Genomic DNA, 115343 nt, shown 5'->3' with positions numbered 1-115343 from the left:
ACCGGACCGAACGGCGGCTTGCCGCTGCTGGCGCCGATGAGCGAAGTGGCGGGGCGCATGTCGATCCAGGCCGGCGCCGCCCATCTTGAAAAATCCAAAGGCGGCATGGGCCTCCTGTTGGGCGGCGTGCCTGGCGTAGCCCCGGGCCATGTGGTGATTATCGGCGCCGGCGTGGTCGGCACCAATGCGCTGCAGATCGCAGTCGGCATGGGGGCACGCGTGACGGTGCTGGACAAGAACGTCGACCGCCTGCGCCAGCTTGACCTGGTGTTCGGCAACCGCATCCAGACCATGTTCTCCAACGCCCACACCATCGACGATGCGGTGACCGATGCCGACCTGGTGATCGGCGGCGTACTGGTGCCTGGCGCCGCGGCGCCAAAGCTGGTCACGCGCAGCATGGTGTCGCGCATGAAGCAAGGCTCGGTGGTGGTCGATGTGGCCATCGACCAGGGCGGCTGCTTTGAAACCTCGCACGCCACTACGCACGAAAGCCCGACCTTCATCGTCGATGGCGTAGTGCACTACTGCGTTGCCAATATGCCGGGCGCGGTTGCCCGTACTTCCACCTTTGCGTTGAACAACGCCACCATCGGCCATGCCGTCGCGCTGGCCGACAAGGGCTGGGCCAAGGCCATGAAGGCCAACCCGCACCTGCGCAATGGACTCAATGTCTGCCAGGGTCACGTCACCTATGAAGCGGTGGCGCACGATCTTGGCTATACCTATGTGCCGGCGGAATCGCTGCTGGCTTAATCCTCAGGGCTTGAAATGAGCAATCTCGATACCATTACCCACTTTATCAATGGCGCCAAGGTCGATACGGCCGGCGGGCGTTATGGCGACGTATTCAATCCCGCGCTGGGCGAACCGGTGGCCCGCGTGGCGCTCGGCACAGCAGAGGAAGTCGATGCCGCCGTGCGTGCTGCGGAAGCGGCTTTTCCGGCCTGGTCCAACACGCCGCCGCTGACCCGGGCGCGCGTGCTGTTCAAGTATCTCGAGTTGTGCCACCAGCACACCGAGGAATTCGCCGCCATGCTGACCCGTGAGCATGGCAAGACGTTCGCGGACGCCAAGGGTGAAGTGGCGCGTGGTATCGAGATGGTGGAATTCGCGGTCGGTATCCCGCAGCTGATGAAGGGCGAGTACACCGACCAGATCGCGCGCGGCATCGATGCCTGGTCGATGCGCATGCCACTGGGTGTGGTGGCCGGCATCACGCCATTCAACTTCCCGGTGATGGTGCCGATGTGGATGTTCCCGATCGCCATCGCTTGCGGCAATACCTTTATCCTCAAACCGTCCGAGCGCGATCCGTCGCCATCGCTGCTGCACGCGCGCTTGCTGAAGGAAGCCGGCCTGCCGGATGGCGTGTTCAACGTTGTGCAAGGCGATAAGGTGGCGGTTGACGCTCTGCTGGATCACCCGGTCGTGCAGGCGGTCAGCTTCGTCGGATCGACACCGATCGCGGAGTACATCTATTCGCGCGGCTCGCAGCATGGCAAGCGGGTACAGGCGCTGGGCGGCGCCAAGAATCATATGGTGGTGATGCCGGACGCCGATATGGATATGGCCGTTGATGCGTTGATGGGCGCTGCCTTCGGCTCTGCGGGAGAGCGCTGCATGGCGATCTCCGTTGTCGCGGCGGTCGGCGATGCGGCCGATAAACTGCTGGGCGCACTGAAAGAGCGCACGGCTGCACTGAAAGTGCGCGACGGCATGGCGTCCGATGCCGAAATGGGGCCGGTGGTGACGTCGGTCGCCAAGCAACGTATCGAGCGCCTGATTGGCGAAGGCGTGGAGCAGGGCGCGACCCTGGTGGTCGATGGCCGCAACTACCAGGTTGCCGACCGCCCGAACGGCTTCTTCATCGGCGGCACGCTGTTCGACCACGTCACGCCGGACATGACCATCTACAAAGAAGAGATCTTCGGCCCCGTGCTGTGCGTGGTGCGCCTGCCGGATGTGGCGACCGCAGTTGAGCTGATCAACAAGAATGAATACGGAAACGGCGTCGCAGTGTTCACGCGAGATGGCGGCGTGGCGCGCGAATTCGTACGCCAGATCCAGGTCGGCATGGTGGGTGTCAACGTGCCGCTGCCGGTGCCGATGGCATTCAATAGTTTCGGCGGGTGGAAGCGCAGCATGTTTGGCGACCACCACGCCTATGGTCCGGAAGGTGTGCGTTTCTACACCCGCCACAAGGCCGTGATGGAGCGCTGGCCAAATACCGCAAGTGCTGGCGCACAGTTTGCTTTCCCACAGATGAAGTGAGGATGGAACCAATGATCGAGTCACTCAAATACATACCGCAGCCGAAAGCCACGAACGAAGAGCTGGCCGGTCATTTCACGGACCTGGCGCCGCCCCTTACCGTGCGCCAGGCTGCTATTGAAAGCGCGCGCTGCCTGTATTGTTACGACGCGCCGTGTACGCGCATCTGCCCAACCAGCATCGACGTGGCCAGCTTCATCCGCAACATCCACGACAGGAACGTGAACGGCGCTGCTGTCACGATCCTGCAGCAGAACATCCTCGGTGGCAGCTGCTCGCGGGTGTGCCCGACCGAGATCCTGTGCGAGGACGCCTGCGTGCGCAATCATGACGCGGAAGGGCAGCCTGTCAAGATCGGCCTGCTGCAACGCTTTGCGCTCGATAACGCAACGCTGGACGGTCATCCGTTCCAGCGCGCGCCGTCGACCGGGAAGAAGGTGGCCGTTGTCGGCGCCGGCCCTGCAGGCTTGTCTTGTGCGCACCGCCTGGCCATGCTGGGCAACGATGTCGTCATTTTCGAAGCGCACGAGAAATCCGGTGGGCTGAATGAATACGGCATTGCGAAATACAAACTGACCGACAACTTCGCACAGAAGGAAGTCGACTTCCTGTTGGGGATCGGCGGCATCGAGGTGCGTCATGGCCAGAAGCTGGGCGCCAACCTGCACCTGAAAGAACTGCACGCGCAATACGATGCAGTCTTCCTCGGGCTGGGCCTGGGCGCCAGCCGGGCACTGGGCCTGACCGGCGAAGACGCTCCCGGGCTGATGGCGGCGGTGGATTACATCGCCGAACTGCGCCAAGCCGACGATCTTGCCAAGCTGCCGGTGCCGCGCCGCGCTATCGTGATCGGCGCCGGTAATACCGCCATCGACATGGCCGTGCAGATCCAGCGCCTCGGCGCGGAAGAAGTGACGATGGTTTATCGCCGCGGCTTCGACGCCATGAGCGCAACCCACCACGAGCAGGATATTGCCAAGGCCAACCAGGTGCGTATGCAGACCTGGGCGCAGCCGCAGCAGGTCCTGCTGGACGAAGCTGGCCGCGTGCGTGGCATGCGCTTCGAACGCACGGCGATGGAAGGATCCCGCATGATCGGCACCGGCATTACTTTTGAACTGCAGGCCGATGCGATTTTCAAGGCGATCGGCCAGGCGATGGAGCCGGCCGCTTTGGCCGATCCGTTGGCTGCGATGCTGAAGCGCGACGGCGACAAGATCCATGTGGATGACAGCTTACGTACCATCCTGCCGGGCATTTACGCCGGCGGCGACTGCGTCTCGCTGGGCCAGGACCTGACGGTGCAGGCCGTGGAGCACGGCAAGCGCGCCGCAATGGCGATCCATTCCGACATCCAATCGAAGAAGGGGGCAGCATAATGGCCGACCTGAGCGTCAACTTCTGCGGCATCAAGGCGCCGAATCCATTCTGGCTGGCTTCCGCACCGCCGACCGATAAGGCATACAACGTGATCCGCGCCTTTGAAGCAGGGTGGGGCGGCGTGGTCTGGAAGACGCTGGGCGAAGATCCGCCGGCGGTCAACGTGTCCTCACGCTACTCCGCCATTTATGGCAAAAACCGTGAAGTCCTGGGTTTCAATAACATCGAGCTGATTACCGACCGTTCGCTGGACTTGAACCTGCAGGAAATCACCGAGGTGAAGAAGGCCTGGCCGGACCGCGCGATTGTGGTGTCTCTGATGCTGCCTTGCGAGGAGCATTACTGGGCGGCGATCTTGCCGAAGGTGGAGGCGACCGGTGCCGACGGCATCGAGCTGAATTTCGGTTGCCCGCATGGCATGCCGGAGCGCGGCATGGGCTCCGCTGTCGGCCAAGTGCCGGAGTACGTGGAGCAGGTGACGGCATGGTGCAAGAAGCACACCAGGCTGCCGGTGATCGTCAAGCTGACACCGAATATTACCGACATCCGCCGCCCGGCACGTGCAGCCAAGTCCGGCGGCGCCGATGCGGTTTCGCTGATCAACACCATCAACTCCATCACCTCGCTGGACCTGGACAAGATGGTCGCCTTCCCCAACGTGGGCGGCGCCAGCACTCACGGCGGATATTGCGGGCCTGCGGTCAAGCCGATTGCACTGAACATGGTGGCCGAGATTGCGCGCGATCCCGAAACGCGCGGTTTGCCGATTTCCGGCATCGGCGGCATCGGCAACTGGAAGGATGCGGCTGAATTCATCGCGCTTGGCGCAGGTTGCGTGCAGGTCTGCACCGCGGCGATGCTGCACGGCTTCCGCATCGTGCAGGAGATGAAGGATGGCCTGGAGCGCTGGATGGATTCCAAGGGCTACAAGTCGCTGGACGATTTCATGGGCAAGGCGGTATCGAACACCACGGACTGGAAATTCCTGGACATGAATTACAAGTCCATCGCGCACATTAACCAGGACGACTGTATCAAGTGCGGCCGCTGTTATGTGGCCTGCGAGGATACGTCGCACCAGTCCATCTTCCAGCTGGTGGACGAAGCCACCGGCACGCGCACTTACAAGGTCAATGACGACGAATGCGTCGGCTGCAACCTGTGCGAGATTACCTGTCCGGTGCAAGGTTGTATTACGATGGTCGCGGTCCCAACGGGCAAACCTTACATGAACTGGACGCAGGATCCACGTAATCCTCGCGCCGAAATCAAGGAGACTGCATGAGCGACAATTCCCAGTTGTGGAACGAAGACCTGGCCCCGACCAATGAATCGCAGCGCACCTGGCGCTGGTATCACTTCGCTGCACTCTGGGTTGGGATGGTCATGTGCATTCCCGCCTACACGCTGGCTGCCAGCCTGATTGAAGGCGGCATGTCGGCGGGACAGGCTGTCCTCACTGTTTTCCTCGCCAATACCATTGTGCTGTTGCCGATGCTGCTGATCGGGCATGCAGGCACCAAGTACGGCATTCCATACGCGGTGTTGGCGCGCGCTTCGTTCGGAACTTCCGGCGCGCGGCTGCCGGCGCTGATGCGCGCCATTGTGGCCTGCGGGTGGTACGGCATCCAGACCTGGTTTGGCGGGCAGATGATCTATACGCTGCTTGGCGTGATGATGGGCGGCGAGATCGGAGGCGCCAAGATCGGCGGCCTTGGCATCAATGGCGCGCAGCTGCTTTGTTTCATCGCATTCTGGGCGATCCAGTTCTGGTACATCGTGCACGGCATGGATGCGATCCGCAAACTGGAAACTTATACCGCGCCACTGAAGATCATCATCTGCTTCGTGCTGCTTGGCTGGGTGTACCAGAAGGCGGGCGGCTTCGGTACCTTGCTGGAACAGCCATCGCAGTTCGTGGAAGGCGGTAAGAAAGCCGGTCAGTTCTGGCCGACGTTCTGGCCTTCGCTGACGGCGATGATCGGCTTCTGGGCCACGCTGGCGTTGAACATCCCCGACTTCACCCGCTTCGCGAAAACGCAGCGCGACCAGGTGCTGGGCCAGTCGGTTGGGCTGCCGGTGCCTATGGGCCTGCTGGCTGCGCTGGCGGTGATCGTCACTTCCGCCACCGTTGTTTTGTACGGCAAGGCGATCTGGGATCCGGTCGACCTGGCCAGCCGCATGACCGGAGTGGCAGTGCTGGTGGCGCTGGTGGTCCTGCTGATCGACACGATCTCGGTCAACCTGGCGGCCAACCTGGTTGGCCCGGCCTATGACTTTTCCGCGTTGGCGCCAAAGCATATTTCCTACCGTACCGGCGGCTACATCACTGCAGGCATCGCACTGGCGATGATGCCGTGGAAGCTGCTGGAGACCACGCAGGGCTATATCTTCACATGGCTGATTGGTTACTCGGCCTTGCTCGGCCCGATTGCGGGCGTACTGATCGTCGACTACTACCTGATTCGCAAGACCGAGCTGAACGTCGGCGCGCTGTATGTCGACAACGGTGAATACAGCTACACCAACGGCTGGAACTCCGCTGCGTTGCTGGCCTTTGCGTTTGGCGTGGCGCCCAATGTGCCGGGCTTCCTGAATGCAGCCTTCCCGGCATCGTTCGGTGACGTGGGCGAAGGCTTCAAGCTGATTTATACCTATGCATGGTTCGTCGGCATCGCGATCGCGGCGCTGGTGTACGGCATCTTGATGAAGGGCAGGGCGGCCAAGGCCGTGCAACCACCGATTCCGGAGAACGCGTAAATGGCAACTTTGATTCGTGGCGGTACTGTAGTCAACGCGGACCGTGCTTTCCGCGCCGACGTGCTGTGTGAGGGCGACAAGATCGTTGCCGTTGGCCCCGCGCTTGCAGCGCCGGCGGGGGCGGAAGTGATCGATGCCGGCGGCCAGTACGTGATGCCGGGCGGGATCGACCCGCACACCCACATGAACCTGCCCTTCATGGGCACTGTCACCCAGGATGATTTCTTCACAGGCACGGCGGCTGGCCTATCTGGCGGCAACACCACCATCATCGACTTCGTCATCCCCAGCCCTCAGCAACCGCTGCTCGAGGCTTATCACCAATGGCGGGGCTGGGCGGAGAAGGCGGCGGGCGACTACACCTTCCACGTGGCGATTACCTGGTGGTCGGACAAGGTGCATGAGGAAATGGGCACTCTGGTGCGTAACCATGGCGTGAACAGCTTCAAGCATTTCATGGCGTACAAGAACGCCATCATGGCGGACGATGAAACGCTGGTGAAAAGCTTCCGCCGAGCGCTGGAACTGGGCGCGATGCCGACCGTGCATGCCGAGAACGGCGAGCTGGTGTATCAGCTGCAGCAAGACCTTCTGCGCCAAGGGATCACCGGGCCGAAGGCGCATCCGCTGTCGCGTCCACCGGCGGTGGAGGCTGAGGCGGCCAACCGCGCCATCGCGATTGCCAACGTCCTGAATACGCCGCTGTATATCGTGCACGTGTCATGCAAGGAATCGCTGGACGCCATCACCCGCGCCCGCGCCGCCGGCCAGCGTGTGTACGGCGAGGCGCTGGCCGGCCACCTGATCGTGGACGACAGCGTGTACGACCATCCCGACTTCGAATTTGCAGCGGGACACGTCATGAGCCCGCCATTCCGCAGCCGCGAGCACCAGAAAGCGTTGTGGCAAGGCCTGCAAGGCGGTAACCTGCACACCACTGCCACCGACCACTGCACCTTCTGCGCCGAGCAGAAAGCGGCAGGCCGCAACGACTTCACCAAGATCCCGAACGGCTGCGGCGGCGTGGAAGACCGCATGGCCGTAATCTGGGATGAAGGCGTCAACAGCGGAAAGTTGACTCCGTCCGAATTCGTGCGCGTAACGTCGGCCAATGCTGCGCAGATCTTCAATATCTATCCGCGCAAGGGTGTGATAGCCGCCGGTTCGGATGCGGATATCGTGGTGTGGGACCCGGAAGGCACCCGCACGATTTCGGCCAAGACCCAGTTTGCAAAGGGCGGCTTCAATGTCTTCGAGGGACGTACAGTCAAAGGGATTCCGAGCACCACGGTGGCGGCAGGCAAGGTCGTTTTCCATCGTGGAGATTTGCGGGCAGTCGAAGGCGCAGGGCGCCACATCGACCGTCCAGCTTTTGCGCCAGTGACGGCGCGCTAAGGAGTGCAGTATGAGCGATCTACGCATTAACAGCGACCGCCTGTGGGACTCGCTGATGGAGCTGGCCAAAATTGGCGCGACCCCGAAAGGTGGGGTCAAACGCCTGACCCTGACGGACCTCGACAAACAGGGCCGCGACCTGGTGACAGGTTGGGCGCGCGATGCTGGATTGTCGATCACGGTCGACCAGATCGGCAATGTCTTCATGCGCCGCGACGGCGAAGACAACACGCTGCCGCCCATCATGACCGGCAGCCATATCGACACGCAGCCAACAGGCGGCAAGTTCGATGGCAACTATGGTGTGCTGGCAGGGCTGGAAGTCGTTCGCACCCTGAATGACAAGGGCGTCAAGACGCGCGCGCCAATCGAAGTCGCGTTCTGGACCAACGAAGAAGGCTCGCGTTTTGTGCCGGTGATGATGGGCTCCGGTGTTTTCTGCGGCGCCTTCACGCTGGAGCATGCCTACGCCGCCAAGGACACCGAGGGCAAGACGGTGGGCGAGGAGCTGGAACGCATCGGCTATAAAGGTGATGAAGTGCCCGGCCAGCACCCGATCGGTGCCTACTTCGAAACGCACATCGAGCAGGGCCCCGTGCTGGAGGATGCCGACAAGGTGATCGGAGTAGTGCCTGCCGTGATGGGCCTTTCCTGGTACGACTGCACCGTGACCGGGATGGAAGCCCACGCCGGCCCGACCCCGATGCACTTGCGCAAAGACGCGATGCAGGTCGCGGCCCAGATCATTCCCGAAGTCGTCGCCATCGCCAACCGCTACCCGCCGTATGGACGCGGCACGGTTGGCATGATGCAGGTCTTCCCCAACAGCCGCAACGTGATTCCCGGCGAGGTCAAGTTCAGCATCGACCTGCGCAATGTGAACGACGAGCTGCTGAACAAGATGCATGAAGACATGCTGGCCTTCATCGACAAGACTTCCGCCGAAACCGGCCTGCCGGTGAAGATCGAGCGCGTCTCTTATTACCCGCCATGCCCGTTCCATCCCGACTGCGTTGGCGCAGTTCGCAAGGCGACGGGGAAGCTGGGCTACTCCACGATGGACGTGGTCTCAGGCGCCGGCCACGACGCCATCTACGCCGCCCGCGTCGCCCCCGCAGGCATGATCTTCGTCCCCTGCAAGGACGGCATCAGCCACAACGAAATCGAAGACGCCAAGAAGGAACACCTGGAAGCCGGGTGCAATGTGCTGCTGCACGCCATGCTGGAACGAGCTGGCGCCGTGTGAGCTTAGTGTGAGCGCGCCGCACGGCTGGCTTTACTGGGCGTTGTTGTCGGCCGCTTTTGCCGCACTGACGGCCGTCTTCGCCAAGATCGGCATCCGCGATGTGGATTCCGATCTGGCGACGCTGGTACGAACCGTCATCATTGTTTTCGTGCTGGCGGCCTTTGTCGGCCTGACCGGCAAGTGGAGCGACCCACGCGAGCTGCCCGGTCGCACCCTGCTGTTCCTCACGCTCTCCGCGCTGGCGACCGGCGCCTCCTGGGTATGTTATTTCCGCGCGTTGCAACTGGGTGATGCATCGAGCGTCGCACCGGTGGATAAACTCAGTGTCGTGCTGGTGGCCATCTTCGCAGTCGTTTTCCTCGGCGAACGCCCGTCGCTGCAATCGTGGTGCGGCATCGGCATGATCGCTGGAGGCGCTCTGGTGCTTTCTCTTAAGGCTTAACGTCGAAGTATCCGCGCCGAGGCCGAAGAGTGGCTGGACCTGAAAATTCAGAAGTCAAAGCCATTTGCTTCCTGTGGGAGCTAACTAGCGTCCAAAGGCGATGCGCGTGATGGCGACAGTGGCTTCGTGGGCCAGGTCTTCCAGCTCTTTATGCTGGGGGCGGGTTTCGGAGATGAACAGCATGGTGCCCAGCATCTGCGCCACGATCAGCGTGCCGCGAATCTCGCACTGCTGCATCGACAAGGCCGGGTCGATCTCGTGGATCAGGTTGCGCAGCGTCCTGCGGGCGCGGGTCATCATGGTGTCGAACAGCTTGGTGGCGACCGGATGGCGGTTGGCCAAGGCGGCAATCTCGAAGAACAGGCCACTCGACACCTGGTCACGCAGGTCGGCCAGGAAGTAATCGATGATCGACTCGAATAACTCCACTCGCGGGCCAGAGCCGGCGGCGGCGACGCGTTCGTCGATGCCCGCCTGGTAGCGGGCGAACGTCTGTTCCAGCAGCGCTTCGATCAGGGCATCGCGGCTCGGGTAATAGTGCTGCACTGTCGACAGGCTCACGCCCACTTGTTGCGCCACGCCGCGCATGGCAAGTGCCGCATAACCGTCGTGCGCCAACAACAACCGTGCTGCCTCCAGGATCGCACTGGCGCGCTCAAACCCTTTGGTGGTGGTGTTCGATTCCTTTGCCTGCAGGGGCGTGTCTGACTTTTTCTTCATAGAGCACGAATTATCCCGTCGATTGACAAATAGGTCAACTGACCGATACTATTTCGGTCAACTGACCTATAACATCAACGGAGACCTTGCCTGATGATTCCTCGCACCCTATTCAACGAAGAACACGAGATGCTGCGCGAATCCGCGCGCCGCTTCATGGAAACTGAGATCGCACCGCACCACGAGCGATGGGAAGAGCAGGGCTACGTGGACCGCGATGCCTGGCTGAAGGCCGGCGCCGCAGGCTTCCTGTGCCCTACCATGCCGGAGCAGTACGGCGGCGTAGGCGTGGACCGCCGCTACAGCATGGTGTTGATCGAGGAGCAGGCGCGCGTCGGCGCTTCCGGCCCGGGATTCATGCTGCACTCGGAAATCGTGGCCCCGTACATCCTGCACTATGGCAGCGAGTACCTGAAATCGCACTACATTCCCAAGCTGGCCACCGGCGAAATGATTGGCGCGATTGCGATGACCGAACCAGGCACCGGCTCCGACCTGCAAGGCGTTGCGACCACTGCTATCCGTGACGGCGACCACTACATCATGAATGGCTCCAAGACTTTCATCACCAACGGCTGGAATGCCGACTGCGTGATCGTGGTCGCCAAGACCGATCCAACGGCCGGTGCCAAGGGCATCAGCCTGTTCGTGGTCGACACCACGATGCAAGGCTTCAGCAAAGGCAAGCGCCTGAAGAAGGCCGGCATGAAGGCGCAGGATACTTCCGAGCTGTTCTTCGAGAACGTGCGCGTACCGGCGAAAAACTTGCTGGGCGAAGAGGGCATGGGGTTCAAGTACCTGATGCAGGAACTGCCGTGGGAGCGCATGCAGATCGCGATCATGGCCGTGCAAGCTGCCGAATCGGGCCTTGAATGGACCGTGCAATACACGCGTGACCGCAAGGCCTTCAAGCGCCCGATTGCGGAGTTCCAGACCATCGCCCACACGCTGGCCGAGATCAAGACCGAGGTGCAGATGTGCCGCGTGTTCGTGGACCGCTGCATGGAACTGCTGATTGAAGACAAGCTGGATGCCGCGACGGCGTCGATGGCGAAATACTGGACCACCGAGATGCAGTTCCGCGTGCTGGACAAGTGCGTGCAGCTTCACGGCGGCTATGGTTATATGTGGGAATACCCGATCACCCGCGCCTGGGCCGACGCACGCGTGCAGCGCGTGTATGGCGGCACCAATGAGATCATGAAAGAACTGATCAGCCGCACGCTGTAAAGGAGACCAGCTTGGAAGCTTATATCTTTGATGCCGTGCGCACGCCGCGCGGCAAGGGCAAGAAGGACGGTTCGCTGCACGGCGTAACCCCGCTGCGTTTGGCGGAGACTGCGCTACGTGCGCTGGTCAGCCGCAACAATTTCGACAGCGCGATCATCGACGACGTGGTGTTGGGCTGCGTGGAGCCGGTTGGTGAGCAGGGCGCCTGTATCGGCCGTGTGGCGGCGCTGGCGTCCGGCTACGCCGAATCAGTAGCAGGCGTGCAGATCAACCGCTTCTGCGCTTCGGGCCTGGAGGCCTGCAATATGGCTGCGGCCCAGGTGATGTCCGGCCAGTCCGACATGGTGGTCGGCGGCGGCGTCGAAGCGATGTCGCGTGTACCAATGGGTTCTTCGGGCGGCGCATGGCCGGTCGATCCGCAAAGCGCCTTCGACTCCTACTTTGTTCCGCAAGGGATTTCTGCGGATGCGATTGCCACTATCTGGGGCTACAGCCGCCGCGATGTCGATGCGTATGCCGTCGAGTCGCAGCAACGTGCCCACCGCGCATGGCAAGAGGGCCGCTTCGCTCGTTCGGTCGTGCCCGTGATGGACCGCAATGGCTTGACCATGCTGGCGCGCGATGAACTGGTGCGCCCGGAAGCTACCGTTGAATCGCTTGGCGCGCTGAAGGCCTCGTTCGCCGAGATGGGCGCCAACTTCGGCTTCGACTCCGTCATCACACAGCGCTATCCGCAGATCGAGCAAATGCAGCACGTGCATCATGCCGGCAACAGCTCCGGCATCGTGGACGGCGCGGCGGCGGTGCTGATCGGTACCCGGGAAGCAGGCGAGCGCGCTGGCCTGAAACCGCGTGCCCGTATCCGCTCCTTTGCATCCATCGGCAGCGAACCATCCATCATGCTGACGGGCCCAAGCTACGCCGCGGAAAAAGCATTGAAGCGCGCTGGCATGAATGCGTCTGACATCGACCTGTATGAACTGAACGAAGCCTTTGCTTCCGTGGTGCTGCGTTTCATGGAAATGATGAATGTGCCGCACGAGAAAATGAACGTGAATGGTGGCGCCATCGCCATGGGCCACCCGCTGGGCGCGACCGGCGCCATGATCCTCGGCACCCTGCTGGACGAGCTGGAACGCCGCAACCTGCAGACCGGCCTTGCCACGCTGTGCGTCGGCGCGGGCATGGGCACAGCCACCATCATCGAGCGCATTTAAGGGAGACAGACAATGATTGATTACAGCCTGGATTCGCATGGCATTGCCACCCTGAGCTGGAATATGCCGGGCCGCAGCCAGAATGTGCTGAATGAGGAAAGCTGCGTTGCGTTGTGCGAATTGGTGGAGCGCGTAGTTGTCGATGCCGCGGTAAAGGGCATATTGATGACGTCCGCCAAGCCAGACTTCATCGCTGGCGGCGACCTGGAATGGCTGCTGTCCGCCAAGACCGCCGAGATGTTGTTCGAGCGCGTGGTGCGCCTGGATCGCGCGCTGCGCAGGCTGGAAACCTGCGGCAAGCCGGTCGCCATGGCGCTGCCTGGCACGACGCTGGGTGGTGGCCTGGAAGTGGCGCTGTGCGGACATTACCGCGTGGCGGCGGATAACCCGAAAGCGCGTTTCGGGTTGCCGGAAGTGACGCTTGGCCTGCTGCCGGGCGGTGGCGGCACGCAGCGCTTGCCGCGCCTGGTCGGCATCCAGAAGTCGTTGCCGCTGCTGTTGGAGGGCAAGCGCCTGACTGCCGGCGCGGCGCGCGAGTTGGGCATCCTGAATGAAGTGGTTGCGGCCGGCGGAGAAGTGGCGGCGGCACGTGCATGGCTGGAGAGCGCGATTGCTGCGGGTGGTGTGCAGCAACCATGGGACGCGAAGGGATTCAAGATTCCTGGCGGAGCTGTGTCCTCACCGGCAGTTCAGCAGGTCTTCATGGCCGCCAACGCCATGCTGCGGGCCAAGACCTATGGCAACTATCCTGCGCCGCGCAATATCCTGTCCTGCGTGTACGAAGGCCTGATCACGGACCTCGACACCGGCTTGATGACGGAAGCTCGCTACTTCGTGCAAACGGTGTTGTCGCCGGAAGCGAAGAATATGATCCGCACGCTGTTCTTCAGCATGAATGAGGCAAACAAGCTGGCCTCGCGTCCGAAAGACGTGCCGCAGCAAAAGTACAGCAAGATTGGCGTGCTGGGGGCAGGCATGATGGGGGCCGGCATTGCTTATGTCGCAGCCAAGGCGGGCATCGAAGTGGTGCTGGTCGATACTGCGCAGGAAGCAGCTGAGAAAGGCAAAGCGTATTCGGCAGCGCTGCTCGCCAAGCAGCAGCAACGTGGCCAGGTCTCCGCCGAAAAAGCGGAAGCGTTGCTGGCGCGTATTACCGCGACGACCGACTTCGCGCTGCTGGCCGGGGCTGACCTTGTGGTGGAAGCGGTGTTTGAAGATCGCGGCATCAAGGCTGACGTGACGCGCCGTGCGGAGGCTGTTCTGGGCGCCGATGCGATTTTCGCGTCGAATACTTCCACCTTGCCGATCAGCGGCCTGGCGGAAGCGAGCGCGCGCCCGGCCAACTTCATCGGCCTGCATTTCTTCTCGCCTGTGGACCGCATGGCTATCGTCGAAATCATCGTCGGCAAAGAGACCTCCGATGCCACGCTGGCGCGTTCGATGGACCTGGTGCGCGCATTGGGCATGACGCCGATTGTGGTTAACGATTCGCGCGGGTTCTATACGAGCCGGGTGTTCTCGACCTATGTGTTGGAGGGCCTGGCGCTGCTGGCCGAAGGTGTAGCGCCCGCGCTGATCGAAAACGCCGGCCTGCAGGCCGGCATGCCGGTCGGCCCGCTCGCGCTGACCGATGAAGTGTCATCCGAATTGATCTGGAAGATCGATCGCCAGACCCGCGTTGACCTGGGCGACGCATACAAGGGGCGCCCAGGCCACGAAGTTGCGGCGCGCATGGTGGAACTGGGCCGCATCGGCAAGAAGGCCGGCAAGGGCTTTTACGACTATCCGGAGGGTGGCAAGAAGTCGCTGTGGAGCGGCCTGGCGGAGTTGTTCCCGCGGGCCGCAGTGCAGCCCGACGTCAGCGCTGTGGTGGAACGCCTGACTGTGGTGCAGGCCGTGGAAACCGCGCGCTGCATGGACGAGGGCGTGCTGCGTTGCGTGCGTGACGCGGACGTCGGTGCTATCCTCGCTTGGGGCTTCCCACCATTCCGCGGCGGTCCATTGAGCATGGTCGACAATGCCGGCCCGGCGGTCTTTGTGGCGCAGTGCGAACGACTGGCAGCCGTGCACGGCGACCGTTTCATGCCGCCTGCGCAGTTGAAAGCAATGGCTGCTACCGGAGCTACTTACTACACGGAGCGTTGAGATGGGTGTGCTGTCCGGAGTCAGGATCATCGAGATTGCGGGCATCGGCCCGGGACCGTTTTGCGGCATGCTGCTGGCGGACCTGGGCGCGGAAGTGATCGTGGTCGAGCGCCCCGGGCCGGCGGAGATTCCGAGCGCCGGCATCCTGCGCCGGGGCAAGCGCTCGCTGGCGCTGGACCTGAAGGAACCCGGCGCCATCGACACGGTGCTGCAGCTGATCGAGGATGCCGATGGCTTGATCGAAGGCATGCGGCCCGGCGCAATGGAGCGCCTTGGTCTTGGGCCGGAAGTATGCCTGGCGCGCAATCCGCGCCTGGCTTACGGTCGCATGACCGGCTGGGGCCAGGAAGGCCCGCTGGCGCAAGCGGCAGGGCATGACAACAACTACATCGCGCTCTCCGGCGCGCTGCATTACGCCGGGGCGGGCGACGTGCCGCCGGTAACGCCACCAACGCTGGTGGGCGACCTTGGCGGCGGTGCGTTGTATCTTGCGTTGGGACTCGTTTCCGCCATCTTGCACGCACGCGGCGGCGGCAAGGGACAGGTGATCGACGCCGCCATCGTTGACGGTTCTGCCCACATGATGAACCTGCTGCTCGACTTGTCGGCGGCTGGCTTGATGCGCGAGCCGCGCGGTACATCGGTACTCGATGGCCCGCACTGGTTCAACACCTATCGCTGCAAGGATGGACGCGACATTACGGTAGGAGCATTGGAAGGCAAATTCTACAAGCTGCTGTTGGAAAAACTCGGACTGGCCGAAGACCGGCGTTTCGCGGCCCAGCATGCTGCGGGCCAGTGGCCGCTGCAACGGGCTGCATTTGCGGAGTTGTTTGCAATGCGTACGCGCGATGATTGGTGTGCGCTGCTGGAAGGAACGGATGCCTGTTTTGCGCCAGTGCTGGCGCCGTCCGAGGCTGCCCGGCATCCGCATTTGCAAGCCCGTGGTACCTATGCGACTGCAGGAATATTGCAAGCGAACGCCGCGCCGCGTTTCTCCGGTACGCCTGCACCGGCGGCCCCGAATGCGATTCCCGCCGTCGGCCAGCATAACGAAGAGATCCTGTCACAACTTCGTTGAAGGCGATAGAATCCGCTATTTCATGAAATTCAAACAACTCATCCTGGCTTTGCCGGCTGTGTGCCTGATGCACCTGGCGTCCAATGCGATGGCGCAGTCTTCGCCCGAATCGGCTTTGGTCCAGGCGCGCGCCGGTTTCACTACCAAGATCATTCGTAAAGGCGAGAAGTACCCGGCCATCCCCGCGCCACCGGCAGGCGTCTTTGAGCGTGTGCATTACAAGTCGCCGGCTGGCGCTTTAGCAGCTTATGTCACCCCGAAACCGCAGGGGAACGGCAAATACCCGGCCATCATATGGATCACCGGGGGTGACAGCAGCTCCCTGGAACAGATGTGGGCACCAAAGCCGCGCGAGAACGACCAGAGCGCAGCCGCATACCGCAAGCCGGGACTGGTGCTGATGTTGCCGAGCCTGCGCGGCGGGAACGACAATCCAGGCCGGCGCGAAGGCTTCTACGGCGAAGTGGATGACGTGATCGCTGCCGCGGATTACCTGGCCAGCCTGCCGTATGTTGATCCTCAACGCATCTACCTGGGCGGGCATAGCACCGGCGGTACTCTTGTAATGCTGGTCGCGGAAAGCACCCGGCGATTCCGGGGCAGCTTTGCGTTCGGACCGGTAGCTTCGGCGCATTACTACGGCGAGGACTACAACTACTACGACATCAAGGACATGCAGGAAGTGACGCGCCGCGCACCGATCCTGTGGATGGACTCGGTCCGCAGCCCGTTGTTCGTGCTGGAAGGCGCCATCGGCGGCAATGTGCAAGACCTGCAGGACATGCGCCTTAAGAACAAGAACAAGGCTATCCGCTTCATGGAAGTGGCGAACAAGTCCCACTTCAGCATCCTCGCTCCCGCCAACGATATGATCGCGGCAAAAATCATCTCCGCCGCGAACAGTGGCGGCGAAGTCGATATCAGCCCGGCCGATATCAGCGAGTTATCGAAGCGCCGCTAACGAAATTGCGCAGGAAGTCCAGCAGCACCGTGGTTGCGACTTCTGCGTCGTCGGCGGTCATGGTCTCCAGTGGGTTGTGGCTGATGCCACCATTCCCGCAGCGTGTGAACAGCATGCAGACGTCGGTCAGGGCGGCAATCGCCATTGCATCGTGGCCGGCGCCGGATAGCAGGTCGAAGCGCGGCAGGCCGCTGCGCTGGACTGCATCGCCCAACTGCTGCATCAGCCATGGTGCGCATGGTGCCGCGTTGGCTTCAACGATCTTCTCCACCTTGAACTCGATGTTGCGGCGGGCGCAAATTGCCGCCAGTCCATCCAGTACGTCGCGCACGGCTGCCTCGCGCACCGCGTCGTCGGCAGCGCGAATGTCGAGCGACAGTTTGCATGCGCCCGGAATGACGTTGACGGAGCCGCCTGGTACCTGAAGCTGACCGACGGTGCCGACCAATGCTTCGCCATGCGCACAACGCTGCTCGACCAGTAGAACGACTTCGGCCGCCGCTGCGGCGGCATCTTTTCGCATATGCATCGGCGTGGTGCCAGCGTGGCTGGCGACGCCTTGCAGCTCAACCAGGAAGCGCGAACTGCCCGCTATGGCAGTGACCACGCCGACCGGCAGGCCACGCTGCAGCAATACTGGACCTTGCTCGATGTGGACCTCGACGTAAGCGGCGATATCTTCGCGTCGCCGAGCGATGGATGGAATAGCGGCGGCATCATGGCCGGCGGCGGCCAGCGCGTCGCGCATCTTGATGCCATCGGCGTCCACTGCATCCAGCAGGGACATATCGAATTTTCCGGTGACGGCATTACTGCCCAGGAAGGTGCTGCGGAAACGCACGCCTTCTTCTTCCGCAAAGCCGATCACTTCGAAATTGAACGGCAGCTTTTCGCCCTTGGCATGCAGGTGGCGTACAACGGCGATCGGCAGCAGGATGCCGAGGCGGCCATCGTATTTGCCGCCGTTGCGCACGGTGTCGTAATGCGAACCGGTGAGGATGGTCTTCGCGCCCGGCACGTCGGACAGGTAGCGGCCGACCACGTTGCCGACAGCATCGATCTCGACCTGCATGCCGGCCTCGCGCATCCAGGTGGCCAGTTGTGTTGCGATGGCGCGGTGGGCGTCGGTCATGTAAGCGCAGGTGAGGGCGCCTTCGTCGTCGCTCCACTGCGCCAGCTCTTCAGACCATTGCATGATTTGCGGGCCGAACTCCAGATTCACTCCGAGCAGGTCGTTCAGTCGGATTTCGGCGATACGGTGAATCTGGCGCAGGCACTCCGCCATTTCGTCAGCCTTCTGGTTCTTCAGGCGGCGCGCAAAGGTGGAGATGACGGCTTCACGCGTCAGGCCCTGTCCCGTCGGACCTTTGACGGCGAGGATGAAGGGGAAGCCGAACTTGGCGTTGTAGTCGGCGTTCAGCTTGTGCAGGGTAGCAAATTCCTCCGCGCTGCACAGGTTCAGGCCAGACTTGGCCTGTTCGCCGGTCGATTCGGCGGTCAGTTGGCCGGCGATGGCGGCCTTGCCGGCCAATTCCGGGTGGGCGCGGATCAGGCCGAGCTGCTCGGCTTCGGATGCGCCGGTGACCACGCTTTGCAAGGCCTGCTTCAGCGCGGCCAACGACGTAAAGGGCCGCTGCGCCGCCGCCCGTTCGGGAATCCATGGCGAGTGCTCATAAATGCCGCGCAGGCGGTTAACAAAAGCAGCCAGGTCGCAGGAGTTCAGTTCAGGGAGAGTGGTGGTCATCGCAGTTGTCCTATCTTGAACAATCGATCATATCCCGCCGAGGCAGCCCGGCCTATAAGCAGGTGGGAATGTAGCCCCTATACGATATGATATAGCCTCCTCAATATAACGGAGTGCCAATGAAGGGATTGCTGCTGTGGGCAATCAGCTTATACCAGCGCTTTATCTCGTCTTACAAAGGCTATTCCTGCGCCCATCGGGTATACAAAGGTGGCCAGGGATGCTCCGGTTATGGGTATAGAGCGATCGCGCGCCATGGCACCCGCAAGGGCCTCGCATTGCTGCATCGCCGGTTACAGGCGTGCGGCACCCAACTCCGGCTGCACAATCCCCGCATGCATCCACAGGCCGGTAGCTGCGACCTGCCGGACGTGAACTGCCATGGCTGCGACGCCCGGTGTGGCGATGCGCTCGATGTTGCCGATTGCTGTGTAAGCGTCGGCGACTGCTGGCCGGGACGCAGCCGGGATATGAAGACCGGCCCCGGCGTCGAAGATAAGAGGAAGGAATATGAGCGCCTCCGCCGCGAACGCGAGCGGAAAAAGTAGCCCCGTTAAGTCAACGCCTTGGCGGCGGCGGTTACCTGGTCGCGCAGCCATTTGTGTTCGGGGGCCTGGTGCACTCGCTCGTGCCAGAGCTGGTAGAAGCGCATCGGCGGGAACTTGACCGGCGGGGTGAATACCTTGAGCGGCAGCGAGTTTTCATAGAAGCGCAGGAACTGGCGGCCGGTAGTCAGTACCAAGTCGGTCTGCGCCAGCATGTAGGGGATCAGGCTGAAATAGGCCGATTCCACCGCCACATTGCGCCGCATGCCCTGGCGTTCCAGGAAGGAGTCGATCACGCCGCCGTAGCCTGGCACCATCTGCGATGGCGCGACGTGGGGCAGGGTGAGGTAGTCGTCCAGCGACATCGCATCGCTGGCGGTGCGCTTGGCGTATGGGCTGCCGGCGTGCATGGCGCAAACGATCGGGTCTTCGAACAGCTTGGAAATGTGCAGGTGCTGCGGCGGCTCGTCCCAGTTGGCGATGACCAAGTCCATGTCGCCGTCCGACAGCAGGCGCAGGTAGTCGGTGCCGGGGCCGATCGAGTGGATCACCACGCGGCTTTTGGGCGAGCCGCGGCGCAGCATCGCCACCACGTTCGGCAGGAACTGGCTGTCCAGGTAATCCGGTGCCGCGATATTGAAGGTCCGTGCTTCTTCCTGCGCCACGAATGGCGTCTTTTTCACGAACAGCGATTCCGTTTCGTCCAGGATGCGCTTGGCCGGCTTGAGCAGGCTTTCGCCGTGCTGGGTCGGCACCATGCCGCGCGCGCCGCGCACCAGCAGGGGGTCGCCAGTCAGTTCGCGCAGTTTGCGCAGCGAGGCCGAAATGGAGGGCTGCGGCTGATTCAGTTTGAGCGCCACGCGCGACACGTTCTTCTCGACCAGCAGCAGGTAGAGAATTCGGATGAGGTGAATATCGAGGTGTTGCGGCAGGCCGGACATCTTGCGTACGTATATGAATTCGAATATCTTGAATATACGACATATTTCATGTTGCAGGGGCTCGAAAACGCGTATCTTCGATAGATTGCCACTTCTTCAACTCAAGGATTTACATGGAATACCTGCTGCCCTACGGCCTGGAATGGGCGAACCTGCTGGTACGCTGGCTGCACATCATCACGGGTATAGCGTGGATCGGCGCGTCGTTCTATTTCGTATGGCTGGACAATTCGATCCGTCCGCCGGCTCCAGGTTCGGACCTGGCGAAGAAGGGCGTTTCCGGCGAGTTGTGGGCGGTGCATGGCGGCGGTTTCTATAACCCGCAAAAATACCTGGTGGCGCCGGCCGAACTGCCGAAGGAACTGCACTGGTTCAAGTGGGAGGCGTATACCACCTGGTTATCGGGCATTGCGCTGCTGACCATCGCCTATTATTTCAATGCGCAGGCCATGATGGTGGACAAGCAGGTGGCCGACCTCTCCAGCCTGCAGGCGGTCGGCATCGGCATCGGCTTCCTGGTTGCAGGCTGGGTGGTGTACGACGCGCTGTGCCGCTCCCCGCTGGGCAAGAGCGAGAACTGGCTTGGCCTGGTCGTGTTCCTGCTGCTGGTTGCGGCGGCTTATGTGCTGACGCACCTGCTTAGCGGGCGCGCAGCCTTCATTCATATCGGCGCCATGGTCGGCACTATCATGGTGGCCAACGTGGCGATGCTGATCATTCCGGGCCAGCGCAAGATGGTGCAGGCCATGCAGGCTGGCAGCCTGCCGGATCCGATCCACGGCATCAAGGCCAAGCAGCGCAGCGTGCATAACAACTACTTCACGCTGCCGGTGCTGTTCATCATGATCAGCAACCACTATGCGATGACTTACCAGAACAAGAATGCCTGGCTGGTGCTGGGCTTCATCATGGCGGCAGGCGTCTTCATCCGCCACTTCTTCAACCTGCGCCACAAAGGGCGCGTCGAGTGGCGCTATCCAGCGATCGGCGTGGCACTGCTGCTGGCGGTTGCGGTGGTGATTGCTCCGTCCAAGCCAGTTGCCGTGAAGCCTGCCGCGGATCCTGCCGCGCAATTCGCGAAAGTGAAAACCATTCTCGACCAGCGCTGCCTGGCCTGCCATTCGGCGACGCCAACTCAGCCGGGCTTCGCTACCGCGCCAGCTGGCGTAATGTTCGACACGGCCGACCAGATCCACCAGCGTGCGGCCCAGATCCACAAGCGCGCGGTGGAGCAGAAGGATATGCCGATCGGTAACCTGACCAATATGACTGACGCAGAACGTGCCGAGCTTGGCGCCTGGTTCGCTGCAGGAGCAAAATGATGAATACCAAATTGACCCAATGGATCGATGACCACTTTGATGAAGAAGTGGCCTTCCTGCAGCAGGTGCTGCGCGTGCCAACCGATACCCCGCCCGGCAACAACACGCCGCATGCGGAAACTGTGGCGGAGCTGGTAAAGGCTTATGGCTGGAGCGCGGAAAAGCACGTCGTGCCGGAACAGGAAGTACGCGATTACGGCATGGAATCGATCACCAACCTGATCATCCGCCGCGCATATGCGGCGGGCGGCCCGACGGTTGCGCTGAACGCGCATGGAGACGTGGTGCCGCCGGGCGAGGGCTGGACCTATCCGCCCTACGGCGGCGTGATCGACAACGGTTATATCTACGGCCGTGCCGCAGCCGTGTCGAAGTGCGACTTCGCCACCTACATCTTCGCCGTGCGCGCGCTGGAAGCGCTCGGCGTCAAGCTGAAAGGCGGAGTCGAGCTGCACTTCACGTATGACGAGGAATTCGGCGGCCTGCTTGGCCCTGGCTTCCTGCTGCGTGAAAAACTGACCAGGCCGGATTTCGTGATCGCAGCGGGCTTCAGCTACAACATCGTCACGGCGCACAACGCCTGCCTTCAGTTTGAAATCACGGTGCATGGCAAGTCCGGTCACGGCGCCATGCCGGAAACCGGTCACGATGCGCTGCAGGCTGCAACGAAGGTCCTCAATGCAATCTACGGTCAGTTGCCTGAACTGAAAAAGATCAAATCCAGGGTGCCGGGCATCGATTCGCCGACCATGCTGGTGGGCCGCATCGACGGCGGTACCAATACCAATGTAGTGCCGGGCAAGGTCGTGATGAAGATGGACCGCCGCATGATCCCGGAAGAAGACCCGCTTGCGGTGGAAGCGCAGGTGCGCAAGCTGATCGAAGAAGCCGTGCAGGGCGAGCCTGGAATCCGCCTGGAGATCAAGCGCCTGCTCCTGTCGCATGCCTTGCGTCCATTGCCGGCCGGTGAAAAGCTGGTATCCAATTTACAGAAAAACGCGCGCGAAGTGCTGGGCGAGGATATCCCGGCGGTTGGCACGCCGTTGTACGCTGATGCGCGACTGTACGGCGAACAAGGCATTCCCGCAGTACTATATGGCGCTGGGCCGCGTAGCGTGCCCGAATCGAATGCCAAGAAGGCGGATGAAAAACTGCTGCTGGAAGACTTGCGCAAGGCAACCAAGATCGTGGCCCTGACTTTGCTGGACTTCCTCGCAGCCGAATAAAAGGGGAGTAGCAATGTTTGAGCGCAAGATGCTGGCCGGCTGGGGCGATATGGATTTCAACAGCCATATGGCCAATACGGCTTACCTGAACAAGGCCGGCGATATCCGCATGATGTTCCTGGGCGAGAATGGATTCCCGATGGCGGAGTTCAAGCGCCTGAACATTGGCCCTGTCGTGATGAAGGACGATATCGCGTATTTCAAGGAAGTGCTGCTGATGGATACCATCACCGTGACGCTGGCGCTGGCCGGGATGTCGCAAGATGGCAGCCGCTGGATGCTGCGCAGCGACGTGTATCGCAGTGATGGGAAGTTGTCCGCCCGGATCAACAGCTCGGGCGGCTGGCTCGACCTGACGGCGCGCAAGCTGGTCACGCCGCCACCGGCGCTGCTGGCAGCCTGGCATTCGCTGTATCAGACAGACGATTTCCAGGCGCTGCCAAGCAGCGTTGTCAAACCTACTTGAGGGTGCTCTCGAACAGCTTGTAGATGCGGCGGTACTGGTCGTACCAGCTCTCAGGCTGAACGTAGGCGTGGCGTTCCAGCGGGTACGCCGCCAGTTCCCAATTGTCCTTTTTCAGCTCGATGAAGCGCTGTGCCATGCGCACCGAATCCTGGAAGAACACATTGTCGTCCACCATGCCGTGGGCGATCAGCAGGTGGCCTTTCAGCTTATCCGCATACTCGATCGGCGAGGATTTGCGGTAAGCCTCCGGATCGATGTCCGGTGTGTTCAGGATGTTGGCGGTGTAGCCGTGGTTGTAAGTGGTCCAGTCGGTCACCGGGCGCAGTGCGGCACCGGCCTTGAACAGATCGGGCTCGCGCAGCAGCGCCATGAAGGTCATGAAGCCGCCGTAGCTGCCGCCGTAGATGCCGACCTTGTCGATATCGCCCTGGTGGTTCGCCGCCAGCCACTTTGCACCGTCCACATAGTCGTCCAGTTCAGGATGTCCCATCTGGCGGTAGATCGCCGTGCGCCAATCGCGGCCGTAGCCTTTGGATGCGCGGTAGTCCATGTCCAGCACAATGTAGCCTTTTTCAACCAGCAGGTTGTGGAACATCTGCTCGCGGAAGTAGTTCGGGAAGCGGTTGTGGGTGTTCTGCAGGTAGCCGGCACCGTGCACGAACATCACGATCGGGTACTTCTTGCCCGGTTCCAGCGTAGCCGGGCGATACAGCTTGGACCAGATCGGCTGGCCTGCGCCATGGGTCGACGGCACGGCCACCATCTGCGGCTGGATCCATTCGCGTGCCTTATATTCGGCGCTGCGGGTATCGGTCAACCTGGTCGCGGCGCCGCCGGTAGCCGGCACGGTGGCCAGTTGCGAAGGCACGTAAGCGGACGAATAGTGGACCAGCAGCTTGCGCTGGTCGGGCGACAGGTCGAACTGTTCGACCCCGCCATTGAGCTGGGTCACTTCGCGCACGGTGGCATCCTTGGCCGAGGTGGAGCACACCTCATATTCGCCTGGGGTGCGGCGGTTGCACAGCATATAAGCCAGGGTGCCGTCGGCATTCCACTTCACGTTCGACGCCTCCCATTTGCCGCTGGTCAGGGCGCGCTGCTTGCCGTCCTCGCCCAGGGTGTACAGGTGGGCGTAGCCGGTTTCCTCGGACATGAACCACAGCGTGCTGTTGTCAGGCAGCCAGCCGAAGTCGTTGTAGCTGTAGTTGATCCAGGCGTTGTCGGTCAGGTGGTGCAGGGACTTCAGCTTGGCGCCTTCGAGGTCGATGCCGGCCAGCCAGCGATCCTTGTTGTCGACAGTGCGCAGCATGACGGCAAGCTTGGCGCCGTTGTCGCTCCAGGCGATGCCGTCGCCTTCGTCGGCTTCCAGACGGATGGCGCGGTTGCCTTTCAAGGCCGGCTGCTTGGCTGCTTCGCGCAGGCTTGCCAGCGGGTCGTTGGCGATGCCCGGCAGGGAATCGAGCGGCAGGTCCTTGATGGCGCCGGTGTGCAGGTCGACCAGTTTCAGCGATTGGGCCAGGGGCAGGTTGCGGCCGACCCGTGGGCGCTGATCGTCGAATTCTTCGTAGCCCGATTCGGTCACGTAGCGCGGCAGCTTGCCGACGCGGCCGTTGTCGCTGCTTTTCGGCGAAGTGGCCACCACCAGCCAGCGGCCATCCGGCGACAGCGAAGAAGCATCGATCGAGACCTTTTCGCCGAAGTAGATCGGCGCGGGAGCGCGGGTGGCGTCGGCAGAGCGTTCCGCCTTGGCGCGGGCGCGCGTTTCGTCGCGTTCATCTTTCTGGCGCTTGAGGGTGGCGATCAGGCGCAGCTGCATGTCGCGCAGGTAGTCTTCGTCCGGTGCTGCGGAAGGATCTTTTGCCGCGCGCGGCAAGGCGACAGGGGAGACCAGGCGGTCGGCGCGATTCCAGCTGAACCAGTCGTTGCCGACCTTGAACTGCACGCTGTGACCGTCGGCCGAGTACTGCGGCGTGGAAGCGTTGGCGGTGCCGCGGCTGATCTGCAGCAGGGCGCCGGATTTCAGGTCGCGTTCGAACAGGTCGCCGTTGCGCAGCACGATAGCGCGCGTGCGCTCGCGGTTGAACACCATGCTCGGGCTGTCCTGCCTGGACAGCTCGGAGTCCGCCACCAGGCGTGGCTTGTCGCCGGCCTGGAAGGTGTCGCGCAGCGAGGAGCCGATGCGCTTTTGTTTATAGAAGATCTGCTTGCCGTCCCAGCTCCACCACGCGGCTTCCACGGGCGTGCCGATCCAGTCCGGGTGGGACATGGCCTGGTCGAGGGTGATAGGGGTTGGGGTTGTCGCAAATGCGGGGGCTGCCAGCAGGGCTGCCAGCATGGGAAGTGCAAGTCGTCGCATGGTCTCGAAAAGGAAAATGAAGAACTTCGAGGATTGATTCTAACAGCCGCCCCCTATGCGAAAAGTATCAGGCTTGTAACAGGGTAGCGCCTACGCCGCCGGGCCTCTAGAATATCGGGCATTCAGCTTAATCAGGAGACAAAATGGCAAAAAGCCATGTAGCGGCGCTGGTCCTGGCCCTGGCGGCCACCGGCGCAATGGCGCAGCAGCAGCCTGGCATGCAGTGGGAGACCGCAGCGCTGGCAGGATCTTACAAAGAAAACATCAGTGAGGACGAGAAGGTCGCCGGACTGTCCAAGCTATGGTCGGAAGTGAAATACAACTTCGTCGATACCGCCACCCTGGAAAAGCTGGACTGGGACAAGCTGTACCTGGAAACCTTGCCGCGCGTGCGCGCGACCCGCAGCACCGAGGAGTATTACCGCGTGCTGACAGAGCTGGTGGCAAAGCTGAAAGACGGCCACACCAACGTGATGCCGCCAAGCGAGCTGGCTGAGCGTATGGGCGGCCTGCCACTGCTGGTGACGCGACCGATCGAAGGCCGCGTCATCGTGACCGAGGTACTGGATCCCGGCTTGCGCGCCAAAGGCATCATGCCTGGACTGGAAGTGGTGTCAGTGGATGGCGCCGAAGTAAAGACTTACGCCGCACGCGAAATCGCCCCGTATGTGAGCGCCTCCACACCTCAGGATGAAGCACTGCGCACGTTTGGCACCCAGCTCCTGCGCGGCGCTGTCGGTTCGGCAGCACGCGTGACTTTCCGCGACGCCGCAGGCAAGCAGTTCGAGCAGGCGGTTGTGCGCGTCGGCCGGGATGCCCGCAAGGCTGCCATGGTCAACTCGCCTTCCTTCGAATTCAGCATGCTGCAGGGGGACGTGGCCTACGTCTCGCTGAATAGCTTTGATGACAACAGTGCGGCCGACGCATGGATGGCGGCTTTCGACGAAATCGCCAAGTCTTCGGCGCTGGTGATCGATGTGCGCCGCAATGGCGGAGGCAATTCGGAAGTAGGCTACAAGATCCTGTCCACGCTGGACGACAAGGCCTTCCTGACCAGCCGCTGGGCGACGCGCGACTACAAGCCGACCTGGCGTGCCTGGGACAAGGCGCAGCCGATGTATGCCGAGGCGCCGGATGCTGTGCAGCCTGACCCGCAGCGCCAATATAAGAAGCCGGTACTGGTGCTCACCAGCGCCGCGACTTTCTCGTCCGCAGAAGATTTTGCTGTCGCTTTCGACGTCATGCAGCGCGGCACCCTGGTGGGTGAGGCAACCGGCGGCAGCACCGGCCAGCCACTGCACATCAAACTGCCGGGCGGCGGCAGCGCGCGCATCTGCACCAAGCAGGATACCTATCCGGATGGCCGCGCCTTCGTGGGCGTCGGTGTGCAGCCGCAGCATCTGGTCAAGCAAACGGTCGAAGGCGTGCGTGCCGGACGCGACGAAGTGCTGGAAGCGGCGCTCGCTTCACTTCAGCCCAAATAAAAAAAGCCGCCGGACCAGGTCCGGCGGCTTTCTATGCGAAGCAAAAGCTTAGAAGTGGTAAGCCACGCCAGCGCTGATGTTGTTCGAGCCGCTGATTGGACGCTGCCATTCAACACGGCCGCTGATTTCTTTGGTGAACTGGTAGCTCACGCCAACGCCGAACAGTGCTTTGTTTTCGTGTTCTTTTTCGCCCAGGGCCTTGGCTTCAACGCGGTTGTAGCCCAGGCGGCCGTACACGGCAACTTGGTCAGCCACTGGTACGGAGCCGATTACGGACAGTGCCAGTTGGTTGGTTTTCAGGTCGACGCCCAGGATGTCCCACTTGCCCAGGTTGCGGTAGCCCGCTTCAACGGAGAAGTTCTCGTCGAACTGGTAGCCGGCGAAGATGCCGTAGGAGGCTTTACGGCCATCCAGGTCTTCGTGCTTGCTGGAGCCTACGTCGCCACCGACGTAGAACGATGGTTCAGCAGCGGAAGCTGCGAAGGAGGTAACTGCCAGCAGGGCGGCAGCGGTGATTTGCTTGATCATTTAAGTATTCCTATTTCTAGTTAGGTTGCCTGCTCTTGATTCAAGGCAACATACTATTCTAGCAATGATATTCAAACGGTGCAAGTTTACTGTGTGTGCGTACAGTATAATTTCGGCATGCCTGGTTTTATCCTCACCCGCGCCTGGCGCGATGCCCGCGATGGCACGGAAATCGAGTTCTGGCTCGCGACCGACGACGGCCCCCGCAAAATATTGCTGACAGCACAAGCTTCGGTGGCTTTCGCCGGGGCTTCGCTGCGCGACACCATTGCCACCCTGGTGGCTGACATGCCGGGCATCGACGTGCGCGAAGTGGGCCTCAAGACTTTCCAGCGCGAACCGGTGGTCGGCATCTACGCCAGTCATTACAAGCAGTTGCTGGCGCTGGAGCGCAAGCTGGGCGAGCGCGGCATCCGCCTGTACGAGGCGGACATCAAGCCGCCGGAACGTTACCTGATGGAGCGCTTCATTACCGCTGGCGTCGAATTTGAGGGCGGCAAGCTGCGGCCGGCGCCGGAGTATCGTCCGCGCCTGCGCATGGTGTCGCTGGATATTGAGACCAGCGCTTTCGGCGACCTGTATTCGATCGCGCTGGAAGGATGCGGCCAGCGCCAGGTCTACATGCTGGGCGAGCTGCCCCCGGTGGCGCCCGAAGTGGATTTCGACCTCGAATTTTGCCCGACGCCGCGCCGCGTGATCGAAAAACTCAACGAGTGGTTCAGGGTGCACGATCCGGACGCCATCATCGGCTGGAGCGTGGTGCAGTTCGACCTGCAAACGCTGCAAAAGAACGCGGAAAAATACAAGGTGCCGTTATTGCTTGGGCGCGAAGGCCGCCCGGTTGAATGGCGTACCCACCAGGCGCGCGACGGCTATGTATTCGCCAGCATTCCCGGCCGCATTGCCATCGACGGCATCGAGGCCCTGCGCGCCGCGTCCTGGACCTTCCCATCCTTCAGCCTGGAGAACGTGTCGCAAGCCTTGCTGGGCGAGGGCAAGGACATCGGCAGCGATTACGACAAGATGGCCGAGATCGAGCGCCGCTTCCGTGACGACAAGCCCGCCCTGGCCACCTACAACCTGAAGGACTGCGAACTGGTCACGCGAATCTTCGAGAAGACGCGCGTGATGGATTTTATCCTGGAGCGTTCCCATGTAACGGGGCTGGTGCCCGACCATATGGGCGGTTCGATTGCCGCTTTCAGCCACCAGTACCTGCCGCGCATGCATCGCGAAGGCTATGTAGCGCCGAATGTGGGCGAGATTCCCGCCGTAGCTTCGCCGGGCGGATTCGTGATGGATTCTCGTCCAGGCTTGTACGACTCGGTGGTGGTGCTGGACTTCAAGAGCCTGTACCCGTCGATTATCCGCTCCTTTCTGGTTGATCCTGTCGGCATGGTCGAAGGTGAAGTCGATGACGACGCAGTGCCCGGCATGCGCGGCGCCCAGTTTTCCCGCAACCACCACTGCCTGCCTGCCATCACGACCCAGCTCTGGCAAGGGCGCGACGCCGCCAAGCGCGAAAAGAACGATGCGTTGTCGACCGCGCTGAAGCTGCTGATGAACTCATTCGTCGGCGTGCTTGGCTCCACCGACTGCCGCTTCTACCATCCGCAACTGATCTCTTCGGTCACGCTGCGCGGCCACGAGCTGCTCAAGCTCACGCGCGAGCTGGTGGAAAAAGAAGGCTATGAAGCGATCTACGGCGATACCGATTCGATCTTCATCTGGCTCAAGCGCCCGCATGAAACGGAAGAAGCGCTGGTCATTGCGCGCGCGCTGGTCGCCAAGATCAACAAATGGTGGAAGAACCGCTTGCACAAAAAGTACAAGTTGGAAAGCTATCTCGAGATCGAGTTCGATACCTACTACCGGAAGTTCTTCATGCCGACCATCCGCGGCACTGACATGGGCAGCAAGAAGCGCTATGCGGGACTGACCAGCGACGGCGACATCATTTACCGCGGCCTGGAAGTTGCGCGCAGCGACTGGACTCCACTGGCGCAGCAATTCCAGCAAGGCCTGTTTGCCCGCATCTTCCGTAACGAACCTTACCAGGACTTCGTGCGTGAATATGCCCGCAATACGCTGTCCGGCGCGAATGACGAATTACTGGTGTACCGCAAGCGCCTGCGCCACCGGCTGGACGAATACCAGGTCAACGTGCCGCCGCAGGTGCGCGCCGCACGCCTGGCTGATGAATTCAACAAGGCGCAAGGCCGGCCGCTGCGCTACCAGAACGGTGGCCGCATCAGCTATGTGATCACCACCAGCGGTCCGGAACCGCTGGAAGTGCAGCGCTCACCGATCGATTACCAGCACTACCTCGACAAGCAGCTGCAGCCGATTGCCGACGCCATCCTGCTGCCGCTGCACGACAGCTTTGAAGCGTTGACCACGGCGCAGAAGGCCTTGTTCTAAGGCGTCGGTGTGTAGCGCAGGCCGAGCCAGTAGACCGTCGGAATGGAATGGGTGTCTTTCAGCAGCTTGCCGGCTGCGCCCACTGTGCTGCTTAGGCGCTCGCCGGTCAGGTTCTGCACCTGGGCTAGCAGCGCAAGGCCCGGCTGCAACCGGTAGCTGGCCTGCAGGTCGACCTGGTGGCGGGGCGCCCAGTACAAATCCTGCCATTCAATGTCAGGCACCACCGCACGCAAGGCTTGGCCCTGTTGGTTGAAGGCGGCTCGCAATTCCAGCGCTCCATGGCTGTAGAAGACCGACAGGTTGCGCATCTGGCCGGGCTGGCCCGTCAGGTGGCCGATCGAGCGGGTACGCGTGTCCGTCTTCAGTACTTCCATACGGCCTTTCAGAAAGGTCAAGTTGGCGCTGAAGCCGAAGTCACTCGCGGCAGGATGCAGCCAGGCCAGCGAGTTGACCACCGCGCTGATTTCCAGACCCCTGATGGAGGCCGATGCGGCGTTGACCGGTTTGGTCACGACGGCATTCGCATAGTTGACTCCATCGTAGGTGTAACCCAGCGAAGTGGCGTTGAAAATCTCATCCTTGATGTTCTTCTTGAACACGGCGGCGGACAGCAGGCCTTTGGCCCGTTGCGGCAGTTTCCAGTTGATGGCCAGGTCGGCATTGGTCGACAGGCGCGGCTTGATATCGGGGTTGCCTGCCATGACCGTTACGCCGGTCGCGTCGGGGTTGCCACGCTCAGCGGGGTTCTGGAAGTCGATCGAACTGCGCGCCGCGTATGAATCATAAGCCGGGCGCCCAATGGATTGGCTGGCGCCCAGCCGCAAGTCGAGCGATGGCGTCCACTGGTAGCTGGCCAGGGCGGAAGGCAGGGCGAAATGGTAGCGTGAATCAGTTGGAAGATCGGTCCAAGCGCCCGCTACGCGCGCGCGGCCAATCGTAGACTGGCGGGTGGAGTCGAAGTGCACGCCGAATTGCGTCTTCCAGGCTGCGGCTGCGTAGCCCAGCATGCCGTATGCGCCGGCAATGCGTTCAACGTGCTGGTAGTTGTCCTGGTTGCTCAAGGCGGTTTGGTCCACCGTATTCAGGCCGCCAGCGGCGCGCAAGGTTTCGACGTAGGCGGCGGCTCGCTGCGGGTCGATCGTCAGCATATCCAGATTGGACTGGTTGTACATCAGGCGCGGCCCGGCCGGTCCGAGCGCGTCGGCCAGCGTATCCTGCCTGGCGCTGGTATTCGGCGAATACTGGGTGCGCGCAAGGCTGTAGGAGGATGCATCGCGCGTCAAGCTGGTGCCGACGGCATAGCTCCAGCCCTGGCCATCGCTGTTACTGCGGAAGTCCAGCCGCAGGTATTGGATGTCGTCGCTGGCATTGCGATGGAAGCCGGAATCGGGGCGGTAGTAATTGAGCCTGTAGTTATCCAGCTTGTAGTAAGCGGACGGCGCAATATTGAAGGAGTGATCGAGCGATTGCGTATCGTACCTGATCGCGAAATCCGGTGTCGGGGTGGGCGTTGTTTCGCCGGTCCCCGGTGCGCTGTTGCGGCTGCCCGTCGAGTACTTGATCATCAGGATAGGCTCGCGGTAGGCGGCGCGCGAAGCGCCTGCCCGCAGGCTTGCCACCTGACTGGGCGCGACTTCCCAGTCCAGTCCTGCCTGCAACAGGTTGGTGGCGCTGGTGGCTTGCTGCCGCGAGTAGCCTACTTCAACGTCGCCGGACGCATAGCGGCCCGAGGTGGCTGCCTGCTCCTGCAGCTTGGCGCGGTTGCGCGGATCGATGATGAGCTCGTTGCGCTCCATATCGTCATGGGCTACGTAGCGGCCAACGGTGGCGAAGCCCCGCTGCGTGCTGGAGAAGCGTGCTTCCAGCTTGGCAGTCAGGCCGTAGCGCGTGCGCTTGTTCTGCGCATACCAGTACTTGTCCTGCTGCGGCACGGCAAAGCCATTGCCCTGGTTTGCTCCACCCTGCAGGAGGCCGGCGGCATTGTAGAAGCTCTCATGCGTACTGTCGGTCGTCATGTGGGCGTTGGCGGTGCTGTCCGTCGCCAGGTAGCTGGCGGAAATCACGAGACCATATTGGCGTCGTGGTCCGAACGCTGTGCTGCCGGTGACGGCCAGCCGTTGGCCAATACGGTCACGGCGGCGCGGCCCGGCGGCATCGTCCGCTTTGCCGATTGCGGCATCAAGCGTGAAGAAATCCTTGCCGCCGTGTGCAAAGGCGCTGCGAGTTCGCAAGTCAATGGCGCCGCCGATGCCGTGCGCATCCTGATCGGGCAGGAAAGTCTTCGAGACCAGCATTTCGCTGATCATCGAAGAAGGCAGCAGGTTGAGGCGCGCGCCCCGGCTGGCGGAGCCGTTGCCGTTGGCGATGCCTGGCGATGCAACCGGGATACCGTCAATCGTGACCGGGTTGTAAGCGGCGCCAAGGCCGCGAATCACTGGCGCGGCAGCTTCATCGCGCGGGCGCTCGTTATCAAGGACCGGCAGCACGGCTACACCGGGCAGGCGCCGCAAAACCTCAAGCGGGGTCACGTCGGGCAAGGACTGGACTTCGCTGGCGCTTGCCACGTCGGCGATGCCGCTGTAAGCAAGTTTGGCTCCAAGCGCATCTTGCTGGGGGCGGCTGCTGCCGCTGATGATGACTTCAGTGACTGGTGGCGCCTCACCGGCACGAGCTTGCGCATTCAGGCCTGGCGTGCCGAGAAAGGCGACGGCGATGCCGGCCAAACGGTATTGGTTTTTTAACTGATTCATGCGACATCGGGGGACGCTGCTGCGGAGCCGCGAGTGTAGCGGTTAACTACGCGTTGTGGAGAGGCGCATCACCCATTTGGTGAAAAACAGCAGGAGCACAGTGCCGGCCAGGTCGCCCAGCGCCATCACGGCAAAGCTGCCCAGCAGATCGTCGCGCCCTTCGTACAGCGCGAACCAGATATGGTGCAGCAAGGGACTGGCTATCGAATAGGCGATAGCACAGACCAGTACCTGCCAGGCGGCCAGGTTGGCCAGCGAGCCTTGCAGGTCAAGCCAGCGCCTGGCGCCCAGGTAAACCAGGTACGGAGCGGCGCTGGCCAGGATGCCGCCGGCAAAGGCGCGCACCGGCTCATTCGGGAACAGGACCAGAAAGCAGTAAAGCCAGGAGATCGCCAGCAACCCGATCGCCCCGGCTTCGGCAAAAAGCAGGGTGGCCAGCAGGCGCACGCCGGCCGGGAGGTAGATCCAGTTGATCCCTTCCGCGAATTCCAGTTGCTTGAACAGGAGTTCGTTGATCAGCAGCGCAGCGCCGAACATGACCATCGTCGCAAGGATCATGCAGAGGTTCTGGCGAATGCTTGTCATGCTAGTCGTTTGTCGTGGACGAATCTCCAGATCTTAACACTATCAGGTCACTGCCACGGACGAGCGCCTCGGGCCGTGGGCGAGGGCGCAGGACGCGACGCCCGCCACCAGCAAGGCCATTGCCAATGTCTCGACGACGGTTGGCCAGCGCGCCTCCCACAGGAAGCCATAGAGAGCGGCGAACAGGGTTTCGAACACGATCAACTGGCCCGTCAGCGTCAGAGGCAGGGCGCGGCTGGCGTAGTTCCAGAAGCCGTTGCCGATGATCGAGCAGAGAATGGCGACGCTGGTGACCACCGCCGCGAAGTACAGCCATTCGGCAGCGCTGTGTTGCGGCGCGCCGGAAGGCAGTGCCGGCACCGCGAGCAGGAGCGCTTCCGCACCGGTGACCAGGCCGGTGAGCATGCTCCATTCATGCGGCGTGACGGACTGGAGGCGGGCCAGCCACCGGCTGTTGCCGACCGCGTAGGCTGTCCAGGATGCGAGGGCGCCACTTGCGTACAGCAATCCCGCCAGCGAACCGGATTGCAGGTGCTGCCAGCTTATGCAGCACAGGCCAGCGGTGCTGAGGAAAATTGACGGCACCAGGCTGCGCAGGGGAACGGCACCGGCATCGCGGCTGCCGACCAGGGTGATCATCACTGGCAGCAAACCGATGACGATCGAGGCCATGGCTATGCCGCCGGTCTGCACCGCCTTTGCCAGGAAGAAGTAGTAGATGATATTGCCCGCAAAACTGAGCCAGGCCAGTGCCTTCCATTCGCGCCAGGTCAGCGTGGCGAACAGGCGCCGCCACGAGCGCAAAACCAGGATGGCGGCAATCAGGCCGTAGGCCAGGTAACGGCCCGCCGAGAGCTGGATCGGCGTGAAGCCGCGCGTCAGCTCAGGTGCCAGGAATACCAATCCCCAGAATGCGCCGGCGACGATGCCGGCGACAATGCCAAGCGAAATATTCAACGACCATCTCCCAAATAGGGACATGGTGACTGCCGCGCGCCGGATGGTCTTGGCGCGGTCTACTGGATTTTTGTCGCCGGCTCCTGTCCCTGCCTGCGGTAGGCCGCCGGGGTGGTGTCGAGCTGGATGCGCATGGCGCGGGTGAGGGCGCTCTGGTCACCGAAGCCGGTACCCAGCGCGATATCCGCGATCGGCTGGCTGGTATGGCGCAGCAACTCGCAGGCACGATTGAGACGCCGCGACAGAAGCCAGGCGCGTGGGCTGGTTTTCAGCTCGTCCTGGAACAAGGCGTGCAGGCGACTTACGCTCATGTGCGCAAACTGCGCCATCGACTCTGTCGTCCAGGGCAGCGCAAGTTGGGCTTCGGCATGCGCCAGCAGTGCCTTCAGCCTCGATTGCAGGCGTGCCGGCTCCAGAGTAAGCGTATCAAGCAGCAGCGGCACCCAGCCCTGGAGCAGGGAAGGCGGTGCAGCGCGCCCAGAGATCGAAAGCTGCATGAACTCAACCAGCTTGCGCGCAGCTGGACTGATGTCCGGGAAGGGCCGGTGCGCCAGGTGTTCCCAGCTCGGGTGGCATACGGCCGCCTGGTCGACGTCGACAATCAGGGAGTGATTTTCAACAGCGCTGTGCTGGGAATGCCATGCTCCGGCCACGACAACTGCCCCCTTCAATGGATTCAGCCTGTGGCCACGGCCTTCGATATCGAGTTCCACTTCGCCCGATAGCGGCAGAACCAGTTGGGCGAACGTGTGCTGGTCCGCCGTCCATCGTTCGCCGTAGCTGCGAATGTCGATATCGGCAAAAGTCGGATGAATGATAGGCATGGCGACACCTGAATGCTGGATAGACGCCACAAGTTTACTAAAGTTCGCTAAAGTTCGGCTTAAATTCAAAGGCCTGTTGAACCGGCCTTATCTCCTTGATATAAGTTTTTCGCACATATGTGGAGGGGACTTTGATGAAGAAGGCGTTCGCAATCGTACTCGGGACCGCACTGGCGGCCGCGCTGCCCGCTGCGGCAGAGGACTCTGCACCGCTCACCTATGAATGCCGTCGGGCCGCGGCCCCGATCCATGTCGACGGAAAGCTGGACGACCCGGCCTGGCAAAACGCACCATGGAGTTCCGACTTCGTCGACATCGAAGGCGACAGCAAGCCCCGCCCGAAGTTCCGCACGCGCGTGAAAATGCTGTGGGACGACCAATACCTCTACATTGCCGCCGAACTCGAAGAACCCGAGGTGAAAGCCACGCTGACACAGCGCGATTCCGTGATCTTCAAGGACAACGATTTCGAGGTCTTCCTCAAGCCGCTGCCGGACTCCAGGAGCTATTACGAATTCGAGATCAACGCCTTCAACACCGGCTGGGACCTGTTCCTGCCCAAACCCTATAACGAAGACGGCCAGCCCGACAACAGCTGGGACATCGAAGGCTTGAAGACCGCCATCGCGGTGCAGGGAAGCTTGAACAAGCCGGATGACAAGGACCATGGCTGGACGGTGGAAATGGCGTATCCCCTGAGCGCCTTCGCATCGCGCCAGGCGGTGCCGCATCCCGCTCACGGAACCATCTGGCGCATCAACTTCAGCCGGGTGGAATGGACTGCCGGCCAAGCCAAGGAAGACAACTGGGTATGGTCGCCGCAAGGCGTGATCGACATGCACGTGCCGGGCCGCTGGGGCTACCTGCGTTTTTCCGCAAATACTTCCACACTAAACAAATAGCAGCACGCGTCAATCCTGGGCGGAAAGCCACTGTCGCAAATCCGCCGCACTCTTGTTTACTAATCAAAACTAAACTTCATGAAAACTTTGAAAGTTTGTTGAAGTGCCATGGCCTCTTTTGTAAGAATTCTCCTGAGTGGACGCGATCCCGTCGATATGCAGACAACATCAGCATCGTTTAGTAAATCGGTGATTCGAGGCTTGCTACCGCGATATAAAGCCCGCAATAGGGCATAACCAGGAGACACGCATGACGTTCAGAACCCAACTCGCATCACGGCAGCGCGGCTGCCGTGCTACACCCATCGCCATGGCGGTGAGCGTGGCACTGCTTTCCCTTGCAAGCGCCCAGGCGCAGACCGCCTCCGATCAGAAAGCCGACCCGAATACCGTGGTCGTCACCGGTTACCGTTATGCGATCGAGAAGAGCCTCGACCAGAAGCGCGATGCAAACTCGATCGTTGAAGTGATCACCGCCGAAGACATCGGCAAATTCCCGGACAAGAACGTTGCCGATGCGCTGCAACGCGTGCCGGGCGTGGTGGTGACCCGCAGCGGCGGCGAGGGCAAGAACGTCAGCGTGCGCGGCCTGTCATCGGAGCTGACCCTGACCCAGTTGAACGGTAACTACATCGCCACTGCCGAATCCAACGGCGATCCGTCCCGTTCGTTCAATTACACGCTGCTGCCGTCGAACATGCTTTCCAGCGCAGAGCTGTTCAAGACTCCGGAAGCGCGCATCGACGAGGGTGGCGTTGGCGGAACCGTGATCCTGCACACGCGTCGCCCACTGGAGGTGAAGTCCGGCTCCGGCTTCGTTTCCGCCGAAGGCACCTGGGCCGACACCACCAAGAAGACCGACGGCCAGTTCTCCGGCCAGTACGCCTGGCACGATGAGGACAACCGCTTTGGCATCCTGGTCGGCCTGACCAAGCAAAAGCGCACCACCCGTACCATGGGCGCCAGTACCGAAAACTGGCAGTGGTATGGCGACGATTACGATGCCCATCCGGCCACCGACGTCAATGGCAAGCCTTCGGATCTCAGCTCCTACTGGTGGGGGCAGTCCGGCTTCTACGACCAAGGCGGCAAGTACTACACCAACTTCATGATGCCGACCTCGGTCAACCTGAGTGTGAAGAGCGAAGAGCGCGAGCGCAAGGGCGGCCAGATGACCCTGCAGTTCAAGCCGGTCCGCAACCTCACCCTGACCGCCAACTACTTCCGCTTCAACCTGTCGCAGAACTCGCAGACCAATATCCTGAAGGTCCCCGAGTGGAATCTGGCGCGCTATAGCGGCGACGGCAACTGGCCGGGTGGGCGCATGCTTGACGGGTTGACCTTTGACCGCAGCGGCACCCTGGTTACCGGCGCGCAGTACAGCGCCCACGCAGGCAAGGCCTACTACTGCAGCGAAGCGCAGGCTGCGGCGGCTGGCAAGCCGCCCGGCGGCTGGGGGCCTGACGACTGCACCATCCCGACGCCGCAGATCACCGGCAGCTACAACCAGGAAAAGTCGCTGTCGCAGACCGCCGACTTTGAAGCGGAATGGCGCGGCAAATCGCTGGACGGTATCTTCAAATTCGGCCGTACCTGGGCCAGTGGCGGACCGCAAATGCAGATGACGATGCCGATCAAGCCGCGCGTGCAAAATGCGGACGGTAGCTGGACCCTTGGTAACTACGCCAGCTCATGGAGTACGGTCGGCACCCCGACCATGGCGTTCTCGCCGGAGCTGATGGCGAACCTGGCCAAGGGCATCGGCGAGATCGATCTTGGTTCCACCTCCTCATCGTGGACCAGGAACAGCACCCAGCAGAAATATGCCCAGGCCGACATGACCTGGCACACCGACAGCAGCTGGCTGGATTCGTTGCAGTTCGGTGCCAAGTACCGCAAGGGCGGCACCCACCGAGCCACCGGCAACAACTACTGGGTTTGCCAGGGCGCCGATCCGACGGACTACGACAATCGCTACCAGGCTGGCTGCGATTCGACTGCGAACAAGTTCAATCCACAGTTCCTGTACAGCCAATCCCTGGGCAACCTGGCAGGCGGCATCAAGACCAGCGCGTTCCCGGCGATTGACTACCCTGCCTATATCTCCTCCCTGAACCAGAGCTACGGCCAGATGCAGACGCGCAACGAAGACAACTTCGTCTACCACGTCGACGAGAAGATCTCCTCGGCCTACCTGCAGGCCAACGTGAAGACCGAGCGCCTGCGCGGCAACGTCGGCTTGCGCTACGTGCGCACCAGGCAGCATGCCGATTCGACCGACCAGGTGGAAAGCTACAACGACTATTTCTTTAACGGCGCCAATGGCAGCCCGGCACCTTGCCAGGCGGGCGGCTTGCCGGCTGTGGGCGCACCTGCCGGCTCAGGATGCACCAGCGGCTTTACCCGCCTGCCGGACAGTATTGCCCGCGATTCCTCGTTTGTGGTCAGCTCGCTCGATCGCACCTACAACGATGTGCTGCCTAGCTTGAACGTCGCGTATGACCTGACCAAGGACCTGCTGCTGCGGGCGGCCGCATCCAAAGTGATCTCGCGTCCGAGCTACAACGACATCGCCTTCCCCGGCGGCCTGCAGTACTACAGCCAGGAGTACGTCAACGACCGACGCCTGATCGGCGGCGGCGACCAGCAAGGCTGGTTCGGTGCGGGCAGCAACAAGCAGCTCGAACCGTACAAGGCCAAGCAGGTCGACTTGGGCCTGGAGTGGTACTTCCACCGCGGCTCGGTGCTCGGCCTCGGACTGTTCCGCAAGAACGTCAGCAACTTCGCTGTGCCGGTGGTGCGCGACGTGACCATGAACGTGGGCGGCCAGAACGTGGTCGTCCAACGCTACTCGACCAGCGCCGGCGGCCGCGACGGCGTGTCGAAGGGCGTTGAATTGTATGCGCAGCATACGCTGGACATGGGCCTCGGCGTCCAGTTCAACTACACCTACAACAAGACCAACCAGGCCGACATCACGATGGCGGATGGCACCAAGATCGGCGAGTCGCCACTGGTCGGCAGCGCAAAGAACCAGATGAACCTGACCGTGTTCTACGAAACCGACAAGTTCCTGGCGCGCGCTTCGTACAACCGCCGCGGCGAAGTGGTGGATGGCCTGGTCAACGGCTTGAACGTGTACGAGGAACCGTATTACCAGGTCGACCTGAACGTGGCCTACAACATCACCAAGGAACTGAGCCTGACCGCCTCGGTGCTGAACCTGACCAAGGAAGAGACGCGCTCCCACCTCGGCAACGACAGCAAGGACCGTTTCTACTCCAATGGTTACGCCGGCCGCGTTGCCTACTTCGGACTGAACTACAAGTTCTGAAGCTTCCCTCCTTCCTCCCCATGCCTAGCGGCTGGGGAGGTTTTTTCCTGTTTTGGGTGCCGCAATGAACCTGCACAACCGAATCAGCAAGATCACAATCATTGGTGGCGGGAGCGCAGGCTGGATGGCTGCGGCGGCCCTGGCCACCTATCTTGGCAAGGGCGCTTTGGTGCGCCTGATCGAATCCGAGGAAATCGGCATCGTCGGCGTGGGCGAAGCAAGCGTTCCGCATATCCGGCTGTTCAACGGACAAATGCTCGGCATCGACGAGGCTGAGTTCATCAAGCGTACCCAGGGCACGATCAAGCTCGGAATCGAATTCAAGGACTGGAGCCGTATCGGCGACAGCTATATCCACGGCTTCGGCACCATTGGCCGCTCGGTCGGGCCGCTGCCTTTCCACCAGTTCTGGCTAAAGTTGTTCCAATCCGGGCGCGCCGCTCCGATTGGCGAATACTCGCCGCAAACTGTGATGGCGCCGCAGGGCAAATTTTCGCCGGCTGACCGGAATGCTTCGCCGGGCTCGCCGTTGGCAGACATCGCCTACGCCTACCACTTTGACGCCAGCCTGTATGCACGCTTCCTGCGCGAGTTGGGCGAGCAGCGCGGCGTGCAGCGCATTGAAGGCAAGATCGTTGGCGTGAACCAGCGCGCCGATGACGGCTTCGTCCAATCGGTGACGCTTGAAAGCGGCCAGGTGGTTGATGGCGAATTGTTTATCGATTGTTCGGGTTTCCGTGGACTTCTGATCGAGCAAACGCTGAAAACCGGCTACCTCGATTGGACCCATTGGCTGCCATGCGATCGCGCCATGGCCGTGCCCTGCGAAGGCGTGAAGCCGATCATGCCATACACGCGTTCCACTGCACGCTCAGCGGGATGGCAGTGGCGCATCCCGCTGCAGCACCGCACCGGCAACGGCTATGTCTATTCGAGCCGGCATATCAGCGATGACGAGGCCGCGTCGACCCTGCTGGCGAACCTGGACGGCAAGGCGCTGGCTGAGCCGCGTGCGCTGCGCTTTACCACCGGTATGCGCAAGAAGTTCTGGAACAAGAACGTGGTGGCGTTGGGGCTGGCCAGCGGCTTTCTGGAACCGCTCGAATCGACCAGCATCTACCTGGCGCAATCGGGCATCACGCGCTTGCTGGGACTTTTCCCAAAACGCGATTTCAATCCGCTGCTTGCCGAACGCTTCAATCGTGAATCCGTGTTTGAATACGAGAGGGTGCGGGACTTCCTGATCCTGCACTACAACGCCACCGAACGAAACGACTCGCCGTTCTGGGACTATTGCCGCACCATGCCGATCCCGGACAGCCTGCGCGAGACGGTCGAATTGTTCCGTTGCGATGGCCGCTACTTCCGCAATGGCGAAGACTTCTTCGCCCTGCCAAGCTGGGTGCAGGTGATGCTGGGACAGCGCATCGTGCCGCAAAGCTATCATCCGATCGTGGACGACATGCCGGAAGAAAAGCTGGTCGATGTGGTCGAGAGCTTGCGGGCGATGCTGGCGAATGCCGTTGCCGCGATGCCGAATCACCAGGAGTGGATTGACCGTCATTGGAAGGCGAAGGCGCCATGAGCACTCACTGGTACTGGCGTTCCATGATTGCCTTGCTGCTTGGCTTGTGTCTAACCGTGGTTGCAGCCGTCGCTACGGCGGCCACGCCAGGCCGTACCGTCATCGATAACGGCTGGACGTTTCGCCTCCTGCCGGGCAATACGCAACTCGCCGCGCATCCCGAAGCGTTGCCCTGGCATGCTGCGAGGGTACCCGGAACGGTGCATACCGACCTGTTTTCGAACAAGTTGATTCCCGACCCCTACGTAGGCGCACCGGAAGCAGGCTTGCAATGGATTGGCCTCGCGGACTGGGAATACCGGACGCACTTCGATGCGCCGCGCAAGGCGGTGCGCAGTGACCTGGTGTTTGAAGGCCTCGATACCTTCGCCGAGGTCTGGCTGAACGGCGAAAAGCTGCTTGATGCCGATAACGCCTTCCGCACGTGGCGCATTGCGGTGCAAGGCAGGCTGCGGGCGAAGGGTAACGAACTGCGCATCGTATTGCGTTCGCCGATAGTACGGTTGCTGCCGGCCGTGCGGGTCATGCCGCGCAAGCTGGCAGGCAACTATCCGTCCCCCTACGGCGATGAGCCGCCGGATGCGATGACTGGCAACTTCGCGCGCAAGCCCGGTTACCACTATGGCTGGGATTGGGGGCCGCGCTACGTTACTGCCGGCATCTGGAAACCGGTCGTGCTGGAGACTTGGGATACAGTGCGCATCGACAACCTGCAACTGAGGCAGGATCGGGTCGACGAAGCGCGCGCCGACATCGCAGCCGTGGTGTCGGCCCAATCCGTGCGCGGTGGCGTGTTCGCGTTGCGCCTGTGGCAAACTACTCCCGGCGGCAAGCGCGCGCTGGCGGCACTGCGCCGTGTCGAATTGCGCGCGGGCGACAACCGCATCGAGCTTCCGCTAAGTATCGAGCGTCCGCAACGCTGGTTCCCGAACGGATATGGTGCGCAGCCGCTGTACCGCTTCGAGGTCGAGGTCAGCGATGGCATGGCGGCCACTGCCACCGCCAGCGCGCGCACCGGCTTGCGCAGTATCGCCTTGCGGCGCGAGCCGGACGACAAGGGCAAGAGCTTTTACTTTGAAGTGAACGGCATTCCGGTATTTGCCAAAGGCGCGAACAGCATCCCTTTCGATATGTTCCAGCCACGCGTGAGCAAGGCGCAATTGCGCCGCGTGCTGCAATCGGCGCGCGACGCCAATATGAATTTCCTGCGCAGCTGGGGCGGAGGCTATTACGAAAGCGATGATTTCTTCGATCTTGCCGACGAGCTGGGCCTGCTGGTATGGCAGGACTTCATGTTCGGCGGCGGCATGCCGCCAGCCTATGACGACGCCTTTCGTGCCAACGTGGTTGCTGAAGCGCGCGACAATGTGCGGCGCTTGCGCAACCATCCAAGTATTGCCCTGTGGTGCGGCAATAACGAGGAAGAAATCGCCTGGAAGCACTGGGGCCCCGGCAAGGAAATGATGCAGGCCGATCCAGCCTTTGCCGCCAAGGTCTGGAATGGCTACGTGCAGCTTTTCGGCACCGACTTGCGCAAGGTCGTGGCGGAGGAGGGCGGCGGCATCGCCTATTGGGCCAGCTCGCCCAGCGACGACCTGGCCGAAGTGGCCAACTCGCCGGCCAGCGGCGACATGCATTACTGGGAGGTCTGGGGTAATCCGGCGCATCCGCCGACAAAGTACCTGGAGATCACGCCGCGCTTCATGTCGGAATATGGACTCCAGGCGTGGCCGGTGCAGCGCACGGTCGATGCCTTCGCCAAGCGCGGCGAGCAAGCCACCGAATCCCCCGTCATTGAGGCACACCAGAAATTCATGGCCGGGAAAGGCAATGAACGCCTGATGAAATACGTGAATTATGAGTTCGGCGAGCCGAAGGACTTCGCCGACTTCATCTACCTTAGCCAGGCGGCGCAAGCGGAGGGCATCGAACTGGCCGCGCTGTATCACCGTGCCAGCCGCCCTTACACCATGGGTTCCCTGTACTGGCAGCTCAATGATGTCTGGCCAGGCGCCTCATGGTCGAGCGTGGACTGGTTTGGGCGCTGGAAGGCGCTGCAGTTCCATGCGCGCCGCTTCTACGCCCCGGTTGCCGTGGCCGCGTTGCGCAACGCGGAAGGCAACACCGCCCTCAGCCTGCTCAACGACCGTGCGCGTGCGCTGCGGGGAGAGTTGCGGCTGCGGCTGATGACCCTCGACGGAAAACTGCTGCGCGACGAGCGCAGGCCGGTCGAACTTGCGCGGCTGTCGGCGGCGAAGCAGGCCGACTATACGGACAGGGATTTGCTGGGCGGCGCCGATCCTGCCTCAACGGTCGCAGTATTCGACTTGCAGGTAGCTGGCGAACCGGTCTCGCGCCGCGTGGTGTACTTCAAGGCCGCGAAGGACATGCGCTGGCCCGATCCCGGTGTGAACGCGGAACTGCGCCAGGATGGCACAGGCTTCGTGATTGAATTGCGTGCGGCGAAGCTTGCCCGCGCGGTCTGGATTGACTTTGGCGACGTGGACGCCGAGATTGCCGATAACGCAATGACCCTGCTGCCTGGGGAAAGCATGACCTTGCATATTGCATCCAAAGCCAATCTGGCGACGCTGCGCAAATCGCTGCGCCTGCGATCACTGGCCGGCGAAGTTCATGTTTACTAAAACTAGCTAAAAGATCCCGGTTTTTACTGCTTTTGTTGACGCGCGCAAAAGGCGGCTGATATAAAACCTACCCATGTACAGACGCAAAAAAAGGCACAAGCCAAGCGTCTGGAAACGCTCGGAAGAAGCGTTTATTAAACTGAACATTGGAGACGCTTCATGCATTTGAACTCCCGCCAAAGGGTGCAGCCGTGAGCCTGGTGACTTTGCGCGACATCGCCGAAGCTACCGGGCTGTCGATCGGCACGGTCTCGCGCGCGTTGAAGAACCAGGCCGGCATGACCGAGGTTACCCGCAACCAGGTACGCCAGGCCGCCGAGAAAATGGGCTACGACTTTGGTCAGCTCAAGAAAGGGCGCATCCGCCGCATCGCCTTCCTGTTGCATAGCCAGCACAATACGCTCGCATCGAGCCAGTTCTACTCCCCGGTCCTGCATGGCGCTGAAGCGGCTTGCCGGCGCGAGGGCATTGCCCTGTCCTTTATCGCGCTCGGACCGGCCGAACCGGTGCAGGGCCTGATCCGCGTGCACCAGCCCGATGCCATCCTGTGCGCGGGCTTCTTCGAGCCGGAAGTGCTGGCGGCCTTGCAGCAGTCCGGCAAGCCTATCGTGCTGGTCGACATGCACCGCCGCGGCTTCACTTCGATCAACCCTGACAATGTGCGGGGCGGCTACCTGGCCACCCAGCATCTGCTGCGCTGCGGCCGCAAGCGCATCGCCATGCTGTCCGGCTCCCTGGCCCATTACAGCATCCAGCAGCGCAACCGCGGCTTCCGCCAGGCTCTGTTCGATGCCAAGGTATTTGCCGACCCGGACCTGGAAGTCATCGTCCCCACCATGGGTGAAGGCGATGAGGCCGTAGTGGAAGCCATGCGCAGCCTGCTCAGTCTTCCGAAACGGCCCGACGCCCTGTTCTGCTACAACGACAGCACGGCCCTGATCGCCATGAAGTATTGCCTGAACGAGGGCATGAAGGTCCCGCATGACATAGCGATTGTCGGCTTTGACGATATCAGCAGCGCCGCCGCCGCCATTCCCCCGCTCAGCACCATCCACGTGGACAAGGAAGACCTTGGACGGGCGGGGATTGAATTGCTACTCCAGAAACCCGAAGAAGACCCCTCCCAGATAACCATGCCAGTCGAACTGATCGTGCGTGAAAGCAGTTGCGACGACTAGCGTACCCACCAGGCCAAACATGACCACTCTCCCTAATTTCCGCAACCCGGACGTCCTGCTCGAGCACGCGCGCCACACCATGCGCTTTTACCACCCGCGCGCGATCGATCCGGCCGGCGGCCTTTACCACTATTTCAAGGACGACGGCACTGTCTACGACGCCCAGCACCGGCACCTGGTCAGCAGCACGCGCTTCGTGTTCACCTATTCCATGGCCTACCGCCACTTCCATGAACCGGCCTACCTGGAAGGCGCGCGTCATGCGCTGCGCTTCCTGCGCGAGGTACACCGCGACCCCTCAGGTAGCGGCTACGCCTGGATGTTGAACGGCCGTGACGTGGAGGACGACACCCAGCACGCTTACGGCCAGGCGTTCGTGCTGCTCGCTTACTCGCACGCCACGATGGCGGGGCTGGAGGAAGCGCGCGCCTGGATTGGCGAAACTTTTGAACTGATGGAAAAGAGCTTCTGGAATGAGCAGGACGGCCTTTACGCCGACGAAGCCTGCCGCGACTGGAGCGTGCTTTCCAGCTACCGGGGCCAGAACGCCAATATGCACGCCTGCGAAGCGCTGCTGGCAGCGCACCAGGCCACCGGCCAGCAGCGCTACCTGGAGCGCGCCTACACCGTCGCTTACAACATCACCCAGCGCCAGGCAGAACGTTGCGGCGGTTTGATCTGGGAACATTACGACGCAAACTGGCAGCCGGACTGGCGCTTCAATATCGACGACCCGGAAAACCTGTTCCGCCCATGGGGCTACCAGCCAGGCCATTTCACCGAATGGGCCAAGCTGCTGCTGCAACTGGAAGCGCGCGGCGGGGTGCTGAACAAGGACCTGGGCTGGCTGTTGCCGACCGCGGAGCGCCTGTTCCAGGTTGCCGTGAACAAAGGTTGGGATGCCGTCCATGGCGGCCTGGCTTACTCGCTGGCGCCGGACCTGACTGTGTGCGACCCGCACAAGTATTTCTGGGTACAGGCCGAGAGCACTGCGGCTGCAGCCATGCTGGCCAAGCGCACCGGAAACGCAGAATACTGGGACTGGTACCAGCGCCTTTGGGCCTATAGCTGGACCCACTTCGTCGACCATGAGCATGGTGCCTGGTACCGCATCCTGTCCGGCGATAACCGGAAACTGGGCGATGAAAAGAGCCCTGCCGGCAAAGTGGACTACCACACCATGGGCGCCTGCTACGACATCGTGGCGGCGCTGAGGACGGGCGATCATGCATGATGCACCACTGATGCTGTGCGCCGGGGAGGCGCTGACCGACATGATTTACCAGGGCGATGAGCGCTGGGCCAGCCGCGTCGGCGGTTCGGTATGGAACGTGGCGCGTGCGCTGGCCGTGCTGGGCGAACGCACCGCCTTCGCCGGCGCCATCAGCCGCGATCGATTCGGCGATGCGTTGTGGGCCGCCAGCGAGGCCGTGGGTCTGGACTTGCGCCTGTTGCAGCGCGTTGAGCGCTCGCCGCTGCTGGCCATCGTGGAGCAGGGCGAACCGCCGCGCTACTTCTTTATCGGCGACGACAGCGCCGACCTGCATTTCGATCCGGCGGCGCTGCCGGAATATTGGTCGCGCGACCTGCGCTGGGCGCATTTCGGCGGCATCAGCCTGGCGCGCGAGCCCCTGGCATCGAACCTGGTGGCGCTGGCTGAAAAGCTGAAGGAGCAGGGTGTGGCGATCAGCTACGATCCGAACTACCGCAACCTGATGGACCAGCGTTATGCGCCAACCCTGCGCAGCATGGCGGAGCTGGCCGACGTGATCAAGGTCTCCGACGACGATTTGCGTGGCCTGTTCCCCGGCTTGCCGATTGACGAGGCGCTGCGACAATTGCGCGCAACCGCGCCGTCGGCGCACTGCCTGCTGACACGCGGCGGCCAGGGCGCAAGCCTGTTCCATGGCGATCAGCGCGCCGATGCCCGTGCGCCGGCAGTCTCCGTGGTTGATACGGTCGGCGCGGGCGACGCCAGTGTGGCCGGCCTGTTGCACAGCCTCGCGCGCCATCCGGAGCGTTCGCTGCAGTCCCACCTGCACGCCGCTTTGGCTGCCGGTTCCGCCGCCTGCCTGCAGTCCGGCGCAACACCGCCGCCGCCCGCCGCCATGCACCAGTTATTCGCATTGCTCGAAGGAGACGCCTCGTAATGAAAGCAATCCGCTTTACCCTTTGCTCGATCCTGCTGGCTGCATTTGCGCTACCGCTTGCCGCAGCACCGGCCGACATGCCGGTCAACACCTTCATCGGTACCCAGGACGAAGGCAATACCTTCCCCGGCGCCTCGGCTCCTTTCGGCATGATCCAGGTCAGCCCGGCCGGCGAGCATTACGCAGGCTGGCACTACAGCGATGCGCGCATCCGCGGCTTCGGCCATTCCTTCCTGTCCGGTGCCGGATGCTGGGAGCAGGGCGGGCAGCTTTCGGTATTGCCGGTCACCGGCAGCATCGGCCCCGGCGGCGATTTCGATACCAGGAAAGCGGAGAGTTTCAACTACAAGCGCTACGCCGCCGACTACAGCCACGAGGGCGAGGTCGGCCAGGCGGGCTACTACAAAGTGCAGCTCACCAGCTACGGCGGCATTACCGCCGAGGCCACGGCGCTGACCCGCGCCGCAGCCGAGCGCTACACCTTTGCGCCTGGCACCGCCAACGGCCATGTGCTGCTCAACCTGGGCCAGGCCAACGAACGCCATTCCGTGGTCGGCAGCGAGGTGCGCGTGCTCGATGAGCGCAGCGTCGAAGGCAAGATTGTCACCAAGAGCTTTTGCGGCGGCGCCCAGTACACCACCTGGTTCCGCATGGTGTTCGACCAGCCTTTCATCGCCAACGGTATCTGGGATGACCGCGGCGGCTGGGCGGGCGTGAAGGGACCGAGCCAGCAGGGCGACAGCCGCCCGCATGGCCTGTGGCTGACCTTTGACCTCAAGAATGGCCAGGCGGTGACGGCGGTCAGCGCGATTTCCCACGTCGATGCGGAAGGCGCGCGCACCAACCTGAAAGCCGAAAGCATGGCCGGCGCCAAGCCGCTCACCTTTGATGCAATGCGCGAAAAAGCTCAGGCGGCATGGCAGAAAGAATTGGGCAGCGTACGCATCGAAGGCGGTAGCAACGACGACCGCACCGTGTTCTATACCGCCCTGTACCACGCATTGTTGCAGCCGCTGACCGGTAGTGACGCTGATGGCCGCTATCGCGGCTATGACGGAGCGCTGCACTCCGCCAGGGACTGGACCTACTACGAGTTCTTCTCGTTGTGGGACACCTACCGCGCGCAAAACCAGTTGCTTGCCTTGCTGCGTCCGCAGCGCTCGCGCGACATCGCCAATTCGGTACTGAAGATCCGCGAGCAGGGCGGCTGGCTGCCGCGCTGGGGCTACGCCAACTTCGACAGCAATGTGATGACCGGCGATCCCGTCACCCCGTTCCTGGTTGACCTGTGGCGCTTCGGCGCCCTGAAGGGCCGAGAGCGGGAGGCCTACGCCGCGCTGCGCGAAAATGCATTCGGCGTTCCGCCATCGCGCATCCGCGCTCAAGGCCGCGCCGGTAACCCAAACTACCTGGGCCAGGGCTTCGTGCAGTATGACCGCGGTTTCATCTCCAAGGGCATGGACATCGACCCCCATCACGGCGCTTCTGCGACGCTGGAATATGCGCTGGCCGACAGCTCGCTGGCGATCATGGCCAAGGCGCTTGGCCAGACCAATGATGCCCGCTTGCTTGAGCAGCGTGCCTTGAACTGGCGCAAGGTGTGGGATCCGTCGGTGATCGACGCCCCGACCGGGCAACGCGGGTTCCCGCGCCCACGCGTGTTGGACGGCAGCTGGTTTATCGACTTGGACGGCAGCTACGACCCACGCGCCGAGCGCGGCTTCCATGAGGGCACGGCCTGGCAGTACCAATGGCTGGTGCCGCAGGATATTCCCGGCCTGGCCGCAGCCATGGGCGGGCAGGCCAAAGCCGTGCAGCGCCTTGACCAGTTCTTTGATTACGACGCAGTACTGGCTGACCCGTCGGCCGTGCGCAAGTCGTGGGTGGTGGGTGCCTACAGCTACTACAGCCAGTTCCGCTATAACCCGAACAACGAACCGGACCTGCACGCGCCGTGGATGTATACCCTGATGGGACAACCGTGGAAAACCACGACCGTGCTGCGCGCGGCTGAAACCCTGTTCGGCAACGGACCAAGCGGCGTCACCGGCAACGACGACCTGGGCACCATGTCGGCCTGGTACCTGTTCAGCGCACTTGGGCTGTATCCGGATGCCCCGGGCAGCGGGCGTTTCCTGCTGCATGCGCCGCGCTTTGCACGCGTCGAGATCGACCTGCCGCAGGGCCGCACGCTGCGCATTGAAGCGCCGCAGGCCAAGCCGGGCGAGCGCCGCTTCGTGCAGTCGGTGCAGTGGGGCGGACGCCCGCTGTCGCGCGTGTGGCTGGATTGGGAACAGCTGCAGGGTGCTGGTACCCTGTCGTTCAAGCTTGCACCGCAGCCTGATACGGCCGGCTGGGGCACGCATGGCGGCGACCTGCCGCACCCACCTGCCGGCATCTAAATATAAAGAATTGAGGAGATAATCATGGCATCCATGGCACCCAACACCACGCCGGCTGCGCCGCCACAAGCGTCAGGCGGCGCACAGAACGGAACCAACACCAGCGCGTTGGTCATCGTCACATTGCTGTTTTTCATGTGGGGTTTGATTACCTCGCTGAACGACGTGCTGATTCCGCACCTGAAGGCGATCTACACGCTGTCCTACTTCCAGGCGATGCTGGTGCAGCTTTGCTTCTTCGGCGCCTACTTCATCGTGTCGCTGCCGGCGGGCGCCCTGATTCGCCGCATTGGATACCAGAAGGGCGCGGTAACCGGCCTGCTGATTGCAGCCGGTGGCTGCGTACTGTTCTACCCGGCCTCGTTCGGCGGCTACGGCTTGTTCCTGTTTGCCTTCTTCGTGCTGGCATCGGGCATCACCGTGCTGCAGGTTGCCGCCAATCCGTATGTCACCGTGCTCGGTCCGCCGCGCACGGCATCCAGCCGCCTGAACCTGACGCAGGCCTTCAACTCCCTCGGCACCACCATCGGCCCGGCCATTGGCGGCTTGCTGATCCTGTCGACGGCCGGCGCCGCGGTGGGGGCCGTTGCCGATGCGGCCACCGTGCGTGGCCCTTACCTCGCACTGGCCGGTGCGCTGGCACTCCTGGCCGTGCTGTTCTTCTTCGCCAGACTGCCGCAGATCGCCGATAGCGAAGACGTTTCGCTGGCGGGCGAGGGGCATGGTTCGGCCTGGGCCCACCGCCACCTGGTGCTGGGCGCAATCGGCATCTTCCTGTACGTCGGCGCGGAAGTCAGCATCGGCAGCTTCCTGATCAACTTCCTCGGCGAATCGCATATTGCGGGCCTGGCGCATGCCGACGCGGCAAGCTATGTGAGCATCTATTGGGGCGGCGCCATGGTTGGCCGTTTCATCGGTTTCGTCGTGATGCGCGTGGCGAGCCCGGGCAAGACGCTGGCCGTCAACTCGTTGGTGGCGATCGCCCTGGTGCTGGCGGCGACCTTTGCCAAGGGCAGCGTGGCCATGTGGGCGATCCTCGCGGTGGGCCTGTGCAACTCGATCATGTTCCCGACCATTTTCAGCATGGCGCTGCACGGTCTTGGCAAGTACACCGGGCAGGGCTCTGGCATCCTGTGCATGGCTATTGTCGGCGGTGCGCTGGTGCCGTTCGCACAAGGCGCGCTGGCAGATGCCATCGGCGTGCAGGCATCGTTCATGCTGCCTGCCGCCTGCTACGCCTTCATACTCTATTTCGGCGCGAAGTACTCGTCCATGTATGCGGCCCAGTAGTGTCGTAGCGGTTTTCGCGCTGTGTGCAGCCGGCGCGCTGCACGCGGAAACCGTCGACCGCATGGTGCTGTCGCGCGGCGGCGTGGTGCTTGAAGTATCGGCGCCGGCCAGCGGCATCGTGCGCATCCGCATGGGACGCGAAAAATTACCGGAAGATGCTTCATGGGCGGTACCGGCCGCAACACGCAACGCCCGGTTGCCGATGAAAGTCACGCGCAACGGCGATACGGTGCAAGTGGCCGCTGCGGATATCGGCGCTCGCATCGACCTGCGCACCTTGCGAACAGACGTTTTGGATGGCGGCGGCAAGCTGCTGTTGGCTGACCTTGCCGGCCGCAACGCGATATCGCCGCTAGGCGGCTTCCGTATGCGCGGCCGCATGAGCGGCGACGACCATATCTTCGGTTTGGGCGACAAGACCGGCACCTTCGACCGCAAGGGAGGTGCCTACACCATGTGGAATTCGGACACCTACAAGTTCACGCAGGCGACCGATCCGCTATACAAAACGATTCCGTTCTTCATGACGGTGAGCGACCGTGGCCAGGCCTACGGAATGTTCCTCGACAATACCTGGCGCACCACCTTCGATTTCGGCAAATCTGAACGCGGCGTGCTGTCGATCAGAGGCGAGGGCGGCCCGGTCGACTATTACGTGATGGCCGGGCCGGCGCCGAAGGACGTGCTGCAGCAATACGCGCACTTGACCGGTGCTGCGCCGTTGATGCCGCAATGGGCGCTGGGCTTCCAGCAATCCAAGTGGAGCTATAAGAGCGATGCCGAAGTGCGCGCGATCGCGCAGCGCCTGCGCAGCGAACGCATTCCGTCCGATGTGATCTACATGGACATCGATTACCAGGACCGCTCGCGTCCCTTCACCGTCAACCGTACTGCCTTTCCGGACTTGCGTCAGCTTGCAACAGAGCTGCGCGGGCAGGGCGTCCGCCTGGTTCTGATAACGGACCCGCATATCGCCAACGCGCCGGGGCAGGGCTACGCGGCTTACGACAGCGGTGCCGCACAAGACGTTTTCCTGAAGCTTCCGGGCGGCCGGTACTACTCGGGCGATGTGTGGCCCGGCGCAGCGGTGTTCCCCGACTTCAGCCGCGCCCGGGCCCGACGCTGGTGGGGCGATCTGTATGCGGGATTCCTGGACGACGGTGTGGCGGGCTTCTGGAACGATATGAATGAGCCGTCCATCTTCAACGTGCCAAGCAAGACTATGCCGCTTGACGTTGTGCACCGGATCGAGAGCGACGACTTCGCACCGCGCAGCACGAACCATGCTGAGATGCACAACGTCTACGGCCAGCTCAATTCGCGCGCCACGTATGAAGGCTTGACGCGGCTACAGCCCGACGTGAGGCCATTCGTGCTGACCCGTGCTACCTATGCCGGTGGCCAGCGCTACGCCGCGACATGGACCGGCGACAACGTATCGAGCTGGCAGCATCTCAAGATGGGCGTGCAGCAGCTGGTCAATCTTGGCTTGAGCGGCTTCTCTTATTCCGGCAATGACGTTGGAGGCTACGCCGGCGAACGTCCGTCACCAGAATTGCTGACGCGCTGGTTCCAGCTTGGCGCCTTCATGCCGCTATTCCGCGCCCATGCGGAAACCGGCCGGTCCGATCAGGAGCCATGGGTGGGCGACGCTGCTCAGGTCGAGATTCGCCGCCGCTTCATATCGGAACGCTACCGGCTGATGCCTTACCTGTATGCCGCTGCAGAAGTGAACAGCCGCACCGGCATTCCCATGCTGCGGCCCGTCTTCCTCAATTTCCCCGCAGTGCTGGCGAATGGCGACCGGCTTGGCGGATCGGAGGACCAGTTCATGGTGGGCGGCGACCTGTTGGTGGCGCCATCGCCGACGCTGGAGTCTCCTGGCGACTACAACGTGGAACTGCCCGACAAGGGATGGTATGACTACTGGACCGGGCGGCGCCTGGACGGCAAAAGCCAGACTGTCAAGCCGGATATCGCCCAGTTGCCGGTCTACGTGCGCCCCGGCGCGATTATTCCGAAGCAGCCGCTGGTTCAAAGTACTGCCTTCGTGCCTGAGGGGCGGTTGGAACTCCACGTCTATCCGGGCGCGGACTGCCATGGCGGCCTCTATGGCGACGATGGCGTCAGCCTGGCCTTCCAGCGCGGCAGCTTCCTGCGCCAACGCATTCGCTGTGAGGAATCGCCATCCAGCCTGAAAATACTGTTCGAGCAGCGCGAGGGAAGCTGGAAGCCATGGTGGAACGGCCTGACGCTCCACATTCATGGTTGGTCGTCGGCGACGCCACCACAAGCACGTATCGCCGGCACCACGCTTTCCGCGTCGGTGGAGCGGGAGCAAAGCGCAGCCGTAATTCTGGCGCCGGACATCGCCAGCGGGACAATTGAGATCAATCCAGGTGCGGACTAGTTAAGAATCTGGTCGGGGTGAGAGGATTCGAACCTCCGGCCTCTACGTCCCGAACGTAGCGCTCTACCGGGCTAAGCTACACCCCGACGGTGTGAATTAATTTTACCCATAATTTTGTGGATTTATCAACACCTTTGCAGGTGCTATAGTGCGGCTTTGGATTAACTTCATTTGCACCATGGGAATCACCATTTATCACAACAACTCATGCAGCAATTCGCGTGGCGCGCTGGCGCTGATCCGCGAGGCGGGCATTGAGCCGGAAATCGTCGAATACCTGAAGGCGCCGCCATCGCGCGAAGTGCTGGTCGACCTGATTGCGCGAGCCGGGTTGACGGCGCGCGGCGCCATGCGCAACAAGGGAGAGCTGTACGACCAGCTTGGCCTGGGCGATGAGTCGCTGTCGGAAGATAAGCTGGTCGACGCCATGATGGCCCATCCGGAATTGATCAACCGTCCCTTCGTGGTGACGGACAAGGGTGTGCGCCTGTGCCGCCCGCCGGAAACGGTCAAAGAGATCCTCTAAGTGCACAAAGCCTTCGCTACCACTTTGCTTGCGCTGGCCGCCAGTGCGCATGCCGACACTTCGGAATGTGAGATCCACAAGCTGGCCACGTTCCCGTTCCCGCATCGACCGACGGCGGAGCAGGCCGCGGCACTGAAGGACTGCGACGCAGACAAGCTGTATTACGGCATTGGCGTGCACTTCGATTATGTGAGAGCGCGGCACTGCGCCTTTGCGACCGACAGGCAGGATATCCTGATGATGCTGTACGCGAATGGCCTGGGCGGGCCACGCAACTATGCGGTGGCGAAGATGGCTGCCTGCCGTTCCGAACCCACCGAGATCGAAGCACGCCTGGCCAGGCTGGCACGTATGCAAACCGGTAAGGAAGGGCCGTCGCCGAAGATCGATATGTGCGATGACGCGGCAAACAGCCACCTGCTGTCGCGCTGCGCTGCGATCAAGCTGGAATTGAGCGACCAGGAACGTAACGCACGCATTGACACCATCTCGGCGCGTTGGAGCGATGCCGACAAGGCCGCGCTGCTGTCGGTGCGGCGCCATGCGGTTGACACGGCGCAGGTTGAGGAGATCCTCAGCTCGCTGTTGGAGTTCGAAGCCGGAAAGCTGCCGTCCTTCACAATGGAAGATGCCGCCGCTGCCGAGCGTGAAATGAGCCAGATGAAAATCCCGCCTGACCGGCAGCGTAGCTGGCTGGCCTACCGCGATGCATGGCTGGCGCTGGGCAAGCTGCGTTACCCTTCGGCCGCGCCGCATGCCTGGAAGGCCTACTTCGCCAAAAGGCGCATTGCCGCAATCAAAACGCAGTAAGAAAATAGGCGCCGATTTCGGCGCCTTGTTCTTTAGTGGCTGCGGTCCACTGAGAAGCGGGCCAACTGCAGCAGGGATTGTTTGTAGACGCCGTCCGGCATGCCGGCAATCGCATCGATGGCGCGCTGCGCGGCCACTTGGGCGGCGCGGCGGGTGTAATCCAGGGCTCCACTATTGGTGATGGCGGCCAGGATGGTGTCGAAGTGCTGCTCGTCGCCGTTCTCGATGCAGGAGCGGACCAGAGCACGCTGCTCCTCGGTGCCGTTTTCCATCAGCCAGATCAGCGGCAGGGTAGGTTTGCCTTCGCGCAGGTCGTCACCCACGTTCTTGCCGATTTCTTCCGCATCGCCGGCGTAATCCAGCACGTCGTCGATCAGTTGGAAGGCAGTGCCCAGCGAGCGGCCGTATTCGCCGGCCGCGTCGATGTCGGCGTCCGACGCACCTGCCACCAGCGCCCCCAGTTCCGCTGCCGCCTCAAACAACTTGGCGGTCTTGGAACGGATCACCTGCAGGTAGCTTTCTTCGCTCACGTCCGGGTCGTGCATATTCAGCAACTGCAGCACTTCGCCCTCGGCGATCACGTTGGTCGCATCGGACAGGATCTGCATCACGCGCATGGAATCCAGCGACACCATCATCTGGAAGGCGCGGGAGTAGAGGAAGTCGCCCACCAGGACCGAAGCCGCATTGCCGAACAGCGCATTGGCAGTCTGGCGGCCGCGGCGCATTGACGATTCATCAACAACGTCATCGTGCAGCAGGGTCGCGGTGTGGATAAATTCCACCACGGCGGCCAGTTCATGGTGGCCGACGCCTTTATAGCTATAGGCATTCGCTACCAGCAGGACCAGGACTGGTCGGATTCGCTTGCCGCCCGCGCTGATGATATATTCAGCAATCTGGTTGACCAGCGCCACTTCCGAGTGGAGGCGCTGGCGGATCACCGAATTGACCGCGTCCATATCGGCGGCAATGGTGCTCATGATGTTGTTCTGGGCGTTGTTCGACAAGGCAAACCTACTGGTAAGGTTGGTAAGAGTGCCGCGATTATACGTTACTCGTTGCCCACATACCACGTGGGCCGCCCGCCGACAATACCTTTTGACCCGTTTCCCGAAACTATGTATAATCGGCGGTTCCCCGGCTTTCGCCTTGTTGTTTTTGGGCGTCGAGCAAGGGAGACTTATTAACAATCCAAGAGGTTTCCAATCATGTACGCGGTCATAAAAACCGGTGGCAAACAATACAAAGTTGCTGCTGGCGAAAAAATTAAAGTAGAACAGTTGCCGGCTGACATTGGTTCCGAAATCACTATCGACCAGGTCCTCGCCGTTGGCGCGGGCGACAGCATCAAGTTTGGTGCTCCACTGGTTGCAGGTGCATCGGTTCTGGTGAAAGTAGTCGCACAAGGTCGTCACGACAAGGTACGTATCTTCAAGATGCGTCGTCGTAAGCACTACCAGAAGCGTCAAGGCCATCGCCAAAACTTCACCGAAATCCAAATCGTTTCGATCAACGGCTAATCGCTGTTCATCAAGACTCACCGAGCTATCAAGGAGTAACTAAATGGCACACAAAAAAGGCGGCGGTACTACCCGCAACGGTCGCGACTCTGAATCAAAACGCCTTGGCGTTAAAGTGTACGGCGGCCAGACCATCAATGCTGGTGGCATCATCATCCGTCAACGCGGCACCCCAGTGTCCGCTGGCGAAGGCGTCGGTACCGGTAAGGACCACACCCTGTTCGCACTGGTGGACGGCGTTGTGAAGTTCGTGACCAAGGGTCCGGAAAGCAAGAAGTACGTTACCGTCGTAGCTGCTGCTTAATACAGCAAATACAGGTACAGTAAGGCGAAAGCCTTCTATCAAAAGGCTCTGCCAGTGGTAGGGCCTTTTTGGTTTTTTAAGGTGGTTCACATTGACGTCCCCTCCGCCATGAAGGCCGGAGATTCCTGCAGCCAGCGTCGCACGTCCGCGACGGAGAATGATCTAGTTCATTCTCTAATTCCCAGTCCTGCGATACCTTTCGGCCTCGCGTTGTGAATGTGTCCAATGCGAGCAGAAATGGGGAAACGTTACAGCTTTCTGCGCTAGCATAAGGCAGTAGGCCAACCAGAATTTTGCTGTAAATAGATACAGTATTTTTGCCGACTGGCGCACGCTAGCCCAAAACGGGACACTGGCCAATCGATGCGCACCCGGCTTATCTCACACCTTGCCCTGTAGGGCGAGGTTATTCGGAGTACTACCAGATGAAGTTTATTGACGAAGCACGAATCGAAGTCATCGCCGGCAGCGGCGGTAACGGTTGCGCCTCTTTTTGCCGTGAAAAATTCCGTCCGTTCGGCGGCCCTGATGGCGGCGACGGCGGCAAGGGCGGCAGCATCTGGGCGGTAGCCGACCGTAACGTCAATACGCTGGTGGACTATCGCTATTCCAAGATGCACCGTGCCGGCAACGGCGAATCCGGCCGCGGCTCCGATTGCTACGGCAAGGGTGCGGACGACATCTTCCTGCGTATGCCGGTCGGTACCCTGGTGATTGACGAAGTGTCGGGTGAAATCATCGCCGACATGACCGAGCACGGCCAGATGGAACTGCTGGCCAAAGGCGGCGAGGGCGGTTGGGGCAATATCCACTTCAAGACCTCGACCAACCGCGCACCGCGCCAGAAGACCGACGGCAAAGACGGCGAACGCCGCGAGCTGCGCCTGGAACTGAAGGTGCTGGCCGACGTTGGCCTGCTGGGCATGCCGAATGCCGGCAAATCGACCTTCATCACCGCCGTGTCGAATGCCCGTCCGAAGATCGCCGATTACCCGTTCACCACCCTGCACCCGAACCTGGGCGTGGTGCGTGTGTCGCACGAAAAGTCGTTCGTGATCGCGGACATTCCTGGCCTGATCGAAGGCGCTTCTGAAGGTGCGGGCCTGGGCCACCAGTTCCTGCGCCACCTGTCGCGCACCGGCCTGCTGCTGCACATCGTCGACCTGGCGCCGTTCGAGGCGACTGTCGATCCTGTGAAGGAAGCCAAGGCCCTGGTCAAGGAACTGCAGAAGTACGATCCAGCGCTGGGCGACAAGCCGCGCTGGCTGGTGCTGAACAAGCTGGACGTAGTCCCGGAAGAAGAACGCGCCAAGAAGGTCAAGGACTTCGTCAAGAAGTTCGGCTTCAAGGGGCCTGTGTTCGAGATCTCCGCGCTGTCCCACGAAGGCACGCAGGAACTGGTCAACGCCATCTACCTGCACCTTGAGCAGCAGCGCTACTCCGAGCAGCGCGCGGAAGAAGTGCAGATGACCGAAGAAGCCCGCGGCATCTCCTCCATCGACCCGGATGACCCACGCTTCAAAGTTCTCGATTAAAATCGAGGATACCTCTTATCTTTGCCGCCCCTGCTAACCGCGGGGGCGCGCACTGTCTGCGGCAAGCCGGCATCATCGTGCCCGGCGCATCACCAGAAGTTTCGCCACCTTTTGTTTGAGAAGACTTTGCCGTCCTATGAATTCGCTTATCCAGAACTCCACCCGCATTATCATCAAAGTGGGCTCTTCGCTCGTCACCAATGACGGCCGTGGGCTCGATCATGCCGCTATTGCCCGCTGGGCCTCACAGATTTCCGCCCTGCGTGCAATGGGCAAGGAAGTTGTGCTGGTCAGCTCCGGCGCCGTAGCCGAAGGCATGCTGCGCCTGGGCTTCGACAAGCGACCGACGGACATACACGAACTTCAGGCATGCGCCGCCGTGGGCCAGATGGGGCTTGCGCAGATTTACGAAACCAGCTTCCGCGAGCACAGCATCGGCACCGCGCAAGTCCTGCTGACCCACGCCGACCTGGCCGACCGCGAACGCTACCTGAACGCGCGCTCCACGCTGACCACCTTGCTGCGCCTGGGCGTGGTCCCGATCATCAACGAGAACGACACCGTCGTCACCGACGAAATCAAGTTCGGCGACAACGACACCTTGGGCGCCCTGGTGGCCAACCTGATTGAAGCCGATGCGCTGATCATCCTGACCGACCAGCGCGGCCTGTTCAGCGCCGACCCCCGCAAGGACCCGGCGGCATACCTGATCACCCACGGCCGCGCCGGCGATCCGGCACTGGAAGCCATGGCTGGCGGCGCCGGTTCCTCGCTGGGGCGCGGCGGCATGCTGACCAAGATCCTGGCCGCCAAGCGCGCCGCCAAATCCGGCGCGCATACCGTGATCGCCTTCGGCCGCGAAGCCGACGTGCTGACCCGCCTGGCGGGCGGCGAGAGCATCGGCACCGAACTGTCCGCACAAACCGGCCACCTTACGGCGCGCAAGCAATGGATGGCGGACCACCTGCACACCGCAGGCCAGGTCGTGCTGGATGCGGGCGCGGTGCAGAAACTGGCGAAAGAGGGCAAGTCGTTACTGCCGATCGGCGTGATTGAAGTGCACGGCGAATTCGGCCGCGGCGCGGTGATCACCTGCATCGGTGAAGACGGTCACGCCATCGCACGCGGCATCAGCAACTACACCAGCGCCGAAACCCGCCGTATCAAGCGCAAGCCTTCCGCCGAGATCGAGGCGATCCTCGGCTACGTCGAAGGGCATGAGCTGATTCACCGCGACAATATGGTTTTGCTCTAAACCGGTAAACCAGGGTCAGGCCCAAGGGGCAGACCCGCCTGTTCCATGGCCTGCGGCTTCGGCCGGGGTTACCGGTTTTCAGGCGTCGGCGGGGGCGGGCGTCTTGCCCTTGAATTCGCACAGCTCGGCGATGATGCAGTTCCAGCACTTCGGCTTGCGTGCCACGCAGGTGTAGCGGCCGTGCAGGATCAGCCAGTGGTGCGCATCCATCAGGAATTCCTTCGGCACGAACTTCATCAGCTTCTGTTCGACGATATCCACGTTCTTGCCCGGTGCGATGCCGGTGCGGTTGGAGACGCGGAAGATATGGGTGTCGACTGCCATCGCGATCTGCCGGAAGGCTGTATTCAGCACCACATTGGCGGTCTTGCGGCCCACGCCCGGCAACTGCTCCAGTTCTTCGCGCGTCTGCGGCACTTCGCCGCCGTACTGGTCCACCAGGATCTGGCAGGTGGCGATCACGTTCTTGGCCTTGGTCTTGTACAGGCCGATGGTGCGGATGTATTCGGTCAGCTCGTCGAGCCCGAGGTCCAGGATTGCCTGCGGCGTGTTCGCCACCGGATACAGCTTGCGCGTGGCCTTGTTCACCCCCACGTCGGTCGCTTGCGCCGATAGCAGCACGGCGATCAGCAATTCAAAGGGCGTCGTGTATTCCAGCTCGGTTTCAGGGTTCGGATTGGCTTCGCGCAGGCGGGTGAAGATCTCTAGTCGTTTTGCTGGATTCATTTGTCTTGGCTGCCTTCACCCCGTTGGCGGGCGCGCGCCATGGCGGCGGCAATGATCTGGCGCTTGCGTTCTTTCTCGGCTGCTTCGGCGTCATTCTCCGGGGCGAGACGCTCCACCGCGGCGGCTTTCGCATGGGCCTTGGCGGCCAGGCGTGCGTCGTTCTCTTCGCGTTCGCGGATCAGGCGCGCCAGGCGGAAGTCGTGGCGGTCGCGCGCCTCGTCGGCCTGCGGCTGCGTCCAGGCATCCCAGCCGGTGGTCTCGGTTACCGGGTACATGACGATGCAGTCGACCGGGCAGGCCGGCACGCACAGGTCGCAGCCGGTGCAGTCTTCCGGAATGATCGTGTGCATCTGCTTGGCCGCGCCCATGATCGCATCGACCGGGCAGGCCTGGATGCACAGCGTGCAGCCGATGCAAAGCGACTCGTCGATGAAGGCCACCGCGCGCGGGCGCTCGAAGCCATTGACGGGATTCAGGGGAATGACGGGACGCCCGGTAACGCTGGATAAACGGCGGATACCTTCCGCGCCGCCGGGCGGGCACTGGTTGATGTTCGCTTCACCGGACGCAATCGCTTCCGCATACGGTCGGCAACCCTTGTAGCTGCACTTCGTGCATTGGGTTTGCGGCAGCACGTCCTCGATGCGGTCGGCCAGGGTCTTTGGTTCAGTCACGGTCAGAGGCGATACGGTAAAGCGCTATTATCCAATATCTGCGCTGCCTTTGCGGAAGTTGCTTCATATCAACTTCCATGGGATCATTACTCCTCTTTACATAAGGCGGGGAACCATGCGTGTTGTGCAGGTGATCGGTTGGGGGCTTGGCTTGCTGCTTGGATGGCAAGGCAGCGCTGTCGCCGGTTCCGCAGTGCGGCTCGCATCGGACGAATGGCCGCCGTTCGTATCGGCCTCCTTGCCTGAAAATGGCGTTGCCGGCGCCTTTTCGTTGGCCGTGTTCGCGCGCATCGGAAGTACTGCCAGCATCGATTTTTATCCCTGGAAGCGTACCCTTGAAGTGGGGATGAACGACCCGCGCTATGCCGGCCTGCTGGCCGTCTGGCGCACGCCGCAGCGCGAAACGCAATGCCACTTCTCCACACCGATCGGCAGCACCGTCAATGTGCTGGCGTATTTGAAGGAAGCGCCCGTTGTCGCCTCCACCATGCGCGAGCTGCGTGGGGCCAGCATCGGCACGGTAGCCGGGTATTCAAATGGCGAAGAGTTTGATGGCCTGGTGCGGCGCGGCGTACTGCATGTGCAGGAGAGCGTCAACGACGAGACCAACTTGCGCAAGCTTCTCAGCAAACGTTTTGATGCGATGGTGGTCGAAAAGCGCGTGCTGCGCCATTTGCTCGCCGGCCCACACTTCACTCGCGCCGAGCGCGAACGCATTACTTTCTCCGATAACCTGTTCCACGAGCGCACAGTGCACATCTGCTTCCAGCGCACCGCCGCCGGCCAGGCGCAGCAACGCGCCTTCAACGAAGCGGCCCGCGACATCGACCTTCCCAAATTCGAACGCGACTACCTGCGCCGCCTCGACACCGACCGTCCCACGGTCAATTAAGCAATAAGGTCATACGAAAGTATTCGTTGGCCCCATCGCGCGCCGCACTTACGCTGGCGCCTTCGATGGAGGAATTTATGACCGATGCAGTTGACCGCCACTGGGCGGAATTGTTGTCGCCGCGCCGGCGCAATTTGCTGGCTGCGGCTGCAGGCGTCCTTGCCACGCCGGTGATGGCACAAAGCCCGTGGGGCTATGAAACCTACAAGCAAGCGACGCCGCGGCCAGACAGCCTGCGGCCTGGCGAGCAAATCCTGCCTGCCAAGCCGCGTTCGTACACAGATATCGAGAGCTATCACGCCCACATCTATTTCGACGAGGACAATTACCAGAAGGCGGCGCTGATCCGCAAATGGGTGGCGGAACGATTCAAGGTGGAGCTGGGCGACTGGAACCTGGAGCCGCGCGGCCCGCACGTCACACCGTCCTTCTATTTCGGTTTCACCAACGACCTGCTGCACGTCATCGTGCCATGGCTGCAGCTGAACAGCCTGGGGCTGACGATCCTGATCCACCCGAATACCGAAGATCCGCGTGCAGATCATCTGTACTACGCGCTGTGGGTCAATCGTTCACAGCCTGTGAATGGCTATGGCATCAGGAAGCCGGGAGCGGGCGAGCCGCGCGTCGAGCGGATATTTCCAAACACGCGGCCCAGCGTAGCGATCGAGAAGGCCGCTTAGGCCTTGCGCCGTTCGGCGAGTTCGAACACCGCCATCCCGGCCATCATGGAGATGAAAAAGATCCATGGCTTGCCGCCGCCGGTCGCCAGCGATGTGATCACCGGGCCAGGACAATAGCCGGCCAGCCCCCATCCGACGCCGAAGGCCAGGCTCCCCAGTACCAGGCGGCGATCGATGTCGCGCGCGGTCGGCAAGCTGATTGGCGCACCAAGGATGGCGCGGGTGCGCTTGCCTGCGATGTGGAAGGAGATGGTGCCCACCAGCAGCGCGCCCGCCATGACGAATGCCATCGCTGGATCCCATTTGCCGAACAGGTCAAGGAAACCCAGCACCTTGGCGGGGTTCGTCATGCCTGAGACGACCAGGCCCAAGCCGAATATCAGGCCGGCCAGCAAAGAGGTGAGCGTGCTCATAGCAGACCCCGCACCACGGCGACCGTCGCGAAACCGGCTGCCATGAAGGTGACAGTGGCAGCTAACGAGCGTGGCGAGAAGCGCGACAAACCGCAGATGCCGTGGCCACTGGTGCAGCCGGAGGCATAGCGCGTGCCGACGCCGACCATCAGGCCAGCGATCACCAGGGTGCCGACGCTGGCGTCGACCTGTGCCGCCGGCAGTACCTTGAAGGCGCCATAAAGCAGGGGAGCCGCCACCAGGCCCGCAAGGAAAGCGATGCGCCACATGGCGTCGCTGCCGGAACCCGGTTGGCGTGTAAAGGCTTGCCCTAGCAGGCCACCGACGATGCCGCTGATGCCGGCAATCCGTCCGTTAAGCAGCAGAAGCATGGCCGCTCCCAGTCCAATCATGATGCCGCCTATCAGCGGCGCGTAGTAAGCACTCATTTCCCTACTCCTTTGGACAGTAAAGTTTGTACAGCACTTGCAGTACCGCCATCGCCTCTGCACTGGCGATGCTATAAAAAATCTGTTTGCCTTCGCGCCGCGTGGCGACCAGCTCGGCGTTGCGCAGCACAGTCAATTGCTGCGAGAGGGTGGGCTGGGTGACGCCGGTCGCGGCTTCCAGTTCTCCCACGGAATGTTCGCCATCAACCAACTGGCAAAGCAGCAGCAGGCGGTCCTGGTTGGACAGGGACTTCAACAGCCCGGATGCACGGCCGGCAGCGGCCTGCAAGGCAACGGGATCAATCTTCATATTATATAAAAAAGTATAGTATATGCCGCAATAAAAGCCGGGCACGCGGGCCCGGCCGGCTGAAGGGTGGGGCCTTAGCCGTGTTTTTTAATGAACGACGAGATGCGTGGACAAACCATTTCGCGCCAGCGGCGGCCGGAGAAGATGCCGTAGTGGCCGGCGCCCGGCACCACGAAGTCTTCCTGCATATTGGCCGGAATGCCGGAACACAGGTCATGCGCGGCCTGGGTCTGGCCGGCGCCGGAAATATCATCCAGCTCGCCTTCAACTGTCAGCAGCGCTACGTTCTTGATGTCCTGCGGACGCACGAACACGCCATCGACTTCCCAGGTGCCTTGCGGCAGGCTGAAATCCTGGAACACGGTCTTGATCGTGTCGAGGTAGTACTCGGCCGGCATGTCCAGCACCGCGTTGTATTCATCGTAGAACTTGCGGTGAGATTCCGCCGGCTCGTCGTCGCCGCGCACCAGGTGCATGTAGAACTCGCGGTGCGACTGCGCATGGCGGCCAGGGTTCATGGCGATAAAGCCCGCGTGCTGCAGGAAGCCTGGATACACCTTGCGGCCGAAGCCCGGATAATTAGGTGGCACCGCATAGATCACGGTGTTTTCGAACCAGGAGAACTTCTTTTCCACTGCCAGGTTGTTGACCTGGGTCGGCGATTTGCGCGGATCGATCGGGCCGCCCATCATCGTCATGGTCTTCGGCAGCATTGGATCATTGGCGGTCGCCATCAGCGAGATTGCCGCCATCACCGGCACGGTCGGCTGGCAGACGGAAATCACATGCAGGTCAGGGCCGAGCTGGCGGATGAACTCCTGCACATACTTCACATAGTCGTTCAGGTGGAATGGACCCTCCGACAGCGGCACCAGGCGCGCGTCGATCCAGTCGGTGATGTAGACGTCGTGTTCGGACAGCAGCGCCTGCACGGTATCGCGCAGCAGCGTCGCATGGTGGCCGGACAGCGGCGCCACCAGCAGCACGGTCGGCTGCTTGAGCGCCTTGAACTCCTTCTCGCTCAAATCCTTGCGGAAGTGGAGCAGTTTGCAGAAGGGCTTGTTTTCCACCACGCGTTCATCGATGTGGACTTGCTTGCCATTGACCACAGCCTGATTGATGCCGAACTCTGGCTTCTCGTATTCCTTGCCCAGGCGATACATCAGTTCGTAGCCTGCGGCGATACGCTGCGAAAACGGGGTGTGCGCAAAAGGCGAAACAGGATTGGTGAACAGCTTGGACGAGGCTTCAGCCCACTGCATCAGTGGATGCAGGAGAGAGCGTTGCATTTCGTGCAATTGGTAAAGCATAGTATGTCCCGCTGAAAATTGTGGCAATGCGCAAAGATGATTCAATTATAGGCCATTTATACATGACCTACAGCATTCCGCAGTACCTCCAAGAAAGTACATAATCAAGGGCTAACACGCCATGATTCCAACATAATACGAGCATGAAAACAAAAAAAGCAGCGTTTCCGCTGCTTTTTTGTAGGATGCGTCTGAAGAATCGGTCGGATCAGTCGAACACCGGGGTTTCGACGCCCAAAACCTTGTGGAGTTTTGGCGACGTAGTGGTGTATTGCATATGAATCTTCTTGTCCGGGAAGATATATGGTGCAGCGCCGAAAGCGGCCAGCGCAGCTTCGTGGAAGCCCGACAGGATCAGCTTTTTCTTGCCTGGGTAGGTGTTAATGTCGCCCACGGCAAAGATGCCCGGCACATTGGTCTCGAACTTCTCGGTCGACACCACTTTCAGCTGCTTGCGTTCGATATCCAGGCCCCACTCGGCGATCGGGCCCAGCTTTGGCGACAGGCCGTAGAACACCAGCAGCATGTCCAGCGGCACGCGGCGGGTCACGCCGTCGGCGCCGGTCACGCGCAGTTCGGACAACTTGTCGTCCTTGGTTTCGATGCCCGACACCTGGCCCACGATCAGCTGCATTTCGTACTCGTCGCACAGCTGCTTCATCTTGGCCACGGAGGCTGGCGCAGCGCGGAAGTCGTCACGGCGGTGCAGCAGCACCACGGATTCGGCCTTGCCGACGAAGTTCAGCGCCCAGTCCAGCGCGGAGTCGCCGCCGCCGCAGATGACCAGGTTCTTGCCTTCGAACTGAGCCGGGTTCTTGACGCGGTAGAACAACTGCGAGCCTTCGAAGGCTTCGATGCCGTCGACCTTCATGGTGCGCGGCTGGAACGAGCCCACGCCGGCAGCGATGAAGATGGTTTTGGTGATGAACTTGGTGCCCAGCGAGGTCTCGACGTCGAAGCGGCCGTCTTCACGCTTCTGCACGACGGTCACTTCCTGGCCCAGATGGTAGGTCGCGCCAAACGGTTCGATCTGCTTCAGCAGGCCGTCGGTCAGTTCCTGGCCGGTGCAGGATGGAATGGCTGGAATGTCGTAGATCGGCTTGTCCGGGTACAGTTCCACGCACTGGCCGCCAACGGCGCCGAGCGAGTCGATCACGTGGGCTTTGATCTCCAGCAGGCCGAGTTCGAAGACCTGGAACAGGCCGACTGGGCCGGCGCCGATGATGACTGCATCGGTTTCGTGGAAACCGCCTGGAGGGGTGCTGACGACATTCATAATGATTCTCATTCCATCTGAATAAGCGAACACCGCGTCAGGCGCGGTGTTGCACGGTGAATAACAGGCTGCCTGAAGACGCTTAGCGCTTCAGCAAGTGGGCCTTTTCCTTGACGTCCTTGAACTGCTCGGCTTCCGGCAGGGCAGGCTTGGTCTTGGTGATCGAAGGCCAGTTGCGCGACAAGTCGGCATTGATCTTGATGTATTGCTGCTGGTCGGACGGCACGTCTTCCTCGGCGAAGATGGCGTTGACCGGGCATTCAGCCACACACACGGCGCAGTCGATGCACTCGTCCGGGTCAATGGTCAGGAAGTTCGGGCCTTCGCGGAAGCAATCTACCGGGCAAACATCGACGCAGTCGGTATAGCGGCAGGCGATGCAGGATTCGGTGACAACGTGGGTCATAACAGTCCTATCTATATTGGAGCGCTGGAGAAAAGCTCAGCAAAGCACTGTATTTTAAGGCAATCCGCTATTTCTCACAATTCGGGCTTAGATACAATCTAAATAAGCAAATTCGTGGCGCGCCTCTAACAGTCTTGCTTTCAGGCAGCAGAACGGATCAAATCGAGCAGATTTTGCCAAGGCGGGCCGCCAGTCTCGATAAAGCTTAAGCTATGTCGTCGACGGCCGTCATCGGCTGTGATAGTCCAGTGCCCCAAATCGGCGCCGATCGGCGGCGAAAAATTTTCGCTGGATGTGAAAAAACCACTGGAGGCGAGGGCCGCCTCCAGCGCCGGACCGGCCGGGCTTGTATCCGTGTCAACTTCCAAGTGCTGGCTGAGGCCGGCAAAGCCGCCCGCGCCGGTCGCGGTGATCTTCATTTTTCGACGGTGAGCTCTCCATGACGGGTACTGTAATTCTTGCACCAGGCCGCTAAAGCCTGGCGCTCGGCATCGAGCACGCCTTCCAGGTCGAAGTATTCGGCATGGTTCATGGTACCGCAGCAGGCGCGGCGGTCCTGGCGCGCATCGGGGGCGTCTTCCACCATCGCCGGCAGTTCCAGGTTTTGCGGCTGGTCCTCGGTCAGCGGCACCGGCGATACCACCACCTCGCGCAGGGCGAAGCGGTTGCGGATGAAGTTGGCGTAGTCGACCGGTTTGCCGTCGTCCGCTGCGATACGCAGCATCTGGTTCACCACGTCGGCATAGTTGGCGTTGCTGTCAGGCGCGGCCAGCAGGGCGCGCAGCACCAGGCTGCACAAATAGCCGGCCACGCTGTGCAGGCAGGCGGCATCGTCGCGAAGTCCGGGCGCCCGTTCGAAGGAGAAAATATCGGCCAGGATGTCATAGATGGCGCCGGTGAATACCTGCGAGATCGCGTGCACTTCGTTGCCCGTTTCGGATAGCTTGAGGTCGTTGTCGGCATTGCGCAGGCCGTTCGGGCGGCCGAGCGCCAGGCCGAACTGTTCCGCCATATCGGCCAGGAAGGTCTTGTCGTGCAGGTCGGCCTTGGTTTGCGCGATCACCGCTTCCACCTGGTCGAGCTGGGACAGCGCGAGGAAGATGGCCGTCAGGTCGCCGAACGATTCATGCAGGCCGCCAGTCTGCGGCGGCGCGCTGTTCAGGATCCATTTCGGTTTCAGTCCGTCCAGCACGGCATGGCCGGTCTCGTGCGATACGATGTCGAAAGAACGGCAGGTGAACACGCGGCTGGCCGAACCGGTCGGCACGAAGTCGCCGAACTTCAGCGCGCGGTCGTTGCGGCTGTAATAGGCGTTCATCACATTCGGCAAGCCGTGCGGGAAAACTTGCAGCGGATCGGTGTTGTGGCCGCTGTTCCAGGCCCAGGGCAGGGGCGCGCCCTGCTCGGCGCGCGACAGCACGCGCTGGTACATGGTCAGGGTCGAGCGCACCACGGCAAAGGCGTGCACGGCGTCGAACTGGTCGGTATCGGGCGCCATGATGAAGTCGCCGAAGGCATTCGGGCTGACCGGCGCAATGCCCGGCTGACCGTAGGTGATGCGGGCATCGCGCGGACCCTGCAGGATCACGCCCGGCAGGAATATCTTGCGGGTGCCGAGTTCGCTCACCGACGGGTCCTGCTTCCAGATCAGCACGCGCGCCCCGGCGGGCGGTGCTGCGGCGGGACGCGTTGGCAGCGCGGTATCTTTCAGGCGTGGCAGGCTGGGCTGCTGCAGCAATTGCGCCGACTTGCGGTGCGCGCGGTACAGGGCGGATGGTGTCGGCACAAAGCTGACAGGCAAAGTCATGCACATATTCTCATCCATGATCACTCTCCCAAGGGCGGTTGAATGACCATGGTTACCCTGTCGGCGGCACTGCCCTTTGATCCAGCACAAAGGTGCGTGCGTTAAAATAGCGCCTTTTGTGCTTTTTGATTAGCAGAGTATGGCCGATATCAACATCACCCAGGTCCACAACCTGGAACCTGCGCAAGCGCGCGCAGCAGCAGAACAAGTCGCTCAACGAATTGCCAAGGAGTTCGACCTGGCCTGCCAATGGCATGGCGACACCTTGAAATTCGGCCGCAGCGGCGTGGAAGGCACGCTGACCCTGGCCGAGAGCGCCGCCCACATGAATATCAAGCTCGGCTTCCTGATGGGCGCCTTCAAGAGCGCCATCGAAGGCAAGGTAGCCGAGAAGATGCGTTCGGTATTCGCTTCCGCCTAAGCGGTCTTTGTGGGGTCGCCCACCGTGTCGTTCAGCGCCACCGCCGCGCGCACCAGTTCCAGGACGGTGGCGCGGTCGAGTGGCGTTCCCTTCCGCAGTTCCAGTGTGCGCAACTCATACTTGCCACCGCCAGTCATGCGCGGTTCAATATGCAGCAAGCGCTGGCCGCGCCAGAATCCGAACAGCACCCGCTCATCTTCGGCGCGGATCAACAGTACCGGCCCGTTCGAGAAGTAGACGAGGTGCGTCCATTTGATACGTTCGTCCAGCGCCGGCGCAGCTTCCAGCACTGCCTCGCGCAGTGCGCTCACGAACTCCTTCTGCCAGCCGGTGAGTGCGGCGACATAGGCATCCGGATTCGCTGCCGGCATCACTTTTTTCATGACCATTACGCCTCCAGGAATCGGTGCAGCACGTATGCATCAACCAGCCCAAGTTCGCGGTGACGGAAAGCTTGCGGCAAGGTGCCGGCAATTTTGAAGCCCAGCTTTCGGTACAGCGCCATGGCCGGCGCATTGGTGCTGACGACGTAGTTGAACTGCATCGCCAGGAAGCCTTCGCGCCGCGCCTGCGCCAGGCTGTGTTCGACCAGCGCGCGGCCGATCCCTTTGCCCTGTGCCTGCAGGGCGACGGCGTAGGTTGCGCTGGCGACGTGAGCACCGTGGTCGGGATAGTTGGCGCCCAGCTTGTACATGCCAAGGATTTGCTCGCCAGCGCAGGCCACGTAAGCCGGGTGGCTGCTGAACCAGTGCAGCTGGAAGGTGGCTTTCCCGAATCCCTCTCCGAACGGGAACGCGTCGCCTCCTGCCAGCAGCGGCTGGAAGATCGCCCACATGGCATCAAGGTCGTTTGCTTCGGCACGGCGGATCGTCGTTCCGCGTACCAGCAGGTAGTGGACGTTGCCGTCACCATCTACTTCGCCGCGCTGCCAGCCCTGGGCCAGGTAGAGGCGGTCGGCGCGGGTGCCGGCTGCGGTGGAAAGGACTACCGTTTGCGTGCCGCTGGCGAAGAGCCAGTCGACCGCGAGGCGCAACAGGCGCTTGCCTGCGCCCAGCCCTTCATGTGCCGGATCGACGAAAAGTGCCCAGATCGAGCTGCCCTCAAGCTCAGCGCAAGAAAAGCCGATTACGGTGCCATCGCGCTCGCATACCCAGCCTTGGCCCAGGCGCTCAAGATGATCCTCGTACATCTGCCGCGTAATGCGCGCTGGATTGGACAGCGCATTCTCGCGTACCGCCAGCCTGATCGCGCTCATGGCGGGGATATCGGAATTCGTCGCGCGGCGGAATCGAAGGTTCATGCGTTGGCGTTTGCTTGTAAGAAGCGCAACTCTAGCATGCTTGGGGAGAAGTGATGGTGAGCCCGCGCCGCGCGCCGTGCGTTATTTACGCAGCAGCGCCCACAGGGAATAGCCGCCAGCGACGGTACCGACCGGAACGTTGAACAGGGCGAAGACACTGAAGACAATCAGCGGTGTGCGCGCGCCGCGCGATCCCTTCAGGTATGCGATGGCGGAACCGATTTGCAGAAGGCAAAGCGCAACCAGCACGCCAAGAATGATGGTGCCGGCGCCCATGATGAACTCGACCACGCCCGGGGCGCCACGTACGACTTCCGCCAAAGCGCGGAAGAAAATGGCCAGGCAGGCCAACAACAGCAAGGAAAGGAAGCCGAGTGCGATGTGGACGATCGCGGCGATCTTGGAGTGGTTATCCAGCATTTGACAGTTGATTATTTTGCAAATGCTGCAGTGTGCAGCGCCGCGCTGTTTTTGACAAGCGCGGCGCCGTAAGGCGGGACGATTACTTCAGGCCTTCGATCAGGTCGATGTACTGCTGTTTGGCGTCGTCCTGGCTGGTGCCGGCCAGTGCCGCCCATGCGTCGAACTTGGCGCGGTTGACGAAGTCGGTCATGCCAGGGCGCTCGCCGGTGGCATCGCCTGCCGAGCCTTGCTTGAACAGGGCGTAGATCTTCAGCAGGGTCATATTGTCTGGGCGTTCCGGCAGGTTCTTGGAATCGGCCATCGCTTGGTCGAACTGTTCTTGCAGGCTCATGGTGTCTACCTTTGGTTTAGTGGGGTTATGAAGCGCCATCATACAAAATAAAACTGCCTGGGCCTTAGAGTATAGGCTCCAATTCAGCGCACGTTCGTTACCACGGTCGGCAAGGCCCATGCCCCGCCAGGCGCTATCAGCCTGCACATGCCAGTGGTCGATGCCGCGGTCAGCCTGAACTGCTTGCCGTCCCAGGTAAAGCTGCGCGTGGCCCAGCAGTCGCCCAGGCCGCGCCCTTTGTGGCTCTCGCCAAGGCCCTCTGCGCCGCTTTCGGAAATGCTGGCCGAGACCAGCACCGGATTGAATGGCGGCCGATGGCTGACGATCCAATACCCTTCGCCGACGTTGTATGCGCCCAGCCAGCAGCGGGTGGAGACCAGCATCTGAGTACCGCTCAGGCGTTGCGCCGTCAGCTCCGGATCGGGCGCGCCGTCGGCTGTCAGTTCGTCGCAGTACTCGTCCTTGATGGTCGCGCGCAGCGCTTCTACCAGCGCCTTCCTGTTTGACGGGATGAAGCGTTCATCGCCTGCTTGCGCCTTGGCATAGGCGACCCTGGTGATGGTCGGCACAGGGGCCGCGGCGGGCACCTGCGATTCCGGCAGGCTGCCTTTCCTGGCAAGCGCTCCGGCAGTACCGATACGTCCCTGGTATTCGTCCATTTTCAGCAGGACTGCGGTGGCGCCTTTGTCCGATACCACCCAGCTATCGCGCTTGCCGGCGAATTCGATGGCGGCATGGCGCGGCAAGGCGAGCAGCAGGGCATTGACCTGCTCCGGAGATAAGTCCGCGACCAGCGACCCCTTATCGATCGCGACCTGGCCGATCGTCTTGCTGTTGACCTTGAAGCTCAGCTTGAATTGGGCGGGAAGCGCAGCCAGCGCCGGGTTTTCGCCATATTCACCGAGCATCACTTGCCCGCTGACTGCGGTATGCGGGCCCGCCTTGCGTGTCAGCAGCACCGAGACCGCCAGGTTTTCCCCTCCATCGGAGTGGTAGCCGGCTGCGCGGCAGGTGCCTGTGTTGTCGCAGGCCAGTTGCCAGTCGTTGTGGCTGAACGCCAGTCCCGTCGGATTAAAAGCTTGCGCGGCCAAGGGCAACAGGAAGCCAGCCAGCATAAGTGAAATTCGCATGTCGTCGTTCGTCCTACGCGGAGAGTGATCGGTGCGGCGCACAATAAAAAACGGCGGTTCAAGACAAGCCATTTTGGGCCAGCCTTGAACCGCCGTTCTGGCGGTAAGCCTGAAGAATTACTTCTTCTTGGTTGGGTTCACAGCGGCTTTCAGGGTCGCGCCAGCCGAGAACTTAGGGGTCTTGGATGCAGCGATCTTGATCGCTTCGCCGGTCGCTGGGTTGCGGCCTTTGCGAGCAGCGCGCTTGGCGACGGAGAAGGTGCCGAAACCGGTGATGCCAACGGTGTCGCCCTTTTTCAGACGCTCGGTAACGATCGCGATCAGGGTGTTAATTGCTTCATTAGCGGCTGCGCCGGACATTTCGGTACGCTTCGCAAATTCTGCAATCAGTTCGCCTTTTTTCATTACTACCTCCTTGGTTAATGGAGCGCGCAGATTAGCACATTAATTGAAAAAAGTGTGTACCGTTTTTTGAAGAAGCCCATATAGTGACTGGCTCGCCACGAAATGCGGGGCGGATTTTGGCGAAAACCTCAGGTAGTTTAAGCTTTTTCGCCGCGCCGCCCCAGGGTGGTGCGTCACTGTGCGGAGCCTTCAACGGCGGAGTTTTTGCCGGCTTGGACGTTGAAACCGGCGTTCACGTTGCCGTTGGCGGAAGCGTTTTTCGTCGACTGCTGCGGTGTGGATTGGCTGCCGCTGCTGCCGTTGCCGCCGCTGCTGCGGGCCGCTTTGCTGGCGCTGGCGGAACCGTTCGCCGAACCGCTACCTTGCGCGGAACCGCTGGCACCGGAACGGCTTGCTTTTGCATTTGCGCCGCCGTTGGATGCGCCATCGGCGCTGCCGCTTACCGCGTCTGCGCCGCGTCCCAGGTTGGCGCCCAGGCCGGAGACGCCGCTGCCATTGCCAGAGGCCGAAGCGGATTTGCCGCTGTTCGAAGTGCCGCTGGAAGCGTTGTTTGCTGCTCCGCCGGCAAGACCACCAAGACCGTTTGCAGCGCCTTCGGCCGCGCCATTTGCGTTGCCGCTGGCATTGCTGTTTGCGGCATTGTTGGCGGCACCGTTAGCCGCGCTATTAGCCGCGCCATTCGCCGCGCCGGCAGCGCCGCCCGCCAGCTTGCCGGCGATGCCGTTTTCCGAACCATTCGCGGCGCTGCTTGCAGCACTGTCGGTATTCGCGCCAGCCGCACTGGTATTGCGCGACAGGGCACCGGTGGCGTTGGCGGCGCCATTTACCGCGCCGCCCGCATCCAGGCTGCGCTGGGTAGCATTGTTTGCCGCCGAATCGGCAGCGGCAGCACGGCTGCCGCGCATGGTGCTGCCGGCGATGTCGCCGGTCATTCCGCCGCGCATGGCGCCCATGCCGCCGCCGAAGGCACCGCCAATGCCGCCGCCGATATTCCCGCCAAGGGCGCCGCCGAGCGGGCCGGCCTGGGCGATGGATGCGGCGCTGGCGGCAGCGATCAGGGCAGCGCGGATGATGGTTGCGATGTTGGTTTTCATATCAGTTCTCCTTAGTCTGGCTGCGGGAAATCCGCCGCGTACATACAGAGAACGATCCGGAAACGGGATTCCTTCCATCCATCCGAAAAAATTTTCAAAAATCTTTTCAGCGGAAGGCGGAAGGGGGCGTGCGCAGGTTTTCGGCCACCACGCCGCGGCCTGTGCCGTCGCCTGCGGTGCTGGCACTGGCAGCCAGGGCGGAGAGTGCCTGGGCGGCCTGCGCCGGGGAGGGCGAGGGCAAGCGCGGCGCCAGCAGCGCCGCCACCAGCGGTGCTGCGAAACTCGTTCCGCGCACCAGCTTATACGGTGGGGCGCCTATCGCGGCTGCCGCCATCTGGCTGCCAGGTGCGGCGAACATCACTTGCGGGCCGCGCGCCGCTTCGGGCAGCGGACGGCGTTTCGGGTCGATGCCGGTCACGCCCACTACGCCTGGGTAACTGGCCGGATATAAGGGCGGGGCAGCCGGGCCATCGTTGCCCACTGCCGCTACCAGCAGATGGCCGCGCGCCACCATGGCCTGCACCACGCGCCCCAGCATCTGGTTGGGCGGGCCGACCAGGCTGATATTAATGACGCCGACCTGCTCCCTCGCCAGCCAGGCCAGCGCCTGCACGATCTGGCTGGCCGAGCCACCGGTCGGCTGGTCGCAATATATGTCCGCCGCATACAGCCTGGCGCCCGGCGCCGCACCGGTGAAACGTTCGGATTTGCCGATCATCAGGGCGGCAACCGCCGTGCCGTGGGACGCGGGGTGCGCCGCGCCGCCGCAGCCCCAGCGCACGATACGCGCGCTCTCGAAAACTTCGTGGCCGCCATCAACCCCGCTGTCGACCAGGCCGACCCGCACGTCGCCGCCAACTGCGCCGGTGGCGCCGGCGCCGCTGGACTGCAAGTGCGCCGCGCCAGCCTGGGGCGCAGCGGCACCTGTATACACATGGTTGAAGTCATAGCTGCCATCTGGATCGGCGGCGCGCAGCCTGGCCAGCGCGTCCGTCGTGGCAACGCCGTCCGGCACCCGCAAGGTCACCAGCGACTGCCCGATCTCCGGCATGTCCTGCCTGCTGGCCACCGCCAGCCCGGCCGCCGCAGCCGCGGCAAGTCCGGCCTCCGATGGCGACCACGCCAGAATCTCGCTGCGTACGATCGGGAAGCCGGAAGGATCCGGCTCCAATTGTGCCGGATGCCGCTGCAGCAGTTCATGAACATTCAGCGATCGAAGCTGGTCCAGCGCCGCCTTGCGCGGCAACTCGGTGGTATCCAGCAGTTTCTCGCGCAGCCGATCGCGCAGGGTGTTGTCGCCCAGCCTGGACGACAGGCCGCCCGGCAACTGCGGCATGCCCGGCAGGCCGATTTGAGCCGCCGCCGGCCCTGTGCCGGCCAGCAAGCCAAGGGCCAGCAGCAGGCAGCGGCATGTACGCAACAGGGAATAAGTCGGGCGCAAGGTTGGCATGGTCGGATGATAATATAGGCTACCGGTATCTATTCTGTACTAACGATGGAGAGCGGGAATAAAATCCCTCCCCCATTCGTTATCTTCATATGATGGACAACGATAGCGCCCTGCACCAGGAAATCGCCACACTGTTGCCGCGACTGCGGCGCTTCGCCCGTACCCTGGCCTGGCACCGCGAGGATGCCGACGACCTGGTCCAGCTTTCCGTGGAGCGCGCCATCCTGCACAGCAGCTCTTACCAGCCGGGAACCCGCCTGGATAGCTGGTTGTTCCGCATTATTAAAAATGCCTGGATCGACGAGGTGCGTTCCCGCGTCCGCCGCAGCGAGCTGTTTGCGCCGGAAGAGGAGGGTGAGCATGTCGGCGACGATTTTGCCGAGGCTCACCAGCAGCGCATGGCGGTGCAGAAGGCGGTCAGCCTGCTGAGCGAGGAGCACCGGTTGGTGGTCGGCCTGGTGCTGGTGGAAGGGCTGCCATATAAAGAGGCGGCGGAGGTGCTGGAAATTCCGGTCGGTACCCTGACCAGCCGCCTGGCGCGCGCCCGCACCGCGTTGCAAGAAATGTTATCGGAACAAGCGAGGACTGTATGAAGAGTTTTTCCGACGAAACCCTGATGGCGTACGCCGACGGCGAACTGGATGAAGTGACCCGCCGCGCCGTCGAAGAAGCGATGCACAAGGATGCCGCGCTGGCGCGCCGCGTGGCCCAGCACAAGGCGATGCGCAACGACGTCTTTGCCGCCTTTGCCCCGGTGGCGGAGGAGGCGGTGCCGCCCAGGCTGGCGCAGCCGCTGCGCCAGGCCACCGTGGTCAGCCTCGATTCCGTGCGCGCCCGGCGCGAAGCGGAGCAGCAGGCCGCCCGCAAGGCGAGCCGCGGCCGGCGCTGGTCATGGCCGGAATGGGGCGCGCTGGCGGCCATGCTGATGGTGGGCGTGATGGCCGGCCACTACGGCGTCGGCATGCTGCCGATCGACCGTGGCGAGACGGTGGCCAGCCGCGATGGCGTGCTGGTGGCGCAGGGCCGCCTGGCGACGGCACTGGACCAGCAACTGGCCGGCAGCGGCGGCCCGGTACGCATCGGCACCAGCTTCCTGGCGCAGGACAATAGCTACTGCCGCAGCTTCACTACCGCGCAGGAGATGTCGGGCCTGGCCTGCAAGCAGGGCGGCGCATGGAAGGTGCAGCTGGCGCTGCAAAGCCAGGGCAAGTCACAGCAGGGGGAATACCGGCAGGCGGCGGCCGAGATGCCGACGCAGGTGTTGGACGCGATCGACCAGCGTATCGCCGGCCAACCGCTTGATGCGAAAGCGGAACAGGAGGCCGTGCAGCGCAAGTGGCAGCGCTAGGCCTCCGTCGCTGGGGCAGCTTAGACGCCCAGCAGTTCCACGTCGAAGATCAGGGTGGCGTTTGGCGGAATCACGCCGCCGGCGCCGCGCGAACCATAGCCCAGGTCAGCCGGAATGATCAGCTGGCGGGTGCCGCCCACTTTCATGCCTTGCACGCCTTCATCCCAGCCACGGATCACCATGCCGGCGCCCAGGGCGAATTCGAACGGGTCGTTACGGTCCTTGGAGGAATCGAATTTCGGGCCTTTGCTGCCGTCGTCGTTGCGCAGCCAGCCGGTGTAGTGGACGGTGACGTTCTGGCCAGCCTTGGCTTCCGCGCCATCGCCGACCTTGATGTCGTCGTATTGCAGGCCGGATGCGTTAGTGATGATAGTCATGTGAATTCCTTAGAAATGTAGGGCTTAGGGCGCGATTGTAGTGCATTCGCGCGCCATACCCACTAAATGTTGTCGGCAATAACTTAATACAAGACGTTTGACCGTAAAATACTGGTTGGCTTAACCAATAAGCGAGTTTTCATGTTCCGCAGTATCCGTAGCGCAGCAGTTTTATGTGGTTTGCTGGCAGGCGTGCAGCCTGTCCAGGCGAACGTCGTCGTCGTGCTCAATTCGCGCGATGCCACGGTCCAGTTACTGGACCAGGTAAGCTACAAAAGCCTGCAGACCTTCCCGGTGGGTAAAGAGCCCCACCACCTGATGGCCACTCCCGATAACAAGTCGCTGATTGTCGCCAGCGCCGTGGGCAACGAGCTGGTGTTCCTGGATCCGGTGACCGGCCAGGTGCAGCGCCACGTCAAGGACATCCTCGATCCTTACCAGATCGGCTTTTCGCCGGACCAGAAATGGTTCGTCGCGACTTCGCTGCGCCTGCACCGGATCGACATCTATTCGTACAATGGCAAGGAAATGACCCTGGCCAAGCGCATTCCGCTGCCGAAATTGCCGAGCCACGTGGCTTTCGATGCCAAAAGCAGCACGGTTTTCGTCACCCAGCAGGGTAGCGACCAGGTCAGCGCGATCGACTTGAAGACCCAGAACGTGCTGTGGACCATCCCGGTCGGCAAGCTGCCGGCCGGTATCGCCATGACGCCGGACGATAAATACCTGCTGGTCGGGATCATGGGCAGCGACTATGTCGAAGTGATCGACTGGCGCACCCGCCAGACCGTCAAGCGTATCAAGGCCGGCGCCGGCACCCACAACTTCCGTGCCCTCGGCGATGGGCGTTACACCTATGTGTCGAACCGGGTCTCCAACACCATCAACATCATCGACCAGAAGACCCTGGAAAACGTCGGCACCATCGACGTGCCGGGCGGCCCTGACTGCATGGAAATCACCGCCGACCGCAAATACATGTGGACCACGCTGCGCTGGATCAAGAAAGTCGCCGTGATCGACCTGCAGCAGAAAAAGGTCGTCAAGATGATACCGGTCGGCCGTTCGCCGCACGGCGTGTTCTTCGCCAACTCGTCCGCGAGGATGTAATGCGCTGGCATGCTTGCGTGCTGGGGCTGGCCGCGTTGGCGGCTACCGGCGCGTCGGCGGCCCCGCAGTGCCGCGCGACCGCCTACCTGACCTTTGATACCGGCAGCCAGTCGCAGGCCGAACTGATCGCCTCCATCCTGGCGCGGCAAAACGTCAAGGCCACCTTCTTCCTGGCGAACGAAAAGACCGTCAAAGGCGATTACAGCCTGGACCCGTCCTGGCAAGCCTACTGGCGCGCCCGGGTAGCCGAGGGGCACGCGTTCGGCAGCCACACCTTCGACCATGCTTACTACGTGCGCGATGGTGCGAACGGCAGGATCACGGTCAAGCCGCAATTCGGCGCCCACGCCGGCAAGGTGCAGGACTGGACGCCGCAGCAGTATTGCGATGAACTGCGCCGCGTCGACCGGCGCTTCCTGGAACTGACCGGCAAAGCGCTGGACCCGTTCTGGCGCGCCCCCGGCGGCAAGACCAGTGCGCGCACGATCGCGGCCGGCAAGGCTTGCGGCTACCAGCACGCTGGCTGGGCCACGCCAGCCGGCTTCTCGGGCGACGAGCTGCCGGTCGAACGCGCCTCCAACGCGCAATTGCTGCAGCGCGCGCTGGACGGCCTGCGCGACGGCGACATCTTCATGGCCCACATGGGCATCTGGTCGCGCAAGGACCCCTGGGCGCCGGCCAACCTGGAACCGCTGATTGAAGGCCTCAAGCAGAAAGGCTTCTGCTTCGCCACCCTGAGAGAACACCCGGACTACCGCAAATGATTCAATTCTTCCTGGACCTGCTGGGCCAAGCCCAGGGCTGGCTGTTTGAAAACGCCATCCAGCCGGCCATCTACCTCACCGGCATGGGCGACATCACCGAAGAAGCCTTCGAAGGCACCGAATGGCTGCTGATCGGCATGGCCGAATTGCTGCTGATCTACCTGGTGCTGCGCCCGCTGGAGGCGGCCATCCCGGTGCACCAGTTCAGCGACAAGCGCGCGCGCTGGAACGACTTCACCTATACCGTGCTGCAGCGCATCGGCTTGATCCCGCTGCTGCTGTTCTTCACGCTCGACCCGGTGATGGACGCCATTTCCGGCGCCCTGCACATGGAAGGCGTGCAGCCGTTCAACCTGGAAAACCTGGTCACCAATATGCACCCGCTGGCCAGCTTTGCCATCTACCTGCTGGTGCTGGACTTCGCCGATTACTGGTTCCACCGCGCCCAGCACAAGTTCAACTGGTGGTGGGGCCTGCACAGCCTGCACCACAGCCAGCAGAACATGAACCTGTGGAGCGACGACCGCAACCACCTGCTGGACGACCTGCTGCGCGACGTCGTGATGGCGGTGCTGGCGCTGGCCATCGGCGTGCCGCCAAGCCAGTACGTGCTCCTCGTATCGCTGTCCCGTATCGTGCAAAGCCTGCAACACGCCAATGTTCGTATACACTTCGGCCCGATTGGCGAACGGCTGCTGGTGTCGCCGCGCTACCACCGCATGCACCACGCGATTGGCATCGGCCATGAATCGCAAGGGCAGGGCACGCTGGGTGGCTGCAATTTCGCTGTGCTGTTCCCGATTTGGGACATTATTTTCCGCACCGCCAACTTCACGCCGCGCTTCGAAGCGACCGGCGTGCGTGACCAGTTGGCGGGCCGCGACTACGGCCGCGGCTTCTGGGCCCAGCAATGGCTTGGCCTGAAACGGATGTTTGAATATACAAGAAAGAAATCGAGTTAATTAATGCGCGCTGTTATTCACGCTTACGGCAGGGCCCTGCTGTCCCAGCTCCATGGCAAGATTTTATTGCTGAGTATTGTTCCTTTCATTTTGTCAGTCGCGCTGTGGGCGCTGCTGCTGTGGCTTGGCCTGCAGCCGCTGCTGGACTGGCTGCATGGCCATTTCGTCGACTTCGAGATCTACCGCGTGACCAGCGACTGGCTGCAATCGATCGGCCTGGGCGGCTTGCGCTCGATCGTCGTGCCGCTGTTTGCCTTGCTGCTGTTGCTGCCGCTGATGATCGTGACAGCCCTGATCTTTATCGGCGTGGCGGCCATGCCCTTCATCGTGCGCCATGTGGGCGGCCGCCATTTCCCGCAACTGGAGAAAAAGCAGGGCGGCTCCATCCTGGGCGGCGTGATCAAGGCGCTGGGTGCCTTCGGCATTTTCGTGCTGGCCTGGCTGTGCATCCTGCCGATGTATATCTTCCCGCCGCTGGCCGGCCTGGCCACCGTGCTGCTGTGGGGCTGGCTCACCAGCCGCGTGATGAGCTATGACGCGCTGGCCGACTATGCCAGCGCTGAAGAACTGGCCAAGCTGCAGCGCGAACACCGCTGGCAACTGATGTCGATCGGCGTGGTGTCCGGCCTGGCGGGCTCGCTGCCGGCCCTGGTGTGGGTGGGCGGTGCCGCTGCCGCGATTGCCTTCTTCCCGATCCTGCTGGCTGCGTCGATCTGGGTGTATGTGGTGATTTTCATCTTCACCGGCCTGTGGTTTCAGTATTATTGTCTGCAAGCGCTGGCGCAGTTGCGCCATGCTCCTTTCGAGGAAAGCCTATGCGAATTGGACTGATCATCATTGGCGACGAAATCCTGTCGGGCAAGCGGGTCGACCAGCATTTCCCCAAAGTGGTGCAACTGCTGGCGGCACGCGGCCTGCAGCTGTCATGGGCGGAATTCGTCGGCGACGACCGCGAACGTATTAGCGCCACGCTGAAGCGCACCTTCGCCAGCGGCGATATCGTATTCTCCTGCGGCGGCATTGGCGCCACGCCGGACGACCATACGCGGCAAGCTGCCGCTGCGGCGCTGGGTTTGCCGCTGGTGCTGCATCAAGGCGGGAAGGACAGCATCCAGCAGCGCGTGCGCCAACTGGCGGAGGAAAAAGGCGAGGATGCCGACCTAGCTTCGGCGGAAAACCTGCAGCGCCTGCAGATGGCCGAATTCCCGCAAGGCGCGGCGCTTATTCCAAATCCATATAACAACGTGGCTGGATTCGCGCACGGCACGCATTACTTCGTACCCGGCTTCCCCGTGATGGCGTGGCCGATGATCGAATGGGTGCTCGATACGCACTACGCGGACCTGTTCAATCGTGAGGCCCGTGCTGAGCAATCGGTGTTAGTGTACGAGGCAGCGGAAGCAGCGCTTACTCCGCTGATGCTGGCCCTCGAAGCAGCCTGGCCGCGCATCAAGGTTTTCAGCCTGCCAAGTGTGGGCGACGCGAAGACCAGGCGCCATATCGAGCTTGGTGTGAAAGGCGATCCGCCCCAGTGCGAGGCCGCATTTATCCAAATGTGCCGTGAGCTCGATGCCCTGAAAGTGGAGTACGTGAAGCCCTGAATCCACAGTGTGAAAAGGGTATTAACTGCTCTTGCAGCGGCGCTCACGGAACGTGTGAAGCGCCGTTGTTTTTTTGCGAAACTGAACCGCGAAGTTTAAATATTTTGCGAGTTGCCCCGTGCAGTCCACGCCGATGTGGTGCAATGGTAATCAAGCAGAAATACTCTGCGTGTACTGTCCGGTTTGAACACTATGTTAAGCAATCGTCGTTTTCGCCGGCCCCGGGTTGTCGTACGTGCGGTGCGCAAGATGCGTGCTGGCGCGGCAGCGATTGGATATGGCGGCAGCAGGCGGCGTTTGCGCTCGGTACCTATGCCTTCCCAACAAGATCACGAATCAAGCTCCTTCGAACCAAACCAACCGACCGAGCCGGCACCACCACCTCCATCCGAACCGAAAAAAGGTTCACGTTTGCGCAATGCGCTCATTGTGCTGATCCTGGTGCTGCTGACGGTGGCCGGTGCCTGGGGCTATTACGAGACCCGCACCTCGACGATGCAGGCAAAGGTGTTCACCGACCTGGTCGGCAAGCTGACCTATAAGGTAGAGCCTGGGCCGAGCAAATCGATCCGCTTCCCGCACGACAGCCCCTACGACGAGCGTCTTGGCTACGCCAACCTGCCTGACTATCTGGACAAGCTGAAAGCGCGCGATTACGAAGTCACATCGCAAGCCCGCTTCTCGCCGAAGATGGTGGAGCTGACCGATATGGGCGTGTTCCCGACCTATCATGAAAAGACCCGTACCGGCCTGTCGATTTTCGATTGCCGCGAGCAGCCGCTGTTTACGGCCAGCTACCCGGAACGTATATACGGCAGCTTCGAACAGGCGCCGAATGCGCTGGTGCAAAGCCTGCTGTTCATCGAGAACCGCGAACTGCTGGACAACAAGTACCCGAAACGCAATCCTGCCGTTGAATGGGACCGCCTGTCCAAGGCCATCCTGGAAAAGTCGATGAGCGCCGTGGGCGCGGGCGGCCATCGCGCGGCGGGCGGCTCCACGCTGGCGACCCAGATCGAAAAGTACCGCCACTCGCCGGAAGGCCGCACCGGTTCGATGAGGGACAAGCTGCAGCAAATGGTGTCCGCTTCGCTGCGCGCCTACCAGCAGGGCGAAGACACCACCAAGGTGCGGCGCCAGATCGTGGTCGACTACCTCAACACCGTGCCGCTGTCGGCCAAGCCTGGTTATGGTGAAGTGAACGGCGTGGGCGACGGCATGTGGGTCTGGTACGGCCGCGATTTCGATGAAGTGTCGCGCCTGTTGGGCGGCAAGATGGACCAGCCGGGCAGCCCGCTGGCGTTCAAGGAGGCACTGTCGCTGCTGATCGCGCAGCGCCGCCCGAGCTATTACCTGGGCGAAGGCGATGAAGACCTGGAAGTGCTGGCCAACAGCCACCTGCGCCTGCTGGCTGGCGCCGGCATCATCACGCCGCAACTGCGCGACGCGGCGCTGAAGGAAAAGCTGCACCCGGCCAAGGGGAGCGGCGTGCAGGCGGCACCGCCGATGACCTATGTGACCAAGAAAGCGTCGAATGCGGTGCGTGTGCACCTGGCCAACCTGCTGGGCGACAACCGCATGTACAACCTGGACCGCCTCGACCTGTCGGTCAACACCACGCTCGACGCCGAGACGCAGAAGACGGTTACCGCCATGCTGCGCCAACTGCGCGAAGCGGAAACCGCCGTGCAGGCCGGCCTGACCGGCAAGGGCATGCTGGGCAATGGCGATCCCGCCAATGTGGTGTACAGCTTCACGCTGCTGGAGCGTGGTGAACACGCCAACTACTTGCGGGTACAGACCGATAACTACGACCAGCCGCTGGACATCAACGAAGGGGCCAAGCTGGACCTGGGTTCCACCGCCAAGCTGCGCACCCTGGTGACGTATATGGACATCGTCGACCAGCTGCACAAGAAGTATGGCCAGATGGATGTGGCTCAACTGAAGAAGGTCAGCGTCGACCAGCGCGACCGCCTGACCATCTGGGGCATTGAATACCTGGCCATGACGCCGATGGACAAGCGCGACCTGCCGGCCATGCTGCAGGCGGCGCTGGAGCGCAAGTATTCGGCCAATCCGGGCGAGGGCTTCTTCACTGGCGGCGGCCTGCATTACTTCGGCAACTTCAGCAAGGACGACGACTTCAAGATCATGTCCGTGCGCGAAGCGCTGCGCCGTTCCACCAACCTGGTGTTCGTACGCCTGATGCGCGACGTGGTCAAGTACTACTCTTTCCAGATGCCGGGCTCCTCGCAGACCCTGCTGACCGACTCCGACGATCCGCGCCGTGCGGCTTACCTGGCGCGCTTCGCCGACAAGGAAGGCAAGGAATTCCTGTACCGCTTCTACGCCAAGTACAAGGGCAAGAAAACCTCGGAGCTGGACGCCATCCTGCTCGACACGATCCGCCCGACGCCGGTGCGCCTGGCGAACATCCACCGCACCGTATATCCGAACGCGACGCTGGCGGAGTTCGACAAGTTCGTGAACGACAACCTGAAGGTACAGAACGACGTGCCGGACGACCGCCTGGCGAAGATGTACGAGCAGTACGCAATCGACAAGTGGAGCCTGGCCGACCGCGGCTACCTGGCTACCGTGCACCCGCTGGAACTTTGGCTGGTGGCTTACCTGCACCAGAACGAAGGCGCTTCGCTGTCCGACGTCGTTGCAGCCAGCGAGAAGGAGCGCCAGGAGGTCTACCAGTGGCTGTTCAAGACCCATCACAAGTATGCGCAGGACAAGCGCATCGCCGGCTTGCTGGAGATGGAGTCCTTCATGGGCATTCATCGCCAATGGAAGAAGATGGGCTATCCCTTCGATTCGCTGGTGCCGTCGTATGCGACCACGCTCGGCGCTTCCGCCGACCGTCCCGCGGCGCTGGCGGAGATGATGGGCATTATCATCAACGGCGGCGTGCGCAAGACCACGCAGCGCATCGAGTCGCTGCACTTTGCGCAAGGCACGCCTTACGAAACCACGGTGGCGCGCAACAAGTCCTCTACCAATGAGCAGGTGCTGACGCCGGAAGTGGCGCGCGCGGTGGCCGATGCGATCCGCGAAGTGGTGTCGGACGGCACGGCGCGGCGCGTGAAGGCTGCGTTTGTCGGCGCGGACGGGCAGATCATTCCGGTGGGCGGCAAGACCGGTACCGGCGACCAGCGCTTTGACGTGTATGCGGCGGGTGGACGCCTGATCGAGTCGCGCTATGTGAACCGTTCGGCGACCTTTGTGTTCAATATCGGGGAGCGTTTCTTCGGCTCGATGACGGCTTATGTGCATGGGCCGGAGTCGAAGAACTATGACTTCACCTCGGCGCTGCCGGTGCAGTTGCTGACGGTGCTGGCGCCTTCGCTGATGCCGCTGATCGAGCCGAATGCGCAGAAGGCGGCGCCGGTGGTGACGGCGATGGCGGCCAATGCGCCGGGGGGCGTGCAGCCGGTTGCCACCGCGGCTTTGGTGGCGGCGACTTCTGCCGCAGTTCCCGCGGCACCGCTGCGCGCTTGCGGGGCGCGCTAGAACCGGTAAACCGGGGTCAGACCCAAGGGTCTGCCCCCCAACGGCCTCCAGGCCAACTAGAAACCTTGCCCGCGGCCGCCGCACGACTGGGGTCTGACCCTCGGGTCAGACCCCGCCGTACCGGTTTAAAATGCGCGAATGAAACTCATCACCAAGTTCACCAACGTCAACCTGCGCGACCTGCTGGTCTCGTTCGCCCCCACCATCCTGCTGATTGCCGGCGCCTGCGCGCTGGCCTACTGGATCATCGACCCGACCCCGCCACGGGTGGTCAAGCTCTCCACCGGCCAGGAAAACAGCGCCTATGAAAACATCGGCAAGCGCTATGCGCAGGCGATGGCCAAGCACGGCATCAAGGTCGTCCTGCAGCAAAGCCAGGGTTCGCAGGAAAACCTGCAACGCCTGAACAAAGCCGAAACCGACATCGCCTTCGTGCAAAGCGGTTCCACCAACGAAGCCGAGGCCGAGCGCACCGGCCTGGTCTCGCTGGGCAGCCTGTTCACCGAACCGCTGTGGCTCTTCATGCGTGAGAAGAAGGCGGTCGCCAGCGTGACCCACCTGAAAGGCATGAAGATCAACCTCGGCCCCGAGGGCAGCGGCGTGCCGCGCCTGTTCCGCCAGGTATTGCAGATCAACGGCGTGCAGGCCGGCGACATCAAGGCCAGCGACCTGGAAAACACGCCCGCCACGGTGGAACTGCTGGAAGGCCGCATCGACGCCCTGGTATTCGCCGCCGCACCGGACGACCCGCTGATCCAGATGCTGCTGATGACACCCGGGATCAAGCTGTTCAACTTCACCCAGGCCGAAGCCTACGCGCGCCGCCTGCCGTTCCTGACCCACGTCACGCTGCCGCGCGGAATTGTCGACCTGGGCCGCGACCTGCCGGCGCGCGACTACCACCTGATCGCGCCGACAGCGACCCTGGTGGCACGCGAAGACCTGCATCCCGCCCTGATCGACCTGTTCGTGCAAGCTGCCAGCAGCATCCATAGCGGGGCGGGCTGGTTCCAGCAGCAGGGCCAGTTCCCGTCGCCGCGCTACACGGAAATCCCGGTGGCGCATGAAGCGGCCAAGTTCTACAAGGATGGCCCGCCCTTCCTGCAGCGCTACATGACGTTCTGGCTGGCCAACCTGTTCGACCGCCTGTGGGTGGTGCTGCTGGCCACCGGCGCCCTGATCCTGCCACTGTCGAAAGTGGTGCCGCCGCTGTACGTGTGGCGCATCCGCTCGCGCGTCTACCGCTGGTACGGCCAGCTGCGCGCGGTGGAGCAGGGCGTCGACGAGGGCAAGCCGCGCGAAGAACTGCTGCACCGCCTGGACCAGATCGAAGAAAGGGTCAACCGCCTGACCGTGCCGCTGTCCTTTGCCGATGAGTTCTACGGCCTGCGCAACCACATCGAATTCGTGCGCCAGAAACTACGTACAAACACGTAAAACAACTTGAAAGTGTTGTATCCGCGAGAACCTGAATTGACAGTCGCTTACAGTTACCTCAAATATAAGCCGGGGAGTGAAACTGGTTTAACTACAAGGGGTAGCTATGGCACCAAAAAAACAGGTTCTCGCAATCGCAGTCGCATCTCTTTTCACCAATGCCACATGGGCGCAGGAAGCGCCTGCCGGCGAAACCGCTACCGTGGTGGTGACCGGTACCCGGGTCTCCAACCGCACGGTGCTCGACACCACCGCACCGGTGGACGTCATCAGCGCCGACAGCATCAAGAACGCCGGTGTCCCGGAAATCACGCAAGCGCTGTCCGTGGCGCTGCCTTCATTGAATTTCCCGCGCCCGGGCCTGGCCGACGGCACCGACACCATCCGTCCCGCCACGCTGCGCGGCCTGGCGCCTGACCAGACCCTGGTCCTGGTCAACTCCAAACGCCGCCATACGTCTTCGCTGGTGAACCTGAACGGCACGATCGGCCGCGGTTCGGCCGCAGTGGATATGAACACCATCCCGGCCGGCATCGTCAAAACCATTGAAGTGCTGCGCGACGGCGCTTCCGCGCAATATGGTTCCGACGCGATTGCCGGCGTGATCAACGTGCGCCTGCGTACCGACCGCAGCGGCGGCGAGGCCAGCGTGAGCTACGGCCGCCGCGATACCGAGTACAACTTCAATCCAGGCACGCCGCCGGCCGGCGCCACCTGGGGCGTACAGGATTCGCGTGAGCGCAAGGACGGCAACACGCTCAACATCAGCCTGTGGAAGGGCATGGAGCTGGGCGAAAACGGCTTCCTGACCATCGCGCTGGAACGCAAGCGCCAGGACCACACCGAGCGTTCGGGCTGGGACGTGCGCCAGCAATACGTGCTGGTGAACGGCGCCTTCGACCCGCGTGAAGCGAACTTCAACCGCTTCAACGCCTGGTACGGCGAGCCTGAACTGAAGCAGAATACCTTCTTCGCCAATGCCGGCTACAACCTGGCCGGCGGCGTCAAGCTGTATGGCTGGACCAGCTACCAGGACCGCGATGCGCGCTCGGGCGGTTTTTTCCGCCGCGCCCAGCAGGACAACAACACGATCCAGATTTATCCGGACGGCTTCCTGCCGATCATCGCGCCGGCGGTGCAAGACTTCAGTGCGGCCTTCGGCGCCACCTGGACTGCCGGCGAGTGGGAGATGGATACTTCCGTCACCTACGGCGAAAACCGGATGGACTTCACCATCGAGAACACGCTGAACCGTTCCCTCGGCCCGAGCTCGAAGACCGTGTTCGACGCGGGTGGCTTCAAGTACGACCAGCTCACCTTCAACTTGTCGGCGGTGCGCCAGTTCGAAGTGGGCCTGTCGTCGCCACTGAACGTTGCGATCGGTGCGGAAGCGCGCCGTGAAGGCTACGCGCTGCATGCGGGCGAGCCCGATTCCTGGCGCAACGGCGGGGCGCTGCTGCAGCCGGGCAACCGGCCAACGGCGTCCGGTTCGCAGGTGTTCCCCGGCTTCCGTCCTAGCGATGAATCGGATGCCAACCGCAAGGCCTATTCGGTGTATGCCGACGTGGAAGCGAATGTGACGCAGAACCTGCTGGCATCGGCAGCGATACGCGGCGAGCATTACTCCGACTTCGGCAACAACTGGTCGGGCAAGCTGGCGGCCCGCTACAACTTCTCGCCTGCGTTCGCGCTGCGCGGTTCGGTGCAGAACGGTTTCCGCGCACCATCGCCGCAGCAGCAGTTCTTCACCTCCACGGCGACCAACTTCGTTGGCGGCATACCGTTCGACATCACCACCTTCAAGCCTAACGATCCTGCTGCGGTGGCGCTGGGCGCCAAGCCGCTGGATGCCGAGAAGTCGACCAACTTCTCGCTCGGCGCGGTCGGCAAGATGGGCAAGGCCAGCCTGACAGTGGATGCGTTCCAGATCAAGATCCGCGACCGCATCGTGTTGTCGGAAAACCTGCTGCAGGACAATGTGCGGAACTACCTGACGTCGCTGGGTTTCATCGGCATCGGCGGCGGGCGCTTCTTCATCAACGGCGTGAACACCACCACGCGCGGCGTCGACGTAGTAGCGAACTATCCCTGGAACGCCGGCAATGTGGGCAAGTTCGACTTCACGCTGGCGGGCAATTACACCAAGACCGAAGTGACCAAGGTGCCGGTTACCGCCCAATTGGCTGCGCTGAATCCTGCGCCGCCGCTGTTTGATCGCGTCAATGTGCTGACCTTCGAGCATGGCACGCCGCAGACCAAATTCACGGCCAGCTTGAACCATACGCTGGGCAACTGGAGCGGCACCTTCCGCGCCACGCGCTACGGCAAGGTGCTGCAACCGGATGCGAATCCGGCGCGCGATCACTGGATGTCGCCGAAAACGCTGGTGGATGTGGAAGGGCGCTACAAGATCACGCAGCGCCTGACTGCCGCGGTGGGAGCGGAGAACCTGTTCGACCAGTATCCGGATCCGTATCCGGCGCTGTTGAATGGTACCGGCAATGCGCCGTACTCCAATTACTCGCCGTTCGGACGTTCCGGCCGCTTCGTGTACGCCCGTTTGAACTACACGCTTTAACCTCGCTTAACCCGGATTTACAGTTGAGCAGGATTTTTACAAGAGCGTAATACTGCGATACAAAAGGCCGGGTTTTGGATATGCGGCTGTTACATCAGCCTGACACCATGGGCATCGACGATATTGAATTATCCCGATGCCCATTTCTTTTTCTACTTTCCAGTGCGAGCGTCTGGTGCGCGGCGCACTGTCGCTGGCCGCCATCTTCCTGTTTTGCCTGAGCTACTGGATTCACCGGTACTTCGGGCAGGTCGACATTCACCAGCTTGCCTATCACCTCAACTTCGGCCTCGATATCGCAAGGTCTTCCGATCCGGTATTTACCAAGCGTTTCGTGCGCTGGTGCGTGCTGGCGCCGCTGTTGTGCTTTGTGCTGCTCGGCTGGGCGCAGCGCCGCCTGGCGCCCGCGCTGCAGCGCCGGCTGCCGCCAGTGCTGCTGGCCGTCGCTATCGGCTTCTGGCTGTGGGACGTGTCGGCCTTCAAGTACCTTGAAGCGAACTTCGGCCCGGACTATTTCGGCGCGAACTATGTGCCGCCGGCTTCAGTTGCCTTGCACGAGCGGCAGGCAAAAAACCTGGTCCTGATTTACGTGGAAAGCCTGGAGAATGGCTACGCCGACCGCAGCGCTTTCGGGCGCGATTTGCTGCAGCCATTGACCGCGCTGCACGGCACCAGCTTCCCAGCCTATGAGCAGGCGCCCGGCACTGGCTGGACCATCGCCGCGATGGTCGCCACCCAATGCGCCGTGCCGCTGGAGCGGGTCTCGATTTTCGACGGCAATACGCAAGGGCAGATGATGCAGTCCTTTCTCGGCAAGGCGGTGTGCCTGAGCGACCTGCTGGCGCAGCGCGGCTACCGCAACGTGTTCATGGGCGGCGCCGCATCGAGTTTTGCAGGCAAGGATAAATTCCTGCGCCAGCACCACTATCACGAGATCTACGGCAAGGATGAATGGCTGCAGCGCGGCGCCAGCGAGAGCAGCATGAATGGCTGGGGTTTGTTCGATGCCGATCTATTCCGCGAGGCCAAGGCCAGGCTGCGCGAGCTGGCCGCCTCCAAGCAGAAGTTCAACCTGTCGCTGCTGACCGTCGATACCCACGAGCCGGCCGGCATGTTGTCGGCGCAGTGCGCGCAGCAAGGCTATACGGAAAAATTCGATGGCATCGTCTCCTGCACCGCGGCGGCGGTGGCGGACTTCGTGCGCTTCGCGCAGCGCAACGGCTACCTGGAGAACACCAATGTCGTGATTCTCGGCGACCACCTGTCGCGCAAGAATCCTTTGTCGGCGCAATTGGCGCAGGCGCCGCGCCGGACCATCTTCAACACTTTCCTGGCGCACGATGCACCGCTGGCGAACCGGTCCCAGTTACTGCACTTCGACCTGCTGCCGACCATCATGGAGTTCATCGGCTACCAGGTGCCGGGCGGCCGCCTGGGCCTGGGCTACAGCGGTTTTAACGTGCATGGCACATTGCCGCCGCCGCAGCGCCTGACGGCAATGGAGCGTGACCTGCTGAATCGTTCGAGCGAATACCTGGCCCTGTGGGAAGGGGGCGGGGCGCAATGAATCAGGCGCCGGCCCAGGGCAGGCCGGCCTTGCACCAGCCGCCGACGTTCTTGCGGTGGCCCGCGCCGTCCTTGTCGCCTTCGAAGCCTTCCAGGATGTCGTAGCACTGGGTATAGCCGGCTTCCGTGGCCGCCTTGGCCGCGTGGCGCGAACGCACGCCGGAGCGGCACAGGAACACCACGACCGTGTCCTTGCCCGGTACCGCCGCCGCCAACTGCGCCAGGAAGTCCGGATTCGGCGTCCCGCCCGGATACACATTCCACTGCGCCGCATGGTGCTGCTCGGCCGGAATCGACACCCGTCCCACCCAATCGCGCTCGGCATTGGTCCGTACATCCACCAGGCGCACATGCGGGTCGCATGTCAGCAGCTCGTATGCCTCATGCGGGGTCACCGCACCGGCATAGGGCAGCGAAGTGTCGCGTTTGCGTGCACGCTCGAGGATTTCGGAATTGGAACTCATGGTTTTTCCTTTATGATGACCGCACCACAACGATGCGTTTGCATCAATTGGTGCAAATATGCACCATAGTGGTGCGAGAATTGGCAAGCGCACCCGCATGGTGCGTTGTTTACGTGTCGGTAGCATGGAATTAGCTGGCATGATATCTGCTTAATGTACCACCAGCGTTCGCCGCACCCAAGTGGTCGCGGCAGTTTTTTCACTTAGGAGATTATGTAATGGCACTGACCGCCGCAGACGTTCTGAAGATGGTACAAGAGCACGAAGTCAAGTTCGTGGACTTCCGTTTCGCCGATACCCGTGGTAAGGAACAGCACGTAACCGTGCCTGTGTCCCATTTCGACATCGACAAATTTGAATCGGGCCACGCTTTCGACGGTTCTTCCATCGCCGGCTGGAAAGGTATCGAAGCTTCCGACATGATTCTGCTGCCGGACCCAGCGACCGCCAATATCGACCCATTCTTCGAAGAAACCACCCTGTTCATGCAGTGCGACGTGATCGAACCGTCGGACGGCAAGGGCTACGACCGCGACCCACGCTCCATCGCCAAGCGCGCTGAAGCCTACCTGAAATCGTCCGGCCTGGGCGACACCGCCTACTTCGGCCCGGAGCCGGAATTCTTCATCTTCGACTCCGTGAAGTGGAAGATCGACATGTCGGGCGCCATGGTCAAGATCGACTCCGACGAAGCTTCCTGGTCGACCGACAAGGACATCGACGGCGGCAACTCCGGCCACCGTCCAACCGTGAAGGGCGGCTACTTCCCAGTGCCTCCGGTCGACTCGTTCCAGGACATGCGTTCCGAAATGTGCCTGATCCTGGAATCGATGGGCATCCCGGTTGAAGTGCACCACCACGAAGTGGCTGGCGCCGGCCAGAACGAAATCGGCACCAAGTTCTCGACCCTGGTTGAGCGTGCCGACTGGACCCAGAACCTGAAATACATCGTCTGGAACGTGGCTCACTCCTACGGCAAGACCGCAACCTTCATGCCTAAGCCTATCGTTGGCGACAACGGCTCCGGCATGCACGTGCACCAGTCGATCTGGAAAGACGGCAAGAACCTGTTCGCTGGCGACGGCTATGCCGGCCTGTCCGATTTCGCCCTGTACTACATCGGCGGCATCATCAAGCACGCCAAGGCACTGAACGCGATCACCAATCCAGGCACCAACTCGTACAAGCGCCTGGTGCCAGGCTACGAAGCGCCAGTGAAGCTGGCTTACTCCGCACGTAACCGTTCCGCTTCGATCCGTATTCCACACGTGGCCAATCCAAAAGGCCGCCGTATCGAAACCCGCTTCCCGGACCCACTGGCCAACCCATACCTGTGCTTCGCCGCACTGATGATGGCCGGCCTGGATGGCGTGCAGAACAAGATCCACCCAGGCGAAGCAGCGTCCAAAGACCTGTACCACCTGCCGCCGGAAGAAGATGCACTGATCCCGACCGTCTGCGCATCGCTGGAAGAAGCCCTGGATCACCTGAACAAAGACCGTGAGTTCCTGACCCGCGGCGGCGTGTTTACCGATTCGATGATCGATGCCTACATCGAACTGAAGATGACCGAAGTCACCCGCATGCGCATGACCACTCACCCGGTCGAGTTCGACATGTACTACTCCCTGTAATCAGGGTTCGATTGCCGGGATTAACCGGCAGTCAACAAAAACGCGGGGTCAGCAAGCTGCTTTCCTCGCGTTTTTTTTCGGATGTTGTATAGTCGGGGCATGAACACTCGCACTCTCGTATTACATGGTCTGGCGTTGCTGGCCGTGAGTGGCGCAGCGCAGGCGCAGCAAATTTTTCTTTGCGTCGATGCCGATGGCCGCAAGGAACTGACCGATAGCAACCGCAAGGGGAAGAGCTGCAAGATGCTGGACCTGCCAGGCGCCTCGATACCGGCGCCGGGTGGCGCGCGGCGCGGCGCTGCGCCATCCGCACCTGCCGTGGCGCCAGCTAATTTCCCTCGCGTCGAAAGCTCGGAGCAGAAAGCCCGCGATGCGGACCGCCGCGCCATCCTGACCGATGAGCTCAACACCGAAAACCGCAAGCTGGCGGATTTGCGCAAGGAATTCAACAACGGCGAGCCCGAACGCCGTGCCGACGAGCGCAATGCCGCCAAGTACCAGGAGCGCGTCGCTGGCCTGAAGGACAGCATCGCGCGTACGGAACAGAACGTGGAAGCGCTGAAGCGCGAGCTTTCCAATATCAAATGACCCCAGACAGCCTTGCCAGGATCCGGCCCGCTGAACTGGCAGGGCTGGACCTGCTGGCATCGGCTATTGTCATCGTCGATGGCGGCGGCCATATCCTGTACGTCAACGCCGCCGGCGAAAACCTGCTGGAATCGTCGCTGAAAGCGCTGGCGCGCCAGCCGCTGGGCGGACTGTTCGCAGTGCCGCTGGAGCTGGAAAACATCATCGCGCAAGCGCGCGAGCACAAGTTCTCCGACGTGCGGCAAGAGCTGGTGCTGGAGCGCGCCGGGCGCGAAGCGCTGCACGTGCACATCATCGCCAGCGCGCTGGACGAGCCGGACGGCGCGGTGATTATCGAGCTGCGCGAAATCGTGCAGCAGGTGAAGCAGGACCGCGAAGAGCGGTTGATGGACCAGAGCCAGGCCAACAAGGAGTTGATCCGCAACCTGGCGCACGAGATCAAGAACCCTCTGGGCGGCATCCGCGGCGCCGCGCAATTGCTGGAAATGGAACTGCCGCCGCTGCACCTGACGCAGCTGCGCGAATATACCCAGGTCATCATCAAGGAAGCGGACCGCCTGCAAACGTTGGTGGACCGCCTGCTGGCGCCGCACCGCCGGCCGCATATCGTGGGCGACGTCAACATCCACGAGGTGCTGGAGCGGGTGCGCAGCCTGATCCTGGCCGAATTCCCGGTCGGGCTCACCATCCGCCGCGACTATGACGCCTCCTTGCCCGAATTCCGCGGCGACAAGGAGCAGTTGATCCAGACGGTGCTCAATATCGCCCACAATGCCGCGCAAGCGCTGGCTTCACGCATCGAGCAGGGCGATGCCGAGATTGTTTTCCGCACCCGCGTGGCGCGTCAGATGACGTTGGCGAAGGTGCGTTATGCCCTGGCATTAGATTTGCATATCATCGATAACGGACCGGGCATCCCGCCCCAGATCCGCGACCGTATCTTCTACCCGCTGGTGTCGGGCAGGGATGGCGGCAGCGGCCTGGGACTGACGCTGGCGCAAACCTTCGTGCAGCAGCACATGGGGGTTATCGAATGCGAAAGCAGGCCTGGTCAAACGGACTTCAGAATCTTATTGCCTTTGCCTTGATCGGAATACATGAAACCAATCTGGATAGTTGACGACGACGAATCGATCCGCTGGGTGCTTGAGAAAGCCCTGGCGCGGGAGAACCTCGCTACGCGCAGCTTTGCCAATGCGCGCGACGCGGTCGCCGCGCTGGAGCATGAGACGCCGCAGGTGCTGGTGTCGGACATCCGCATGCCGGGCGACTCCGGCTTCGACTTGCTGCAATTGGTGAAGCAGCGCCATCCCGGCCTGCCGGTGATCATCATCACCGCCTTCTCCGACCTCGATTCCGCCGTCGCGGCCTTCCAGGGCGGCGCGTTTGAATACCTGGCCAAGCCTTTCGATATCGACAAGGCGGTGGAACTGATCCGGCGCGCGCTGGACGAAAGCCTGCGCGAATCGAGCATCGAATCGGGTCCGGCCGATACACCGGAGATCCTGGGCCAGGCACCGGCGATGCAGGAAGTGTTCCGCGCCATCGGCCGCTTGTCGCAATCGAATGTGACGGTGCTGATCACCGGCGAATCCGGTACCGGCAAGGAGCTGGTGGCACGCGCGCTGCACAAGCACAGCCCGCGCGCGGAGCAGCCCTTCATCGCCATCAATACGGCGGCGATTCCGAAAGACCTGCTGGAATCCGAACTGTTCGGCCATGAGCGGGGCGCCTTTACCGGCGCCCAGACCACGCGCCGCGGCCGCTTCGAGCAGGCCGAAGGCGGCACCTTGTTCATGGACGAAATCGGCGACATGCCGTTCGACCTGCAAACGCGCTTGCTGCGCGTGCTGTCGGATGGGCATTTCTACCGCGTCGGCGGCCACTCGCCGTTGAAGGCGAATGTGCGCGTGATTACGGCGACGCACCAGAACCTCGAACAGCGCGTACGCGATGGCTTGTTCCGCGAGGACTTGTATCACCGCCTGAACGTGATCCGCCTGCGCCTGCCCAGTTTGAGGGAGCGGCGTGAGGATATCCCTATTCTGGTGCGCCACTTCCTGGTGCAAAGCGCACGCCAGCTTGGCGTGGAAGCCAAGCGCATGAGCGATCCGACGCTGGCCTTCCTGCAGCAGCTTGAGCTGCCGGGCAATGTGCGCCAGCTGGAAAACCTGTGCAACTGGATCACGGTGATGGCGCCTGGCCAGACGGTGGAAGTGAAGGACTTGCCGCTGGAACTGACGCAGGGGCAGGACAGCCATGCGGCCGCTGCGCACGTCGCGCCGCCGGCCGTTCCTGAAACGGCGATGCCGCAGCACCATGGCAGCGTGCAGCCGCTGGCGCCGCCGGCACTGGCCTCCTCGCCGGAAGGCTGGCTCAGCCTGCTCGAGTTGCAGGCTGCGGGGATGTTGAGCAGCGGGCAGCAGGATGTGATGGATGTCCTGGGCCGCCAGTTTGAATCGGCCTTGATCCGCACGGCGCTGAAGTACACGCACGGGCGCAAGAACGATGCCGCGATCCGGCTCGGGATCGGGCGCAATACCATCACACGCAAGATAGCCGAACTGGGTATCGACGGCGCCAAGGACGACTAATGTCCACTTCGGGGTCAGGAACAAAAGTGGACATTTCCTTCGAAAATGTCCACTTTTGTTCCTGACCCCGAAGCGGACATTTTTGTTATGCTGCGGGCTTGGAAATTTGAGGAGCCTGCATGCTGATTAACTGCGTCGCCTACCAGGATGGGCGCAAGCTGGCTGATATCCCGGTCGAGGACATCAGCGATTACGTGGCGCGTGAAGACGCCTTTGTCTGGGTGGCGCTGCGCGATGCGTCACCCGCCGAACTCGAAGTGATGCAGGCGGAGTTCGGCCTGCACGAACTGGCAGTGGAAGACGCCAGCCGCGGCCAGCAACGTCCGAAGATCGAGGAATACGGCGACTCGCTGTTCGTGGTCGTCAAAATGCTCGAACTGCGCGAAGACGAGCTGCACGTCGGCGAAGTCGATATCTTCGTCGGCCCGAACTACGTGCTGTCCAACCGTTCCAACTCCACCAAGGACTTCCTCGGCGTGCGGGCCCGCGCCGAGCGCGAGCCGCACCTGCTGCAGCAAGGCTCCGGCTTCGTGCTGTACGCCTTGATGGATGCCGTGGTCGATCGTTACTTCCCGATCATCGACTCGCTGGAACTTGAGCTGGAAAAAATCGAGGAGCGCATCTTCATCCGCGGCTCGCAGCAGGACAATATCGAGCGGCTGTACGAACTCAAGCGCAAAGTGATGACCGTGCGTCATACCGTCGCTCCCTTGCTCGATGCAATTGGCAAGCTGCACGGCGGCCGCGTGCCTGCGGTCTGCAGCAACACGCAGGAATACTTCCGCGACGTGCACGACCACTTGCTTCGCATCAACTCCGCGCTCGATACCATGCGTGAGACCATCGGCACGGCGATCCAGGTCAACCTGTCGATGGTGGCGCTGGAAGAGGGGGAAGTGAATAAGCGGCTGGCGGCGTGGGCCGCTATTTTCGCCGTGCTGACCGCTTTTGCCGGCCTGTGGGGCATGAATTTCAAGCACATGCCCGAGCTGGACTGGCGTTTTGGCTATCCGGCCGCCCTGACTTTAATGGCTGTTGTTTGCGGCGCATTGTATCGACGCTTTAAGAAGGTTGGCTGGCTGTAACGGTATATAATTTACAATAAACAACCTCGCGTGGGGCTGGGCATGGTGGATGACGCAATGTTGTTCGACGATGATGAGTTGCCCGCCCCGGCTGCGGCCCTGCCGCCCTGGGAAATCCTGATCGTTGATGACGAGCAAGCGGTACACCAGGTCACTGAACTGGTGATGTCGGACTTTGAGTTCGACGGCCGCCGCGTGCACTTCTCCCATTGCTATTCCGGCAGCGAAGCGCGCGCGCGGCTGTCGCAGCCTGGCCAGTTTGCCCTGATCCTGCTCGACGTGGTGATGGAGTCGGAACATGCCGGCCTGGAGCTGGTGCGCTACATCCGCGAAGAGCTGGGCGACCGCAATGTACGTATCGTGCTGCGCACCGGCCAGCCGGGCCAGGCGCCGCAGGCGCTGGTGCTGAAATCCTACGACATCAACGATTACCGCGAAAAGACCGAGCTGACGCACGCCAAGCTCAGTACGGTGTTCTATGCCGGCCTGCGCGCCTACCGCGACCTGATGCGGCTGGAGCGCGCCCGACTGGGCTTGCGGCGCTCGATCGATGCCATTACCCATGTCTGCGATTCGGACAACCTGCGCCACTTCTGTTCGGCCGTGCTGGAACAGGCCTCCGCATTATTGGGGCGCGAAGCGGAAGGCGTGTGCGCCAGCCGCTTGAACGCCTACGCGGCGGCGCGCCAGCCGGGCCGCCTGCAAGTGCTGGCAGTGACCAACGCCTATGCCGAGCTGGCGCTGGAGGAAACCCTGGATCACTTGCCGGCACGGGTGCGCGACGCCTTCCTGCGCTGCATGGCGGAACAGGCTGACCATTACGGCCCGCTGTACTACGCCTGCTACTACCGCACGCGCGACGGCAATGAGAGCCTGCTTTACATGTCCTTCAGCGAGCCGCTGGAAGACGAGGAACGTGAGCTGCTTGGCCTGTTCTCGGCCAACGTCGCCATTACCTACGAAAGGTTGCTGGCGCGCGAGGAACTGGAGGCGACCCAGGAGGCCATCATCCATATCCTCGGCGAAGCGCTGGAGAGCCGCTCGGCTGCCGCCGGCGGCCACGTCGAGCGCGTCGGCGAGATTGCCGCCATGCTGGGCGCAGCGATCGACATGCCGGACAACGCCGTGCGCCAGTTGCGCCACGCCGCGCCGCTGCACGATATCGGGCACGCCGGCATTCCGGACGAAATCCTCAACCTGCCGGGCCCGCTCGATGCGGCGCAGCGCACGCGCATGCAGGGCCATAGCGATATCGGCTGGCACATGCTGTCCACGTCGACGCAGCCGGTGCTGCAGCTGGCCGCGCGCATCGCCCACGAACATCACGAACGCTGGGATGGCGCCGGTTATCCGCAAGGCTTGCAGGGTGCCGATATCAGCCTGGTGGCGCGGATTACCGCGCTGGCCGATTTTGTCGATGCCATGGTGAGCCCGCGCAGCTATCGCCCGCCGCATACCCTGCAGCACGCGCTGGATGCGGTGCGCGAGGGCAGCGGCAGCCGCTTCGATCCTGCGCTGGCCAACCTGCTGTTGCAGCATCAGGACGATTTGCAAGACCTGTATCGGCGCCACCCACCCCATTAGGAGCACGCCATGCAATTATTCGATGCCAACGACGCGCGCACCCTGGCCGAAGCGGCGTTGCGCTCGATTACCGATTCCACCGCGCGCGCCCGTGGCGACGAATTCTTCCGGGTGCTGGTGCGCGACCTGGCGGCGGCCCTGGACGTGACCTATGTGATCGCCGGCCGCGTGATCCGCCTGCCCGACGGGCAGGAGGGCATCCGCACGCTGGCGGTATGGGGCGGCGAGGAATTCCTGCCCAATATGGAGTACAGCCTGGAGCACACGCCCTGCCACAACGTCACCGACCAGACCATGTGCTTCCACGGCTGCGGCATCCAGCAGGATTACCCGCTGGACGCGCTGCTGGTGGACATGAAGGCGGAAAGCTACGTCGGCATGCCGATGGTCGACACCGAGGGCAAGGCGCTGGGCATCCTGTCGGCGATCGACACCAAGCCGATCGACGAGAACAAGCGCTTGCTGGCGCTGTCGCTGCTGTCGATCTTCACCGCGCGCGCGGCGGCCGAGCTGCAGCACCAGGACCGCGAACATCTGCTGGAAGAAAAGGTGGCGCGCCGCACCGATGCCTTGCGCGCGGCGCAGGCCAGCCTGGTGGAGCAGGAGAAGCTGGCGGCACTGGGTTCGCTGGTGGCCGGCGTGGCGCATGAAGTGAACACGCCGGTCGGCGTGGCGCTGACGGCGGCATCGGCCATGAGCAGTTATACGGCGCAGCTGGTGCAGGCGCTGGAAGCGCCGAAAGTGAGCCGCTCCGACCTGGTCAACCTTGCCGCGCGCCTGAACGATGCGGCGGCACTGATCGAGCAGAACCTGCACCGCGCGGCGGCACTGATCGGCAACTTCAAGCAGCTGGCGGTGGACCAGGGGAGCGAGCATGTGAGCACGCTGGCGCTGAAGGACTATGTGCAGGGCGTGGTGTCGGCGCATAGTCCTGAACTGCGCAAGGCCCGCATCAAGGTCGAAGTGGAGATCGACCACTTGCTGCGGCCACGGCTGCCGCCCGGGAAGTTCTCGCAGGTGCTGTCCAATCTCCTGATGAATGCCGCGCGCCACGCTTATCCCGACGGGCAGGGCGGCACCGTGACGGTGCGCGCCAGTGTCGCCGACGGTTGGCTGGACATGGATTTCATCGACCAGGGCGTGGGCCTGGCGCCCGGCGTACGGGAAAGGATTTACGAGCCCTTTTTCACCACCAAGCGCGGGCAGGGCGGCTCAGGGCTGGGCATGCACATCGTCTACACCATCATGCAGCAGATGGGCGGCGCGGTGGAAGTGCACAGCAAGCCCGGGCAGGGCTGCCGCTTCCACCTGCATATGCCGTTCGAGGTCAAGACTTGTCTGCCGCCTGCATAGACAGCGCAACGGCTTCCGCCACCTTGATGCCGTCCACGCCGGCCGACAGGATGCCGCCGGCATAGCCGGCGCCTTCGCCGGCCGGGAACAGGCCGCGCGTGTTCAGGCTTTGCAGGTCGTCGTTATTGCGCTTGATGCGGATCGGCGACGAGGTGCGCGTTTCCAGGCCGGTCAGCACGGCGTCGTGCTTGAAGTAGCCTTTAACCTGTTTGTCGAAGGCGGGGAAGGCTTCGCGCAGCGCCACCACTGCGTATTCGGGCAGGATGGTGGCCAGGTCGGTCCAGGTGATACCCGGCTTGAAGGAGGGTGCTACGGCGCCGACGTCGCTTGATGCGCGGCCCGCCACGAAATCGCCCATCAATTGGCCCGGCGCATTGTAGTTGGAGCCGCCCAGCACATAGGCCTTCTCTTCCAGGCGTCGCTGCAGCTCGATGCCGGCCAGGGGGTGGCCCGGGTAGTCCTCCTCCGGGCTGATCGACACCACGATGGCGCTGTTGGCATTGCGTTCGGCGCGCGAATATTGCGACATGCCGTTGGTGACCACCCGGCCCGGCTCCGATGCTGCCGCCACCACGGTGCCGCCCGGGCACATGCAGAAGCTGTACACGGCGCGGCCGTTGCTGGCATGGTGTACCAGCTTGTAGTCGGCTGCGCCCAGGATGGGGTGGCCGGCATTCGGGCCGAAGCGGCACTGGTCGATCAGCGATTGCGGGTGTTCGACGCGGAAGCCGATCGAGAACGGCTTGGCTTCCACGTACACGCCGCGCTGGTACAGGCTTTCAAAGGTGTCGCGCGAGCTGTGGCCGATGGCCAGCACCACATGGCTGGTCTCGATGTATTCACCGCTGGCCAGGTGCAAGCCACGCACCTGGCGCACGCCATTTTCCTCGCGGATGTCGAAGTCGGTGACGCGCTGCTCGAAGCGGATTTCGCCACCCAGGGCGATGATTTCCTCGCGCATGTTTTCCACCATCTTTACCAGGCGGAAAGTGCCGATGTGCGGCTTGCTGACGTAAATGATTTCTTCCGGCGCGCCGGATTTGACAAACTCGGTCAGCACCTTGCGGCCGTAGTGTTTGGGGTCGCTGATCTGGCTGTACAGCTTGCCATCCGAGAAGGTCCCGGCCCCGCCCTCGCCGAACTGCACATTCGATTCAGGGTTCAGTATCCGCTTGCGCCAGAAACCGAAAGTATCCTTGGTGCGCTCGCGCACGGCCTTGCCGCGCTCGAGGATGATCGGTTTCAAGCCCATTTGCGCCAGGATCAGGGCGGCGAACAGGCCGCATGGCCCCATGCCGATCACCACCGGGCGCGGCTGCTTGCCATCGGCATTGACGCCCTGCGCCACGTATTTGTAGGCCATGTCGGGCGAAACCATCAGGTGCTTGTCATCGGCGCGCTTGGCCAGGATGCCCGCGTCGTCCTTGGTTTCCACGTCCACCGAGTAAATTAGCGAGATGTTCGACTTTTTTCGCGCATCATAGCTGCGCTTGTACACAGTAAAGCCCAGCATCTGGTCCGGTGAAATCTTCAGGCGGGCCAGGATGGCTTTGGCCAGCTCCGGTTCTTCGTGGTTCAGAGGGAGCTTGATTTCGTTCAGTCGCAACATGATGGTCTTTCTCTGCAGGATGGGGCGCGCAGCGGGCCCAAAGGCGACATTCTACCTGCTTTCAATGGTTGTAATCACGCAACGATGACATGCCAGGATACAAACATTTACTGTACTTTGCAGGGGAAGGGTGCAATAGTTGATAAATTGCGCAGCTTTCTAATAGGAAAGTGAATTAACTCAAGCAATAACTCAATTAGTTCGCCGATTAACTTTGCGGACTGTCTTATGGTCGCCGATTCTCAGGCGATTAATATCAAATATTAATATGCGCAAATTTCCACTAAAGCGTTAAACGTGGTTATTTGAATTGCAAACTTCATTCAATTCCGCCCAAGACGGCAGCTTTTGTAGCGAAACGTATCGAACTACGTGATCGTACTCAATGATGCTTTAGCACTGTTGTTTTTTATCATACCGGCGGCGCTTTTATTGACATAGGCAAGTTGGTCATGGTCTCATCCTACGCTGAAATCAATTAATGCAATTGACTTCGGTATCGCCCAAAAGGCGGTCATGTTTTTTTGGTTTAGTCGGGACAAACAAATATTTTAGGAACCAAAATGTTGAAAAAGACGATTCTTGTTCGTTCGCTGGCCGTTGCTTTCGGCGGCGCGGCCGTTCTGGCCGCCATGCCTGCCATGGCGCAGCAGCAGTCTGGCGAAAGTGTCCAGCGTGTGGTGGTGACCGGCTCCCTGATCAGCCGTACCGATACTGAAACCGCTGCCCCGGTTCAAGTGCTGACCGCCCAAGACATCCAGCGTAGTGGCAAGACTTCGGTCGCCGAACTGCTGGTCGACCTGGCCGCCAACGGCGCAGGTACCCTGGGCACCGGCTTCTCCGGCGCGTTTGCAAACGGCGCCAGCGGCATTTCGCTGCGCGGCCTGAGCGTTGGCGCGACCCTGGTGCTGGTTGACGGCCACCGTGTTGCTCCATATCCACTGTCGGATGACTCGCAACGCTCCTTCGTCGACGTTTCGTCGATCCCATTTGACGCCATCGATCACATCGACGTCCTGAAGAGCGGCGCATCGGCGACCTACGGTTCCGACGCTATCGCCGGCGTGGTGAACATCGTTCTGAAGAAGAGCATCACCGGCACCCGTGTCAACGTAGAAGGCGGCAACACCCAGCATGGCGGCGGCAAGACCACGCGTGCATCGTTCGGCACCGGCTTCGGCGATCTGGACAGCGACGGCTACAACGCCTTCATCACGGCTGAATATCGCCGTCAGGAAGCAATCAAAGTTGCTGACCGCGAAGGCAACGACTGGGATAACCGCGACTGGCGCCTGCGCGGCGGTAACAACATCAACCTGGGTGCGCCTGTCGCCCGTATCGATCCTGCGACCGGCCTGCCAGTCAGCATCAACGGCTTCCTGACTGCAGCCAGCACCCCGTTCCTGTACAACCCGAATGGCGTGAAAGTCAACGGCTCTGCAGCTTTGAACGCAGCGAACTACCAGTTCCTGGATGCAAACTGCAACTTCAATAAGTACATGTCCGACAGCTGCACCGTGCGCGACACCGCCGGCAACATCCAGCCACGGACCCAAAACATCAACGTGATGGCTGGCTTCACCAAGAAGCTCGGCGCCGATTGGGAACTGGGCCTGAAGGCTTCCCTGTTCCGTCGCGATAGCCTCAACAACCGCGGCATGGGTGCGACCTTCTCGCCAAGTACGTTCGCGGGTAACACCACCCTGAACAATGGCGTGCTGACTGCTGGTGTGAACCGTATCGCCAACACCACCTTCGCTGCCGGTGCGAAGGTAGGCGGCGGCGGTGTCACCAACAACCTGGGCGCTGCGGCGCGCCTGTATGGTTATATCCCTAATGTTGACCCAACCAACACGCTGGACAATACCGCCAAGACCACCCGCTTCGCTGCCGACATCAAAGGTACGGCCGCAGGCTGGGATATCAACGGCGGCGCCGGTGTCACCGAAGTCAAGACCGACATCAAGTACAGCGGTTACATCGACCGTCCTGCATTGTACTCGGCTCTGAACGCCGGTATTTTCAACGTGATGGGCGGCAACGATCCGGCAATCATGGCGTCCGTTTCGCCGCACTTCACCAACGAGCTGAGCTCCAAGCTGAACTACATTGACCTGATCGGTTCCCGCGAACTGATGCAACTGGGTCAAGGTCCGCTGGCACTGGCAGTTGGTGCCCACTGGCATAAGCGCAAGCAGAATTCGCCACCGGCCGCCCCAACCTTGACCGGTCAAGTGGCCAGCACCACTGCTTTCGTGATTGGCGACGAAACCAACTCCGCAATCTTCGCTGAGCTGCAAGCCAACCCGATCAAGACTCTGGAAGCTCACTTGTCGGCTCGTTACGACAAATACGATAGCTACGGTCACTCGTTCACTCCGGCAGCCAACTTCAAGTGGGCCCCGATGAAGCAACTGGGCTTCCGCGGTGGCATCGCCAAAGGTTTCCGTGCTCCTAACCCGGCTGAAGTGGGTAACGCAGGTTCGTTCTTCACCTTCAACGCGATTCCTGACCCGATCCTGTGCCCGGACGGCAAAACCACGACCGCAGGCAATGCGATCACCCAGTGCGCGATCAGCCCACCGTATGTCCAGATCACCAACAAGAATCTGGAACCTGAGAAGTCGACCTCGTACAACCTGGGCATCATCCTGGAGCCGGTCAAGGACCTGAACGCGACCTTCGACTACTACAACATCGAAGTGAAGAACCAGATCGTGACCGCAGCCGGCAACCTGCCGGGCTTCGTGCCGACCTTCGTGCGTGTAGCTCCGGTTCCGATGGAGATCTCGGACGGCAACGGCGGTACCGTCCTCGCTACGCCAAGTGTCGGTACCGCGGCTTACGCCATGTCGCCGTACATCAACAGCGGCAAGACCAAGACCAGCGGCGTGGAAGCTGACATCAGCTACCGCTGGCGCCTGGGCGACATGGGTACCCTGCGCGCGAACCTGAGCGCAGCGCACACCATTTCGTACAAGCAGATCGCTGCTGACGGTACTGTCTACTCGCTGGCAGGCACCCAAGGCCCGTCCGTGGTTGGCGGCGCAACCGGTAACCCGAAAGACCGTGCACAGTTCACCCTGGGCTATGTCCGCGGTCCTCTGGATCTGAGCGCAACCATGAACTACACCAGCTCGTTCTCGACTCTGGATCCATCGGTGCACGGCACTGACTGCGCATCGACCGGTCTGGACGTCGGTGGCCGTACCTACTTCCAGGGCGTTGACCAGCCTGCGGAGTACTGCCGCGTGTCTTCGTTCACCACCACCAACCTGAACGTGGTGTACAAGATCACCAAGGATCTGTCGATCCGTGGCGCGATCCTGAACGTGTTCGACAAGGCACCTCCGATCGACGTTGGTACTTACGGCAATGCGACTGCACAAACCTCGTACAACGCTTCGTTGCACCAGGCTGGCGCAGTTGGCCGCTTCTTCTCGCTCGGCCTGACCTATCAGTTCTAATCCGAGCTAGCTAGTAAGCCCCGCAAAACGGATACCTTCGGGTATCCGTTTTTTTTTTTTGCTTTTTCTTTCATTTGTCGTAAAAGCGACAGGCAGCTTGTAGATTCGAAGCTGAATCCTATCGACTCCTGCACAATCCGCTTTTTTCATTATTCATTGCTGAATTGACATGCTCTGATGAATACGCCGCAAGTCGCGGCTAGTACAAAAACAGAGAGTCAAAGAGGAAACGATGATGAAAGAAACCATCCTGTCGCGCTCGGTGCGACTGATGTTCATGGCCGGCCTGGGCGTTGCAGCCCTGCCGGTGATGGCTGAGGAAAACATCCAACGGGTCGAGATTACCGGCTCTGCAATCAAGCGCGTTGCGGTTGAAGGCGCGCTGCCGGTACAGACCTTGTCCAAGGCGCAGATCGAGCAGACCGGCGCCACTACCGTGGCCGACCTGGTCGCCACGCTGCCCTCAATGCAGGGCTTTGTCACCTCGGCTGCGTCGATCAACGGCGGCGGCGGCGGTGTGCAGACCGCCTCGGTGCACGCGATCGGCACCGGTTACACGCTGGTGCTGCTGAACGGCCGCCGCATCGCACCTTACAGCTCGGGTTCGGCAGTCAACCTGGCGTCGATCCCGCTGGCGGCGGTGGAGCGGGTGGAAATCCTGACCGACGGTGCGTCCGCACTGTACGGCTCCGATGCGATTGCCGGCGTGGTCAACTTCATCCTGAAGAAAAACCAGACCGACGCCCACATCGAGCTGACTTACAACCGCCCCACCAAGGGCAGCCAAGGCTCGACTTCCAACGTGGCCATCTCCAAGGGCTTCGGCGAGTTGGAGACCGACGGCTTCAATGTGCTGCTGGCCTACAGCCACGATACGCAGAAGGAGCTGAGCGCCAGCGACCGCCGCTTTTCGGCTCCAGGCGGCGTGCATGAATTCGGCGAAGGCGGCAAGCGCTATTCGCTGTACCAGGTATCGGCCAATTCGATTCCGGGCAACGTCAATGCGCGCACCAGCAACGGCAATGTGCTGTTCAATCCAAGCCTGATCAACACCGGCGCATGCGGCGCGCCGAATACCTTCAAGGTGGGCGACCGCTGCATGTTCAACTACGGTTCGGTGGTCGAGCTGCTGCCGGAACTGAAGCGTGACGGCTTGTTCGCGTCCACCAATATCAAGCTTAACGCCGACTGGACCTTCTTCGCCGAAGGCCTGTATTCGAAGTTCACCAGCACCGCACGCTATGCGCCGCCGGCCCAGCCGCTGTCGCTGGACATCAACTCCGCGCTGTACCAGGCCAATGTGGTACCGGCCCTGGTCAAGCTGGGCGTCGATCCTGCCACCGTGAATTCGGCCACCATGAGCCTGCGCCTGGTCGATGCCGGCGGACGTACCGACGACTGGAAGACTGAAGCGAAACACCTGGCCCTCGGTGTCGAGGGACGCCTGGGTGGCTGGGACCTGAATGCCTCCTACACCCATTCCGAAACCACGGCGCAAGACCATGCGGTCTCCGGCTATACGAGCAGCGACAAGCTGGACGCTCTGATGGCTTCAGGCGCCTACAACCCCTTCATCGTGCCGACTGCGGAGACGCGCGCGGCATTGGCTTCGGCCGTGCTGCACCAGAAGCTGGACGAGACCAAGTCGAAGATCGACGTGGTGAACCTGCGCGGCTCCCGTTCCATATTCGAGGCGCCGGGCGGCTCCGCCATGCTGGCGCTGGGTGGCGACTTCCTGCGCCAGAACTATGTCTACGACCCGAGCGCGATCACGATGGGCGCCAACAGCCTGCAGCCTGGCTTTACCGACAGCCCGATCGGCGGCATCTCGGGCGCGCTGCCGACCGACGCTTCGCGCAAGAACTGGGGCGCCTTTGCAGAACTGGTGGTGCCGGTGGTGAAAGGACTTGAACTGACCGGCGACGTGCGCTACGACAGCTACGATGCGGTCAAGGACAAGATGAACTTCGACAGCACCGGCAAGCTGATTGCTCCGGCGACCAAGGGCAACGAGGCAAGCAAGACCACCTACAAGCTGGCAGCCGCCTGGCGTCCGGCCGACAGCGTGCTGGTACGCGGTTCCTACGGCACCGGCTTCAAGGCGCCGGTGATGACCGACATTACCAACCCGCTGCAAGGCGGCGGTTCGTCGAATGCGCATCCATGCCCAATCACCTCGGGCCCGCTGCTGCCGCTGTGTAACGGCAACTCGGAGTACAACCTGCTGAATGGCGGCAACCCATATTCCGGCGCGTCCGGCTTGAAGCCTGAGACTTCCAAGCAGGCTTCCATTGGCCTGCGCGTGGAGCCTACCCGCCAGCTGTCGATCGGCTTCGATTTCTGGGACGTGAAGATCAGCGACCAGATCTCCAAGCTGCCGGAAAACGAAGTGTTCAACAACCCGGCCAAGTATATGGGCCTGTTTGTGTCCTACTACGATCCGATCCAGAAGCAGAACACCCTGGCTGCGTCGCTGACGCCGTTCAACCTGGCCAAGTCGCACTACCAGGGCATCGATTGGGACCCACACGTACAAACAGGGCAAGCTGTCGTTCAACTGGACCGGTACCTATATGAAGAAGGCCGATTTCCAGACGCTGGCGACCGATCCGGTCGAGAACAGCGTGGGCCGCTTCGATTCGTATAACTCGGTGACTTTCCGCTGGATCAGCAAGGTGGTGGCGAGCTGGAAGCAGTCGGATGTGCTGACCCATTCGCTGACCGGGGTGTACAAGTCGGGTTACCAGGATATGCCGATCGGCGAGGGCAACCAGGCGGTGCGGGACGAAGCGGGCAATTTCGTGGCGCTGAACCGCAAGGTGGGCGATTACCTGGTGTGGGATTGGCAGACGCGCTATCGCTTCAATCCGAACCTGGTGCTGACTGGCGGTGTCAAGAACCTGTTTGACCGGGAACCGCCGTTCTCGCAGCGGATTGCGGGCGGGGGGAATCAGATGGGGTTTGATGCGCGGTATACCGATCCGCTGGGCAGGCAGGTGTATCTGGTGGGGAGCTACAAATTCTAAAACCGGTAAACCGGGGTCAGACCCGCAGGGTCTGACCCCTAACGGTCTCGCGGTCCGGGGCAGGTTCGGCCCAGAACCAACCCCGTGGCAGGTGAGCAGACAGGGTCTGACCCTTGGGTCAGACCCAGGTTTACCGGTTTCAAATCCCGCCCCAGGCCGCAGAAAGGATGGACACCGCCGCCAGCGCCGCAGTCTCCGTCCGCAGCACCCTCGGCCCGATCGACAAGGGCAGGGCGCCATGCCGCAAAGCCTCAGCCTCCTCCTCATCGGAAAAGCCGCCTTCCGGCCCGACCATGATGCTGAGCGCCTGCGCCGGCTGGTGCCTTGCCCAATCCGCCAGCGACTCGCCTGCGCGCGGAGTCAGGATGACGCGTTTGTGCAGGTCCTGGCGCGAAATCCATTCACGGAATTCCAGCGGCGCCGTCACCGGCGCCAGCCGGTTACGGCCGCACTGCTCCGAAGCCGACACCACGATGCCATTCCAGTGCTCCAGCTTTTTCTCGGCCCGTTCGGCCGACAAGCGCACCACGCAGCGGCGCGTGGCCAGCGGCTGGATGCCGGCCACGCCCAGCTCCACCGCCTTCTCGATGATCCAGTCCATCTTCGTCCCTTCCGGCAAGGCCTGGGCCAGGGTCACGGCAAACGGCAGCTCCACTTCGCGCGGATCGAAGACCTTGAGCTCCGCCCAAGCCTTTTTCTTTTGCACTTCTGTCAACACTGCCGTATACTCGCCGCCATCTCCATTGAACAGGGTGAGCGTGTCGCCCGGTTCCATGCGCACCACATTGATATGGTGGGCAACGTCGGCTGGCAGCTCCAATTGCTGGCCTGCGGCAAGGGGCTGTGGCACGTGGAAACGGGGCATATAGTCACTTCGGAAAGATTGAAATGCACCAATTTTAAGCGTTGGTGTCACGCTCTGGTAAAATATTGGGTTCCGAAAGCGGCGCCTGCCGCAGTGCACCAAATACTCAACCTTCCTCGATATACGATGAAAACTTCGCTCCCCTTCACCAAAATGGCCAACGCAATCCGTGCGCTGGCAATGGACGCTGTGCAAAAGGCCAACTCCGGCCACCCAGGCATGCCAATGGGCATGGCCGAGATTGCAGTAGCACTGTGGAGCGGTCATCACCGCCACAACCCGACCAACCCTGCCTGGGTCAACCGCGACCGCTTCCTGCTGTCCAACGGCCACGGCTCGATGCTGCACTACGCGCTGCTGCACCTGTCGGGTTACGAAGTTTCGATGGACGACCTGAAGGCCTTCCGCCAACTGCACTCCAAGACGCCAGGCCACCCTGAAGTCGGCTATACCCCAGGCGTGGAAACCACCACCGGCCCGCTCGGCCAGGGCATCGCCAACGCAGTCGGCATGGCGCTGGCTGAATGGCTGCTGGCTTCCGAATTCAACAAGCCTGGCTTCGACGTAGTCGACCACTACACCTACGCCTTCCTGGGCGACGGCTGCCTGATGGAAGGCATTTCGCACGAGGTGTGCTCGCTGGCCGGCACCCTGGGCCTGAAAAAACTGATCGCCCTGTACGACGACAACGGCATCTCGATCGACGGCAAGGTCGAGGGCTGGTTCACCGACGACACCCCTAAGCGCTTCGAATCCTACGGCTGGAACGTGATCAAGAACGTGGACGGCCACGACGTCGCCGCGCTGTCCGCCGCCATCGAACAAGCCAAGAAATCCGACAAGCCAACCCTGGTTTGCTGCAAGACCATCATCGGCAAGGGCTCGCCGAACCTGCAAGGCGGCGACAAGGTCCACGGCGCACCGCTGGGCGACAAGGAAATCGCCGCAGTGCGCGAGTACATCTCCTGGGGCGCCGAGCCGTTCGACATTCCGCACGATGTGAAGGAAGCGTGGGACTTCAAGGCAGAGGGCGCGAAATTCGAAGCCAGCTGGAACGACATGTTCGCCAAGTACTCGGCCCAGTACCCTACCGAAGCCGCTGAACTGACCCGCCGCATGAAGGGCGAACTGCCGGGCAACTTCCAGGCAACCCTGGATGCCGCCATCGCTGCCTGTATCGAGAAGAAAGAAACCATCGCCACCCGCAAGGCATCGCAGAACGCGATCCAGGCACTGGCACCGATCCTGCCGGAATTCCTGGGCGGTTCGGCCGACCTGACCGGTTCCAACCTGACCAACTGGAAGGAATGCATCGCGGTTCGTTCCGGCGTGCCGGGCAACCACATCAACTACGGCGTGCGCGAGTTCGGCATGTCCGCCATCATGAACGGCGTCGCCCTGCACGGCGGCTACATCCCGTTCGGGCGCGACCTTCCTGACCTTCGCCGACTACAGCCGCAACGCACTGCGCATGGCCGCGCTGATGAAGGCAGCGTGCCCTGTTCGTGTTCACCCACGACTCGATCGGGCCTGGGCGAAGACGGCCCGACCACACCAGTCGGTGGAGCACGTTTCCTCGCTGCGCCTGATCCCTAACCTGGACAACTGGCGTCCGGCCGACACCGTCGAATCGATGGTCGCCTGGGGCGAGTCCGTGAAACGTGCCGACGGCCCTTCGACCCTGATCTTCTCGCGCCAGAACCTGCCGTTTATCGAGCGTTCGGCTGAAGTCCTGGCCAACGTCGCCAAAGGCGGCTACGTGCTGTCCGACGAAGCCGGCGCCAAGGCCATCTTGATCGCCACCGGTTCCGAAGTGGAACTGGCCATGAAAGCCGCCGCCGAACTGAAGGCAGCCGGCACCCCGGTGCGTGTGGTTTCCATGCCCCGTCGACCGACGTGTTCGACCGCCAGGACGCAGCCTACAAGGCATCCGTGCTGACCAAGGGCCTGCCACGCGTGGCGATTGAAGCAGGCGTCACCGCATTCTGGTACAAGTATGTTGGCCTGGAAGGCGCAGTGGTTGGTATCGACACCTTCGGCGAATCGGCGCCGGCTGGCGTGCTGTTCAAGCACTTCGGTTGTCACCGTCGACAATGTCGTGGCAAAAGTCAAAGCAGTCATCTAATTTCTATCCATCAGGAGTAACGGAGTATGACGATCAAAGTAGCAATTAACGGTTATGGCCGTATCGGCCGCAATGTCCTGCGTGCTTTCTACGAAGGCGGCAAAAAGCAGGGACATCCCAGATCGTGGCAATCAACGACCTGGGCAACGCTGAGTCGAACGCCCATCCTGACCCGCTACGACACCGCGCACGGCAAGTTCCCTGGCACCGTCACGGTGGAAGGCGACAACATGATCGTGAACGGCGACTCGATCCGCGTGTTCGCGCAGCGCAACCCTGCTGAAATCCCATGGGGCGAGCTGGGCGTGGACGTGGTGCTGGAGTGCACCGGCTTCTTCACCACCAAGGAAAAAGCTTCGGCCCACCTGAAAGGCGGCGCCAAGAACCGTGATCAATCTCCGCACCAGGCGGCAAGGACGTTGACGCGACCGTCGTGTACGGCGTGAACCACGGCGTGCTGAAAGCTTCGGACACCGTGATCTCGAACGCTTCCCCTGCACACACCAACTGCCTGGCCCCGCTGGTCAAGCCGCTGAACGACGCCATCGGCCTGGAAACCGGCCTGATGACCACCGTGCACGCTTACACCAACGACCAGGTGCTGACCGACGTGATGCACGAAGACCTGCGCCGCGCCCGTTCCGCAACCCAGTCCATGATCCCGACCAAGACCGGCGCCGCCTGCCGCTGTTGGCCTGGTGCTGCCGGAACTGAACGGCAAGCTGGACGGCTACGCCATCCGCGTTCCAACCATCAACGTGTCGATCGTCGACCTGTCCTTCATCGCCAAGCGCGACACCACCGTTGAAGAAATCAACAAGATCATGAAGGAAGCATCGGAAGGAGCGCACTGAAAGGCGTGCTGACCTACCAGACCGAGCCGCTGGTTTCGGTGGACTTCAACCACAACCCGGCATCGTCGAACTTCGGACGCCACCCTGACCAAGGTGTCGGGCAAGCTGGTCAAGGTTTCCTCCTGGTACGACAACGAGTGGGGCTTCAGCAACCGCATGCTGGACACCACCGTGGCCCTGATGAACGCCAAGTAATCAGCCATTTGCTGTGAAGAAGGGCGCCTGCGGGCGCCCTTTTTGTTTTTTAAGTGCCCATGCGGGCGTTTTTTTTTGTATTAAAAACGTAAGTTTGTGTATCGGCAAGCTTTCACTATTCGAAACTTACGTTGTCAATTGCCAACAATTTCACACAATATTGCTTTTGTGCTAAACAATTCCTTCAAAAAACGTTTACGCGATGGGCAGACTCCCACGGTGCCGCCTCAAAAGGGTGGACGCATAAATAAACATCTAGGGAGAATGTGTTGAACAAGCAATTTGTTGTGAAGCGCAGCGTAGTCGCAGTAGCGCTTACCCTGGCAGGTTCGCAGTTTGCGTTCGCGCAAACCGACGCAACCGTCCAGCCAGTTGTCCAGAAAGTGGTCGTCACCGGCTCGAACATCAAGCGCGGCAATCAATGAGCAGACCGCATCGCCTGTCCAGGTGCTGGGCCGTGATGAAATCAAGGCGATGGGTGCTTCCACCGTCAAGGACATCGTCGATACCCTGACCGCGAAGACCTCCGACCTGACCGACCTCGGCAGCAGCAATTCGTTCTCGTCGGGCGCAACCGGCCTGTCGCTGCGCAACCTGGGCAAGGGCTCGACCTTGACCCTGCTGAACGGCCGCCGCGTGTCGAACTTCGGTACCGCCGATGGCGGCCAGCAAACCTTCGTCAACATCGACTCGATTCCATCCGAAGTGATTGAACGCGTCGAAGTGCTGCTGGACGGCGCCTCGGCAATTTACGGCTCGGACGCCATCGCCGGCGTGGTCAACATCATCACCAGGAAAGAATTCAGCGGCCTGACCCTGCGCGCCGGTGCGCGCCAGTCGCTGGTCAAGAGCGACCTGGACCGCGACCAGACCGCATCCGTTACCTGGGGCCTGGGCGATTTCAATTCGCAGGGCTGGAACGTGTTCAACCACCTGGAACTGTTCCACCGCAGTCCGTATGACGACCGCGCCATCAAGAACCGCCTGCCGGACTGGTACGTCACCCACGTCAGCCCAACCTTCGGCGTGAAGTCGACTTACTCCACCCCAGGCAACTACTTCGGCAAATACCCGAACCCATACCCAGCCAACCCTTCGCTGGCCGGCAAGTCGATCGCTACCGCGGCACCTGGCTGCGCACCTGAGCTGCTGGAAGACGGCCTGTGCAAATTCGACCAGTGGGCCCGCGTCGGCGCGCATGCCGAGGCAGACCGTGCCAACTTCATGTCCTCGGGCCGCCTGAAGATTAACGACAACCTGAACGCTTTCGCTGAAATCACGCTGTCGGATACCAAGACCACCTTCTACAACGCGCCGGCGACCATGTCGTACACCGGCACGCCATCGCGCTGGTTCAACGCCCAGACCCGCCAGCTCGAGTCCTTCCACCGAGCCAATGCTGCCGGTGGGCCACCCGTACAACCCGTACAGCTTCCCGATCCAGTTGCGCTACCGCTATGCTGATTCGCTGGAAATGTACAAGAACGAAGCCCACGCTCGCCAGTACCGCGTCATGGCCGGCCTGGAAGGCACCCATTTCGGTTGGGACTGGAACAGCGCGATCGGTACCATGGCCAACACCTCGGATGCCGAAGGCCGTGGCGCCAAGCATGCCAAGAATTACCTGGCTGCCGTCCTGAGCGGCGAGTACAAGTTCGGGCAGGTGAACAGCGATGAACTGTTGAAGCGCATGTTCCCGACCAACAGCTTCAACGGCAAGTCGAAGCAAACCTTCATTGACCTGCGTGCATCGCGCGAACTGATGCAGCTGCCAGGCGGCCCGATGCAGGTGGCCGTTGGCGCGGAATACCGCCGTGACAGCTTCGATTCCTGGGTCAGCGAAAACATCGCCAACGCGGAACTGGTCGGCTACGGCTCGATCAACGTGACCGGCGGCCGCAATATGTACGCTGCTTACACCGAGTTGTCGGCACCGGTGATCAAGGACCTGGAACTGAGTGGCGCGCTGCGCATGGACAAGGTCGGCAAGACCGATGCCAACGTGGTGCCGAAGTTCAGCGCCCGCTATCAGTTGCATCCAAGCCTGATGGTACGTGGTACCGTGTCGCAAGGCTTCCGTGCCCCGAATGCTGCGGAAACCGGCAAAGTCGCGCTGTCCGCCTTCCAGAACCGCATCCAGGATCCGAAGCGTTGCGCCACCGCGACCCAGCTGTACAACGAACTGTTGAAGGGTACTGCGGTCGACAAGGCCGACGCGATTCGTGCCCGTGACGCGGGCTGCTCCGCCAGCGCCGCAGTCGATATCGCCGGCAACCCGGACCTGGATCCAGAAAAGTCGAAGAGCGTGAACGGCGGCGTGGTATGGCAGCCGACCCAGGACCTGTCCATGAGCCTGGACTACTATCGCATCGAGCGCCGCAATGAAATCGGCACCCTCGACGTCGACCAGATCCTGGCCATGGAAGACAGCAAACCTGGCCTGGTCAACCGCCTGGCGGTCACCGACGACGACCGCAACCTGTCGCAGCGCGTGTTCGAATTGTCGGGCAAGCGCATCGAACATACCACCGGTCCAATGTCGGCCATCTCGATGTCTTACCAGAACCTGAACCGCACCAAGGTTTCCGGCCTGGACTTCGAGCTGAACCATCAGATCAACCTGGGTTCCTACGGCAAGTTCCGCAACACTGTGCGCGCGAACTACCAGCTCGACTACCGCAGCTGGGACACTGTCGAGAACGACTTTACGGAAAACCTGGCTGGCCTGTACGGCAACCCGCGTTACACCGTGCGCGCTACCTCGAACTGGAACAGCGGTCCATGGAAAGCCGGTGGCGCCATGACCTACCGTCCGGGTACCCAGTTGATCAGCAACAAGTACGACGAGAACAACACGGCGGAAGGTTGCGAAGCACGTGATATCCCGGCTGACTACTGCCGCATCAAGAAGGACGTGGTATTTGACGCGAACTTCGGCTACACCGGCATCAAGGACCTGGGCATCTACGTCAACGTGGACAACGTGTTCAACCGCCAGTCTGTCGTCAACGTGCGTACCACCGGCCTGCCGCTGCGCGGCCGCGTACTGCGCCTGTCGGCTGAGTACAAGTTCTGGTAAGAGCTGGAGCTGTTTAGCTAGCTAGCGAGGCGCGCCAACCGGCGCGCCTCTTCTTTTATGGCGTCGCGTAATTCTTCCGGACCTTCGATGGTGAAGTCGAAATTCCAGGAGGCCAGCACGCGCGCGAACCAGCTATAGCTGGTGGTGGTGGTCTTCAGCCGCACCCCGCCTTCGACTGCGGCCAGCGGACCGATATAGCGGCCCACTTCGCGCGCGGCGCCGGCCAGGTCGGTGTGGAGCAGCACCTGCACCGGCAAGGGGCGCGGCAAGGTCGCCATCGCGTGCTGCAACTGCGCGGCGGCATCAAAGCTGTCGGGCTTGTCGAACACGGCGCCCGTTTCTGCCACCTCGGCAATGCGGTCTAGCCGGAACGAGCGGATCGCCAGCCGCAAACGGCATAGTCCCACCACATACCAGCGTGTATGGCTGAATACCAGCCCGTAAGGATCGAACTCGCGCTGCATGGCCTCGCCATCTTGCGGCGTGTAGCGGAAGCGCACCCGATGCTGGGTCTGCGCGGCCAGCGCCAGCGCCGTCAGTTCACCGGTCAGGGCAGGGCGGGCCGTGCCGGAATAGCTCCAGCGCTGCTCCGGCGTGTCGAGCACAGCAGTTTCGCGCAGCGCCTGCACGCTGCCTTGCAAGGCGGGCGGCATCACGCGTTCCAGTTTGGCTTGGGCACTGGCCACGGAGGGCGCGGTATCGGCCAGGCGCAGCGAGCGCACCGCCATCAGGCCCAGTGCCACGGCCGATGCTTCGTCATTGGTGAACATCAGCGGCGGCAGTTTGAAACCCGGCACCAGCATATAGCCGCCATAGCGGCCCCGTTCCGCCGTGATCGGGATGCCCAATTCTTCCAGCATGGCGATATAGCGGCGCAGCGTGCGACGGTCGATGCCGAGGCGCTCCGACATCTCGGCGCCCGAAATCTGCCGCTGGCTCTGCAGCAGTTCGAGGATGGATAGGGCTTTGATCGCGGGTTTTGACATGATGCTGCCATCATTGCATGAAAACAGGGCGGATATTGTCCTATATTGGTTGGACAATGCTTCATCCCAAACAAGAACAATGAGGCAAGCACATGGAAACCATCCTGTACCACCGCGCACCGCAGGGCTGTGCATTCGGCGTGATCGTCGCTCTCGAATGGCTATGCCGGCCGTACCGCCTGGTGCAGGTCGACCTGCCGGGCTTGCCGGTACCGGTGCTCCAGGCGGGCGGCAAGCTGCTG

The 115343-nt window shown here is 61.9% G+C and carries 100 protein-coding genes, 1 tRNA gene and 1 pseudogene (1 of these 102 running past the window's edge); 68 read left to right on the top strand and 34 right to left on the bottom strand.

Features of this window, described 5'->3' with window-relative positions; translation table 11 throughout:
- The 8 genes in view from ald to ACQ4MM_RS03640 are tightly spaced (at most 15 nt apart) and all read left to right on the top strand, a layout consistent with a single transcriptional unit that may run on beyond the window.
- A protein-coding gene (gene ald / locus ACQ4MM_RS03675; RefSeq protein ID WP_431476102.1) for an alanine dehydrogenase crosses the window boundary here: on the top strand, positions 1-756 show its 3' portion. Its footprint begins 360 nt before the window's first position; 756 of the gene's 1116 nt are visible here — the last part of the coding sequence; its start codon lies beyond the left edge, outside the window; its stop codon occupies positions 754-756.
- Positions 757-771: 15 nt separating this feature from the next.
- Complete coding sequence (locus ACQ4MM_RS03670; RefSeq protein ID WP_431476101.1) at positions 772-2274, top strand: CoA-acylating methylmalonate-semialdehyde dehydrogenase; 1503 nt, start codon at positions 772-774, stop codon at positions 2272-2274.
- An 11-nt stretch (positions 2275-2285) separates the two neighbouring features.
- Complete coding sequence (locus ACQ4MM_RS03665) at positions 2286-3653, top strand: NAD(P)-dependent oxidoreductase (RefSeq protein ID WP_431476100.1); 1368 nt, start codon at positions 2286-2288, stop codon at positions 3651-3653.
- Positions 3653-4939 carry an NAD-dependent dihydropyrimidine dehydrogenase subunit PreA gene (gene preA / locus ACQ4MM_RS03660; protein WP_431476099.1) on the top strand — a complete coding sequence of 429 codons (1287 nt, stop codon included), beginning with the start codon at positions 3653-3655 and terminating at the stop codon, positions 4937-4939. The genes ACQ4MM_RS03665 and preA overlap by 1 nt, the downstream gene beginning before the upstream one ends.
- Positions 4936-6414, top strand: a complete 1479-nt coding sequence (locus ACQ4MM_RS03655) for an NCS1 family nucleobase:cation symporter-1 (RefSeq protein WP_431476098.1) — start codon at positions 4936-4938, stop codon at positions 6412-6414. The genes preA and ACQ4MM_RS03655 overlap by 4 nt, the downstream gene beginning before the upstream one ends.
- A complete protein-coding gene (hydA, locus tag ACQ4MM_RS03650) occupies positions 6415-7809 on the top strand; it encodes a dihydropyrimidinase (RefSeq protein ID WP_431476097.1) in 1395 nt (464 codons plus the stop codon).
- 10 nt (positions 7810-7819) lie between these two features.
- Positions 7820-9055, top strand: coding sequence for a Zn-dependent hydrolase (locus tag ACQ4MM_RS03645; RefSeq protein WP_431476096.1), 1236 nt, complete (start codon positions 7820-7822; stop codon positions 9053-9055).
- 7 nt (positions 9056-9062) lie between these two features.
- A complete protein-coding gene (locus ACQ4MM_RS03640; protein WP_431476095.1) occupies positions 9063-9497 on the top strand; it encodes an EamA family transporter in 435 nt (144 codons plus the stop codon).
- A gap of 84 nt (positions 9498-9581) precedes the next feature.
- Here the strand turns inward: ACQ4MM_RS03640 and ACQ4MM_RS03635 are convergent, their stop codons facing one another.
- Positions 9582-10217: a TetR/AcrR family transcriptional regulator gene (locus ACQ4MM_RS03635; RefSeq protein WP_431476094.1), complete on the bottom strand. Its 636-nt coding sequence runs from the start codon at positions 10215-10217 to the stop codon at positions 9582-9584.
- A gap of 93 nt (positions 10218-10310) precedes the next feature.
- Between ACQ4MM_RS03635 and ACQ4MM_RS03630 the strand changes: the two genes are divergently transcribed.
- From ACQ4MM_RS03630 to ACQ4MM_RS03610, 5 genes are read left to right on the top strand one after another with little or no spacing between them, the layout of a single operon-like run.
- Positions 10311-11447, top strand: coding sequence for an acyl-CoA dehydrogenase family protein (locus ACQ4MM_RS03630; RefSeq protein WP_431476093.1), 1137 nt, complete (start codon positions 10311-10313; stop codon positions 11445-11447).
- Positions 11448-11458: 11 nt separating this feature from the next.
- On the top strand, positions 11459-12664 hold the full coding sequence (locus tag ACQ4MM_RS03625; RefSeq protein WP_431476092.1) for an acetyl-CoA C-acetyltransferase: 1206 nt from the start codon (positions 11459-11461) through the stop codon (positions 12662-12664).
- A gap of 12 nt (positions 12665-12676) precedes the next feature.
- Positions 12677-14809 (top strand): 3-hydroxyacyl-CoA dehydrogenase NAD-binding domain-containing protein, encoded by a 2133-nt coding sequence (locus ACQ4MM_RS03620; RefSeq protein ID WP_431476091.1) that lies wholly within the window; start codon positions 12677-12679, stop codon positions 14807-14809.
- 1 nt (position 14810) lies between these two features.
- Complete coding sequence (locus ACQ4MM_RS03615) at positions 14811-15890, top strand: CaiB/BaiF CoA transferase family protein (protein WP_431476090.1); 1080 nt, start codon at positions 14811-14813, stop codon at positions 15888-15890.
- A 22-nt stretch (positions 15891-15912) separates the two neighbouring features.
- Positions 15913-16851, top strand: coding sequence for an alpha/beta hydrolase family protein (locus tag ACQ4MM_RS03610; RefSeq protein WP_431476089.1), 939 nt, complete (start codon positions 15913-15915; stop codon positions 16849-16851).
- On the opposite strand, the gene ACQ4MM_RS03605 is transcribed toward ACQ4MM_RS03610, so the two are convergent.
- Positions 16826-18595: an allantoate amidohydrolase gene (locus ACQ4MM_RS03605; RefSeq protein ID WP_431476088.1), complete on the bottom strand. Its 1770-nt coding sequence runs from the start codon at positions 18593-18595 to the stop codon at positions 16826-16828. The two genes, ACQ4MM_RS03610 and ACQ4MM_RS03605, sit on opposite strands and share 26 nt — an antisense overlap.
- A 119-nt stretch (positions 18596-18714) precedes the next feature.
- Here ACQ4MM_RS03605 and yidD point away from each other — a divergent pair, with 119 nt between their 5' ends.
- A complete protein-coding gene (yidD, locus tag ACQ4MM_RS03600) occupies positions 18715-19143 on the top strand; it encodes a membrane protein insertion efficiency factor YidD (RefSeq protein WP_431476087.1) in 429 nt (142 codons plus the stop codon).
- A gap of 5 nt (positions 19144-19148) precedes the next feature.
- Here the strand turns inward: yidD and ACQ4MM_RS03595 are convergent, their stop codons facing one another.
- The gene (locus ACQ4MM_RS03595; RefSeq protein ID WP_431476086.1) at positions 19149-20081 is read right to left on the bottom strand and encodes a LysR substrate-binding domain-containing protein; all 933 of its coding nucleotides are present in this window, start codon (positions 20079-20081) and stop codon (positions 19149-19151) included.
- Positions 20082-20194: 113 nt separating this feature from the next.
- On the opposite strand from ACQ4MM_RS03595, the gene ACQ4MM_RS03590 reads away from it, so the two are divergent.
- Genes ACQ4MM_RS03590 through ACQ4MM_RS03580 form a run of 3 tightly spaced genes read left to right on the top strand, consistent with a single transcriptional unit; the run spans position 20195 to position 23095 of the window.
- Positions 20195-21403 (top strand): urate hydroxylase PuuD, encoded by a 1209-nt coding sequence (locus tag ACQ4MM_RS03590; protein ID WP_431476085.1) that lies wholly within the window; start codon positions 20195-20197, stop codon positions 21401-21403.
- Entirely contained in the window at positions 21400-22629 is a 1230-nt protein-coding gene (locus tag ACQ4MM_RS03585; RefSeq protein WP_431476084.1) for an ArgE/DapE family deacylase, read from the top strand. The genes ACQ4MM_RS03590 and ACQ4MM_RS03585 overlap by 4 nt, the downstream gene beginning before the upstream one ends.
- 13 nt (positions 22630-22642) lie before the next feature.
- Positions 22643-23095: an acyl-CoA thioesterase gene (locus tag ACQ4MM_RS03580; RefSeq protein WP_431476083.1), complete on the top strand. Its 453-nt coding sequence runs from the start codon at positions 22643-22645 to the stop codon at positions 23093-23095.
- On the opposite strand, the gene ACQ4MM_RS03575 is transcribed toward ACQ4MM_RS03580, so the two are convergent.
- Entirely contained in the window at positions 23088-25451 is a 2364-nt protein-coding gene (locus tag ACQ4MM_RS03575) for a prolyl oligopeptidase family serine peptidase (protein ID WP_431476082.1), read from the bottom strand. The genes ACQ4MM_RS03580 and ACQ4MM_RS03575 overlap by 8 nt on opposite strands.
- A gap of 143 nt (positions 25452-25594) precedes the next feature.
- On the opposite strand from ACQ4MM_RS03575, the gene ACQ4MM_RS03570 reads away from it, so the two are divergent.
- Positions 25595-26935 carry a S41 family peptidase gene (locus tag ACQ4MM_RS03570; RefSeq protein ID WP_431476081.1) on the top strand — a complete coding sequence of 447 codons (1341 nt, stop codon included), beginning with the start codon at positions 25595-25597 and terminating at the stop codon, positions 26933-26935.
- A gap of 48 nt (positions 26936-26983) precedes the next feature.
- Here the strand turns inward: ACQ4MM_RS03570 and ACQ4MM_RS03565 are convergent, their stop codons facing one another.
- Positions 26984-27463: an outer membrane beta-barrel protein gene (locus ACQ4MM_RS03565; protein WP_431476080.1), complete on the bottom strand. Its 480-nt coding sequence runs from the start codon at positions 27461-27463 to the stop codon at positions 26984-26986.
- A gap of 117 nt (positions 27464-27580) precedes the next feature.
- On the opposite strand from ACQ4MM_RS03565, the gene ACQ4MM_RS03560 reads away from it, so the two are divergent.
- Positions 27581-29884 (top strand): DNA polymerase II, encoded by a 2304-nt coding sequence (locus tag ACQ4MM_RS03560; protein ID WP_431476079.1) that lies wholly within the window; start codon positions 27581-27583, stop codon positions 29882-29884.
- Here the strand turns inward: ACQ4MM_RS03560 and ACQ4MM_RS03555 are convergent.
- The 4 genes from ACQ4MM_RS03555 to ACQ4MM_RS03540 all read right to left on the bottom strand — a co-directional run bounded on the left by ACQ4MM_RS03555 (position 29881) and on the right by ACQ4MM_RS03540 (position 35000).
- On the bottom strand, positions 29881-32634 hold the full coding sequence (locus ACQ4MM_RS03555) for a TonB-dependent receptor (protein ID WP_431476078.1): 2754 nt from the start codon (positions 32632-32634) through the stop codon (positions 29881-29883). The genes ACQ4MM_RS03560 and ACQ4MM_RS03555 overlap by 4 nt on opposite strands.
- Positions 32635-32676: 42 nt before the next feature.
- Positions 32677-33192 carry a hypothetical protein gene (locus tag ACQ4MM_RS03550; RefSeq protein ID WP_431476077.1) on the bottom strand — a complete coding sequence of 172 codons (516 nt, stop codon included), beginning with the start codon at positions 33190-33192 and terminating at the stop codon, positions 32677-32679.
- 69 nt (positions 33193-33261) lie between these two features.
- Positions 33262-34200, bottom strand: coding sequence for a DMT family transporter (locus ACQ4MM_RS03545; RefSeq protein ID WP_431476076.1), 939 nt, complete (start codon positions 34198-34200; stop codon positions 33262-33264).
- 35 nt (positions 34201-34235) lie between these two features.
- Positions 34236-35000, bottom strand: coding sequence for a helix-turn-helix domain-containing protein (locus ACQ4MM_RS03540; protein WP_431476075.1), 765 nt, complete (start codon positions 34998-35000; stop codon positions 34236-34238).
- A 134-nt stretch (positions 35001-35134) separates the two neighbouring features.
- Between ACQ4MM_RS03540 and ACQ4MM_RS03535 the strand changes: the two genes are divergently transcribed.
- From ACQ4MM_RS03535 to ACQ4MM_RS03490, 10 genes are all read left to right on the top strand, one after another.
- Positions 35135-35902, top strand: coding sequence for a carbohydrate-binding family 9-like protein (locus ACQ4MM_RS03535; RefSeq protein ID WP_431476074.1), 768 nt, complete (start codon positions 35135-35137; stop codon positions 35900-35902).
- A gap of 250 nt (positions 35903-36152) precedes the next feature.
- Complete coding sequence (locus ACQ4MM_RS03530) at positions 36153-39236, top strand: TonB-dependent receptor (protein ID WP_431476073.1); 3084 nt, start codon at positions 36153-36155, stop codon at positions 39234-39236.
- Positions 39237-39300: 64 nt separating this feature from the next.
- The gene (locus ACQ4MM_RS03525; RefSeq protein ID WP_431476072.1) at positions 39301-40821 is read left to right on the top strand and encodes a tryptophan halogenase family protein; all 1521 of its coding nucleotides are present in this window, start codon (positions 39301-39303) and stop codon (positions 40819-40821) included.
- The gene (locus tag ACQ4MM_RS03520) at positions 40818-43466 is read left to right on the top strand and encodes a beta-mannosidase (protein ID WP_431476071.1); all 2649 of its coding nucleotides are present in this window, start codon (positions 40818-40820) and stop codon (positions 43464-43466) included. The genes ACQ4MM_RS03525 and ACQ4MM_RS03520 overlap by 4 nt, the downstream gene beginning before the upstream one ends.
- Positions 43467-43657: 191 nt before the next feature.
- Positions 43658-44644, top strand: coding sequence for a LacI family DNA-binding transcriptional regulator (locus ACQ4MM_RS03515; protein ID WP_431476070.1), 987 nt, complete (start codon positions 43658-43660; stop codon positions 44642-44644).
- A 19-nt stretch (positions 44645-44663) separates the two neighbouring features.
- Complete coding sequence (locus tag ACQ4MM_RS03510; RefSeq protein ID WP_431476069.1) at positions 44664-45878, top strand: AGE family epimerase/isomerase; 1215 nt, start codon at positions 44664-44666, stop codon at positions 45876-45878.
- Positions 45871-46794, top strand: a complete 924-nt coding sequence (locus ACQ4MM_RS03505) for a carbohydrate kinase family protein (RefSeq protein ID WP_431476068.1) — start codon at positions 45871-45873, stop codon at positions 46792-46794. Before ACQ4MM_RS03510 ends, ACQ4MM_RS03505 begins: the two co-directional genes overlap by 8 nt.
- Positions 46794-49196: a GH92 family glycosyl hydrolase gene (locus tag ACQ4MM_RS03500; protein ID WP_431476067.1), complete on the top strand. Its 2403-nt coding sequence runs from the start codon at positions 46794-46796 to the stop codon at positions 49194-49196. Before ACQ4MM_RS03505 ends, ACQ4MM_RS03500 begins: the two co-directional genes overlap by 1 nt.
- A gap of 24 nt (positions 49197-49220) precedes the next feature.
- Complete coding sequence (locus ACQ4MM_RS03495; protein ID WP_431476066.1) at positions 49221-50486, top strand: sugar MFS transporter; 1266 nt, start codon at positions 49221-49223, stop codon at positions 50484-50486.
- A complete protein-coding gene (locus tag ACQ4MM_RS03490; protein WP_431476065.1) occupies positions 50473-52896 on the top strand; it encodes a TIM-barrel domain-containing protein in 2424 nt (807 codons plus the stop codon). The genes ACQ4MM_RS03495 and ACQ4MM_RS03490 overlap by 14 nt, the downstream gene beginning before the upstream one ends.
- 9 nt (positions 52897-52905) lie before the next feature.
- Here the strand turns inward: ACQ4MM_RS03490 and ACQ4MM_RS03485 are convergent.
- Positions 52906-52982 (bottom strand) — tRNA-Pro (locus ACQ4MM_RS03485).
- Between the two features lie 92 nt (positions 52983-53074).
- Here ACQ4MM_RS03485 and arsC point away from each other — a divergent pair.
- Positions 53075-53422: an arsenate reductase (glutaredoxin) gene (arsC, locus tag ACQ4MM_RS03480; protein ID WP_431476064.1), complete on the top strand. Its 348-nt coding sequence runs from the start codon at positions 53075-53077 to the stop codon at positions 53420-53422.
- On the top strand, positions 53423-54232 hold the full coding sequence (locus ACQ4MM_RS03475) for a hypothetical protein (RefSeq protein WP_431476063.1): 810 nt from the start codon (positions 53423-53425) through the stop codon (positions 54230-54232).
- Positions 54233-54264: 32 nt separating this feature from the next.
- On the opposite strand, the gene ispB is transcribed toward ACQ4MM_RS03475, so the two are convergent.
- The gene (ispB, locus tag ACQ4MM_RS03470; protein ID WP_431476062.1) at positions 54265-55215 is read right to left on the bottom strand and encodes an octaprenyl diphosphate synthase; all 951 of its coding nucleotides are present in this window, start codon (positions 55213-55215) and stop codon (positions 54265-54267) included.
- A gap of 228 nt (positions 55216-55443) precedes the next feature.
- Here ispB and rplU point away from each other — a divergent pair, with 228 nt between their 5' ends.
- The 4 genes from rplU (at position 55444) to proB (ending at position 58849) form a co-directional block, all read left to right on the top strand.
- A complete protein-coding gene (gene rplU, locus ACQ4MM_RS03465; protein WP_055933037.1) occupies positions 55444-55755 on the top strand; it encodes a 50S ribosomal protein L21 in 312 nt (103 codons plus the stop codon).
- Positions 55756-55798: 43 nt separating this feature from the next.
- Positions 55799-56059, top strand: coding sequence for a 50S ribosomal protein L27 (gene rpmA, locus ACQ4MM_RS03460; RefSeq protein WP_431476061.1), 261 nt, complete (start codon positions 55799-55801; stop codon positions 56057-56059).
- Between the two features lie 425 nt (positions 56060-56484).
- Positions 56485-57594, top strand: coding sequence for a GTPase ObgE (gene obgE / locus ACQ4MM_RS03455; protein WP_431476060.1), 1110 nt, complete (start codon positions 56485-56487; stop codon positions 57592-57594).
- 136 nt (positions 57595-57730) lie between these two features.
- Positions 57731-58849 carry a glutamate 5-kinase gene (gene proB / locus ACQ4MM_RS03450; RefSeq protein ID WP_431476059.1) on the top strand — a complete coding sequence of 373 codons (1119 nt, stop codon included), beginning with the start codon at positions 57731-57733 and terminating at the stop codon, positions 58847-58849.
- 78 nt (positions 58850-58927) lie between these two features.
- Here the strand turns inward: proB and nth are convergent, their stop codons facing one another.
- Positions 58928-59575 (bottom strand): endonuclease III, encoded by a 648-nt coding sequence (nth, locus tag ACQ4MM_RS03445; RefSeq protein ID WP_431476058.1) that lies wholly within the window; start codon positions 59573-59575, stop codon positions 58928-58930.
- A complete protein-coding gene (gene rsxB / locus ACQ4MM_RS03440) occupies positions 59572-60249 on the bottom strand; it encodes an electron transport complex subunit RsxB (protein WP_431476057.1) in 678 nt (225 codons plus the stop codon). The genes nth and rsxB overlap by 4 nt, the downstream gene beginning before the upstream one ends.
- A 115-nt stretch (positions 60250-60364) precedes the next feature.
- Between rsxB and ACQ4MM_RS03435 the strand changes: the two genes are divergently transcribed.
- A complete protein-coding gene (locus ACQ4MM_RS03435; protein WP_431476056.1) occupies positions 60365-61141 on the top strand; it encodes a substrate-binding periplasmic protein in 777 nt (258 codons plus the stop codon).
- Positions 61142-61218: 77 nt separating this feature from the next.
- On the top strand, positions 61219-61824 hold the full coding sequence (locus ACQ4MM_RS03430; RefSeq protein ID WP_431476055.1) for a DOPA 4,5-dioxygenase family protein: 606 nt from the start codon (positions 61219-61221) through the stop codon (positions 61822-61824).
- Here the strand turns inward: ACQ4MM_RS03430 and ACQ4MM_RS03425 are convergent.
- The 8 genes from ACQ4MM_RS03425 to ACQ4MM_RS03390 form a co-directional block, all read right to left on the bottom strand.
- Positions 61821-62237, bottom strand: coding sequence for a DUF6691 family protein (locus ACQ4MM_RS03425; RefSeq protein WP_431476054.1), 417 nt, complete (start codon positions 62235-62237; stop codon positions 61821-61823). The two genes, ACQ4MM_RS03430 and ACQ4MM_RS03425, sit on opposite strands and share 4 nt — an antisense overlap.
- Positions 62234-62665, bottom strand: a complete 432-nt coding sequence (locus ACQ4MM_RS03420) for a YeeE/YedE family protein (RefSeq protein WP_431476053.1) — start codon at positions 62663-62665, stop codon at positions 62234-62236. Before ACQ4MM_RS03420 ends, ACQ4MM_RS03425 begins: the two co-directional genes overlap by 4 nt.
- A gap of 4 nt (positions 62666-62669) precedes the next feature.
- The gene (locus ACQ4MM_RS03415; RefSeq protein ID WP_431476052.1) at positions 62670-62975 is read right to left on the bottom strand and encodes a metalloregulator ArsR/SmtB family transcription factor; all 306 of its coding nucleotides are present in this window, start codon (positions 62973-62975) and stop codon (positions 62670-62672) included.
- 74 nt (positions 62976-63049) lie between these two features.
- A complete protein-coding gene (locus ACQ4MM_RS03410) occupies positions 63050-64285 on the bottom strand; it encodes a polyhydroxyalkanoate depolymerase (RefSeq protein WP_431476051.1) in 1236 nt (411 codons plus the stop codon).
- 208 nt (positions 64286-64493) lie between these two features.
- Positions 64494-65561: an NAD(P)/FAD-dependent oxidoreductase gene (locus ACQ4MM_RS03405; protein ID WP_431476050.1), complete on the bottom strand. Its 1068-nt coding sequence runs from the start codon at positions 65559-65561 to the stop codon at positions 64494-64496.
- 82 nt (positions 65562-65643) lie between these two features.
- Positions 65644-65967 carry a ferredoxin FdxA gene (gene fdxA / locus ACQ4MM_RS03400; protein WP_055933073.1) on the bottom strand — a complete coding sequence of 108 codons (324 nt, stop codon included), beginning with the start codon at positions 65965-65967 and terminating at the stop codon, positions 65644-65646.
- A gap of 140 nt (positions 65968-66107) precedes the next feature.
- Positions 66108-66386, bottom strand: coding sequence for a protealysin inhibitor emfourin (locus ACQ4MM_RS03395; protein ID WP_431476049.1), 279 nt, complete (start codon positions 66384-66386; stop codon positions 66108-66110).
- Positions 66383-67792 carry a hypothetical protein gene (locus ACQ4MM_RS03390; protein ID WP_431476048.1) on the bottom strand — a complete coding sequence of 470 codons (1410 nt, stop codon included), beginning with the start codon at positions 67790-67792 and terminating at the stop codon, positions 66383-66385. Before ACQ4MM_RS03390 ends, ACQ4MM_RS03395 begins: the two co-directional genes overlap by 4 nt.
- A 121-nt stretch (positions 67793-67913) precedes the next feature.
- On the opposite strand from ACQ4MM_RS03390, the gene ACQ4MM_RS03385 reads away from it, so the two are divergent.
- Complete coding sequence (locus ACQ4MM_RS03385) at positions 67914-68195, top strand: polyhydroxyalkanoic acid system family protein (RefSeq protein ID WP_431476047.1); 282 nt, start codon at positions 67914-67916, stop codon at positions 68193-68195.
- Here ACQ4MM_RS03385 and ACQ4MM_RS03380 read toward each other — a convergent pair.
- The 8 genes from ACQ4MM_RS03380 to ACQ4MM_RS03345 all read right to left on the bottom strand — a co-directional run bounded on the left by ACQ4MM_RS03380 (position 68192) and on the right by ACQ4MM_RS03345 (position 74328).
- The gene (locus tag ACQ4MM_RS03380; protein ID WP_431476046.1) at positions 68192-68584 is read right to left on the bottom strand and encodes a DUF1801 domain-containing protein; all 393 of its coding nucleotides are present in this window, start codon (positions 68582-68584) and stop codon (positions 68192-68194) included. The genes ACQ4MM_RS03385 and ACQ4MM_RS03380 overlap by 4 nt on opposite strands.
- On the bottom strand, positions 68584-69495 hold the full coding sequence (locus tag ACQ4MM_RS03375; RefSeq protein ID WP_431476045.1) for a GNAT family N-acetyltransferase: 912 nt from the start codon (positions 69493-69495) through the stop codon (positions 68584-68586). Before ACQ4MM_RS03375 ends, ACQ4MM_RS03380 begins: the two co-directional genes overlap by 1 nt.
- Before the next feature lie 81 nt (positions 69496-69576).
- A complete protein-coding gene (locus tag ACQ4MM_RS03370) occupies positions 69577-69915 on the bottom strand; it encodes a hypothetical protein (RefSeq protein ID WP_431476044.1) in 339 nt (112 codons plus the stop codon).
- A gap of 82 nt (positions 69916-69997) precedes the next feature.
- A complete protein-coding gene (locus tag ACQ4MM_RS03365; RefSeq protein WP_431476043.1) occupies positions 69998-70249 on the bottom strand; it encodes an acyl-CoA-binding protein in 252 nt (83 codons plus the stop codon).
- 83 nt (positions 70250-70332) lie between these two features.
- Complete coding sequence (locus ACQ4MM_RS03360; RefSeq protein WP_431476042.1) at positions 70333-71379, bottom strand: DUF1176 domain-containing protein; 1047 nt, start codon at positions 71377-71379, stop codon at positions 70333-70335.
- 117 nt (positions 71380-71496) lie between these two features.
- Positions 71497-71784 (bottom strand): HU family DNA-binding protein, encoded by a 288-nt coding sequence (locus ACQ4MM_RS03355; protein WP_028100727.1) that lies wholly within the window; start codon positions 71782-71784, stop codon positions 71497-71499.
- A gap of 173 nt (positions 71785-71957) precedes the next feature.
- Complete coding sequence (locus ACQ4MM_RS03350; protein WP_431476041.1) at positions 71958-72878, bottom strand: hypothetical protein; 921 nt, start codon at positions 72876-72878, stop codon at positions 71958-71960.
- A 106-nt stretch (positions 72879-72984) separates the two neighbouring features.
- The gene (locus tag ACQ4MM_RS03345; protein WP_431476040.1) at positions 72985-74328 is read right to left on the bottom strand and encodes a S8 family serine peptidase; all 1344 of its coding nucleotides are present in this window, start codon (positions 74326-74328) and stop codon (positions 72985-72987) included.
- Between the two features lie 89 nt (positions 74329-74417).
- On the opposite strand from ACQ4MM_RS03345, the gene ACQ4MM_RS03340 reads away from it, so the two are divergent.
- Positions 74418-74921, top strand: a complete 504-nt coding sequence (locus tag ACQ4MM_RS03340; RefSeq protein ID WP_431476039.1) for an RNA polymerase sigma factor — start codon at positions 74418-74420, stop codon at positions 74919-74921.
- The gene (locus ACQ4MM_RS03335; protein WP_431476038.1) at positions 74918-75676 is read left to right on the top strand and encodes an anti-sigma factor family protein; all 759 of its coding nucleotides are present in this window, start codon (positions 74918-74920) and stop codon (positions 75674-75676) included. The genes ACQ4MM_RS03340 and ACQ4MM_RS03335 overlap by 4 nt, the downstream gene beginning before the upstream one ends.
- A gap of 20 nt (positions 75677-75696) precedes the next feature.
- Here ACQ4MM_RS03335 and ACQ4MM_RS03330 read toward each other — a convergent pair whose 3' ends face one another.
- On the bottom strand, positions 75697-76053 hold the full coding sequence (locus ACQ4MM_RS03330; RefSeq protein WP_090437333.1) for an FKBP-type peptidyl-prolyl cis-trans isomerase: 357 nt from the start codon (positions 76051-76053) through the stop codon (positions 75697-75699).
- Positions 76054-76194: 141 nt separating this feature from the next.
- Between ACQ4MM_RS03330 and ACQ4MM_RS03325 the strand changes: the two genes are divergently transcribed.
- From ACQ4MM_RS03325 to ACQ4MM_RS03285, 9 genes are all read left to right on the top strand, one after another.
- The gene (locus ACQ4MM_RS03325; RefSeq protein ID WP_431476037.1) at positions 76195-77163 is read left to right on the top strand and encodes a cytochrome D1 domain-containing protein; all 969 of its coding nucleotides are present in this window, start codon (positions 76195-76197) and stop codon (positions 77161-77163) included.
- Positions 77163-77927, top strand: coding sequence for a polysaccharide deacetylase family protein (locus ACQ4MM_RS03320; protein ID WP_431476036.1), 765 nt, complete (start codon positions 77163-77165; stop codon positions 77925-77927). Before ACQ4MM_RS03325 ends, ACQ4MM_RS03320 begins: the two co-directional genes overlap by 1 nt.
- A complete protein-coding gene (locus ACQ4MM_RS03315) occupies positions 77924-78889 on the top strand; it encodes a sterol desaturase family protein (RefSeq protein ID WP_431476035.1) in 966 nt (321 codons plus the stop codon). The genes ACQ4MM_RS03320 and ACQ4MM_RS03315 overlap by 4 nt, the downstream gene beginning before the upstream one ends.
- Before the next feature lie 3 nt (positions 78890-78892).
- The gene (locus tag ACQ4MM_RS03310; RefSeq protein WP_431476034.1) at positions 78893-79720 is read left to right on the top strand and encodes an EI24 domain-containing protein; all 828 of its coding nucleotides are present in this window, start codon (positions 78893-78895) and stop codon (positions 79718-79720) included.
- On the top strand, positions 79705-80490 hold the full coding sequence (locus tag ACQ4MM_RS03305) for a competence/damage-inducible protein A (protein WP_431476033.1): 786 nt from the start codon (positions 79705-79707) through the stop codon (positions 80488-80490). Before ACQ4MM_RS03310 ends, ACQ4MM_RS03305 begins: the two co-directional genes overlap by 16 nt.
- 312 nt (positions 80491-80802) lie before the next feature.
- Positions 80803-84012, top strand: coding sequence for a transglycosylase domain-containing protein (locus ACQ4MM_RS03300; RefSeq protein ID WP_431476032.1), 3210 nt, complete (start codon positions 80803-80805; stop codon positions 84010-84012).
- Positions 84013-84150: 138 nt separating this feature from the next.
- Positions 84151-85449, top strand: coding sequence for a TAXI family TRAP transporter solute-binding subunit (locus tag ACQ4MM_RS03295; protein WP_431476031.1), 1299 nt, complete (start codon positions 84151-84153; stop codon positions 85447-85449).
- Positions 85450-85555: 106 nt separating this feature from the next.
- Complete coding sequence (locus ACQ4MM_RS03290; protein ID WP_431476030.1) at positions 85556-88027, top strand: TonB-dependent receptor plug domain-containing protein; 2472 nt, start codon at positions 85556-85558, stop codon at positions 88025-88027.
- Positions 88028-88163: 136 nt separating this feature from the next.
- A complete protein-coding gene (locus ACQ4MM_RS03285; protein WP_431476029.1) occupies positions 88164-89594 on the top strand; it encodes a sulfatase-like hydrolase/transferase in 1431 nt (476 codons plus the stop codon).
- Between the two features lies 1 nt (position 89595).
- Here ACQ4MM_RS03285 and ACQ4MM_RS03280 read toward each other — a convergent pair whose 3' ends face one another.
- On the bottom strand, positions 89596-90057 hold the full coding sequence (locus tag ACQ4MM_RS03280; RefSeq protein WP_431476028.1) for a rhodanese-like domain-containing protein: 462 nt from the start codon (positions 90055-90057) through the stop codon (positions 89596-89598).
- 218 nt (positions 90058-90275) lie between these two features.
- On the opposite strand from ACQ4MM_RS03280, the gene glnA reads away from it, so the two are divergent.
- From glnA to ACQ4MM_RS03245, 7 genes are all read left to right on the top strand, one after another.
- Entirely contained in the window at positions 90276-91691 is a 1416-nt protein-coding gene (gene glnA / locus ACQ4MM_RS03275) for a type I glutamate--ammonia ligase (RefSeq protein ID WP_431476027.1), read from the top strand.
- A 99-nt stretch (positions 91692-91790) separates the two neighbouring features.
- Positions 91791-92279 carry a DUF4124 domain-containing protein gene (locus ACQ4MM_RS03270; protein WP_431476026.1) on the top strand — a complete coding sequence of 163 codons (489 nt, stop codon included), beginning with the start codon at positions 91791-91793 and terminating at the stop codon, positions 92277-92279.
- Positions 92276-93367, top strand: coding sequence for a nitrogen regulation protein NR(II) (gene glnL, locus ACQ4MM_RS03265; protein ID WP_431476025.1), 1092 nt, complete (start codon positions 92276-92278; stop codon positions 93365-93367). The genes ACQ4MM_RS03270 and glnL overlap by 4 nt, the downstream gene beginning before the upstream one ends.
- A 9-nt stretch (positions 93368-93376) precedes the next feature.
- Positions 93377-94873, top strand: coding sequence for a nitrogen regulation protein NR(I) (ntrC, locus tag ACQ4MM_RS03260; RefSeq protein WP_431476024.1), 1497 nt, complete (start codon positions 93377-93379; stop codon positions 94871-94873).
- A 119-nt stretch (positions 94874-94992) separates the two neighbouring features.
- On the top strand, positions 94993-95958 hold the full coding sequence (gene corA / locus ACQ4MM_RS03255; protein WP_431476023.1) for a magnesium/cobalt transporter CorA: 966 nt from the start codon (positions 94993-94995) through the stop codon (positions 95956-95958).
- A gap of 42 nt (positions 95959-96000) precedes the next feature.
- Entirely contained in the window at positions 96001-97542 is a 1542-nt protein-coding gene (locus ACQ4MM_RS03250; RefSeq protein WP_431476022.1) for an HD domain-containing phosphohydrolase, read from the top strand.
- A gap of 9 nt (positions 97543-97551) precedes the next feature.
- On the top strand, positions 97552-98895 hold the full coding sequence (locus ACQ4MM_RS03245) for a sensor histidine kinase (protein ID WP_431476021.1): 1344 nt from the start codon (positions 97552-97554) through the stop codon (positions 98893-98895).
- Here ACQ4MM_RS03245 and ACQ4MM_RS03240 read toward each other — a convergent pair.
- Entirely contained in the window at positions 98870-100504 is a 1635-nt protein-coding gene (locus ACQ4MM_RS03240) for an NAD(P)/FAD-dependent oxidoreductase (protein WP_431476020.1), read from the bottom strand. The two genes, ACQ4MM_RS03245 and ACQ4MM_RS03240, sit on opposite strands and share 26 nt — an antisense overlap.
- A gap of 563 nt (positions 100505-101067) precedes the next feature.
- On the opposite strand from ACQ4MM_RS03240, the gene ACQ4MM_RS03235 reads away from it, so the two are divergent.
- The 3 genes from ACQ4MM_RS03235 to ACQ4MM_RS03225 all read left to right on the top strand — a co-directional run bounded on the left by ACQ4MM_RS03235 (position 101068) and on the right by ACQ4MM_RS03225 (position 106997).
- A complete protein-coding gene (locus ACQ4MM_RS03235) occupies positions 101068-103971 on the top strand; it encodes a TonB-dependent receptor (protein WP_431476019.1) in 2904 nt (967 codons plus the stop codon).
- Positions 103972-104203: 232 nt separating this feature from the next.
- Positions 104204-106618 carry a TonB-dependent receptor domain-containing protein gene (locus ACQ4MM_RS03230; RefSeq protein WP_431476018.1) on the top strand — a complete coding sequence of 805 codons (2415 nt, stop codon included), beginning with the start codon at positions 104204-104206 and terminating at the stop codon, positions 106616-106618.
- On the top strand, positions 106545-106997 hold the full coding sequence (locus ACQ4MM_RS03225; RefSeq protein WP_431476017.1) for a hypothetical protein: 453 nt from the start codon (positions 106545-106547) through the stop codon (positions 106995-106997). The genes ACQ4MM_RS03230 and ACQ4MM_RS03225 overlap by 74 nt, the downstream gene beginning before the upstream one ends.
- A 139-nt stretch (positions 106998-107136) precedes the next feature.
- Here the strand turns inward: ACQ4MM_RS03225 and ACQ4MM_RS03220 are convergent, their stop codons facing one another.
- Positions 107137-107862 (bottom strand): 16S rRNA (uracil(1498)-N(3))-methyltransferase, encoded by a 726-nt coding sequence (locus ACQ4MM_RS03220; protein WP_431476016.1) that lies wholly within the window; start codon positions 107860-107862, stop codon positions 107137-107139.
- Between the two features lie 126 nt (positions 107863-107988).
- On the opposite strand from ACQ4MM_RS03220, the gene ACQ4MM_RS03215 reads away from it, so the two are divergent.
- The 9 genes and pseudogenes from ACQ4MM_RS03215 (at position 107989) to ACQ4MM_RS03175 (ending at position 114115) form a co-directional block, all read left to right on the top strand.
- A complete protein-coding gene (locus ACQ4MM_RS03215) occupies positions 107989-109458 on the top strand; it encodes a transketolase family protein (RefSeq protein WP_431476015.1) in 1470 nt (489 codons plus the stop codon).
- Complete coding sequence (locus ACQ4MM_RS03210; protein WP_431476014.1) at positions 109346-109801, top strand: transketolase-like TK C-terminal-containing protein; 456 nt, start codon at positions 109346-109348, stop codon at positions 109799-109801. The genes ACQ4MM_RS03215 and ACQ4MM_RS03210 overlap by 113 nt, the downstream gene beginning before the upstream one ends.
- On the top strand, positions 109795-110007 hold the full coding sequence (locus tag ACQ4MM_RS03205; RefSeq protein WP_431476013.1) for a transketolase-like TK C-terminal-containing protein: 213 nt from the start codon (positions 109795-109797) through the stop codon (positions 110005-110007). The genes ACQ4MM_RS03210 and ACQ4MM_RS03205 overlap by 7 nt, the downstream gene beginning before the upstream one ends.
- 6 nt (positions 110008-110013) lie before the next feature.
- The gene (locus ACQ4MM_RS03200; RefSeq protein WP_431476012.1) at positions 110014-110433 is read left to right on the top strand and encodes a glyceraldehyde 3-phosphate dehydrogenase NAD-binding domain-containing protein; all 420 of its coding nucleotides are present in this window, start codon (positions 110014-110016) and stop codon (positions 110431-110433) included.
- 119 nt (positions 110434-110552) lie between these two features.
- Positions 110553-110609: pseudogene (locus tag ACQ4MM_RS03195) on the top strand (hypothetical protein); the annotation flags it as partial.
- Positions 110610-110685: 76 nt separating this feature from the next.
- The gene (locus ACQ4MM_RS03190; protein ID WP_431476011.1) at positions 110686-110841 is read left to right on the top strand and encodes a hypothetical protein; all 156 of its coding nucleotides are present in this window, start codon (positions 110686-110688) and stop codon (positions 110839-110841) included.
- 464 nt (positions 110842-111305) lie between these two features.
- Positions 111306-111461: a hypothetical protein gene (locus ACQ4MM_RS03185; RefSeq protein ID WP_431476214.1), complete on the top strand. Its 156-nt coding sequence runs from the start codon at positions 111306-111308 to the stop codon at positions 111459-111461.
- Positions 111409-112500, top strand: coding sequence for a TonB-dependent receptor plug domain-containing protein (locus ACQ4MM_RS03180; protein ID WP_431476210.1), 1092 nt, complete (start codon positions 111409-111411; stop codon positions 112498-112500). Before ACQ4MM_RS03185 ends, ACQ4MM_RS03180 begins: the two co-directional genes overlap by 53 nt.
- A complete protein-coding gene (locus ACQ4MM_RS03175; RefSeq protein WP_431476010.1) occupies positions 112433-114115 on the top strand; it encodes a TonB-dependent receptor domain-containing protein in 1683 nt (560 codons plus the stop codon). Before ACQ4MM_RS03180 ends, ACQ4MM_RS03175 begins: the two co-directional genes overlap by 68 nt.
- A 17-nt stretch (positions 114116-114132) precedes the next feature.
- On the opposite strand, the gene ACQ4MM_RS03170 is transcribed toward ACQ4MM_RS03175, so the two are convergent.
- Positions 114133-115101, bottom strand: coding sequence for a helix-turn-helix transcriptional regulator (locus tag ACQ4MM_RS03170; protein ID WP_431476009.1), 969 nt, complete (start codon positions 115099-115101; stop codon positions 114133-114135).
- Between the last annotated feature and the right edge of the window lie 242 nt (positions 115102-115343).

Origin of the sequence: Massilia eburnea (genome assembly GCF_050709955.1) — a bacterium.
GTDB lineage: Bacteria > Pseudomonadota > Gammaproteobacteria > Burkholderiales > Burkholderiaceae_D > Rugamonas > Rugamonas eburnea_A.
The sequence above is the reverse complement of the archived record's forward strand: the minus strand, read 5'-3'. Positions and strand labels throughout refer to the sequence as shown.

What these genes read in the sequence shown, in the direction of transcription:
- ACQ4MM_RS03545 (WP_431476076.1), bottom strand. Translation starts at nt 34,200, where the DNA reads ATGTCCCTATTTGGGAGATGGTCGTTGAATATTTCGCTTGGCATTGTC.
- ACQ4MM_RS03365 (WP_431476043.1), bottom strand. Translation starts at nt 70,249, where the DNA reads ATGAGCCTGCAAGAACAGTTCGACCAAGCGATGGCCGATTCCAAGAAC.
- ACQ4MM_RS03230 (WP_431476018.1), top strand. Translation starts at nt 104,204, where the DNA reads ATGATGAAAGAAACCATCCTGTCGCGCTCGGTGCGACTGATGTTCATG.
- ACQ4MM_RS03310 (WP_431476034.1), top strand. Translation starts at nt 78,893, where the DNA reads ATGCGCGCTGTTATTCACGCTTACGGCAGGGCCCTGCTGTCCCAGCTC.
- hydA (WP_431476097.1), top strand. Translation starts at nt 6,415, where the DNA reads ATGGCAACTTTGATTCGTGGCGGTACTGTAGTCAACGCGGACCGTGCT.
- ACQ4MM_RS03170 (WP_431476009.1), bottom strand. Translation starts at nt 115,101, where the DNA reads ATGTCAAAACCCGCGATCAAAGCCCTATCCATCCTCGAACTGCTGCAG.
- ACQ4MM_RS03415 (WP_431476052.1), bottom strand. Translation starts at nt 62,975, where the DNA reads ATGAAGATTGATCCCGTTGCCTTGCAGGCCGCTGCCGGCCGTGCATCC.
- ACQ4MM_RS03330 (WP_090437333.1), bottom strand. Translation starts at nt 76,053, where the DNA reads ATGACTATCATCACTAACGCATCCGGCCTGCAATACGACGACATCAAG.
- ACQ4MM_RS03500 (WP_431476067.1), top strand. Translation starts at nt 46,794, where the DNA reads ATGAAAGCAATCCGCTTTACCCTTTGCTCGATCCTGCTGGCTGCATTT.
- ACQ4MM_RS03565 (WP_431476080.1), bottom strand. Translation starts at nt 27,463, where the DNA reads ATGATCAAGCAAATCACCGCTGCCGCCCTGCTGGCAGTTACCTCCTTC.
- ACQ4MM_RS03645 (WP_431476096.1), top strand. Translation starts at nt 7,820, where the DNA reads ATGAGCGATCTACGCATTAACAGCGACCGCCTGTGGGACTCGCTGATG.
- ACQ4MM_RS03495 (WP_431476066.1), top strand. Translation starts at nt 49,221, where the DNA reads ATGGCATCCATGGCACCCAACACCACGCCGGCTGCGCCGCCACAAGCG.
- ACQ4MM_RS03235 (WP_431476019.1), top strand. Translation starts at nt 101,068, where the DNA reads ATGTTGAAAAAGACGATTCTTGTTCGTTCGCTGGCCGTTGCTTTCGGC.
- ACQ4MM_RS03375 (WP_431476045.1), bottom strand. Translation starts at nt 69,495, where the DNA reads ATGAACCTTCGATTCCGCCGCGCGACGAATTCCGATATCCCCGCCATG.
- ACQ4MM_RS03620 (WP_431476091.1), top strand. Translation starts at nt 12,677, where the DNA reads ATGATTGATTACAGCCTGGATTCGCATGGCATTGCCACCCTGAGCTGG.
- ACQ4MM_RS03670 (WP_431476101.1), top strand. Translation starts at nt 772, where the DNA reads ATGAGCAATCTCGATACCATTACCCACTTTATCAATGGCGCCAAGGTC.
- ACQ4MM_RS03555 (WP_431476078.1), bottom strand. Translation starts at nt 32,634, where the DNA reads ATGAATCAGTTAAAAAACCAATACCGTTTGGCCGGCATCGCCGTCGCC.
- ACQ4MM_RS03250 (WP_431476022.1), top strand. Translation starts at nt 96,001, where the DNA reads ATGGTGGATGACGCAATGTTGTTCGACGATGATGAGTTGCCCGCCCCG.
- ACQ4MM_RS03285 (WP_431476029.1), top strand. Translation starts at nt 88,164, where the DNA reads ATGCCCATTTCTTTTTCTACTTTCCAGTGCGAGCGTCTGGTGCGCGGC.
- ACQ4MM_RS03420 (WP_431476053.1), bottom strand. Translation starts at nt 62,665, where the DNA reads ATGAGTGCTTACTACGCGCCGCTGATAGGCGGCATCATGATTGGACTG.
- ACQ4MM_RS03380 (WP_431476046.1), bottom strand. Translation starts at nt 68,584, where the DNA reads ATGGTCATGAAAAAAGTGATGCCGGCAGCGAATCCGGATGCCTATGTC.
- fdxA (WP_055933073.1), bottom strand. Translation starts at nt 65,967, where the DNA reads ATGACCCACGTTGTCACCGAATCCTGCATCGCCTGCCGCTATACCGAC.
- yidD (WP_431476087.1), top strand. Translation starts at nt 18,715, where the DNA reads ATGAAGGGATTGCTGCTGTGGGCAATCAGCTTATACCAGCGCTTTATC.
- ACQ4MM_RS03315 (WP_431476035.1), top strand. Translation starts at nt 77,924, where the DNA reads ATGATTCAATTCTTCCTGGACCTGCTGGGCCAAGCCCAGGGCTGGCTG.
- ACQ4MM_RS03175 (WP_431476010.1), top strand. Translation starts at nt 112,433, where the DNA reads ATGCTGCCGGTGGGCCACCCGTACAACCCGTACAGCTTCCCGATCCAG.
- nth (WP_431476058.1), bottom strand. Translation starts at nt 59,575, where the DNA reads ATGAATCCAGCAAAACGACTAGAGATCTTCACCCGCCTGCGCGAAGCC.
- rplU (WP_055933037.1), top strand. Translation starts at nt 55,444, where the DNA reads ATGTACGCGGTCATAAAAACCGGTGGCAAACAATACAAAGTTGCTGCT.
- ACQ4MM_RS03425 (WP_431476054.1), bottom strand. Translation starts at nt 62,237, where the DNA reads ATGAGCACGCTCACCTCTTTGCTGGCCGGCCTGATATTCGGCTTGGGC.
- ACQ4MM_RS03335 (WP_431476038.1), top strand. Translation starts at nt 74,918, where the DNA reads ATGAAGAGTTTTTCCGACGAAACCCTGATGGCGTACGCCGACGGCGAA.
- ACQ4MM_RS03240 (WP_431476020.1), bottom strand. Translation starts at nt 100,504, where the DNA reads ATGTTGCGACTGAACGAAATCAAGCTCCCTCTGAACCACGAAGAACCG.
- preA (WP_431476099.1), top strand. Translation starts at nt 3,653, where the DNA reads ATGGCCGACCTGAGCGTCAACTTCTGCGGCATCAAGGCGCCGAATCCA.
- ACQ4MM_RS03665 (WP_431476100.1), top strand. Translation starts at nt 2,286, where the DNA reads ATGATCGAGTCACTCAAATACATACCGCAGCCGAAAGCCACGAACGAA.
- ACQ4MM_RS03405 (WP_431476050.1), bottom strand. Translation starts at nt 65,561, where the DNA reads ATGAATGTCGTCAGCACCCCTCCAGGCGGTTTCCACGAAACCGATGCA.
- ACQ4MM_RS03505 (WP_431476068.1), top strand. Translation starts at nt 45,871, where the DNA reads ATGCATGATGCACCACTGATGCTGTGCGCCGGGGAGGCGCTGACCGAC.
- ACQ4MM_RS03430 (WP_431476055.1), top strand. Translation starts at nt 61,219, where the DNA reads ATGACCGATGCAGTTGACCGCCACTGGGCGGAATTGTTGTCGCCGCGC.
- ACQ4MM_RS03575 (WP_431476082.1), bottom strand. Translation starts at nt 25,451, where the DNA reads ATGCGACGACTTGCACTTCCCATGCTGGCAGCCCTGCTGGCAGCCCCC.
- ACQ4MM_RS03510 (WP_431476069.1), top strand. Translation starts at nt 44,664, where the DNA reads ATGACCACTCTCCCTAATTTCCGCAACCCGGACGTCCTGCTCGAGCAC.
- ACQ4MM_RS03530 (WP_431476073.1), top strand. Translation starts at nt 36,153, where the DNA reads ATGACGTTCAGAACCCAACTCGCATCACGGCAGCGCGGCTGCCGTGCT.
- ACQ4MM_RS03385 (WP_431476047.1), top strand. Translation starts at nt 67,914, where the DNA reads ATGGCCGATATCAACATCACCCAGGTCCACAACCTGGAACCTGCGCAA.
- glnA (WP_431476027.1), top strand. Translation starts at nt 90,276, where the DNA reads ATGGCACTGACCGCCGCAGACGTTCTGAAGATGGTACAAGAGCACGAA.
- ACQ4MM_RS03345 (WP_431476040.1), bottom strand. Translation starts at nt 74,328, where the DNA reads ATGCCAACCTTGCGCCCGACTTATTCCCTGTTGCGTACATGCCGCTGC.
- ACQ4MM_RS03355 (WP_028100727.1), bottom strand. Translation starts at nt 71,784, where the DNA reads ATGAAAAAAGGCGAACTGATTGCAGAATTTGCGAAGCGTACCGAAATG.
- ACQ4MM_RS03410 (WP_431476051.1), bottom strand. Translation starts at nt 64,285, where the DNA reads ATGCTTTACCAATTGCACGAAATGCAACGCTCTCTCCTGCATCCACTG.
- arsC (WP_431476064.1), top strand. Translation starts at nt 53,075, where the DNA reads ATGGGAATCACCATTTATCACAACAACTCATGCAGCAATTCGCGTGGC.
- ACQ4MM_RS03520 (WP_431476071.1), top strand. Translation starts at nt 40,818, where the DNA reads ATGAGCACTCACTGGTACTGGCGTTCCATGATTGCCTTGCTGCTTGGC.
- ACQ4MM_RS03305 (WP_431476033.1), top strand. Translation starts at nt 79,705, where the DNA reads ATGCGAATTGGACTGATCATCATTGGCGACGAAATCCTGTCGGGCAAG.
- ACQ4MM_RS03655 (WP_431476098.1), top strand. Translation starts at nt 4,936, where the DNA reads ATGAGCGACAATTCCCAGTTGTGGAACGAAGACCTGGCCCCGACCAAT.
- ACQ4MM_RS03615 (WP_431476090.1), top strand. Translation starts at nt 14,811, where the DNA reads ATGGGTGTGCTGTCCGGAGTCAGGATCATCGAGATTGCGGGCATCGGC.
- ACQ4MM_RS03215 (WP_431476015.1), top strand. Translation starts at nt 107,989, where the DNA reads ATGAAAACTTCGCTCCCCTTCACCAAAATGGCCAACGCAATCCGTGCG.
- ACQ4MM_RS03270 (WP_431476026.1), top strand. Translation starts at nt 91,791, where the DNA reads ATGAACACTCGCACTCTCGTATTACATGGTCTGGCGTTGCTGGCCGTG.
- ACQ4MM_RS03535 (WP_431476074.1), top strand. Translation starts at nt 35,135, where the DNA reads ATGAAGAAGGCGTTCGCAATCGTACTCGGGACCGCACTGGCGGCCGCG.
- ACQ4MM_RS03295 (WP_431476031.1), top strand. Translation starts at nt 84,151, where the DNA reads ATGAAACTCATCACCAAGTTCACCAACGTCAACCTGCGCGACCTGCTG.
- ACQ4MM_RS03390 (WP_431476048.1), bottom strand. Translation starts at nt 67,792, where the DNA reads ATGGATGAGAATATGTGCATGACTTTGCCTGTCAGCTTTGTGCCGACA.
- ACQ4MM_RS03395 (WP_431476049.1), bottom strand. Translation starts at nt 66,386, where the DNA reads ATGAAGATCACCGCGACCGGCGCGGGCGGCTTTGCCGGCCTCAGCCAG.
- ACQ4MM_RS03325 (WP_431476037.1), top strand. Translation starts at nt 76,195, where the DNA reads ATGTTCCGCAGTATCCGTAGCGCAGCAGTTTTATGTGGTTTGCTGGCA.
- ACQ4MM_RS03595 (WP_431476086.1), bottom strand. Translation starts at nt 20,081, where the DNA reads ATGTCCGGCCTGCCGCAACACCTCGATATTCACCTCATCCGAATTCTC.
- ACQ4MM_RS03225 (WP_431476017.1), top strand. Translation starts at nt 106,545, where the DNA reads ATGAAGAAGGCCGATTTCCAGACGCTGGCGACCGATCCGGTCGAGAAC.
- ACQ4MM_RS03360 (WP_431476042.1), bottom strand. Translation starts at nt 71,379, where the DNA reads ATGCGAATTTCACTTATGCTGGCTGGCTTCCTGTTGCCCTTGGCCGCG.
- ACQ4MM_RS03300 (WP_431476032.1), top strand. Translation starts at nt 80,803, where the DNA reads ATGCCTTCCCAACAAGATCACGAATCAAGCTCCTTCGAACCAAACCAA.
- ACQ4MM_RS03585 (WP_431476084.1), top strand. Translation starts at nt 21,400, where the DNA reads ATGATGAATACCAAATTGACCCAATGGATCGATGACCACTTTGATGAA.
- ACQ4MM_RS03540 (WP_431476075.1), bottom strand. Translation starts at nt 35,000, where the DNA reads ATGCCTATCATTCATCCGACTTTTGCCGATATCGACATTCGCAGCTAC.
- corA (WP_431476023.1), top strand. Translation starts at nt 94,993, where the DNA reads ATGCTGATTAACTGCGTCGCCTACCAGGATGGGCGCAAGCTGGCTGAT.
- ACQ4MM_RS03490 (WP_431476065.1), top strand. Translation starts at nt 50,473, where the DNA reads ATGCGGCCCAGTAGTGTCGTAGCGGTTTTCGCGCTGTGTGCAGCCGGC.
- ACQ4MM_RS03635 (WP_431476094.1), bottom strand. Translation starts at nt 10,217, where the DNA reads ATGAAGAAAAAGTCAGACACGCCCCTGCAGGCAAAGGAATCGAACACC.
- ACQ4MM_RS03525 (WP_431476072.1), top strand. Translation starts at nt 39,301, where the DNA reads ATGAACCTGCACAACCGAATCAGCAAGATCACAATCATTGGTGGCGGG.
- ACQ4MM_RS03605 (WP_431476088.1), bottom strand. Translation starts at nt 18,595, where the DNA reads ATGACCACCACTCTCCCTGAACTGAACTCCTGCGACCTGGCTGCTTTT.
- ACQ4MM_RS03610 (WP_431476089.1), top strand. Translation starts at nt 15,913, where the DNA reads ATGAAATTCAAACAACTCATCCTGGCTTTGCCGGCTGTGTGCCTGATG.
- ACQ4MM_RS03350 (WP_431476041.1), bottom strand. Translation starts at nt 72,878, where the DNA reads ATGAAAACCAACATCGCAACCATCATCCGCGCTGCCCTGATCGCTGCC.
- proB (WP_431476059.1), top strand. Translation starts at nt 57,731, where the DNA reads ATGAATTCGCTTATCCAGAACTCCACCCGCATTATCATCAAAGTGGGC.
- ACQ4MM_RS03630 (WP_431476093.1), top strand. Translation starts at nt 10,311, where the DNA reads ATGATTCCTCGCACCCTATTCAACGAAGAACACGAGATGCTGCGCGAA.
- ACQ4MM_RS03245 (WP_431476021.1), top strand. Translation starts at nt 97,552, where the DNA reads ATGCAATTATTCGATGCCAACGACGCGCGCACCCTGGCCGAAGCGGCG.
- ACQ4MM_RS03280 (WP_431476028.1), bottom strand. Translation starts at nt 90,057, where the DNA reads ATGAGTTCCAATTCCGAAATCCTCGAGCGTGCACGCAAACGCGACACT.
- ACQ4MM_RS03435 (WP_431476056.1), top strand. Translation starts at nt 60,365, where the DNA reads ATGCGTGTTGTGCAGGTGATCGGTTGGGGGCTTGGCTTGCTGCTTGGA.
- ACQ4MM_RS03200 (WP_431476012.1), top strand. Translation starts at nt 110,014, where the DNA reads ATGACGATCAAAGTAGCAATTAACGGTTATGGCCGTATCGGCCGCAAT.
- ispB (WP_431476062.1), bottom strand. Translation starts at nt 55,215, where the DNA reads ATGAGCACCATTGCCGCCGATATGGACGCGGTCAATTCGGTGATCCGC.
- ACQ4MM_RS03210 (WP_431476014.1), top strand. Translation starts at nt 109,346, where the DNA reads ATGAAGGCAGCGTGCCCTGTTCGTGTTCACCCACGACTCGATCGGGCC.
- ACQ4MM_RS03590 (WP_431476085.1), top strand. Translation starts at nt 20,195, where the DNA reads ATGGAATACCTGCTGCCCTACGGCCTGGAATGGGCGAACCTGCTGGTA.
- ACQ4MM_RS03580 (WP_431476083.1), top strand. Translation starts at nt 22,643, where the DNA reads ATGTTTGAGCGCAAGATGCTGGCCGGCTGGGGCGATATGGATTTCAAC.
- glnL (WP_431476025.1), top strand. Translation starts at nt 92,276, where the DNA reads ATGACCCCAGACAGCCTTGCCAGGATCCGGCCCGCTGAACTGGCAGGG.
- ACQ4MM_RS03320 (WP_431476036.1), top strand. Translation starts at nt 77,163, where the DNA reads ATGCGCTGGCATGCTTGCGTGCTGGGGCTGGCCGCGTTGGCGGCTACC.
- ACQ4MM_RS03340 (WP_431476039.1), top strand. Translation starts at nt 74,418, where the DNA reads ATGATGGACAACGATAGCGCCCTGCACCAGGAAATCGCCACACTGTTG.
- ACQ4MM_RS03570 (WP_431476081.1), top strand. Translation starts at nt 25,595, where the DNA reads ATGGCAAAAAGCCATGTAGCGGCGCTGGTCCTGGCCCTGGCGGCCACC.
- ACQ4MM_RS03370 (WP_431476044.1), bottom strand. Translation starts at nt 69,915, where the DNA reads ATGCTGGATAACCACTCCAAGATCGCCGCGATCGTCCACATCGCACTC.
- ACQ4MM_RS03560 (WP_431476079.1), top strand. Translation starts at nt 27,581, where the DNA reads ATGCCTGGTTTTATCCTCACCCGCGCCTGGCGCGATGCCCGCGATGGC.
- rpmA (WP_431476061.1), top strand. Translation starts at nt 55,799, where the DNA reads ATGGCACACAAAAAAGGCGGCGGTACTACCCGCAACGGTCGCGACTCT.
- ACQ4MM_RS03550 (WP_431476077.1), bottom strand. Translation starts at nt 33,192, where the DNA reads ATGATCCTTGCGACGATGGTCATGTTCGGCGCTGCGCTGCTGATCAAC.
- ACQ4MM_RS03290 (WP_431476030.1), top strand. Translation starts at nt 85,556, where the DNA reads ATGGCACCAAAAAAACAGGTTCTCGCAATCGCAGTCGCATCTCTTTTC.
- obgE (WP_431476060.1), top strand. Translation starts at nt 56,485, where the DNA reads ATGAAGTTTATTGACGAAGCACGAATCGAAGTCATCGCCGGCAGCGGC.
- ACQ4MM_RS03220 (WP_431476016.1), bottom strand. Translation starts at nt 107,862, where the DNA reads ATGCCCCGTTTCCACGTGCCACAGCCCCTTGCCGCAGGCCAGCAATTG.
- ntrC (WP_431476024.1), top strand. Translation starts at nt 93,377, where the DNA reads ATGAAACCAATCTGGATAGTTGACGACGACGAATCGATCCGCTGGGTG.